Origin of the sequence: Dietzia sp. Die43 (assembly GCF_024519835.1) — a bacterium.
Taxonomy (GTDB): Bacteria; Actinomycetota; Actinomycetes; order Mycobacteriales; family Mycobacteriaceae; genus Dietzia; species Dietzia kunjamensis.
The window spans coordinates 172,565-286,427 of sequence record NZ_JALJRF010000001.1 but is presented as its reverse complement, the minus strand read 5'-3'; the positions used below and the strand labels follow the sequence as shown (position 1 = coordinate 286,427).

The following is a 113,863-nucleotide window of genomic DNA, read 5'->3' as shown; positions in this document are numbered from 1 at the left end:
ACGACCGTTCTCCCAGTCCGACGCGCACCGCTACGCCCGTCGACGCCACCTGCTGTTCGCGTGTGGTCGCTACGAGGGCATAGACCAGCGCGTCGTCGACGAGGCGTCCACGCGGATGGACGTCGAGGAGGTCAGCATCGGCGACTACGTCCTCATCGGGGGCGAGGTGGCGGTGCTCGTCATCGCGGAGGCCGTCATCCGCCTCCTACCCGGGGTGCTGGGGAACCGGCGCAGCCATGAGGAGGACTCCTTCTCCGACGGCCTGCTCGAGGGCCCCAGTTTCACCCGGCCCGAGGTGTGGCGCGACCGGCCGGTGCCCGAAGTCCTCAAGAGTGGCGATCACGCCAGGATCGCGCGGTGGCGCCGCGACGAGTCGCTGAGACGCACAGCCGAGCGGAGGCCCGACCTCCTCGGGTCGGCCGAGCTGGACAAGGCCGACCTGGCGACGCTCTCGGACTTCGGTTGGGTTCCTCCGGCCGGGTGATTTGGGTCCGCCGAGTAGCGGATGGCACACTAGCGAGGTTGACCTTCCGGGCACCACGTGTGTCCGCTGACGGTCGCGCTGATCCGGGGCACGAACCGGTCGTCCCGCCTGCGGGCGGGCGCCAGGGTCCTCTGTCCTCATTCCTGACATGCAAGGAACACAATGAACACTCTCGACTTCATCGACAACAAGTCGCTCCGCGACGACATCCCGGACTTCCGCCCCGGCGACACGCTCGACGTGCACGTCAAGGTCATCGAGGGCTCGAAGGAGCGCGTCCAGGTCTTCAAGGGCGTCGTGATCCGTCGCCAGGGCGGTGGCGTCCGCGAGACCTTCACCGTCCGCAAGGTCTCGTTCGGCGTCGGCGTCGAGCGCACGTTCCCCGTGCACTCGCCCACGATCGACCGCATCGACGTCCTGGTCCGCGGCGACGTGCGTCGCGCGAAGCTGTACTACCTGCGTGCACTCCGTGGCAAGGCCGCGAAGATCAAGGAGAAGCGCTGACCGGGTAGAGCCGGTCGGACTCGGCCGCCGTCGGCGGTGCGGGATCGACTACGCTCATCCGGGTGAGCAGCACCGATACGCCTGGACATGACGCCGCCGAGCCGGGGTCCCGTAACGACGGGGCCCCGGCTCGCCGCGTCGAGAAGAAGGGCCAGCCCTGGTACATCGAGATCCCGCTGCTGGTGGTGATCGCACTCGTCCTGGTGTTCGTCTTCCAGACCTTCGTCGGACGCGTCTACCAGATCCCGTCGGAGTCCATGGAACCCACCCTGCACGGCTGCGCGGGCTGCACGGGGGACCGCATCTTCGTCGACAAGATCACCTACCGGTTCGGAGACCCCGAACCCGGGGACGTGGTGGTCTTCGAGGGTCCCGATTCGTGGAACGAGGGCTACCAGTCCATCCGGTCGGACAATCAGGTCATCAGGACCCTGCAGAACATCGGCGGCGTGATCGGCATCGTCCCACCCGATCAGAACGACATGGTCAAGCGCGTCGTCGCGGTGGGGGGCCAGACCGTCGGGGGCTGCTCCCCGGATGGTGCACTGCTCGTCGACGGACAGCCGCTGGACGAGCCGTACCTCAACGAGGCCCCCTCGCCGGCCGGGAACCCGCTCAACTGTGCCTTCGGACCGGTCACGGTCCCCGAGGGCAACTACTGGGTGATGGGGGACAACCGCGGTAACTCCGCGGACTCCCGCTTCCACATGGGTGACGAGTTCCAGGGAACCGTGCCCGAGGAGAACATTATCGGCAAGGTCCGGGCGATCATCCTCCCGTTCAGCCGGATCGGGACGGTGTCCTCCCCGGATATCAACGCGGGGTGAGCCGGGCACGACCGCAGCGGCCCCGGGATGTCGCCCTTCCCGGCCGGGTCCGGGTGACCCGTCGCGACGGCCGCCTGGCGTTGGAGGCAGCCCTCGCCCGTCGAGGTCTCGGCCCGGTCGCCGGTGTCGACGAGGCCGGACGCGGTTCCTGTGCGGGCCCACTGGTGGTGGCGGCCTGCGTCTTGGGGAACCGGCTCCACCCCGACCTGGCCGACCTGGATGACTCGAAGAAGCTCACCGCCGCCACCCGTGAGCGACTGCACGACGTCATCCTGCGCAGGGCGTCGGCGGTGAGTGTGGTGGTGATCGAGCCGGATCGGATCGACATGCGCGGGATCCACCGGTGCAACCTGGAGGGGATGCGCCGGGCGGTCGCCGCCCTCGACCCGGCACCCGGTTTCGTGCTGACCGACGGCTTCGCGGTCGACGGGCTCGGATGTCAGTCCACGTCCGTGATCGGGGGTGATGCAGTGGTCGCATCCATCGCCGCCGCGAGTGTCCTCGCGAAGGTCACGCGGGATCGGATTATGGTGGACCTCGACTCGCGGTACCCGGGGTACGGTTTCGCCGCCCACAAGGGGTACAGCACCGTGAGTCACGCCAGGGCGATCGAGCAGCTCGGTCCCAGCGGCATCCATCGGATGTCGTACGCCAACGTCCGTCGCGCCGCGCAGGCGCATTCGAGGAGCAGCACGAGATGAGCGCCGAGGATCTGGAGAACTACGAGACCGAGATGGAGCTCTCGCTCTACCGCGAGTACCGCGACATCGTCGGCCAGTTCACCTACGTCGTCGAGACGGAGCGGCGCTTCTACCTCGCCAACGCCGTCGAGCTGATCCCCCGGTCGGCGGACGGCGAGGTCTACTTCGACGTGAGGATGTCCGACGCGTGGGTGTGGGACATGTACCGACCTGCACGTTTCGTCAAGTACGTTCGGGTGCTGACCTTCAAGGACGTCAACATCGAGGAACTCGACAAGCCTGAACTGCGGCTCCCGGAGTAGCACCCGGCCCCCGTTCTCCACAGCCCGCGCCGCTTCCACAGGGCGCCCCCGGCCCGATCCGCGACCAGCGGGTCGGGCCGTTTCCGTCCGGCAGGGTGAGCCCCGGCGGGCCCGGACGGACCGGGCGGCCGGGAGGGCTGGCGATGACGGGGGACGAGGCGGTGGGCGGCGAGGCGGCCGGGGGCGGTGTGGATCCCCGCCGACGGACGGGGCGACTCGGTGAGGACCACGCTGCGGGGTTGATGCAGGCCCGGGGTGGAGTGGTCATCAGCCGGAACTGGCGGTGCCGGGCCGGCGAGCTCGACCTGGTGGTGCTGGACGCCGCGGGGCGGCTGCGATTCGTCGAGGTCCGGGCGCGCACGGGTACGGGCTTCGGCACCCCCGCCGAGTCGGTGACCCCGGACAAGCAACGGCGATTGCGGCGACTGGCCGCCCACTGGCTCTCCGAGAACCCGGGCCGCTGGCGCCAGGTCTGCTTCGACGTGGTGGGCGTGGACCTGGCGGACCCGACTCGGCCCCGTCTCGAGCTGTTCGAGGACGTGCTGTAACCGTGGCGCTCGGTCGGACGTGGGCTGTCACACTGCAGGGAGTCGGTGGACAGCTGGTGGAGGTCGAGGCCGACGTGGGCCGCGGGTTGCCCGGGGTCAGCATCGTGGGGTTGCCGGACTCGGCGGTGTTGCAGGCGCGCGAGCGGATGCGGGCTGCGGTGGTCAACAGCGGACTGACCTGGCCTCCGGGCAAGGTCGTGCTGTCGCTGTCCCCGGCGGCGCTGCCGAAGAGGGGGTCGGGGTTCGACCTGTCGCTCGCGGTGGGGACGCTGACCGCGTCCGGAGAGCTGCCCGGGGCGGGATTCGACGGCACCCTGCTGGTGGGGGAGCTGGCGTTGGACGGTCGGGTCCGGTCGGTACGCGGGGTGCTTCCCGCCGTGCTCGCGGCGCGCGACGCCGGGTTGACCCGGGCGATCGTCCCCGCCGCGAACCTCGCGGAGGCCCGGCTGGTCAGTGGCATCGACACCGCAGGGGTGGACTCGCTCGCGATGCTCGCGGCGTGGTGCCGGGGTGCGGGCGTCCTGGTCACGGACGCCCCGGAGCCCCGCGCGGTGAACGGACGGTCCCACACCGATCTCGCCGAGGTGCACGGGCAGGACGACTGTCGGCGCGCAGTCGAGGTGGCCGCCGCCGGAGGGCACGCCGTGCTACTGCGCGGGGCCCCCGGGACCGGTAAGACCATGTTGGCTCGGCGGCTGCCGGGGTTGCTGCCGGACCTGGGGGAGCGGGACGCCCTCGAGGCGACTGCGATCCACTCGGTGATGGGGCGGCTCGCGGCGCGCGACCCGCTGCTACGCCGACCGCCGTTCGTGGCGCCCCACCATTCGGCCTCGGTGGCCGCCCTCGTCGGCGGGGGCAACAACGTCGCACGCCCGGGCGCGGTGACGCTCGCGCATCGTGGGGTGCTGTTCCTCGACGAATGCGCGGAGTTTCCCGGCCGGGTGCTGGACAGCCTTCGCACTCCACTCGAGGACGGCGAGGTGCGGATCGCCAGGCGCGACGGAATCTCCGTCTTCCCGGCCCGATTCCAGCTGGTGCTGGCGGCGAACGACTGCCCGTGTGGCAGTGCGCGGCCAGATGCCTGTAGCTGCACCCCCGACGCCCGGCGGCGCTACGGACGGTCGCTGACCGGGCCGTTGCGGGACCGGATCGACATCGCCGCACGGACGCTGCCGCTCGGGTCCGGGCTGTTCGCCGTAGAAGAGGGCGAGGACACCGCCGCGGTGCGGCAGAGGGTGTCGACGGCGAGGGAGGCCGCCGCCGAGAGATGGGCGGGTTGCCCGGAGGCCGCCGGGGCGCGGGCGAACGCCGAGGTTCCCGGCCGCGTCCTGCGATCGGTGTGGGGGCTCGATCGTCGGGCGCTGCACCCCCTCGACCGGGCCCTGGCGCACGGGGTGCTGTCACCGCGCGGGGTCGACCGGTGCCTGCGCCTCGCGTGGACGGTCGCCGACCTGGACGGGGCCACCGTGCCGGGGGAGCCGCACGTGGCGGAGGCGCTCGTGCTGAGAGGGGAGGAGTGATGCCGGTGGAACGGGAGCAGGGATCGGTGGTGTCGTCGGAGGTGCGCGCGGCCTACGCCTACCTTGGCGCGGTGACCGAGCGCCCGACTGCGCAGCTGTGGGACCTGGTGGACTCGGTGGGGCCGGTGCGGGCACGGGAATTGATCCGCGCCGGTCGGGCCGGTGACGCGGTGGGCGCCCAGACCGAGGCACGGCGGAACCTCGTCGACGGGAATCGATTGCTGGAGGCGGCCCACGAGGTGGACGCCCGGCTCATCGTGCCCGGTGACCCGGGCTGGCCGGGTTTCGCGCTCGAACCCCTGGACCGTCCGCGCGGCCGACGCCGCGCCGGGACGGGCGGGGTGCCCACCGCGTTGCGCCCGCTGGGGCTGTGGTGGCGTGGCCCCGCAGACCCGGGCCGGGTGCTGAGCAGGTCCGTCGCACTCGTCGGGACCAGGGCACCCACTCCGTACGGTCGGGCGGTGGCCTCCGACCTGAGCGCCGGGGTGTCCGCCGAGGGGTTCACTGTCGTCTCGGGTGGGGCTTTCGGGATCGATGCAGCAGCGCACCGCGCCGTCCTCGGGGTTCGTGGGACCACGATCGCGGTCCTCGCCGGTGGAGTGGATCGGCTCTACCCGCGTGGGAACGACGCGATGCTGCGCGAGGTCGCGGAGACCGGCGCGGTGATCTCCGCGCAGCCGCCCGGGACCGGGGTGACGCGGTATCGCTTCCTCGACAGGAACCGGATCATCGCGGCGCTGGCCGGCGCCTCCGTGGTGGTGGAGGCGGCTGCCCGGAGCGGTGCGCTGAGCACGGCGGCGTGGGCCACCGCGCTGGACCGCCCGGTCGGCGCGGTGCCGGGGCCGGTCACGTCGGTCGCGTCGGTCGGGTGTCACCTGCTGCTCCGGGAGCGGGGTGCCGTGCTGGTCTCTCGGACGTCGGACGTTGTCGAGCTCGCAGGTCGGATGGGGGAGACGGCGCCGCCCCCCAGGGGTGAGCCCGGCGCGTGGGACGGGTTGGACGACGCGACCAGGCGGATCCTCGAGGCGCTGCCCACCTCGGGTGGCGCCGAGCCGGCCGAGATCGCGGCCTCGGCGGGAATCGCACCCGTCACGGCTAGGGCCGTCCTCGGCCGGCTCCTGGCCTCCGGGGCGGCTGTACGGGGCCCGGAGGGGTGGCGCAGGTCTCCGGACGGCGGGGTGCAGATGAGTTTTCCCGTGTCGTGACCCCGCCGTGTGGCGGCGGCCGCACCGACTGGCCCGACACCACCGCCAGGCGGCCCGCCCGGTCGCCCGCCCGGTCGCCCGGCCCGGCGTGCTTGCGCCGCCTAGGCGCGGGGGAGACAATTGGTACCCATGGGACCGGTGAGCATGCCTGAGGGTGGTGGGGACACTCGGTCCGAGCCGTTCGGTGGCGTGGTCGACGACTTCGCGGACTACCTGCGCACAGGTCGCTCCCGGTCCGAGGCCACCGTCCGCTCCTACCGGTCGGACGTCCGCGGTCTGCTCGCCCACCTCGCCCACGAGATCGACGGACCCACCACCGCGGCGGACCTGCGCGGGGCGCTCACCCTCCCCGCGCTGCGCGGGTGGCTCGCCGCCCAGGTCGGTGCGGGGGCCGCCAGGTCGACCGTCGCCCGCCGTGTCGCGGCAGCCCGGTCCTTCAGCGGGTGGGCCGCACGGACCGGCCTCGTGACGGCGGATGTCGCGGCCCGGCTCGAGGCACCGCGCGCCCGTCGTCACCTGCCCGAGGTTCTCGACATCGACCAGGCGGCCGAGACCATCCGTACCACCGAGCTCGGCGCGGCCGAGGGGGACCCGATCGCCCTGCGAGACCGGGTGGTCGTGGAACTGCTCTACTCCTGCGGGATCCGGGTCGCCGAACTGTGCGGGCTCGACGTGGACGACGTCGACACCGAGCGCCGCCTGCTGCGCGTGGTGGGCAAGGGCGACCGGGAGCGCGCCGTCCCGTACGGCCCGCCCGCGGACCGGGCACTGCGTTCCTGGCTCGACGGCGGCCGCCCGACGTTGGCCACCGCCCGGTCCGGCCCGTCCCTGTTGCTCGGGGCGCGCGGTGGGCGACTCGACCCCAGGGCTGCGCGGCGGATCGTCAACGAGGTCACCGCCGCCACGCCGGGCGCCCCCCGGGTGTCGCCCCACGCGCTGAGGCACAGTTCGGCGACACATCTGCTGGAGGGCGGCGCGGATCTACGGCATGTACAGGAACTCCTCGGTCACTCCACCCCGGCGACCACCCAGATCTACACGCACGTCTCGGCCGACCGCCTCCGCGCCGCCTACCGCGGGGCCCACCCCCGCGCCTGAGCGGAGAACGGGGCCCTGACGTCAGCCGGCCCCGTCTCCGGGTCGCGTGGGCTTGAGCCGGATCGGCCGTTCGGCGTCCGCGAGCAGTGACAGCGGATCGACGTAGTCGTCGTCGTCACCGGACGGGTCACCGGAGGTCACACGGGCGCCCCAATGCAGGCACGCCGAGGCCGGACACCCGGGGTGGCCGGCGAGGAGCCGGCCCACCTCCCCGCCCGCGATGACGCGATCACCGGCCCGGACGGTGGCACGCACCGGCTCGTAGGTGGTGCGAAGGCCGCCACCGTGGTCGATCGACAAGACGGGTCGACCTCCCACGGCCCCGGCGAACAGGACCGTCCCGTCCGCGGGCGCCCGCACCGGGGCGAGCACCGTGCCGACCAGATCGACCCCACGGTGCCCCCGGAGCCATCGCTGGGCGGGCGGATCGAACGGGGTCGAGACCGAGACCGGACCCGGCAGGGGGCTGCCCATGCCCACCCGTGACCCGAACGGCGCGGCGTCGGCCACGGGGACGACGGCGAGGATCCCCGCTGCCAGGCCGGCACAGGCGCGGTGGCGGAGCCGTCGTCGATCGACCCGGTTTGACTGCATACCGTGAGTCCACCGCACGCACCCCGGAGCCGACCATGGGGGATCGGAACCTGTGGACAGGATGGACGACCATCCCCAGCGACCGCCGCACACGGGCATCCCCGGGAGCCGCCACGCACGGGACTCACCCGCGACCGCGGTTCGCGATGCCCGGATCACGCCCGGGTGGGCCGCCTTGGAGGGGCGCGCCCGAGGGGTTATGCTTCCGGTGCGGTCGACTCTGCGTCGATCGACTTCGCGTGTCCTGCGGCAGCCCGGTTCCCGGGAGCCGCATCCGGGCCCCGGGGCCATGAGCCCCGGCCCCCCGGACGCCGGACCAGCAGGTGCCCCCGCCCGACGGGGGTCCGGCCCGGCGCGGACACCAGGGCCCGCGGCCACCCGGCTCGAGGGCGAAACCCGATACACAGAAAGCGAGGACGAGGGCCTCGCGGTCCGGCTGCTTCCAAGCCGGACGAGCCCTCAACCCATCATGGCAGTCATCTCCATGAAGCAGCTGCTCGACGCAGGTGCCCACTTCGGCCACCAGACCCGCCGCTGGAACCCGAAGATGCGTCGGTTCATCTTCACCGACCGCAACGGCATCTACATCATCGACCTGCAGCAGACCCTGACGTACATCGACCAGGCGTACGAGTTCGTCAAGGAGTCCGTCGCCCACGGCGGCACCGTCCTGTTTGTCGGCACCAAGAAGCAGGCCCAGGAGGCCATCGCCGAGGAGGCCGCCAAGGTCGGTATGCCGTACGTCAACCAGCGTTGGCTGGGTGGCATGCTCACCAACTTCCAGACCGTGCACCAGCGGCTCGTCCGCCTCAAGGAGCTCGAGTCCATGGAGCAGTCGGGCGGATTCGAGGGTCGCACCAAGAAGGAAATCCTCATGCTCACGCGTGAGAAGAACAAGCTCGAGCGCACGCTCGGCGGTATGCGTGACATGAGCAAGGTCCCCTCCGTGGTGTGGGTCGTCGACACCAACAAGGAGCACATCGCCGTCGGCGAGGCCCGCAAGCTGAACATCCCGGTCGTCGCGCTGCTCGACACCAACTGTGATCCGGACGTCGTCGACTACCCGATCCCGGCGAACGACGACGCCATCCGCTCGGTCACCGTGTTGACCCGCGTCATCGCCTCCGCCGTCGCCGAGGGCCTCAAGACCCGCTCGCAGGCCGGCAAGGCCACCGGCGAAGAGGCCGAGCCGCTCGCAGAGTGGGAGACCGAGCAGCTGGACCAGGTCACCGGCGCCGCCACGGCAGAGGGTGCCGAGGCACCCGCCGAGGTCACCGGCACCGAGTCCCCCGTGGCCGAGGCCCCCGAGGCCGACGCCCAGGAGATCGCGGCCGCCACCTCCGAGGCGCCGGCCACCGAGGCCTGATCCTCACCACCAGCTCGAGCACCGTCGGGCCCGGCCGCCCACGATCCCCACGGGGATCATCCGGGGGCCGGGCCCGAGGTGTCGGAGGCGGTGGGCGGACGATCCACCGACGCCCCGGCGTCTAGGGTGGAGGCGATCGCCCGCCGACCGACTCAGAACACTTTTCCGACAGATCACGAACCCCTTTAAGGAGGGTCGCCCCACCATGGCGAACTACACCGCTGCCGACGTCAAGCGTCTGCGTGAGCTCACCGGCTCCGGGATGATGGACTGCAAGAAGGCTCTGGAGGAGACCGACGGCGACTTCGACAAGGCCGTCGAGGTGCTGCGCATCAAGGGCGCCAAGGACGTGGGCAAGCGCGCCGAGCGCACCACGGCCGAGGGCCTGGTCGCCATCAAGGACGGCGTCATGATCGAGCTCAACTCCGAGACCGACTTCGTCGCCAAGAGCGCCGAGTTCATCGCGCTGGCCGACAAGATCGTCGAGGTCGCCGCGACCCAGGGCATCTCCGACCTCGACGCGCTGAACGCCGCCGAGCTCGACGGCACCACCGTGGCCGACTCGGTCGTGTCCTTCTCCGCCAAGTCCGGTGAGAAGCTCGTCCTGCGCCGCGTGGGCAAGCTCGACGGTCCCGTGGCCGTCTACCTCCACAAGCGCTCCTCCGACCTGCCGCCCGCCGTCGGCGTCATGGTCGCCTACTCCGGTGAGGGCGAGGCCGCCGAGGCCGCCGCCCGTTCCGCCGCGATGCAGGTCGCCGCGCTGAAGGCCCAGTACGTCTCCCGCGAGGAGGTGCCCGCCGACATCGTCGCCAAGGAACGCGAGATCGCCGAGGCCACCGCCCGCGAGGAGGGCAAGCCCGAGCAGGCGCTGCAGAAGATCGTCGAGGGACGCCTCAACGGCTTCTACAAGGATGTCTGTCTGCTCGACCAGCCGTCGGTGACCGACAACAAGAAGACCGTCGGCGCCCTGCTGGACGAGGCTGGCGCCAAGGTCTCGGCGTTCCTGCGTTTCGAGGTCGGCCAGGCCTGACCACGGCCCGAACCCGCCGTAGCGGGTTCCCGAACGACGGCGGTACCCGGTTTCCCGGGTACCGCCGTCGCCGTCTGCACGGTCGGGTGTGCCCGTACCCGGCGGGCTGGAGTGTGGCGGTCGTGGCGATAGGGCAGAATGAACCCGGTCCCACCACGGACCACACGCCACTCCGGCCAATCAACGTCGGGGGTGTGAACGCGCGCGACACGGGCTGGATCCGCCCGGGACGAGGAGAGGGATGACCGACCCGCGGGACGGCTACAAACGTGTGATGCTCAAGCTCGGCGGCGAGATGTTCGGCGGCGGCGGCGTGGGGATCGACCCGGACGTGGTGCAGTCCGTCGCCCGGCAGATCGCCGATGTCTCCCGGACGGGGGCGCAGATCGCGATCGTGATCGGTGGAGGCAACTTCTTCCGGGGTGCCCAGTTGCAGCAGCGCGGGCTCGACCGGGCGCGCAGCGACTACATGGGGATGCTCGGCACCGTCATGAACTGTCTGGCCCTGCAGGACTTCCTCGAGCAGGAGGGGGTGTCGACGCGGGTCCAGACCGCCATCCACATGGGGCAGGTCGCGGAGCCGTACATCCCACTGCGCGCGGAACGGCACCTGGAGAAGGGCCGCGTCGTGATCTTCGGGGCCGGGATGGGCATGCCCTACTTCTCGACCGATACCACCGCAGCCCAGCGCGCACTGGAGATCAAGGCCGACGTGCTGCTCATGGCCAAGGCGGTGGACGGCGTCTACTCGGACGACCCCCGTACCAATCCCGACGCCGAGCTCTTCAGCCGGATCGAGCACCGCGAATGCCTCGAGCGGGGCCTGAAGGTAGCTGATGCCACGGCGTTCAGCCTCTGCATGGACAACGACATGCCCATCCTCGTGTTCAACCTCCTCACCGAGGGCAACATCGCGCGCGCCGTCGCCGGTGAGCAGATCGGGACGCTGGTGGCCAGCACGGCCTGACACGTCCTCGACCCGACCACCGACACCGACCCCAACGAAAAGGGACAGACATGATCGACGACACTCTGCTCGAGGCCGAGGACAAGATGGAGAAGGCGATCGAGCACGTTCGCGACGAGCTCTCCGCCATCCGCACCGGCCGCGCCAACCCGGGCATGTTCAACCGCGTGTTCTGTGAGTACTACGGGAGCATGACTCCCATCACCCAGATGGCGACCATCTCGGCACCCGAGCCGCGCATGCTCATCATCAAGCCGTACGAGATGTCGCAGATCGGTCCGATCGAGAACGCCATCCGCAACTCGGATCTGGGCGTCAACCCGACCAACGACGGCCAGGTCCTCCGCGTGACCGTGCCGCAGCTCACCGAGGAACGGCGTCGCGATCTGGTCAAGCAGGCCAAGGCCAAGGCCGAGGACGGACGCATCGCGGTCCGTGGCGTCCGGCGCAAGGCGATGGACGAGCTCAAGCGGATCGACAAGGACGGCGAGGCCGGCGAGGACGAGGTCAACGCCGCGGAGAAGGAGCTGGACAAGCTCACCCAGCGATTCGTCGGCGAGGTGGACGAACTCGTCAAGGCCAAGGAAGGCGACCTGATGGAGGTCTGACCTCCGCGACACCCATCACCCGAGAACCGAGGAGTATGCCGTGGACCCCGCACCCCAGGGCCCGCCCGGGCCCACCGCCGCGGCCGCCGCACCTCCGTCGCGCGCCGGCCGTGACCTGACCCGGGCGATCCCGGTCGGGGTCGGCCTGGGCGCGCTCGTTATCGCCAGCATCGCCTTCACCCCCCGCGCGTGGTATCTGGTCGCCGCTGGCGCCGTCGCCGTCGGCACCTGGGAGGTCTTCAAACGCCTACGGCAGGCCCGGTTCGCGCTTCCCCTGTTCCCGCTGCTCGCAGGCGGGCAGGCCATGGTCTGGGCGGGTTACCTCAACGGGGCGGAAGGCGCGTTCGCCGCGTTCGCCGTCACCGGCGTGGTCGTCCTGGTCTGGCGTCTGCTCATGGCCGGTCTGACCACCGCACCGAAGAACTACATGCGCGACGTGTCGGTCGCGGTGTTCGTGTTGGTGTGGATCGCGGTTCCGGGAGCCCTCGGCGCGATGCTGTCGGACGGTGACTACGGCGCGCAACGGGTCGTGGCCCTCATCCTGCTGGTCGTGTGCTCCGACGTCGGGGGGTACGTGGCGGGGGTGCTCTTCGGTAAGCACCCCATGGCCCCGGCGATCAGCCCCAAGAAGTCCTGGGAGGGATTCGCCGGGTCGATCCTGTTCGCCACGGTCGGTGGCGCACTCGTGGTCGCCCTGCTCTTCGACGACAGCATCTGGAAGGGCGTGTTGCTCGGCGTCCTGACGGTCTTCACCGCGACGCTGGGCGACCTGGTGGAATCCCAGGTGAAGCGGGACCTCGGAATCAAGGACATGGGCACGCTCCTGCCGGGGCACGGCGGATTCATGGACCGCCTCGACTCCGTGCTGCCCACCGCGGTGGTCGTCTGGGTCATCTTCACCTACGTCGTGCCGACCTGAGTCGTCGACCACCTCCGTTGGCACGGGTGACGTTGGCACGGGGCGAAGCCGCGGAGTGAGCGGACCCTCCGACCCGCGCCGGGGGTCGCGGGTCAGTGTCGGGCGGTCAGTTTGCGCGCCTTGCGTGCGCGCATCCGCAGCTGGAGGATCCGGAAGCCGGCGAACAGGGCCATGATCAACGCGCCGGCGATCGCGGCGAAGAGGATCAGCACCCCAAGCGGGAGGGTGAACTCCAACCCGAGAAAACGGACGTCGGTCGAGGTCGTGTTCTGCGCGATGAAGATCAACAGCAGGATGGTGACGAGCGCGCCCAGGACCAGACCCACCCACGCGGAGCCCAGAAGTCCCCCCGACGAATCGGGGACAGCATCCTGCTCGTGGGTGCGTGTCGCAGGGGTCGACTCGTCGGCGGGAACGAGGGTGGAGTCCGCGTGGGTGTCCTCGAGGGGGATCTCGTCGCGCCCCTCGACGGGGGCGGCGTGACGACGGTCTGTCGGGTCGTGTGATCGCTGTGCCATACCTGGACTGTATGCGCTGGCGGCGTCGGACGGCACCGCTCGCGATGTGTTGCGGTCGCCCGTTTCTGACACAATGGCCGCATCATGGCTGAACCTCTCCCGCTCGTTTTTGACGCCCCCCGCCGAGGGCTGCCCCCTCGTCACTTCGCCGACCTCGACGCCGACGGTCGCGAGGCGGCGATGGGTGAGCTCGGAGTTCCCGCATTCCGCGGCAAGCAGCTGGCCAACCAGTACTTCGGGCGCCTCGAGGCGGACACCCGCGAGATGACCGACCTGCCGGCCGGCCTGCGGGAGAAGGTCGGAGAAGAACTGTTCCCCTCGCTGACCTCGTCGCTACGACACGTCACCACCGACGAGGGCACCACGCGTAAGACCCTGTGGAAACTGCACGACGGTTCGTTGGTCGAGAGCGTTCTCATGCGTTACCCCGACCGGGCGACCGTGTGCATCTCGAGTCAGGCCGGCTGCGGGATGGCGTGCCCGTTCTGCGCGACGGGGCAGGGCGGTCTGCAACGCAACCTCTCGGCAGCCGAGATCCTGGAGCAGGTCAGGGTCGCCGCCCGCGCCATGCGCGACGGTGAGATCCCGGGCGGGCCGGGGCGACTGTCCAACGTCGTGTTCATGGGCATGGGGGAGCCGCTCGCCAACTACAAGCGCGTCATGACCGCCGTGCGAGGCATCATCGCCCCGCCGCCGTCGGGATTCGGTCTGTCGCAACGCGCGGTCACCGTGTCGACGGTGGGCCTGGTCCCCGCCATCCACAAGCTGGCAGAGGAGGGGCTCCAGGTCACCCTGGCGGTGTCCTTGCACACCCCGGACGACGAACTCCGGGACACCCTGGTGCCCGTCAACAACCGGTGGCCGGTCTCCGAGGTCATGGACGCGGCCCGTCACTACGCCGATGCCACGGGGCGGCGGGTGTCCATCGAGTACGCGTTGATCCGTGACGTCAATGATCAGACCTGGCGGGGCGAGATGCTCGGTCGACTGCTCGCCCAGCGTCTCGGGCCCATGGCGCACGTGAACCTCATCCCGCTCAACCCGACGCCGGGCAGCGAGTGGGACGCCAGCCCCCGCCATCAGCAGGACGCCTTCGTCGCCGCCGTGCGCGCGGCCGGGGTCTCGTGCACGGTGCGCGACACCCGCGGCCAGGAGATCGACGCGGCGTGTGGTCAGCTCGCGGCCGAGGGGTGAGCGCGGGGGAGTGAGCGTGGGGAGTGATCGCTGGGGAGTGACCACTGGGCCACCCACTGAGAGCTACGGACGACGAGAAGGGCCGCCACCACTCCGTCGAGTGGTGGCGGCCCTTCTCGGGTCGACCGGGGTCAGTGCCTGGCTGGCGCCCGGCCCTGCGGGTTCCGGGCGGCCTCGGCCCCTACGTGACCCGAGGCGGCGGCGCCGACCACCGCGTAATGGTCCGAGGAGACCTCGAAGACACGGTTCCGCTTGAGGGTGTCGTCCTTCTTGGGTCGCAGCGACAGGAACATCCAGATCGCGAGGAACACGGCGACCGCCACCAGCCAGATGTCCTCCACCCGTCCAATGTGGTTGCCGAACAGCATGGCCAACAGGAACAGGACGAAGAAGCCGCCCGTGACGAGGCCGACCTTCCTGCTGTGCTGGTGCCAGCCCCACTCGACCGAGGGCTCGTCGAGGGTGCTGATCCCGTCGACGACGATCTCCTTGCTGGTGTGGTGCCCGTCCGCGCTCATGCTCCCCGGTTCTCCTCACGGCTCGCTGGCAGCCCTGCGGGCCGCCGACATCGTGCCCAGTTTGTCACACGCCGTCCGGCGGTCGACGGGTAACCCGCCGGTCCCCGCCACACCTGGGGCCGCTGATGCGGCATCAGGTGGCTCCGGCGTGGACAATGGCGGGGTGACCACGCGCGTTCTCGTCCTCGGCAGTACCGGCTCGATCGGTACCCAGGCCCTCGAGGTGACCTCGGAGGCCGGACCCGGCCGTTTCGAGGTCGTCGGTCTGGCGGCCGCCGGTGGCCGGATCGATCTGCTGGCGGAGCAGATCCGCCGGACCGGCGTCCGGTTCGTCGCGGTGTCCGCCCCGGCCGCGGCCGAGCGGATCCGGTCGGCGTTCCCGGAGGCGACGGTTCTCGACGGTCCCGGGGCCGCCACCGAGCTCGTGGGGGCGGTGGAGGCCGACGTGGTGCTCAACGGAATCGACGGGTCCATCGGCCTCGGGCCGACCCTGGCCGCATTGCGTACGGGTGCGCGGCTGGCGCTGGCGAACAAGGAGTCACTCGTCGCCGGGGGCGCCCTCGTCACCGGCGCCGCGGCCCCGGGCCAGCTCATCCCCGTCGACTCCGAGCACTCAGCGATGGCGCAGTGTCTGCGGGCGGGGACGGCGGACGAGGTGGCGTCACTGGTGTTGACCGCCTCCGGCGGGCCCTTCCGGGGCCGTACCCGCGCCGAACTGGAAGGTGTCACCGCGGAGCAGGCGCTGCAGCACCCCACGTGGGCGATGGGCAGGATGATCACCCTGAACTCCGCGACCCTGGTGAACAAGTCCCTGGAGCTCATCGAGGCACACCTGCTGTTCGGGGTTCCCTACGATCGGATCGACGTGACCGTCCACCCCCAGTCGGTGGTGCACTCGGCGGTGACCTTCGTCGACGGCGCGACCGTGGCGAAGGCCTCCCCGCCGTCGATGAAGCTGCCGATCGCGTTGGCCCTGGGGTGGCCGTCACGGATTCCCGGGGCGTCGACCCCGTTGGACTTCTCGCAGTCACACACCTGGACCTTCGAGCCGGTGGACTCCGAGACGTTCCCGGCGATCTCGGTGGCCCGGGCGGCGGGCGAGGCGGGGGGTCTGCGGACCGCGGTGTTCAACGCGGCCAACGAGGAGGCCGCCCCGGCGTTCCTGGACGGCCGGATCGGGTTCACCGCCATCGTCGACGTCGTGGCGGAGACCGTGGGCGCAGCCGATCAGTGGTCGTCCGATCCCCGGGATCCGGATGACGTCGCGGCGGCGGAGTCCTGGGCGCGGCGGCACGCCGCAGCCCTCGTCACGAGCCTGGAGGGCTGAGCCGTGTTGGTGTTCGGGATCGTACTGTTCGCCCTGGGGATCATGGTGTCCATCGTGCTGCACGAGTACGGCCACATGCGGGTCGCGCTGTGGTCGGGGATGCGGGTTCGCAGGTTCTTCGTCGGGTTCGGCCCCACTCTGTGGTCCGTCCGGCGTGGTGGGATCGAGTACGGGCTCAAGGCGATCCCGCTCGGCGGGTTCTGTGACATCGCGGGGATGACCGCGTACGACCAGCTGTCCCCGGAGGACGAGCCGAGGGCGATGTGGCGCCAGGCGTGGTGGAAGCGCGTCGCGGTGTTGCTGGCCGGGCCCTTCATGAACGTCGTCCTGGCGATCGCGTTGTTCTACACGGTCGCCCTCGGCTGGGGCCTGGTGAACCGGGACGTCCAGCCGATCCCCACCGACCGCGTCGCGGCCGTCGTGGGGGACACCTGCGCGGGGGCGGACCGGTGCGGGGTCGGAGTGGGCCCGGCCGGCGAGGCGGGGATCCTGCCGGGCGACCGGATCACGTCGGTCGACGGGGTGCCGGTGGTCAGTTGGGACGACCTGTCCACCGTGGTCTCGGCGCGGCCCGGTGAGACCGTGCCGGTGGCGGTGGAACGCGGCGGGGAGACGATCACGACGACGACGACGTTGACCTCAACGGGCGGGAACGGCGAACAGCGGGGTGCGCTCGGGGTCCGACTCTCGGAGGACGGGATCCCCCGGGAGATCCTCGATGATCCGGCCTATCAGACCGTCAACACCTACGACGCCCTCAGCGCGGTGCCCGCGACCTTCGTCTTCACCGGGGAGATGGTCGAGGCGACCGTCGATGGGCTGGTCTCATTCCCGGCCAAGATCCCGGCGGTGGCCGCGTCGATCTTCGGGGGCGAGCGGGCGGACGACTCCCCGGTGTCCGTGGTGGGGGCCAGCTACATCGGCGGGCAGGCTGTCGAGCAGGGCCTGTGGAGCCTGTTCCTGCTGTTCCTGGCCGGCCTCAACCTGTTCCTGGGGGCGTTCAACCTCGTGCCCCTGACCCCGTTCGACGGCGGCCACATCGCGGTGGTGTTCTACGAGAAGATCCGGGACGCCGTCCGCCGGTTGCGCGGCCTCGCGCCGGGCGGCCCGGCGGACTACGAGAAGCTGGCGCCACTGACGATGGGGGTGTTCGTACTCCTCATCGGCGTCTCCGCGATCGTGATCACCGCCGACTTCGTCAACCCGATCCTGCTGCCCGGCTGAGCCGGGCGCACACCCACCTCGCATCCGCGCCCGGTTACCCGGATAATGGGACGCGGGACCTGCCCGCACCCGGCTGGCAGCCCCTACGGAAGGCCTGAAGTGAACGACTCCTCCTCGATCCCAGTGGGACTGGGCATGCCCGACGGCCCGCCGCCGGTCCTCGCGCCCCGGCGCACGACCCGGCAGCTGTTCGTGGGCCAGGTGGGCGTGGGCAGTGATCATCCGGTCTCGGTCCAGTCCATGACCACCACCAAGACCCACGACGTCAACTCCACCCTCCAGCAGATCGCCGAGCTCACGGCGTCCGGGTGTGACATCGTCCGCGTGGCGTGTCCCCGGCAGGAGGACGCCGACGCGCTGGAGACCATCGCACGCAAGTCCCCGATCCCCGTGATCGCGGACATTCACTTCCAACCCAAGTACATCTTCGCGGCGATCGATGCCGGGTGTGCCGCGGTGCGCGTCAACCCGGGCAACATCAAGGAGTTCGACGGACGCGTCAAGGAGGTCGCCAAGGCCGCCGGTGACGCGGGCATCCCCATCCGTATCGGTGTCAACGCCGGGTCGCTGGACCCGCGCCTCTTGGCCAAGTACGGCAAGGCGACCCCGGAGGCGCTCGTCGAGTCGGCGATGTGGGAGGCCTCGTTGTTCGAGGAGCACGGCTTCGGCGACATCAAGATCTCGGTCAAGCACAACGACCCGGTGATCATGGTCGAGGCCTACCGCCGGCTCGCCGCGCAGACCGATTACCCGTTGCACCTCGGCGTGACCGAGGCCGGGCCCGCGTTCCAGGGCACGATCAAGTCGGCCGTGGCGTTCGGTGCTCTGCTCTCCGAGGGGATCGGGGACACCATCCGGGTCTCCCTCTCCGCCCCGCCGGTGGAGGAGATCAAGGTCGGTACGCAGATCCTGCAGTCGCTGAACCTGCGTCCGCGCAAGCTCGAGATCGTCTCGTGCCCGTCGTGTGGCCGCGCCCAGGTGGACGTGTACAAGCTCGCCGACGAGGTCACGGCCGGACTCGAGGGGATGAGCGTCCCCTTGCGGGTGGCCGTCATGGGCTGCGTCGTCAACGGGCCCGGCGAGGCCCGTGAGGCCGATCTGGGTGTCGCGTCCGGAAACGGCAAGGGCCAGATCTTCGTCAAGGGCGAGGTCATCAAGACCGTGCCGGAGGCGATGATCGTGGAGACCCTCATCGAGGAGGCCATGCGGATCGCCGAGGAGATGGGCGAGCCCGTGGGAGACGCCGCCGAGGGCCAGGGGCCCCAGGTCAAGGTCACGCGATAGACCGTGACCGACACGGCTGCCCCGGAGGCCGGGCTCGGCGGGTGCCGGGCGGTCGGTCGGGGAGAGTCGCGGGCGCTTCTCGCCGTGCTCGCCGCCGACCCGTTGGTGTCCGCGCCGGCGGCGGAGAAGTTCGCCTCGTCGGGTGTGGCCGCCGGCGCGGACGGACGGTTCCTCACCCTGGGTGGGCCCGAGCGGTCGCTCGTGTTCGTCGGTAGTTCGGTGTTGCCGCTCCGGGGGGACGCCGCTGATCAGCGCGCTCTCGGTGACGCGGTGGCCCGACTGGGACTCGGGCCCATGTCGGTGCACGGTCGGCGCGACCTGGTCGCCGGCATGTGGCCGGCGCTGCGTGGACGTTGGGGCGAGGCCCGGGAGTACCGGGCGCACCAGTTCCTCATGGCGCTCGAGGGCCCGCTCGATCCGGCGCTCGTCCTGGACGGGATCCGGCCCGCGACCGTGGAGGAGTTCGAACCGGTGCTCGCCGCCGCCGCGGCGATGTACCGCGAGGAACTGCGCGCCGACCCGTTCGCCGTGGGCTCCGGGATACCGTTTCGTCGCCGCGTGGCGCGGTCCCTCGCGCGGGGGAGGACCTGGGTGGGGATCGACGACGGCGAGGTGGTCTTCAAGGCCGATGTCGCCGCGATCTCCCCGGAGGTCGCCCAGATCCAGGGCGTATGGGTACACCGAGATCGGCGGGACGCCGGGCTGGGGTCCGGCGGTACCGCCGCGGTGTGCGCCGCCCTTTGCTCACGGGGGCTCCGACCTTCCCTGGTGGTGAACGGGTCGAACGGCGCAGCCCGCGCCGCTTATCGGCGGGTGGGCATGGTCGACTCCGTCGAGTACGCGACGGTCCTGCTGTGAGTCATCTCGCCCGCACCGACCCAGAGCGGGGTACCCTCCGGCCGGCGGCTACGGGATCGGCCACGCCTGTGGGAAAGTGGAGCGTAGTCAGACCACGGACCCCGGAAGGTGTAATCCGATGACAGACAGTGCGGCAGTGCGCGCCGTGGGTGGCGCCCTCCGGGGGAGGGCCGTGTGAGTACCCCGATGACAGCACCGGTCACCCGGGCGCCCGCGGCCGCGACGGGGCCGACGGTGGTGGCGCCGGTGACCACGACGGGCCCGGTACGGGACGCGGCTGTCGACCCGGGCTTCCGTTCGCTGCGGCCGGCCGACCGGGCCATGCGGCGTCTGCTCGGCGTCCGGGCCGTCGACCGCAAGGCCGGCTCCGGCGCCCACCGGGCATTCCGGATCTCGGTGATGGTCTCGGCCGTGCGGTGCCTCATCACCTACCTCGCGATCCCGATTCTCGTGCCGCTGCTCAGCCTGTCCGGCTGGGTCGCGGCGCCCGTCGGTATCGCGTTGTGTGTGGTCGCCGTGGTGAACGGCGTGGTCAGCGTCCGCCGGTTCTGGGCGTCCGACCACGCCAAGCGCTGGATGTACACCGGCTTCATGGCGGTCGTGTTCGCGATCCTCGCCGTGGCGATGGTCTCCGAGTTCCACCGTCTGGGGGTGATCTGATGGATCCGCGCCAGGACTCCGACCCCGGTGTGGACACCGCGGCTGACGAGACGGCCCCGGTGACGCCCGACGATTCCGGCCCGCCCGAGAACCGCGAACCCGGCCAGTCGTCCGCGGACGTGATCACGATGTGCCTGTTCGGGGCGATGGTGCTCATCGCCTCCGTGTGCTTCGTCATCTGGTGACCGGACCGGGGCGACCGGTCGCCCCGGTCGGGCCTATCCTGGGGGCATGACCACCTCCACCCGTCAGCCTCTCGTCCCAGGCGAACCCACCCCGATCCGGACCGTTCCCGAGTCGATCCCCCGGCCGGAGTACGTCTGGCGCGACAGCGTCGACGAGGCCAACGGGGAGGCGTGGGTTCAGCCGGCTGAGGTCATCGACGTGATGCGCGTGGCCTCCAGGCTGGCCGCGGACGCTCTCGTGCTCGCCGGCGAGGCGGTCGCGCCCGGCGTGACGACCGACGAGATCGACCGGGTCGTACACGAGTTCCTGTGCGACAACGGGGCGTACCCGTCGACCCTGGGGTACAAGTCGTTCCCCAAGTCGAGCTGTGTCTCGCTCAACGAGGTGATCTGCCACGGTATCCCCGACACCACGGTGATCCGTGACGGGGACATCGTCAACGTCGACGTTACGGCGTTCATCCACGGCGTCCACGGTGACACCAACGCGACGTTCCTGGCAGGGGACGTCAGCGAGGAGGTCAGGCTCCTGGTCGAGCGCACGGAAGAGGCGATGAACCGGGGGATCAAGGCCATCCGACCCGGTCGCGAGGTCAACGTCATCGGGCGGGTCATCGAATCCTATGCCCGGCGTTTCGACTACACGGTCGTGCGGGAGTTCACCGGCCACGGTGTCGGCCCGACCTTCCACAACGGTCTGGTCGTGCTGCACTACGACGAGCCGTCCCGGACCGAGGTCCTCGAGCCGGGCATGACGTTGACAGTCGAACCGATGATCTCCCTCGGCGGGCCGGGCTTCGACGTCTGGGACGACGACTGGACCGTCACCACCGCGGACAAGGCGTGGACCGCCCAGTTCGAGCACACCGTCGTCGTCACCGAGGACGGATACGAGATCCTCACCCTGCCGTCCGGTTCCTGAGCGCGTCCGGTGTCCCGCGGGCGCACCCGGCCGGTCGGGAAGAGTTTGTGGACGATCGTCCTGATGTGCCCCTCGGTCGTGGACAATCCGGGGCATACTGTCCACCATGATCAATACCCCTCGTGGACCCGTGGAGCAGATCGACCTGGTGGTGGTGGGCGCCGGCTTCGGCGGCATCGCCATGGCCGATCGTCTGTTGGGGGAGGGGCGTGGCCGGGACTTCCTCGTCCTGGAGGCCGCGGACTCGGTGGGGGGGCACCTGGCGCGACAACACCTACCCGGGGTGCGCCTGCGACGTCCCCACCGCCCTGTACTCGCTGTCCCGACACGCCCACCCCGGGTGGTCCCACTCGTTCGGGAGGCAACCGGAGATCCGGGCCTATCTCGAGTCCGTGACGGACCGCATCGGTCTCCGTGACCGACTCGTCACCTCCTGCGAGGTGACCGCGGCGGTGTGGGACACCGAGTCGGCGCACTGGGTCGTCGACACGAGCCGCGGGCGGATCCGGGCGCGCGATCTCGTGGTGGCCTCGGGGGCGCTGTCCGCCCCCTCGATCCCCCGGCTACCCGGTCTGGAGTCGTTCGAGGGCCAGGTGTTCCACTCCGCGAGGTGGCGCCACGACATCGCGCTCGAGGGCCGGAGGGTCGCCGTCGTCGGGACGGGGGCCTCCGCGGTCCAGTTCGTCCCCGAGATCGCCGGGCCCGCCGAGCACGTCACGGTCTTCCAGCGGACCCCTGGCTGGATCCTGCCCAGGCTGGACCGATCGATCTCCGGACGCCGTCAGCGGCTCTACCGACGCTTCCCGTTGGTACAGCGGCTGGTCCGGGGGCGGATCTATCTGGGTCGTGAGCTCTACGTCGTGGTGTTCACGCGGGCGCAGTTCCTGCTGCGGTTCTTCGAATGGTTCGCACGGTTCTACCTCTTCCTCAAGGTGCGGGACCGCAGGATGCGCCGCGCGCTCACCCCCCATTTCTCGATCGGGTGCAAACGGGTGTTGCTCACCAGCAACTGGCTCCCCGCCCTCACCCGGTCCGACGTGACCCTGGTGTCCGGCGCGGCGTCGGCTGTCACCCCGCGCGGGCTCGTGGCCGACGACGGCACGGAGCATCCGGCGGACGTCATCATCTTCGGTACGGGCTTCCAGCCGACCGAGCCGCCCATCTCTCGCGTGATCACCGGCGCGGACGGGCGCACCCTCGCCGAGCACTGGGACGGCAGTCCGCGAGCGCACAACGGCATCACCGTTGCGGGGTTCCCCAACCTGTTCCTGCTGTACGGCCCCAACACCAACCTGGGGCACTCGTCGATCGTGTACATGCTCGAGTCCCAGGCGGATCACGTACTGCGGTTGCTCGACCTCGCCGGGCGGGAGGCCCGACGCACCATCGAGGTCCGTCCGGAGGTGGAGGAGTCCTACGCCGCCCGGATGGACCGCGAACTGGCGCACACGGTGTGGAACCAGGGCGGCTGCTCGAGCTGGTACATCGACTCGCGGGGACGCAACTCCCTGCAGTGGCCGACGTTCACCTTCCGGTATCGGGAGCAGGTCCGCACCGTCGATCCGGACGAGTTCGTCCTCGCCTGAGGCCGGCGGGGAGCGGGTGTCACGCGACTCGCGGCCCCGCCCCCGATCGTCGGCCCACCGACGTCGCCCCCGGTCGTCTGCCTTCCGGCATCGTCCGGTAGCTAGAAGCCGCGGTCCGGGAAGTCCAGACCCAGCAATGCGTTCTCGACGACCTCGGCCATCGCCGGGTGGATCCAGTACTGCTTGCGCGCGAGGTCCGGCACCGTGATCTCGAACTCCATGGCCTGGATGAGGATCTGCACGAGAGACGGGGCGTGGGCGCCCATGAGGTGGGCGCCCAGGAGCAACCCGGTGGCGCGGTCGGCGATGAGCTTGCAGCACCCGACCGAGTCCTCCATCGCCCATCCGTACGCCACGTCGCCGTAGTCCTGGGTCTTCACGGTCACGTCGTACCCGGCCGCGCGGGCCTCTGCTTCCGTCAGCCCGACCGACGCGATCTGTGGCCAGCTGAACACCGCGTACGGCACGTGACTGTGGTGGAACGGCTGCAGGTTCTCCGGGTGGTTGAGGTTGTGGCCCAACACCCGCTGCTCGTGGTTGGCCACGTGCTTGAGCTGGAACGGCGAGCTCACGTCGCCCAGCGCCCAGACGCCCTCCGCCGTGGTGCGGCCGAACTCGTCCACGCGGACCCGCTCGCCGTCCATCTCCACCCCGGCCGCGTCCAGACCGAGCAGGTCCCCGTTCGGGGTCCGACCCGTGGCGACCAGCAGCGCGTCGCCTGCACAGGTCGACCCGTCCTCGAAGGTGATCTCCACGCCCCGGCGGTCGTCACCGGTCGCGGTCATCGAGGTGACGTGCTGGCCGAGGCGGACGTCCCACCGTCCCCGGGCGGCGTCCGTGAACCGCTCGGCGAGTTCGCGGTCGAGGTGCTTGAGCAGTACGTCCGACCGGCCGATCACGGTGACCTCGACGCCCAGCGCGGAGAACACGTGGGCGAACTCGCAGGCGCTGAATCCTGAGCCCTGGATGACCATGGATTTCGGCAATTCGGGGATCCGCATGACGTCGTCGCTGGTGTGGTAGGCGACGCCGGCCCCGGTGACGATCTCGGGGATCGACGGCCGTGCCCCAGCGGCGATCACGACGGAGTCCGCGGTGATGATCTCGCCGGTCCCCGTGTCGATGGTGCGCGGGCCGACGAAGGTCGCGTGTCCGTCGAACACCGTGACGTTGTCGCAACGGTTGCGCCGGTAGTCCTCCCCGCTCGACGCGATCGGGTCGATCCGCCGGTCGAAGACCCGCGAGACGATGTCCGGCCACCGGACCCCGTCCAGCGTCGAATCGACACCGTAGGCGGACGAGTGCCGGATCGAGGTGGCCGTGTCGGCGGCGTAGACGAACATCTTGGTGGGGATGCAGCCGACGTTGAGGCAGGTGCCACCGAACGTCCCCTTCTCGCAGATCGCCACGGACTTGTCGGCGAATGATTCGTCGATCAGCGAGTTGCCGCTGCCCGTGCCGATGACGACCAGGTCGAAGTGGCGGGAGGGGGTCTGGGTCATGGGGTTCAGGACTCCTTGGTGTGTGAGGACAGGGTCTGGTCCAGCCAGCGCCCGAGATGGTCGAAGACCACCTCGAGGACGTCGGCGCGGGAGAGGAAGACGTCGTGCCGGGCACCCGGTACGGGGACGTCGGTGACGTCACGGGAGACACGGTCGGCGAAGCGCTCCATCGACCGGACGTCCAGGATCAGATCGGTGTCCACGTCGAGCACGGCGCCCCGTGGGCGGGCCCCGACAGACGACGCCGTCGAGCGGAGCAACAGAACCGGGAGCGGTAGGTCGACCCCGGACTGTAGCCGCTTCTGGGCGCGCCGGACCGCGGCCAGCCACCCCGCCCGGACACCCACCCCGCCGGGGGGCTTGAGCGTGGTGTCGAAGTGGTAGTCACCGTCGTGGTCGACGTGCGTGCTGATCACATACCGGTCCGAGGTGGGTAGCGGCAGTCGGTAGAAGGGCCGGAGGGATCCGAGCGTACGGATGACGGGGTCCAGCACGGGGCGGGCGCGCTCCGGGACGTCGAGCTGGAACCACGGGGAGTTCAGCACCACCCCCACGACGGGGGCGAGAGCGCCCCTGTCGCGACGCCTGCCCAGCCACAACGGCACCACCAGCCCCCCGGTCGAGTGGGCGGCCACGAGGACCGGCGTTCCCGGGTGCTCGGAGACGATCACGGCGAGAGCCTGATCCAGCTCGTCGTCGTACCTCTCCAGGTCGGTGGTGAAGTGCGGTGTCAGACCTTCCCTCCGGGACCGGCCACATTTGCGCAGGTCGATCCCGTAGGTCGCGAACCCGCTCGACGCGAGGAACTCGGCGAGATGGGTGTGGAAGAAGTAGTCCGACAGGCCGTGGACGACCAGGACGACGCCGGTGGGCTCGGCCGGTGCGTCCTCGTGGCGGACGAGGGTCGCGGAGATCTCACCCTCACCGTCGGGATCGGCACCGAGAGGCAGGTCGCGCCGTGTGTACGACGGCCCCAGCAGATCCGGGGTCCACTGCGGGTCGGATCCGTCGGGGGCGCCGGGATCTGGAGAGGGCGTCGACACGACGACCACCCTAGTCCGGTGTGTCCCACGCCCGGCGCGGTGAGTAGTCTGACAACCCTGTGGGCGCGGGCCTGTCGGGACGACCCGCGTCGACGAGAGATTCGGGTCCACGACCAATGAGCGAGGGTAGCCGGTGACTTCAGACCAGGTGGCAAAGCACGGAACGACGGATGTGGCGCTCATCGGCGCGGGCACCATGAGCGCGACTCTGGGTGCCCTGCTGCGGCGGCTCCAACCGGACTGGGACATCCAGGTGTTCGAACGGCTCGAGGGGCCCGCACTGGAATCCTCCGACGCCTGGAACAACGCCGGCACCGGGCACTCCGCCTTGTGCGAGCTCAACTACTCGCCCAAGACCGCCGACGGCGACGTCGACATCACCAAGGCCGTCAGCGTCAACGAGAAGTTCCAGGTCTCCCGGCAGTTCTGGTCGTACGCGGTCGAGAACACCATCCTCGGCGACCCCACCGAGTGGATCCGCCCCGTCCCGCACATGAGCTTCGTGGCGGGCAAGGACGGTCAGGACTACCTCCGGAAGCGTTACGACAAGCTCGCCGGGCACCCGCTCTTCCCGGGAATGGGTCACACCACCGACTTCTCCGAGCTGGAGCGGCTCGTTCCGCTCATGGCCCGCGGTCGCTCGCCCGAGCAGCCCTTCGCCCTGAGCCACTTCTCGAACGGCACCGACGTCAACTTCGGTGCGCTCACCCGGCAGCTCATCAAGTACCTCACCCGCACGGGCACCGAGGTGCACTACCAGAACCAGGTCAAGGACCTCGAGCGCAACAGTGACGGCAGCTGGCGGCTGACCGTGACCAACCGGCACACCGGTGACGAACGCACCGTCGACGCCAAGTTCGTGTTCGTCGGCGCGGGTGGCGGTGCCCTGCACCTGCTCCAGAAGTCCGGCATCCCCGAGATCAAGGGCATCGGCGGCTTCCCAGTGGGCGGCCAGTGGCTGCGCTGCACCAACCCCGAGCTCATCGAGCAGCACCAGGCGAAGGTCTACAGCCAGGCCTCCGTGGGCGCGCCGCCCATGTCGGTGCCGCACCTGGACACCCGCGTCATCGACGGCAAGAAGGGTCTGCTGTTCGGGCCGTTCGCCGGGTGGACCCCCAAGTTCCTCAAGATGGGCAGTTTCCTCGACCTGCCGTCGAGCATCCGGGCCGGGAACCTGCTGCCCATGGCCAATATCGGCCTCACCGAGATGAGCCTGGTCAAGTACCTCATCACCGAACTCGCGAAGAACCACGGTGCCCGGGTCGACGCACTGCGCGACTTCGTGCCCTCGGCGCAGGACGGGGAGTGGGAGAAGGTCATCGCCGGCCAGCGTGTCCAGGTGATCAAGCCCAGCGGCCGGGGCGGAACCCTCGAGTTCGGCACCGCCGTGGTCAACGCAGCGGACGGGTCCATCGCGGGTCTGCTCGGAGCCTCCCCGGGCGCCTCCACCGCGGTGGATGCCATGGTCGACGTGCTCAAGCGCTGCTTCCCGAGCCGGTTCGCGGACTGGACCCCGGCCCTCGCGGAGATGATCCCCTCGCTCGGCCGGGACCTCGCCGAGGAGCCGACCCTGTTCAGCGAGCAGTTCGAGCGCTCGACCCGCACCCTGAAGCTCGACCAGAAGGCCTGACGGAACGGCGCTGATCCGCCCCCACGCACCATTCCTCATCCCCCGGTCGCCCGACGTGGTGGCCGGGGGGTGAGTCGTGTCACGGGCCGCAGGCCGGGGCCTGGGGTGGAGCCGGGGGCGGATAGGATCAGCAGCATGATCCGGCCTGTGAACCCGTACCCCGTCGGTCTGGACCTCGAAGGCCGTCGTGTCGTGGTGATCGGCGGAGGGTCCGTGGCGCAACGACGCATCCCCGTGCTGCTCGAGGCGGGTGCGGTCGTGCACCTCGTGAGCCCCGACGTCACGCCCACGCTCCAGGGCCTCGTAGACGCCGGGCGCATCTGGTGGGAGCCACGAGAGTACGAATCAGGCGATCTCGAGGGTGCGTGGTACGTGGTCGCCGCGACGAGGAACTCTCTGGTCAACGCCCGGGTCGCGGCCGAGGCCGAGCAGAACCGCACCTTCTGCGTCCGGGCTGACGCCGTGACGTCGGGTTCCGCGGTGACCCCGGCGGTGGTCCGCAGGGGCGAGATGCTCGTCGCAGTTCTCACCGGCGACCGCGCGCGTACCGCCGGGGCCCGGGACGTGGTCGCGCGGGCCCTCAGCGACGCGGGGGCGGAGGCACCCGAGGTCGACGAGGCGCTCCGCGGCACGGTCGCGTTGGTCGGAGGCGGGCCGGGGGCCGACGACCTCATGACGGTGCGTGGACGTCGACTGCTCGCCCGCGCCGATGTGGTCGTGGCCGACCGTCTCGCCCCCCAGCGCCCACTGGCCGAGCTGCGGGCGGACGTCGAGATCGTCGATGCGGCCAAGATCCCCTACGGGCGGGCCATGGCGCAGGACGCGATCAACGAGGTGCTGGTGGACCGGGCACGAGCCGGCAAGTTCGTGGTCCGCCTCAAGGGCGGGGACCCGTTCCTCTACGGGCGTGGCTACGAGGAGGCGCAGGCGTGCGCGGAGGCGGGAGTGCCCTGCACGGTCGTGCCGGGCGTCTCCAGCGCCCTCGCGGTCCCGGCCCTCGCGGGGATTCCCGTGACCAACCGCGGGATGACACACGAACTGACGGTCGTGTCCGGGCACCTCCCGCCCGGACACCCGGGCTCCCTCATCGACTGGGACGCCCTCGCTCGTATGCGCGGGACGCTGGTGGTGCTGATGGGGGTCAAGAACTCCCCGGCGATCGCCGAGTCGCTCATGGCGGGGGGCCGCTCGTCGGACACCCCGGCCGCGGTGATCGTCGACGGCAGTCTCGACGGTCAGTCGACCCATCGCTGCACCCTCGGCACCCTCACCGACACCCTGGCGACCCACGAGGTCAGGCCCCCGGCCATCGTTGTGGTCGGAGACGTGGCCGGGCTTCCGCAGGCGCTGTCCACGGACCTGCGGCACCGCTGACGCATCCCGACGCCGGGCGTGGTGCGTGCCCGTCAGGAACCGACGCGGCGCCGCTCGGACAGGAAGACGTCCGAGTAGGTGGCCGGATCCTGACCGCGTAGGTGCGAGGTGTGGTCCTGCATGACCAGCCGCGCCGAACAGACGTTGCGGATCGCCACCAACTCGACTTCCACGCCTGGGAGTTCCTCCGCCAGGCGGCGCGCGAGCGCCAGTCCCTCGCGGTACCAGTCGACCGGATCGACGCCGTCGGTCCAGACGGGCACGCCGTAGCCGTAGCCGAGAAGGCCGAGGGCGGCGCCGCTGTCGTCGACGCTGCTCCCGTAGTCCGCGAATCCGCGCCGCCAGTCGTCATTCCATCGCAGGATCCGGCTCTCCAGATCAGAGGTCAGTCCAAGGCTGCGAGGCGTGGCGAAGTCCATGAACCCGTCCCGGAGGCGGGGAGGCTGGTAGTAGGGGAGCCGTCCCGCCCACAGTCCCCACGTCACGCCGTACTCGGGCATGAGCCGGATCGTCGGCGTGCGGTCGGGGTCGGGTCCGTTGCCCGGCGCCCGCCAGCCCTCGGTGCGCACGTAGTCGCCCCGCAGAGGGTGGACGTAGTCCAGTTGATCGGCGGCCAGCTCACACACGACATACCGCTCCGCGGTGCAGAACACCGCCGTTCCGGTCAGGCTCACCTCAAGCCGGTCGGCGAGCTCGTGGCCGCGGTCGAGCCAGGCCAACTCGTCGAAGCCCTCGCGCCACACTGGTTGGTCGACGGGGCGGTCGCCGAGATGGACGAAGTTCTCTTTCCATTCGTCGATCCACGCCTCGATGTCGTCCCGCAGGTCGCCGGGGAGGTCGAGGTCGGCGGCCACGCCCTGGTCGTGGCGCCGATGTCCGGGCGGGAAAGCGGAGGGCGATCCGAAGAGGTGCGCCTCGTAGTACTGGACCGGCGACAGGCACAGACGGGGCAACGAGGCGAGCCCAGGTTCCTCCTGCAGCCGCCACGCCGCGCGGGAACCGTGCGAGGGAAGGACCCGCGGCGTGGCGGGGACGGAGTCGGCGTCGGCGTCGGCGTCGGCGTCGGGATCGGGACTCGAACTCACGGCTCCGTGACCATGGTGAGAACGGTTTCCGAGGTGCGCTCGAGGGTGTGCCCGGCCCGACGGGCCACCCGGAGGAGGGAGGCGACGTCACCCATCTCGGCCCGGGACGTGGCGAGCGTACGGGCGAGGAGACCCTTGTGATGCTTGGAGAAGTGCGAGACCACCTTGCGCGTGCCGTCGGGGTAGTCGGTGACGACGTCGACGGTGATCGCCCCCGGGACCGGCCCCAGCTGGTGGTAGCCGCCGGAGCGCAGGTCCACCACGAGGTCGTCGCCCCACCCGGCGGTGGCGGCGGTGAGGGCCGGCTTCCAGGTCGAACGCAGGGTGCCCAGTCCGGGCAACTGCGTCCCGGCGGAGAGGCGGTAGTGCGGAATGGGGTCGGTAGCACCGAGCAGGCCGAACAGGGCCGAGCCGATCCACAGCCGCGACTCCGCTCGTGACCGGGTGGCCGCGGTGAACGAGGCGGGGTCCAGGGCGTCGAAGAGGACGCCGGTGTAGCGGCTCAGCGCCGACGCGGTGGGGGAGGTCCACAGGTCGGCGTTCAGTGTCACCTCGTCGCCGAGCTTCTCACTCAGCCCGAGCGCGTCGCGAGCTGCCGCCGCCTCCCCCGAGCACAGCGAGACGAGGGAGTCGGCGACGGCGCGGCGGGTTCCTTCGAGCTCGGGGAGCGAGAGCGCGGCCAGGTCGAGCGGCTCCCCGGACCCGCCGACGGATTTGGTCTCGGAAGGGGACAGGAGGATTCGCACCCGGCTCAGGGTACCGAGGCCACCGGCAGCCCCGACGGCGGGCGGCGGGTCCGCGAGCAGGGGCGGCTAGGCTGGTGCATCGTGATCACGCGTCTGTCCCACCTTTTCCTGCGCACGCTCCGCGATGACCCGGCCGATGCCGAGGTCCTCAGCCACAAATTGCTGGTCCGCGCCGGGTACGTCCGCCGCGTCGCTCCCGGCGTGTACTCCTGGCTGCCGCTGGGTCTGCGCACCCTCCGCAGGGTCGAGCAGGTGGTGCGCGAGGAGATGAACGCCTTCGGCGCGCAGGAGATCACCCTGCCCGCACTCCTCCCGCGGGAACCGTACGAGACCACCGGACGGTGGACCGAGTACGGCCCGGCGTTGTTCCGGCTGAAGGACCGCAAGGGCAACGACATGATGCTCGGCCCCACCCACGAGGAACTCTTCACGCTCACCGTGCAGGGCGAATACTCCTCGTACAAGGACCTGCCCGTCACGCTGTACCAGATCCAGACCAAGTACCGCGACGAGGAACGACCCCGTGCCGGGATCCTGCGCGGTCGCGAGTTCGTCATGAAGGACTCGTACTCGTTCGACGTCGACGACGCCGGACTCGAACGCTCCTACCAGGCGCACCGAGAGGCGTACCGACGCATCTTCGACCGTCTCGGGATCGAGTACGTCATCTGTGCCGCCACCTCCGGCGCGATGGGTGGTTCCGCCTCCGAGGAGTTCCTCGCCGTCTCCGCCGCCGGCGAGGACACGTTCGTCCGATCCACCGACGGGCAGTACGCGGCCAACGTCGAGGCCGTTGTCACCCCCGCGCCGCCCGCCCTCCCGATCGAGGGTTCGCCGCGGGCGGTCGTGCACGAGACCCCGGACGCGCCGACCATCGACACGCTCGTCGCCTGGGCGAACTCCGCAAACCTCGGCCGGGAGGTCACCGCCGCGGACACTCTCAAGAACGTCATGTTCAAGGTGCGTCGGCCCGGTCAGGACTGGGAGCTGTTGGCGGTGGGCCTACCGGGCGACCGCGAGGTCGACATGAAGCGGGTCGAGGCCGCGCTCGAGCCGGCGGAGGTCGAGATCCTCGACGAGGCGGATTTCAAGACCAACCCATTCCTCGTGAAGGGGTACATCGGCCCGCGCGCGCTGCAGGAGAACGAGGTCCGCTACCTCGTCGACCCCCGGGTCGTCGACGGCACGGCGTGGATCACCGGAGCCGACGAGCCCGGCAAGCACGTGGTGGACCTGGTGTGCGGCCGTGACTTCACCCCGGACGGCACCATCGAGGTCGCCGAGGTGAGGGAGGGCGACCCGGCACCGGACGGGCACGGCACCCTGACCCTGGCGCGCGGGATCGAGATCGGCCACATCTTCCAGCTGGGCCGGAAGTACACCGACGCCTTCGGGTTCGACGTCCTGGGCGAGAACGGCAAGCCCGCGAGGGTGACCATGGGGTCCTACGGCATCGGGGTCTCGCGTCTCGTGGCGGTACTCGCGGAGCAGTTCGCCGACGACAAGGGCCTGGTCTGGCCCGCTGAGGCCGCGCCCGCGGACGTCCACGTGGTGATCGCCAACAAGGACGATGCCGCGATCTCGGGAGCCGCGACGCTGGTGGAGGCGTTCGACCGCGCCCGACTCGAGGTCCTCTTCGACGACCGGAAGGCCTCGCCCGGAGTGAAGTTCAAGGACGCCGAGCTGATCGGTGTGCCGTGGGTGGTCGTGGTGGGTCGCGGCTGGTCCGAGGGCACCGTCGAGCTGCGCGAGCGCGCCACCGGCGAGGTCACCCAGGTCCCGGTGGACGGTGCCGCGGAGGAGATCGTCCGGTTGATCGGCGCCGGACGCCCCTGAGCCTCAGGCCGGCGGCGGGAACCCGGGTAGCGCCTCGAACGGCGCTCCCGGGACCAGGGTTCTCCAGCGTGCGAGTTGCACCGCCGCCGCGGTGAGGGCGTCGACGCAGAAACGGCGGGTCTCCGGCGTCCGGGCGAGGCCGAGTTCGACGCGCCAGGCCTCGCAACAGTCCGATTCGATCCGGATCGCCAGAAGGACGGGAGCGCCGGGGGCGTCCGGATCGGGGACGTATCCGACCGGCGCGGGGGGCGATGCCGGCCACAACACCTCAGCCGCGTCCCGACGGGCTCGATGAGCAGCGAGCTCACGCCTGACCGCGGCTCGGATGGAGCCGTCCGCCCGGGACAGGACGAGACCGTACCCGTAGACCGCCGCGTCCTCGGCGGCCAATCCGACCGGAGCGCTCACGCGAGTTCCACCTCGACCGCCGCCGTGCACGCCGCCGAGACCGCGCCGGCGATCTCCGCGCGGGCCCCCTCGGTCGCCGCGGCCGCACCGGCGGCGTCGGCCGCGTCGGCGCGGAGTCGCGAGCGCACCTCCTCGGCGGGCGGGCAGACCGGCGCCGGTGTCGGCACTGGGGTCGGCTGCTGCTCGTCGTCCTGCGGGCGGTCCACGAGCCCGGCGAGCCGTTCCGCGTGAACTCTCCGGGTGTCGGCGAGCCGACGCAGGGCACCCACCCGATCGCCGTGGGAGGCGTCCGCGGCCGCGAGTTCCCGTGCGTCGCGCTCGGCGGCCTCGAGCAGGCCGAGCAAGGGATCGGGGCGGTCGGTGACCGTGGGCAGGGCACAGCCGCCGGCGACTGCGAGCCCGGCGACTCCGGCGGCCGCGACGGCGAACTGACGGCGCGAGAGGGCGACGGGGGCGGAATGGGGCACTCCGACATCCTGCCAGGGGTCGGAGAAGGGGGCGGCGAGGCGGTACAGTGATGCGGCCCGTCCGCGTCCCGGAACGGAATCCGCCAGCCCGCACTCCAGGAGCACAGTGATCGTCCCCGAGCCCGACCGGGCCCATATACGCAAGGCGGTCTCGGACCGCAGCCTCGACCTCGAGGACCTCCGGGAGGACACCCGTTCGTCCACGTGGCACGTGACGGTCGTCGTGGACGGGGACTCCGGCGTCTCCCTCGACGATCTCGCCGAACTCTCCGTCGATCTCGACCCCCTCGCCGAGCAGTGGGGGGGATCGGGCCAGCCGGTCACGCTGGAGGTCACCAGCAGGGGCGTCGACGCGCCGCTGGAGCACCCCCGTCACTGGGCCCGTGCCCGCGGACGCCAGGTCGACCTGCTCTACGTCGACGGCGCCGACGGGCCGACCCGGGGGCGGGTCGGAGACCTCGACGAGGACTCGGGGACCGTCCGCATCGTGTCCAGGGCGGGCCGGGGGACCAGAGTGGACTCGGTAGCGTTGGATCGGGTGGCCCGCGCCGTGATCCGGGTCGAGTTCCGGCCAGCGCCACAGGAGGAGCTGGACCTGTTGTCCGAGCCGGAGAACCCCGGGCACGGCGTGCGAGAAGGAGAAAACAGTTGAACATCGACATGGCAGCGCTGAACATGCTGTCCCGAGAGCGCGAGATCCCGCTGGACGACCTCGTGCACACTCTCGAAAACGCGCTGCTCACCGCCTACAAGCGGACCGAGGGCTCGCATAGGGTGGCCCGGATCGCGCTGGACCGCAAGGCCGGCACGGTCGCCGTCATGGCCGCCGAGGTGGACGAGGACGGCAACCGCATCGGGGAGTTCGACGCCACCCCCTCCGACTTCGGGCGGGTGGCCGCGGCCACGGCACGGCAGATCATCCTGCAGCGTCTGCGCGAAGCCGAGACCGACCGCATCTACGGTGATCTCGTCGCGCGCGAGGGCGAGGTGGTCAGTGGGGTCATCCAGTCCGACTCCCGCGCCAACGCCCGTGGGATCGTGGTCGTCCACATCGGACCCGAGAACGGGGGCACCGAGGGGACCATCGCCCCGGCCGAGCAGGTACCGGGTGAGACCTACACGCACGGGGAGCGCATCAAGTGCCACGTCGTCGGGGTGCACAAGGGGCCCCACGGCGCCTCCGTCTCGCTCTCCCGCACCCACCCGGACCTGGTCCGGGGACTGTTCGCGCTCGAGGTCCCGGAGATCGACGACGGCTCGGTGCGGATCGCGGCGATCGCGCGTGAGGCGGGCCACCGGACGAAGATCGCGGTGGAATCCACCATCTCGGGACTCAACGCGAAGGGCGCCTGCATCGGACCGAACGGGGCCCGTGTGCGCGCGGTCATGGCGGAGCTCAACGACGAGAAGATCGACATCGTCGACTACGACGACGACCCGACGGTGTTCGTCGGCAACGCCCTGTCCCCGGCGAAGGTGATCTCCGTCACCGTCGCCGATGCCACCACCAGGGCGGCCCGCGTCGTCGTCCCCGACTACCAGCTGTCCCTGGCGATCGGCAAGGAAGGCCAGAACGCACGTCTGGCACACCGCCTGACCCAGTGGCGGATCGACATCCACAGCGACGCGGAGTGACGCGCTGCGCCGCCCGGCGCCACGCGGTCGGGCGCGCCGTTAGTGTCGACACGGCATTGTCTGTAGACTGATCAGTTGTCACAGTGACTTCACGTCCACCCGTCCACTCGGGCCGGGCGGCGAGAGACCGAGGTGGCCGGATGCAGGGACGCAAGGACCAGCGGTTCGGTACCGCCGAGGCCGCGGGTCCGGTCAGGACCTGCGTCGGTTGCCGGGGTCGGGACACCGATTCCCGACTCCTCCGGATCGTTCACGATCCGGAGACGGCCGCTCTCTCGCCCGATCCGCGCCGACGGGCGGTCGGACGAGGAGCCTGGGTGCATCGCGAACCGCAGTGCATCACGACAGCGCTCGACCGCAAGGCCTTCACCAGGGCCCTGCGGATCGCCGGGAACGTGTCCCAGGACGCGCTCACGGAGGTACTCGAGGCACTACGCCTCGGGCACGACATCACCCGCCGACCGCTCGGTTCGGCAGGGGGAGCACAAGAGAAGGAACGGACCAGACACGATGAGCACACCGTGAAGCTCCAGCGATGAACGTCCATCGAATGTAGACCGAGGTCGCGCGGCCAGCCCTGCCGTGGAGACCTCGCAGTGAGGAGAGCAGTGGCAGGCAAGCCCCGGGTACACGAGCTGGCAAAAGAGTTCGGTATCACCAGTAAAGAACTTCTGACGAAACTCCGCGATCAGGGAGAGTTCGTCAAGTCCGCGTCCTCGACGTTGGAGGCCCCGGTCGTCCGGCGCCTGCGTGAGGCACATGCACCGGCAGGCGGCGACTCCGCCCCCGCCCCGTCTAAATCCGCAGGAGGCGCTGCGCCCAAGCCGGGTGCACCCTCGAAGCCGGCACCGGGCCCCCGTCCGGGCGCGGATCCGCGCTCGGCGGCTCCCAAGCCCGCGGCCGGCCCCACCCCGGGCGCCAAGCCCGCGGCCCCCGCGCCGGCTCCCAAGCCGGAAGCCGGTCCGACTCCGGGCGCCAAGCCCGCGGCCCCCACGCCGGCTCCCAAGCCGGAAGCCGGTCCGACTCCGGGCGCCAAGCCCGGTTCCCAGCGTCCGACCCCGGGGGCGACCCCCGGCGCGGCCGCCGCAGCCTCCCGTCCGGCTCCCGGGCCGCGCGCGGCGGGGCCGAAGCCCGGTCCCAAGGCGCCTCGCGTCGGGAACAACCCGTACTCCAGCGGCACCACGCCCGCGCCGCGTCCGCAGGGCGGTCCCCGCCCGGCACCCGGCCAGGGTGGTCCCCGTCCCGGAGGCGCCCGTCCGGGCGCACCCGGTCAGGGTGGGCCCCGTCCCCCGCAGCGGTCGGGCGCACCGGGCCAGGGCGGTCCCCGTCCCAACCCCGGCAACATGCCGGCGCGTCCCAGCCCCGGTCAGATGCCGGGACAGGTCGCACGTCCCGCCGCGGGTCGCGGCCGGCCGGGTGGTCCCGGTGGCCGTCCGGGTGGCGGCGGTTTCCGTCCCGGTGGCGGCGGCGGTGCCCCCGCAGCCGGTGGCGGCGGTTTCCGGGGTCGTCCCGGTGGCGGCAACCGTGGCCGCGGTGGTGCCGCGGGTGCGTTCGGTCGTCCCGGTGGCGCCCCGCGTCGTGGTCGCAAGTCGAAGCGGCAGAAGCGTCAGGAATACGACTCGATGCGGGCCCCGGAGGTCGGCGGCGTCCGGCTTCCCGACGGTCGCGGGCAGGTCCTGCGACTGGCACAGGGTGCTTCGCTGAGCGATTTCGCGGACAAGATCGACGTCAACCCCGCGCAGCTGGTCCAGGCCCTGTTCAACCTGGGTGAGATGGTCACGGCCACGCAGTCGGTCACCCCGGAGACGCTGCAGTTGCTCGGTGAGGAGATGGGCTTCAAGGTCCAGATCGTCAGCCCCGAGGACGAGGATCGCGAGCTGCTCGATTCGTTCGACCTCTCCTTCGGTGAGGACGAGGGTGACGAGAGCGATCTCGAGATCCGTCCCGCGGTCGTCACGGTCATGGGTCACGTCGACCACGGCAAGACCCGACTGCTCGACAGCATCCGGTCGGCGAAGGTCGGCGAGGGTGAGGCCGGTGGCATCACCCAGCACATCGGCGCCTACCAGGTGACGGTGCCGGTCGACGACGTGGATCGCACGATCACCTTCATCGATACGCCGGGTCACGAGGCGTTCACCGCCATGCGTGCCCGCGGTGCGAAGTCGACGGACATCGCGATCATCGTGGTCGCGGCGGACGACGGCGTGATGCCGCAGACGGTCGAGGCGATCAACCACGCGCAGGCGGCAGAGGTGCCGGTCGTGGTCGCGGTCAACAAGATCGACAAGGAGGGCGCTCAGCCCGACAAGATCCGCGGCCAGATGACCGAGTACGGCCTGGTGCCGGAGGAGTACGGCGGCGACACGATGTTCGTCGACATCTCCGCCAAGCAGGGTCTCAACATCGAGTCGCTGCTCGAGGCGGTCGTCCTGACCGCCGACGCGTCTCTCGACCTGCGGGCGAACCCGGACATGGACGCGCAGGGTGTCGCCATCGAGGCGCACCTGGACCGCGGTCGCGGTCCCGTCGCCACGGTGCTCATCCAGCGCGGCACGCTGCGGGTCGGCGACTCGATCGTCGCCGGCGACGCCTACGGCCGCGTCCGGCGCATGGTCGACGAGCACGGCGAGGACGTCACCGAGGCGACCCCGTCGCGTCCGGTCCAGGTCATCGGCCTGACCAGCGTCTGTGGCGCCGGTGACACCCTGATGGTGGTCGAGGAGGATCGGACCGCACGGCAGATCGCCGACCGTCGTAACGCGCGCAAGCGCAACGCGATGGCCGCCCGTAGCCGTCGTCGGATCAGCCTCGAGGACCTGGATTCGCATCTCAAGGAGACGAGCCAGCTCAACCTCATCATCAAGGGCGACAACTCCGGTACGGTCGAGGCCCTCGAGGAGGCCCTCCTGGGGATCGAGATCGACGACGAGGTGCAGCTGCGCGTCATCGACCGCGGTGTCGGTGCCGTCACCGAGACCAACGTCAACCTGGCGGCCGCGTCCGACGCGGTGATCATCGGGTTCAACGTCCGGGCGGAGGGCAAGGCCACCGAGCTGGCCAACCGCGAGGGCGTGGACATCCGGTACTACTCGATCATCTACCAGGCGATCGACGAGATCGAGAGCGCGCTCAAGGGCATGCTCAAGCCGATCTACGAGGAGAAGAAGCTCGGCCAGGCGGAGATCCGCAACATGTTCCGCTCCTCCAAGGTGGGCAACATCGCGGGTTGCATGGTGCTCGACGGCATCATGCGTCGCAACGCTAAGGCCCGGCTCATCCGGGACGGCAAGGTCGTGGCGGAGGAGATGACCATCTCCTCGCTGCGTCGCGAGAAGGACGACGCGACCGAGGTCCGCGAGGGCTTCGAGTGTGGTCTGACGGTGACGTACTCCGACATCAAGATCGGTGACATCATCGAGACCTACGAGCTCGTCGAGAAGCCGCGCGACTGACGTCGCAGGGCACTGTCGTGGGGGCGGGATCCGTTGGAAACGGACCTGCCCCCGCGGCATGCTCGTCAACCCGTGGTCGCCGTGCGACCGCATCACGCCAAGGAGGATCCCCATGACCGGTAAGGGACGCGCGGGACGGCTCGGAAAGCGGATCGGCGAGATCGTCGCGACGGCCATCGAGCACGAGATCAAGGACCCCCGGCTGGAGTTCATCACGATCACCGATTCGCGGATCACCGCGGATCTGCGGGTGGCGACGCTGTACTACACGGTTCGTGGCGTGACCCTCGACGAGGAGCCGGACCACGAGGCCGCGGAGGCTGCGTTGACCGCCGCGCGGGGCCGCCTGCGCACGATGGTCGGCAAACAGACCGGGGTGAAGTTCACCCCGGAGTTGACCTTCGTGCTGGACTCCGTGCCGGACGCGGCGCGCCAGATGGAAGAACTGCTCGCCAAGGCCCGGGCGCAGGACGAACAGGTCCGGCGCGTGGCCGAGGGGGCCCGTCCGGCGGGCGACGAGGACCCGTACCGCAAGCCGGAGGAGGCGGACCGGCCGGAGGACGACGATCGGTGACCGAACCGGTGGACGCCGCCGGCGCGGCGGACGTGTTGGCCCGTCACCACGAGGTGACCGTGCTGTGCCACGTCCGCCCAGACGCGGATGCGCTCGGTAGCTCCTCCGGTCTCGCCCGGGCGTTGCGTGCGCGGGGCGTGACCGTCCACCACTCGTTCGATCCCGGCGTCGTCCCGGGGGCGATGGGGGCCATCCCGGGGACCGACCGGGTGGTGCCCCTCGCGCAGGTCCCCGCCCATCGGGGTCTCGTCGTGACGTTGGACTGTGCGAGCCCGGACCGGGTGGGCCGGTGGGGCCGGCTCGCCGACGCGGCAGCGGAGGTCCTCGTCGTCGACCATCACCGGTCCAATCCGGGCTTCGGTTCCCACATGCTGCTCGACCCGGACGCCGCGTCGACGGCGTCGCTCGTCCTGGACGTCCTCGACGCGGGCGGGTTCCCCGTGGACGCCGTGACGGCCACGAGCCTCTACGCCGGGCTCGTCACCGACACCGGGTCCTTCCGTTGGGGCGGCGCGGACTCGCACGAGACCGCCCGACGACTGCTGGCCGCGGGCGCGGAGACCACCGAACTCACCCACGCCCTGCTCGACGCGCACTCGTTCGCCTGGCTTCGGGTGCTGGGCGGGCTGTTGAGGACGGTGCGTCTGGAAGCCGACGCGGTGGGCGGGCGCGGATCGGTGTGGCTGGCCGTCCCGCACGAGGTGATCTCGGTAGCGGACGAGGACGACGTGGAATCCCTCGTCTCGCATCTCCGCGGCGTCCGGGAGGCCCGGGTGGCGGTGCTGTTGAAGGAGTATCTCCCCGGCGAGTGGGCCGTCTCCCTCCGCTCGCGATCCGGTGGCCCGGGCGCGGACGCCGCGGACGTCTCGGCCATCGCGGCCGCGCTCGGGGGCGGCGGCCATCCGTCGGCCGCCGGCTGCACGATGCGCGGTGATGTGGAGACCATCAGCACGAGGCTCCGTGAACTCCTCGGCTGACGTGACGCACACCGGGCCCGATCCGGCCGTCGGGTTGGGAGCGATCGGACGCCGACTCTGGTCGATCGCCTTGCCGGTCCTGCCCGTACTGTCCGCCGAGCCCGTCTATCTCCTGGTCGACGGGATCATCGTCGGTCGCCAGGGACCGGAGGACCTGGCCGCGCTCGGCGTGGGAGCCCTCGTCCTGCTGGTACTGGGCACCCAGATGAACTTCCTGTCCTACGGGACCACCGCCCGATCGGCCCGGTTGCACGGGGCGGGCCGCCGCGGCGACGCCGTGGCCGAGGGGGTGCAGGCGACGTGGATCGCCGTCGCCGTCGGCGCGCTGGTGGTGGCCGTCGTACTGGCGTTGCGGGGGCCGATCACCCGGGTACTCGCCGCGGACGCGGACGTGGCCGCCGGCGCGGCCGAATGGCTCGGGGTGGCCGTGTGGGGCATCCCGTGCATCCTCGTGGCGTCAGCCGGCCACGGGTGGATGAGGGGCGTCCAGCGCCTGCGCACCCCGCTCGTGCTCGTCGGCGTGGGCATCGGCGTGTCGACCGCCGGGTGCGTGGTGTTGGTCCCCGGTCTGGGGCCGGCCCCGGCGCTGGGGTTGGTCGGGAGTGCGTGGGCGAACCTCGCGGGTCAACTGCTCATGGCCGCCGGTTTCCTCGTGGCGCTCGTCCTCGAGCGTCCGGGGTCGCTGCGGCCCCGGCGCGCTGTGATCGTCAGCCAGCTCCGCATGGGCGTGGACCTGATCATCCGCACCGCGTCGTTCCAGATCACCTTCGCCGTCGCCACCACCGCGGCAGCCGCCGCCGGGGTCGACTCGCTCGCGGCGCACCACCTCGCACAGCAATTGTGGGCGCTGTACTCGCTCGTGTTGGACTCGGTCGCGATCGCGGCCCAGTCGCTCGTCGGCGCCGCGCTCGGCGCGGGACTCGCCGCCCACGGCAGGGCGCTGGCACGTGCCGTGGTGGTGTGGTCACTGGGTCTGGGTGCTGCCCTCGCCCTGCTGACGGCCGTGTTCAGAGCACCCCTGGCATCGCTGCTGTCCGGGGATCCCGGGGTGGCTGATCGCCTGGTCGTCGCCCTGATCGGGATGGCGGTGGTGGTGATCCCGGCCGCGGTGGTGTTCGGACTCGACGGCGTGCTGCTGGGCGCCGGTGACGCGGCGTACCTGCGCACCAGCACCGTGGTCGCGGCGCTGCTGGGCTTCCTGCCCGTGCTGCTCGTCACCCGCCACCTCGGGTGGGGGCTGCCGGGGATCTGGGTCGGGATGGGGGTGTTCGTCGGTCTCCGACTGATCGCCGTGGTGGCCCGGGTGCGCGGCGACCGGTGGATGGTGCTGGGAGCCCAGACGCCCGGCACACGGGCCCTGCAGGAGGTGGACGGATGACCGCCGGCGCGACGGGCGTGCAACCGACCCTGCGCGCGGTGTCCGACCTGCACGTGGGACACCGGGGCAACGCTGACGTCGTGGACGAGATCCACCCCGCGCACCCGGGGGACTGGCTCATCGTGGCCGGTGACGTGGCCGAGAAGGTCGACCACGTCGTGGACGCGCTCGAGCGACTGGCGGCGCGTTTCGAACGGGTGATCTGGGCGCCCGGCAACCACGAGTTGTGGATCGGCCGCGACGACGAGGGGATCACGTCCACCACCAAGTACGACCGGCTGGTGGAGGCGTGCCGGGCCATCGGGGTCGACACCCCGGAGGACGACTACCCCCTGTGGACCGGACCGGGCGGGCCCGCGTGGGTGGTGCCGATGTTCCTGTTCTACGACTACAGCTGGACGCGGGTGGCGGGGCAGCCGCGGGCGGACGCCCTGGCCGGTGCGCGGGAGCGTCGCGTCGTGGCCTCGGACGAGTTCCTCATCGACCCCGCCCCCTACGGTGACGCGGTCGCCTGGTGTCGGGAGCGTCTCGTGGGTACGACGACGCGGCTGGCTCGCCTCGATCCCGCGCACCCGACGGTGCTCGTCAACCACTGGCCGCTGCTCCGGGACCCCACCCGGGTCCTGCGGCACCCGGACTTCGCGCTGTGGTGCGGGACAGATCAGACAGCCGACTGGCACCGCCGGTACCGCGCCACCGCGTGCGTCTACGGTCACCTGCACATCCCGCGGACCACGGTCCACGACGGCGTGCGCTTCGAGGAGGTCTCCCTGGGATACCCGAGGGAGTGGAACGGGCGTGGGCGGCCCGACCCGCTCACCCGTCAGATCCTCCCGGCGCCGGACGGTCCTCAGGTGCGGTGGGTCCGCGGCGACGGTGGGATGCCGAGGATCGCCCGGCCCGCCGACACCGGTCCCTACCTGGAGGACGAGCGGTGATCGACGACCTGTTCCCGACCGACGTGGTGGGGGTGACCGACGCCGAGTTGGGCCTGGACGACGCGGCGCTGTTGGCGTCGCTGTACCCGGTGGAGGTCGAGCAGATCGGGGCCGCAGTCGAGCGGCGCCGGATCGACTTCGCGGGCGCGCGTGCGTGTGCCCGGGAGGCCATGTCGAGGCTCGGCGTCCCCGCCGGCCCCGTCCTGCGCGGGGGTCGGGGCATGCCGGTGTGGCCGCCGGGCCTGGTGGGCACGCTCACGCACACCGAGGGGCTGCGGGCCGCCGCGTTGGCGCCGACCGCCCGGGTCCGGTCGCTCGGGCTGGACGTGGAACGCCACGCACCGCTGACCGCGGGCGTGCTCGAGGCTGTCTCCCTGCCCGAGGAGGCGGCGTGGGTGCGTGCGGCACGCGCCGAGGTCGCGGACGTCGCCTGGGATGCGCTGCTGTTCACGGCGAAGGAGGCCACCTACAAGGCGTGGTTCCCGCTCACCCACCGGTGGTTGGGGTTCGGTGACGCACACATCACCCTGGTCCCGGACGGCGACGACGACGAGGTGGTCACCGGCACGCTGCGATCGCGGATCCTCATCGACGGCCATGCCGTGGACGGGGGGCCCGATCTGGTCGAGTTCCGGGGCCGCTGGGCCGTCCGGGACGGGTACGTGGCCTCGGCGATCGTGCTGCGACCCGCCGGGGTCGCTAGCGTGGGCCCGTGACGCCGCGCAGACCCGACCCCCGCCCCGCTCCCGACCCCGGCCTGGTGGTCGTCGACAAGCCGGGGGGAATGAGCAGCCACGACGTCGTCGGACGGCTCCGACGCTACTTCGGTACCCGCAAGGTCGGCCACGCCGGAACGCTCGACCCGATGGCCACCGGGGTGCTCGTGGTGGGCATCGAACGCGCCACCAAGATGCTCGGACTGTTGGCACTGGAGACCAAGTCCTACGAGGCCACCATCCGTCTCGGCCAGACCACGACCACCGACGACGCCGAGGGGGAGACCACCTCGACCACCGACGCCTCCGCCGTGACCGACGAGGCGATCGACGCGGCCGTCGCGGCGCTGACCGGGGAGATCGACCAGGTCCCGTCCGCGGTGAGCGCGATCAAGGTGGACGGGAGGCGGGCCTACGACCGGGTGCGGGCGGGGGAGGAGGTCGAGCTCCGGTCACGGCGGGTCACCGTCGCCCGGTTCGACGTGCTCGAGCGGGCCCGCTCCGGTGCGGTGATCAACCTCGTCGTCGTCGTCGACTGTTCCACCGGAACCTACATCCGCGCGCTCGCCCGGGACCTCGGCTCCGCCCTCGGGGTCGGCGGTCACCTCACGGCGCTGCGCCGCACCCACGTCGGGCCGTTCGGTCTCGACGTGGCACGGACCCTCGACCAGCTGGAGACCGATCCGACACTGTCGCTGGACCTCGACTCCGCCGCGCTGACCGCGTTCCCCCGACGCGACATCGACGCCGACGAGGCGGAGGGACTGCGCCACGGCCGATGGCTCGAGGCCCGCGGTGACGCCGGGGTCGTCGCCGCCGTCGGCCCGGACGGCCGGGTCGCGGCGCTGGTCTCGGAATCGGGGCGGCGTGCAGCTCCGGTCGTGGTCATGCGCCCGGCGGGCCTGTGAACGCCGCGCGTAAGGTGGTCGCCGTGCAATTGTGGCGGACGTTCGACGAGATCGTGATCCCCGACGGCGGGACCTCCGTCGCCCTCGGCGTGTTCGACGGGCTCCACCGGGGTCATCGGAGCCTGGTGGACCGCGCCGTCGGCCACGGCCGGGACCTGGGCGCGAGTCCCGTCCTCGTGACGTTCGACCCCCACCCCGTCGAGGTCGTCAGGCCGGGGACCCACCCGTCGGTCCTCACCCCCCTCGAGCGGCGTGCCGAGCTCGCGGGCGGGTTCGGGATCGACGCCGTGTTCGCGTTGCCGTTCGACCGCGAGATGGCGTCGTGGGAGCCCGACGAGTTCGTGGACCGTGTCCTCGTCCGCGGCCTGCGGGCCCGCGCGGTCACCGTGGGGCGGAACTTCACGTTCGGTCGACGCGCGGCCGGTACCCCGGAGACCCTGCGCGAGCTGTGCGCCGACCGCGGCATCGTCTGCGAGATCGTCGACCTGCTCGAGGCCGGGGGAGAGACCGTCTCCTCCAGCCGTGTCCGCCGGTTGCTGTCCGAGGCCGACGTGGCCGGCGCCGCCGAGGTCCTCGGCCGACCGCACCGGGTCTCGGGCGTCGTGGTCCACGGTGCCGGGCGCGGGGGGCGGGACCTGGGTTACCCGACCGCCAACCTCGACCTTCCCGAGTACACCGCCGTGCCCGTCGACGGCGTGTACGCCGGGTGGTTCACCGTGCTCGACGACGGCCCCGTCGACGGCACGATCGTCCCGGGACGGCGCTACCCGTCCGCGATCTCCGTCGGCACCAACCCGACGTTCGGGGACTCCGCCCGCAGCGTCGAGGCGTTCGTCCTGGACGAGTCGGCCGACCTGTACGGACGACTGGCGGCGGTCGACTTCGTCGACCACGTCCGCGACATGGTGAAGTTCGCCTCGGTCGACGAGCTGCTCGTGGCCATGGACCGCGACGTCACCACGACCCGGACCGTGCTCGGGGCGGACGCCGACCGGCCGTGACCTCGGATTGGGCCGACACGTCCCTGGACTGGTAACGTCTCCCGTCGGCCCTCCTGTGGTCCGCGGCGGCGGGGCCCAACATTCACGCGGACTGGAACAACCAGGAGTCACCATGGCGCTGAGCACCGAAGACAAGAAGGCCGTCCTGGCCGAGTACGGCCTCCACGAGACCGACACCGGCTCGCCCGAGGCCCAGATCGCCATGCTCACCAAGCGGATCTCCCAGCTCACCGAGCACCTCAAGACCCACCAGCACGACCACCACTCGCGGCGCGGCCTGCTCCTCATGGTCGGCCGTCGGCGTCGTCTGCTCAAGTACATCGCCAAGACCGACATCGCGCGCTACCGCTCGCTGATCGAGCGTCTGGGCCTGCGTCGCTGACGCACGACGACCACCGCGTCACCGACCCCGCCCGGTCCATCCGGGCGGGGTCGGTGCATTTCCGCGAACCGGGCCGCCGGGTGTCGGGGGCGTCACCCGCGCGCGCCCGGTGACCCGGACGGTTTTCCCTGATAGCCTCGGTGGAGCCGGTGCACACGTGCCGGGGTGGTCGACAGGTCCGATTGACGGTCCTCGGTAGTGGCCGCCGGAACCCGACGCCCGGGAGCATCAGCATCCGTGGCACGCGTTCCGGCCGCTTCGATCGAAGACCGAGGTCGAACCGGGACCCCCTGACGTGACGCCCGGTGGCCCCGGCGGGACGATTCCGCCGTGCGGCCCATGCACCCGACACGACAGGAAACACATGCCACAGATCACGGCCGTCGAGGTCGAAGACGGGGTCTTCGAGACCGTCGCGACCATCGACAACGGCGACTTCGGTCGCCGCGAGCTCCGCTTCGAGACCGGCCGGCTGGCCAAGCAGGCCGCCGGTGCGGTCGTCGCCTACCTCGACGACGACACCATGCTGCTGTCCGCCACCACGGCGGGCAAGCACCCCAAGGAGCACTTCGACTTCTTCCCCCTGACGGTGGACGTCGAGGAGCGGATGTACGCCGCGGGACGGATCCCCGGTTCGTTCTTCCGCCGCGAGGGGCGTCCCAGCACGGACGCCATCCTCACCTGCCGGCTCATCGACCGGCCGCTCCGCCCCACCTTCGCGGACGGGGTCCGCAACGAGGTCCAGGTCGTCGTGACCGTCATGAGCCTCGACCCCAAGGACCTGTACGACGTGGTGGCCATCAACGCCGCCTCCGCCTCCACCCAGCTGTCCGGCCTGCCCTTCTCGGGTCCGGTCGGCGGCGTGCGCGTCGCGCTCATCCCGACGTCGGCCGACCCGGCCGGCCAGTGGGTCGCCTTCCCGACCGTCGAGCAGCTCGACGACGCCGTGTTCGACATGGTCGTCGCCGGCCGTGTCGTCGGCTCCGGTGACACCGCCGATGTCGCGATCATGATGGTCGAGGCCGAGGCCACCGACGACGTGATCGAGAAGGTCGCCGGGGGCGCGCAGGCCCCCACCGAGGACGTCGTGGCCCGGGGGCTCGAAGCCGCCAAGCCGTTCATCGCCGAGCTGTGCGCCGCACAGCAGGCACTGGCCGACGCCGCGCCCGGCACGCCGCGGGAGTTCCCGCTGTTCCCGCCGTACGCCGACGACGTCTACGCCGCCGTCGCCGAGATCGCCGAGACCAAGCTCGGCGAGATCATGCAGATCGCCGACAAGCAGGATCGCGACGTCGCGACCGACGAGCTCAAGGCGACCGTCCTCGAGCAGCTCACCGAGCGGTTCTCCGACCGCCTCGGCCAGGTGGGGGCCGCGTTCAAGTCGCTGACCAAGAAGGTCGTGCGCCAGCGCATCCTCACCGACCACTTCCGGATCGACGGCCGCGGCACGCGGGACATCCGCGCGCTGTCCGCCGAGGTCGAGGTCATCCCGCGCGCCCACGGTTCGGCGCTGTTCGAGCGCGGCGAGACCCAGATCCTCGGCGTGACCACGCTCGACATGGTCAAGATGGCCCAGCAGATCGACTCGCTCGGGCCCGAGACCAGCAAGCGCTACATGCACCACTACAACTTCCCGCCGTACTCCACCGGTGAGACCGGTCGCGTGGGTTCGCCCAAGCGTCGCGAGATCGGCCACGGCGCGCTCGCCGAGCGCGCGCTCATGCCGGTCCTGCCGAGCGTCGAGGAGTTCCCCTACGCGATCCGCCAGGTCTCCGAGGCGCTCAGCTCCAACGGCTCCACCTCCATGGGCTCCGTCTGCGCCTCGACGCTGTCGCTGCTCAACGCGGGTGTGCCGCTCAAGGCCCCCGTCGCGGGTATCGCGATGGGCCTGGTCTCCGACGAGATCACGAACGAGGCCGGTGAGTCGGAACGACGTTTTGTCGCGCTGACCGACATCCTCGGGGCCGAGGACGCCTTCGGCGACATGGACTTCAAGGTCGCCGGCACGGGCATGTTCGTCACCGCGCTGCAGCTCGACACCAAGCTCGACGGCATCCCGTCCGAGGTGCTGGCCGGCGCGCTGACCCAGGCCCGCGAGGCCCGGCTCACCATCCTCGACGTGATGGCCGAGGCGATCGACGAGCCCGACGAGCTCAGCCCGTTCGCGCCCCGCATCATCGCGATCAAGGTCCCGGTCGACAAGATCGGCGAGGTCATCGGGCCCAAGGGCAAGATGATCAACTCGATCACCGAGGAGACCGGCGCGTCCGTCTCGATCGAGGACGACGGCACCGTGTACATCGGGGCCACGGACGGCGAGTCGGCCCAGGCCGCGATCGACAAGATCAACGCGATTGCCAACCCGCAGCTGCCCAAGGTCGGGGAGCGCTTCCTCGGTACGGTCGTGAAGACCGCCCCGTTCGGCGCCTTCCTCTCGCTGCTGCCGGGCCGCGACGGTCTGGTCCACATCTCCAAGCTGGGCCAGGGCAAGCGCGTCGGCAAGGTCGAGGACGTGGTCAACGTCGGCGACAAGATGCAGGTCGAGATCGCCGACATCGACAACCGCGGCAAGATCAGTCTCGTCCCGGTCGGTGACGACTCGGACGGCGGAGCCGACGCGGACTCCGGCACCGACGACTGAGACCCCGCCGGTCCGCCCCCCCACGGCGCCCGGCACCCCACGAGGCACGCACCCCGCGCGCGGGGTGCGTGCCTCGTTCGTCGACAGAAGGGAGGGACCGTGAACCCGACGATCCGCGTGGACCGGTCGATCCCGGGCGTGCGTGTGGTGACCGAGGACCTACCGTGGTGCCACACCGCGGCGGTCGGGGTCTGGATAGGGTCCGGTTCCGCGGACGAGGGCCCCGGGGAACACGGCGCCGCGCACTTCCTGGAGCACGTCCTGTTCAAGCGCACCAGCTCGGCGTCCGGTCTGGAGTTGTCCCAGCGTATCGACCTGCTGGGTGGTGACCTCAACGCCTTCACGGGACGCGAGCACACCTGCTATCACGTCCACGTCCCCGCCGAGGGGCTGGACACCGCGGTGGACGTCCTGGTGGACGTCGTCGCCAACGGGTCCTGTGACCCCGCCGACGTCGAGATCGAGCGTGACGTCGTGCTCGACGAGCTCGCCGGCCGTGCGGACGACCCGGAGGACCTCGCCTGCGAACTGGTCGCCACCGCGGCCCTCGGTAGCGACCCGCTCGCCCGCCCGATCATCGGGACCGAGGAGTCGGTGGAAGCACTGGACGCCGAGACCCTACGGGCATTCCACCGACGCATGCTCGGTGCCGGCGACGTCGTGGTCGCGGCGGCCGGGCGTCTCGATCACGACGCCCTCGTGCGCCGGATCGCCGCCGGGCCACTGGCGGCGGCGGTGTCCCGCAACGGGACGTCGCGGGACGGCGCCGATCTCGGCGCCGGGACCGGCGGTGGCGACACCGGGCCGGGCGCGGGGGCCCCCGGGTGGGCGGCGACATCCGTGCTCACCGGTGAGGACGACGACTCCGAACAGGCGTTGATCGCCCTCGCCCGCAGAACCCCGGCCCGGGATCACCGGGACCGGGCCGCGGCGCAGGTCGGCACCGCGGTTCTCGGCGGGGGACTGAGCTCCCGGTTGTTCCAACGGATCCGCGAGGAACTCGGTCTGGCGTACACGGTCTATGCGGGCATGGACCAGTTCCGGCCGACCGGTCTGCTCACGGTGGTGGCCGGCGCCCCGGTCGACCGGGTGGACGCACTGTGCGACGAGGTGGGCGAGGTCGTGTCCGGGATGCTGGCCGCGCCGCCCGCCGCCGACGAGGTGGGTCGGGCGATCGGCCACCTCACGGGGTCGATCAGGCTCGGGTTGGACGATCCGCTCTCCCGCATGACGCGGATCGGTCGACACCTCCTGGACCGCGACACGGTGGTCCCCGTCGAGGAATCGGTGGCCAGGCTCCGTCGGGTCACCCGCGACGAGGTCGCCGCCTACTGGACCGACGAGTCCGCCCCGTGGTGTCTGGCGGCGGTCGGCCCCGGGATGCCCGGCGACGGCGCGGCTGGACTGCTCGGGCGCGTCGGCGGATAGGCTGGATGGGCTCGACGAGGACCACGTGAGGAGACGATGACGGTGACGAAGGTCGGAGTGCTCGGCGCACGCGGCAAGGTGGGAACGGCGATCTGTGAGGCCGTCCGTGACGCGGAGGACCTCGAACTCGTCGCGGAGGTCGACCAGGGCGATCCGCTGGACGCGCTCGTCGACTCCGGTGCCGAGGTGGTGGTGGACTTCACCCACCCGGACGTGGTGATGGACAACCTCGAGTACTGCGTGGCCAACGGCATACACGCGGTGGTCGGCACCACCGGGTTCACCGAGGATCGTTTCGCCACCCTCAGGGGGTGGCTGGAGGACAGTCCCGGGACCGGTGTACTGGTCGCGCCCAATTTCGCCATCGGTGCCATCCTGATGATGCGGTTCGCGGTCCAGGCCGCGAAGTATTTCCCGTCCGCCGAGATCGTCGAGCTGCATCATCCCAACAAGGCCGACGCTCCGTCGGGGACGGCCCACCGCACCGCCGCCATGATGGCGGCGGCTCGCCGGGAGGCGGGGCTCGGGCCGTCGCCCGATGCCACGTCCACGGAACTCGACGGGGCCCGCGGCGCCGACGTCGACGGGATCCGCGTGCACTCGGTGCGACTGTCGGGCCTCGTCGCCCACCAGGAGGTGCTGCTCGGGACGCAGGGGGAGACCCTCACCCTCCGGCACGACTCGCTGGACCGCACCTCGTTCGCCCCCGGAGTGCTTCTGGGGGTCCGCTCGATCGCCGGGGCCCCGGGCCTGACCGTCGGGCTCGACTCCTTCATGGACCTCTAGGACCACCGCCGTGGAGCGCATCGTCAAGCCCCTGGTCATGGCCCTCACGGCGCTGGGCCTGGTCGTGGCCTTCGGGTACCTGCTGTACCTCGGCTGGTCGATGGTCAGCGCCTCCGACTATCTGGCCGTGCGCGGGCTCGGGGCGGGGATCATCCTGCTCACCGGCGTCGGCGCCTGGGCGACCTGGGCCATCGTCCGTAACGGTCTCGAACTCCAGAGGATCTCGGCCGCCGCCGCGGCGGAGGGGATCGAACTCGATCTCGCGGACATGGAGCGACGCCCCTCCGGCCGACTCGAGCATGACGCGGCGGACGCGCTGTTCGACCGGGTCAGCGCCGAGTACCAGGCCGCCCCCGACGACTGGCGGACGACCTACCGGCTGGCGCGGGCCTACGACCACGCCGGCGACCGCGTCCGCGCCCGGGAGGTCATGAAGGCCGCCATCGGGCTGCGCGAGACGGAACTCACCTCGGGGAAGGGTCTGGGATGAGCACGGTACTGGTCGTGCACCACGCCCCGTCACCACGCCTGCGCCGCATTCTCGAAGCACTCGTCACCGGTCTCGACCATCCCGAACTCGAAGGGATCGCGGTCGAGTCCGTCCCCGCGTTGGCCACCACCGACGACCACGTCCTGCGCGCCGACGGCTATGTCCTGCTCACCCCGGCCAATTTCGGGTACATGTCCGGCGCGCTCAAGCACTTCTTCGACCGCACCTACTACACCTGCGAGGGAGCGGTGGCAGGCCGGCCGTACGCCCTGTGCGTGCACGGGGACAACGACACCGCGGGAGCGGTCAACTCGGTCGAACGGATCGCCACCGGCTGGGGACTGCAGGCCGTCGCCCCCGCAGTCCAGTTGACCGGCGAACCCGGACGCCAGGATCTCGACACCGCCGCCGAGGTCGCGGCCACCGTCGCCGCACATCTGCTCGGCTGAACCGCCGGGCACATCACCGAAGGAGTCCCACGATGTCCGAGCTCGTCCGGCGGCAGGTCCGCCTGGTCGCGCACACCGAGTTCATCCCGCCCGACGAGGTCGAGTGGGAGACGGACGCCGAAGGCGGATCGGCGCTGGCCGAGTTCGCGGGGCGGGCCTGCTATCAGAGCTGGGAGAAACCGAATCCGCGCACCGCGACCAACGCCGGGTATCTGCGGCACATCCTCGAGGTCGGGCACCTGTCGGTGTTCGAGCACGCGAGTGTGTCGTTCTACATCACCGGGATCTCCCGCTCGTGCACCCACGAACTGATCCGGCACCGCCACTTCTCCTACAGCCAGTTGTCCCAGCGTTTCGTCCCCGAGCACGACTCGAAGGTGGTGCCCCCACCGGCGATAGCGGACGATCCCGAGCTCGTCGAGATCTTCCGGCGCGCGACCGACGCCTCCCGTGACGCCTACGCGGAGATGCTGGCGAAGCTCGAGGACAGGTTCGCGGACGTGCCCAACCCCATGCTGCGGCACAAGCAGGCCCGGCAGGCCGCCCGCTCCGTGCTACCGAACGCCACCGAGACCCGGATCGTCGTGACGGGGAACTACCGCTCGTGGCGCCACTTCATCGGCATGCGCGCCACCGAGCACGCCGACACCGAGATCCGGGGCCTGGCGATCGACGTACTCCGTCGTCTCCGCGAGGCGGCGCCGGCGGTGTTCTCGGACTTCGAGATCGCCACGCTGGAGGACGGCTCGGAGATCGCGGTCAGCCCCTACGTTCTCGAGGGATGACGACGCCCCCAGGGTGGGAATCGGGGTCTGCCGGGTACTGCGGGTAGTCTGGGAGACCATGACACACGTGACCACCGGGGGCCCTGTCGGCCGGCAAGCGCCGACCGACCGTGGCCGGGCCCCCGCCGATACAGGGCGCCCCGCGCCGTTCGGCACGGTCGTCACGGCGATGGTGACCCCGTTCGGGTCCGACGGTTACGTCGATCTGAAGGCCGTCGCACGTGTCGCGCGGCATCTCGTGGACTCGGGGTGCGACGGTCTCGTCGTCTCCGGCACCACGGGGGAATCGCCCACCACCACCGACGCGGAGAAGATCGCGGTCCTCGAGACCGTCCTCGCCGAGGTGGGGGACCGGGCGACGATCGTCGCGGGTGTCGGTACGTACGACACCGCGCACTCGGTGCACGCGGCCAAGCAGGCCGCTGCCTCCGGGGCGCACGGACTGCTCGTGGTGACGCCGTACTACTCGAAGCCCACCCAGGCAGGACTGGACGTCCACTTCCGGACGATCGCCGACGCGACCGACCGGCCCGTGATGCTCTACGACATCCCGCCGAGATCGGTGGTCCCCATCCAGGCGGACACCCTGATCGGTCTGTCCGACCACCCGAACATCGTGGCGGTCAAGGACGCGAAGGGCGACTTCCACGACGCCGTCACCGTCATGTCCCACTGCGACCTCGTCTACTACTCGGGGGACGACCAACTCAACCTCCCGTGGCTGGCCGTCGGAGCGACCGGGTTCGTCAGTGTGATCGGCCATGTGGCCGCATCACGGCTGGTCGACCTGCGCCGTGCGTACCTGAGTGGCGACATCGAGACGGCACGACGTATCAACCTCGGACTCCTCCCTCTCTTCGACGCCCAGCGGGCGCTCGGAGGTGTGTCGATGTCCAAAGCAGCACTAGAACTTCTCGGGGTCCCGGCCGGTGTGCCGCGACTCCCGCAGTTACCACCAACCGACGAGCAGCGAGACGCCCTCGCGGCGCTGCTGCACAGAGCAGGAGTCACCAGATGACGGAAAGTACCTCCACCGGCCGCGGACGCGGCCGCACCCGACGTGCCGCAGGACGGCCCTCGGGAGAGCCGGCGGCCACGGCCGCCGTGCAGTTCACCGAGCCCACCCCGGTAGCCGACGCCCCCGCCGCCGACGCGGGCCAGGGCCGCTCCGATCGGGCCAAGGGTAGGCAGGACCAGCCCCAGCAGGGTAGGAACCAGCAGGGCGACGGCCCGAAGGACGGCGGCCAGAAAGACAGCGGCCAGAAAGACAGCGGCCAGAAGGACTCGCCTAAGGGCGGATCGCGTGGCCGGGGCAGGGGTTCGTCCTCGGGAGCCAAGGGCGGATCGTCGGGCGGCGACCAGAACGGCGGCCAGAACTCAGGCGGCCAGGGCTCGGGGGGTCAGAAGGGCGGCCGTGGTCGCAGCGGACGCGGCCGCGGTCGCGGCGACACCTCCACCGCCGAGTTCGGTGGCGTGAAGACCATGCAGGGCGGCGACATGACCGTCCGCCTGCCCAGCCCGCCCAAGCCCCGCAAGGGTGCGCTGCGCATGGTGGCGCTCGGCGGCGTCACGGAGATCGGCCGCAACATGATGACCTTCGAGTACGACTCGAAGCTGCTCATCGTCGACTGCGGCGTCCTCTTCCCGAGCTCGACCGAGCCCGGCGTCGACCTCATCCTCCCGGACTTCGGCCACATCGAGGACCGTCTGGACCAGGTCGAGGCGCTCGTGCTGACCCACGCCCACGAGGACCACATCGGGGCGATCCCGTTCCTGCTCAAGCTGCGCCCGGACATCCCGGTCATCGGATCGCGGTTCACGCTCGCACTGGTCGCCGCGAAGTGCCGCGAGCATCGCATCAAGCCGGTCTTCCGCGAGGTCGACGAGTCCAGCGTGAGCACCCTGGGCAAGTTCGAGGTGCGCTACTTCGACGTCAACCACTCGATCCCCGAGTGCCTCGGCCTGGTCATCCGCGCCGGTGGCCAGTCGGTGATGATGACGGGTGACATCAAGCTCGACCAGCTGCCCACGGACAAGCGCCCCACCGACCTGCCCAAGATGGGGCGATTCGGTGACGAGGGCATCGACCTGCTGCTGATGGATTCGACCAACGCCACCACTCCGGGGGTCAGTCGTTCGGAGTCGGAGATCGGTCCCGCGCTCCAGCGGCTCATCTCCGACGCGCGTCAGCTCGTCGTGGTGGCCTGCTTCGCGTCCAACGTCTACCGCGTCCAGTCCGTCATCGCGGCCGCCGCCGCGAGCGGTCGCAAGGTCGCGCTCACCGGTCGGTCGATGATCCGGAACATGGAGATCGCCCTGGAGATGGGCCTGCTCACCGATCCGAACAAGGTGATCGTGGACATGGACACGGCCGCCAAGCTCCCGTCGGAGAAGGTCGTCGTCATGACGACCGGTACCCAGGGTGAGTCCATGGCGGGGCTCTCCCGGATGGCGCGTCGTGAGCACCGGCAGATCAACCTCTCCGAGGGCGACACCGTGCTGTTCTCCTCGTCGATCGTCCCGGGCAACGAGGAGCCCGTCTTCAGCGTGCAGAACAGCCTGTCCCAGATGGGTGTGAACGTGGTGACCAGCCGCGAGGCCAACATCCACGTCTCCGGCCACGGGGACGCGGGCGAGCTGCTCTTCGTCTACAACGCCGTACGGCCGAAGAACGCCATGCCGGTCCACGGTGAGTGGCGGCACCTGCGCGCCAACAAGGCGCTGGCGATCGCCACCGGGGTACCGGAGGAGAACGTCGTCCTGGCGCAGAACGGCGTCGTGGTCGACCTCGTGGACGGCAAGGCGTCCGTGGTCGGTCAGATCCCCGTCGGCAACCTGTACGTCGACGGCCTGTCCACCGGCGACGTCGGCGACACGGTCCTCGCGGACCGCACCGCGCTCGGCGAGGACGGCTTCATCGTCGCGACCGTCGTGGTGGACCCGCGTACCGGCCGGCCGGTGAGCAAGCCCCAGATCATCGGTAAGGGCTTCACCGACGAGCCGGGCGCACTCGACCCGGTCGTCGAACTCGTGGAGAACGCGCTGTGGGACCTGGCCGGCGAGGGTGAGACCGATCCGTACCGTCTCGCCCAGGCCGTGCGGCGCGTGGTCGGCCGGTGGGTGTCGGACAAGTGGCGCCGCAAGCCCATGATCGTGCCCACCGTCATCACCTCCGCCGTCGCGCAGGGCTGAGTCCGGTGAGTCCCAGCCGTCCGACCCTCGCACAGCGGGAGCGCAGCGCTCTCGTGGAGAGCATGCGTGCCACCGGGCCCGACGCCCCGACGCTGTGCGAGGGCTGGACGACCAGGGACCTGGCCGCCCACCTCGTCGTGCGGGAGTACCGCCCGGACGCCGCGGCGGGAATCGTCGTCCCCGCCCTCGCGGACCGCATGGAGCACCTGCGCCTGCGGGAGGCCGAACGCCCGTGGGAGGACCTGCTCGACACGATCGCCGGAGGAGCTCCCTGGTACTCACCGCTGCGCTACGCGGACCGGGTCGCGAACCTGGCCGAGTACCTCGTCCACCACGAGGACGTGCGCAGGGGGCGCCCCGGGTGGGCGCCCCGCGAGTTCGAGGTGGACGACCTCGAACGGGTCTGGTCCCTCGCCACGACCGTGGCGAAGACTTTCCTGCGCAAGGTCGGTGCCCGCGTCGACCTGCGCACCCCGGCCCACGTGGGATCAGCCAAGATCGCCTCGGTCTCGACGGGTGCGGCCCTCGCCCCGCTGGTGAGCATCACGGCGGATCCCGTCGAGTTCCTCCTGTGGACGTTCGGTCGCGACGAGGTCGAGATCGACATCTCCGGTGCCCAGCGGGGGATCGACGCGCTCGAAGCCGTCCCACGCGGCATCTGAACCACCCCACCCCCGTGTGGCTGCTGTTACCAGTGGTGCTCCAGACGATAGAGTGACGGCCATGGCATCCAGCTCGAGCACGCGCTCCACCCGTGCCCCCGGCGGCCGACGTCCGGCTTCGACCTCGGGAGCACAGCGATCGACCAAGTCCACCCCGTCGTCGTCGCGGGGTGGCGGTTCCCGTCGCGGTGCGGTCGTCTCGACCCCCAAGAAGGGGACCCGCAGCGGTCCTCGGACCGCCGCCCCGGCGCCGGAACGCACCTCGGGTGCGTTCGGTGCCGTGGGGCGTGGGCTGCGCGGAGGGTGGTCCGCGATGGCGAAGGGTGTCGGCCACGGGGTCCGTGGCCTCGGGGGTGGGGACGACGACGACAAGGTGGTCCCGCCGCACCGCCGTGACGGTCTCGGCCTGATCCTCATCGGCGTGGCGATCGTGTTCGTCGGCGCCGTGTGGTTCGGCGCAGCCGGCCCGATCGGCCACTGGATCGACACCGGGATCCGGACGGTGGTCGGTACCCCCGGTGCCCTCCTGCCGCTCCTGCTTGGCGGATGGGGCGTGCTCGTCATGGCCCGCGAACCCCGTCCCGACGTGCACTCGCGCTGGCTGGTCGGGACGACCGTCGCCGCCCTCGGTGTGCTCGGACTGTGGCACCTGGGGTCCGGCTCGCCGACCGATCCCGACGGGGTGCGGTCCGGCGCCGGGGTGCTCGGCCGGATCGTCGGTGGAACGCTCGAGGCCGGCCTGTCCGTCTTCGTCGCGGTACCGCTCCTCGTGCTGCTCGTCGCGTTCGGGATCCTGGTGATGGTGGGGCGGCCCGCGCGCGAGATCCCCGGCATCGTCCGTGGGTTCTTCGGCTGGGACGGCAGCGGCGACATCGTCGACCACGACTACGTCGATTCCGACGAGGACTGGGACGACGAGATGACCACTGCGTACCCGATCGCGGAGACGACGCGGGCGTCCGAGACCGAGCGCTCCGCGACGCGGCGCAGCTCCCGCCGCCGGATCGCCGCGTGGTCCGATACCCCCACGGCGGGCGAGACGGTCGAGATGCCCCGCGCCTCGCGGCCATCCGCCGAGCCCGAGGCGGCACCGGAGGTCGCCGACGTCCCCCCGGAGGAACCGGCCCGGGCCCCGGCACGCCCGAAGCGCACCCCCCGCAGGACCGAGGTCCTGCCCGCGGGCGGCGACGTCGACGAGGCCCCGGCCCGCCCGCCGGCCTCGGCCACCCCGTCCTCGCCGGCCACCGCGCCCGGACGTGCCGCCTCGACACCGTCGGTGGACACCTCCGCGGTCCCGCAGACCAACGTCCCGTCCACCCACACCGCCGCCGAGAGCGACGCGGAGCGGCTCGACTCCCAGACCCAGCTGCTGAACGGCGTGGACTACGCACTGCCGCCCGTCAGCCTGCTCACGGCCGGCGACCCGCCCAAGGCGCGCAGCGAGTCCAACGACCAGATGATCGAGGCCATCCAGGGCGTCCTGGAGCAGTTCAAGATCGACGCGGCCGTCACCGGCTTCACCCGCGGCCCGACGGTCACCCGGTACGAGGTCGAACTGGGTCCCGGCGTGAAGGTCGAGAAGATCACCGCCCTGCACCGCAACATCGCCTACGCGGTCGCCACGGACAACGTGCGGCTGCTGGCGCCGATCCCCGGCAAGTCCGCGGTCGGCATCGAGGTGCCCAACCTCGACCGCGAACTGGTGCGGCTGGCGGACGTGCTGACCGACCCCAAGACCGCCAGCAAGCACAATCCGATGCTCATCGGACTGGGCAAGGACATCGAGGGCGACTTCGTCACCGCCGACCTGGCCAAGATGCCGCACCTCCTGGTGGCGGGCTCCACCGGCTCGGGTAAGTCGAGCTTCGTCAACTCGATGCTCGTGTCCCTGCTCACGCGGGCCACCCCGGACGAGGTCCGCCTCATCCTCGTCGACCCCAAGATGGTGGAGCTCACGCCGTACGAGGGCATCCCGCACCTCATCACGCCGATCATCACGCAGCCCAAGAAGGCGGCCGCGGCGCTCGCGTGGCTCGTCGAGGAGATGGAGCAGCGCTACCAGGACATGAAGTCCACCCGCGTGCGCCACATCACCGACTTCAACGAGCGCGTGAAGTCGGGAGCCATCACGACGCCGCCCGGCAGCGAGCGCGTCTACCGGCCCTACCCGTACATCGTCGCGGTGGTCGACGAGCTGGCCGACCTCATGATGACCGCGCCCCGCGACATCGAGGACGCGATCGTCCGCATCACCCAGAAGGCCCGCGCGGCCGGCATCCACCTGGTCCTGGCCACGCAGCGGCCGTCCGTCGACGTGGTCACCGGCCTCATCAAGACCAACGTCCCGTCCCGCCTGGCGTTCGCCACGTCCTCGCTCACCGACTCCCGGGTCATCCTCGACCAGGCCGGGGCGGAGAAGCTCATCGGTATGGGCGACGGCCTCTTCATCCCGATGGGTGCCTCGCGCCCCATCCGTATGCAGGGTGCGTTCATCACCGACGAGGAGATCCACGAGGTCGTCGACTACGCCAAGAACCAGGCCGAGCCCGAGTACGACGAGTCCATCACCGCCGCCAAGGAGGACGGCAAGAAGGACATCGACGCCGACATCGGCGACGACCTCGACGACCTGCTCGCCGCCGTGGAGCTCGTGGTGTCCAGCCAGTTCGGCTCCACCTCGATGCTGCAGCGCAAGCTCCGGGTCGGCTTCGCCAAGGCCGGCCGCCTCATGGACCTGATGGAGTCGCGCGACATCGTCGGACCCTCCGAGGGGTCCAAGGCACGCGACGTGCTGGTCAAGCCCGAGGAACTCGCCTCGGTGCTCTGGATGATCAAGGGCGGGGCCCCGCCGGAGGAGGACCCGGACGACGAGCCGGCCGAGCTCCGCGACCCGGCCGAGACCCCGGTGGGGTAGCGGCCGGGCGGGGTATGCGTCAGGCGAGGGCGCCGAAAACCGGCGTCCACTCCCGGACCGAGATCTCCGAGACCATTCCGCGCAGGCAGTGGGGGTCATCGTCGACGAGCGATCGTGCGGCCTCGTCGTCGTCGGCCTCCACCACCAGCAACGCCCCGGATCCGTCGACGAACGGTCCCACGGACCGGACGGACCCGTCGTCGACGCGGGCGGACAGCCACTCGCGGTGGGCGGGCTTGTTGGATTCCCGCTCCTCGGTCTGGGCGTCGGAGTAGCGGTAGGTGACGGCGAAGAGCGGCATCGTGGATCTCCTGGGATCGGGGTCGGGGGTGCGTCGCGACCAAGGGTATTCCCGCCGTCCTCGCTAAGGTGAGGGGGTGACTGCTTCCACGCGCGAGAACGGACGCCGGACCGACGAGGTCCCCGTCCTCAACATCGCGAACGTCCTCACGGTGGTGAGGATCCTCCTGGTCCCCGTCTTCGTGGTCCTGTTCTTCGTCGCCGACGCCCAGGATCCCTGGTGGCGGGTGGGGGCGTTCGTCGTCTTCGCCGTGGCGATGTTCACCGACTACGTCGACGGTCACCTGGCCCGCAAGCTCGGGTTGGTCACCGACTTCGGCAAGATCGCCGACCCGATCGCCGACAAGGCGCTCATCGCCGCCGCGCTGATCTCGCTCTCACTGGTGGACGAGCTGTTCTGGTGGGTGACCGTGGTGATCCTGGTCCGCGAGGTCGGCATCACGCTGTGGCGCCTGTTCGGGGTGGACTATGTCGTGGCCGCGAGCAGGGGAGGCAAGCTCAAGACCGTCACACAGACGGTGGGCATGGGGATGCTCATCCTGCCGCTGCCGCACTGGGTGTGGCCGGTCGAGTGGATCGTGGTCGGTGCGGCCGTGGTGCTGACCGTGTATACCGGCGTCGACTACCTGGTCAAGGCCCGGCGGGCCGCACGCACCGCGGACTGACCCCCGTGGATCCCTCCGTCGCCGTGTCCCCGCCGGCGGCCGCCGCTGTCACCGCCCTGCGGGACCGCGGATGGACCCTGGCCACGGCCGAGTCCCTCACGGCCGGGCTGCTCGCGGCCACCGTCGCCGAGGTGCCGGGGGCCAGCATGGTGCTCCGCGGCGGGGTGATCGTCTACGCGACGGAACTCAAGCACGAGCTCGCCGGGGTGCCGACCGAGGTCCTGGAGCGGCACGGGGCCGTGTCCGCGGAGACCGCCCGCGCACTCGCGCGCGGGGCTGCGCGGCGCTGTGGTGCCGATGTCGGCGTGGGCCTGACGGGAGTGGCGGGGCCCGAGCCCCAGGAGGGCAGGCCGGTGGGGACCGTCCACGTCGGCCTGACGGTTCCCGGGAGGGAGCCCTGGTCCGTGACGCTGGCGTTGAGCGGCGACCGGAGCCGTATCCGTACGGCGGCGTGCACGGCGGCGTTGGAGCTGGTCATCGCGGCGGCGACGGGGGAGGGGAACGGTGACGACGACGACGGGAACGAATCCGGGATGTGATGCGTTGTACCCCGTGATGCCGAACATCCAGATGACCACCCTGCCCAGACCGGACCAGCCCGGCGGTGCCCCTCTGCTACGCGAGACGCTCGGGACGGTCCTGCGCGGCCTGCGCGGGGAATCCGGTCGGACCCTGCGGGACGTGGCCGACGCCGCCCGTGTGAGCCCCGGGTACCTCTCGGAGATCGAGCGCGGCCGCAAGGAGGCCTCCAGCGAACTGCTGGCCTCCATCTCCGGGGCGCTCGACGTCTCCCTGGGCGAGATCCTCATCCGCGCCGCCCTCGAGGTCTCCCCTCCGGGCACGTTCACCGAGCCGGTGCTCGCGGCCTGACCGCGCGCCCGTCACGCCCGGTGGTCGCAACCGTGCGTTGTTCGGTACCGTTGAACAGACCCGTCGTCCGAATCGGCAGAAGGACACTACGCAGCGATGGCCAATCCGTTTACCAAGGCATGGCGCTACCTCATGGCGTTGTTCGATTCGAAGATCGACGAGAAGGCCGACCCCAAGGTCCAGATCCAGCAGGCGATCGCTGACGCGCAGCGTCAGCACCAGCAGCTCTCGCAGCAGGCTGCGGCGGTCATCGGCAACCAGCGCCAGCTGGAGATGAAGCTCAACCGGCAGCTCGCGGAGATCGAGAAGCTCCAGGGCTCCACCCGGCAGGCATTGCAGATGTCGGAGCAGGCGCGCCAGAAAGGTGACGCGGCCAAGGCCACCGAATACGAGAACGCCGCGGAGGCGTTCGCGGCCCAACTGGTCACGGCCGAGCAGAGTGTGGAAGACCTCAAGGGCCTGCACGACCAGTCGCTCCAGGCCGCCGCCCAGGCCAAGAAGGCCGTCGAGCAGAACGCGATGGTCCTCCAGCAGCGCGTGGCCGAGCGCACCAAGCTGCTCAGTCAGCTGGAGCAGGCCAAGATGCAGGAGCAGGTCAGCGCCTCCCTGCAGTCGATGTCGGAGCTGTCCTCGGGCGGCAACACCCCGAACCTCGACCAGGTCCGCGACAAGATCGAGCGTCGGTACGCCAACGCCCTGGGCTCGGCCGAACTCGCACAGAACTCGGTGCAGGGTCGCATGCTCGAGGTCGAGCAGGCCTCGACCCAGATGGCCGGCCACAGCCGCCTCGAGCAGATCCGCGCGTCGATGGCGGAGGGCGGCCAACTCGGGTCCGGTACCGGTGCCACCGGCCAGCTCGGCCAGGGCCAGTCCGAGCCGGCGCCGCAGCAGCAGCAGCAGGCGCAGACCGAACAGCAGTGATCTCGCGGCAACGGGCCGTCGGCGACCACGCCGGCGGCCCGTCGTCGTCCGTAGGGGAGGGCGAGACGTGACCCTGACCGAGTTCCGCGCACGCACCGTGGAGGCCTTCGGTGAACTCCGCGCCGACAGTCTGACCAGATCGCACCATCTGGCGGAGTGTGGCGGGAGGACCGCCCTCGAGGCGATCGACGCCGGCCTCCCCGTCAAGCGAGTGTGGTTGGCGTTGTGCGCCGAGTTCGAGGTACCCGAACAGCTGCACTAGCGCTCCGTCCGCGGCGTGTCGGTCGACCTCGAACACCCGTTCGCCTACACTGGGTGCCACGTGATGACGGTTCGCCCCGTCCACAGGGCGCCCTTCCTCCACAGGAAAGCGGTCGCCGGGTTCGCGCGAGACGTTCGTGTCGTACCCGGCCCGTAACGTCCGCAACTGAATCACCACCCAGACCGATCGGCCGGACGCCGGGGGTCGCGCAGGAACGGAGAGCACCATGGCACCCAAGACCACCGCGAAGTCGGGGACCAAGACGGGCGTGGCCCAGAATCGCGAACAGGCGCTGGAACTGGCCCTCGCGCAGATCGACAAGGCCTACGGCAAGGGCTCGGTCATGCGGTTGGGTGACGACAACCGGCCGCCGGTCCAGGTCATCCCGACCGGGGCACTGTCCCTCGACGTGGCACTGGGCGTGGGCGGCTTCCCCCGGGGACGCGTCGTGGAGATCTACGGGCCGGAGTCCTCGGGTAAGACCACGGTCGCGTTGCACGCCGTGGCCAACGCGCAGGCGGCTGGCGGGATCGCGGCGTTCATCGACGCGGAGCACGCCCTGGATCCGGAGTACGCCCGCAAGCTCGGCGTGGACACGGACAACCTCATCGTCTCCCAGCCGGACACGGGTGAGCAGGCCCTGGAGATCGCGGACATGCTCGTCCGGTCGGGGTCGATCGACATTCTGGTCATCGACTCCGTGGCGGCGCTCGTGCCGCGTGCCGAGATCGAGGGGGAGATGGGCGACAGCCACGTCGGCCTGCAGGCGCGACTCATGAGCCAGGCCCTGCGGAAGATGACGGGCGCGCTGCACAACACCGGCACCACCGCCATCTTCATCAACCAGCTGCGCGAGAAGATCGGCGTCATGTTCGGCTCGCCGGAGACCACCACCGGTGGTAAGGCGCTGAAGTTCTACGCGTCGGTGCGGTTGGACGTGCGCCGTATCGAGACGCTCAAGGACGGTGCCGACGCGGTCGGTAACCGCACCAAGTGCAAGGTCGTCAAGAACAAGGTCGCGCCGCCGTTCAAGATCGCGGAGTTCGACATCCTCTACGGCGAGGGGATCAGTCGCGAGGGCTCGCTCATCGACATGGGCGTGGACAACGGCTTCATCAAGAAGTCGGGGTCCTGGTTCACCTACGGACCGGACCAGTTGGGCCAGGGCAAGGAGAACGCCCGTCGGTACCTCAAGGAGAACCCGTCGGTGCGGGACGAGATCGAGCGGAAGATCCTCGACAAGCTCAATATCGGCGCGGGGGCGGAGATCGCCGAGATCGAGGCGGAGTCCGACGAGGACGCGCCGATCGACGTGGTGCCCGTCGAGTTCTGATGTCGGGCAGGGACACCCGCGGGCCCCGCGGCGCCGGGGCGCCCGGGGCGGAGGAACTCCGTACGGCGATCGCCGCAGTGGAGGCCAGGCCCTCCGGGTCCTCGGACCTGCCGCCCCTGGCCCCCGAAGCGCACGAGGCCGCGAACGCCGCGCTCCGACTACTGCGCTACCGGCCGCGCAGCGAGCACGAGTTGCGCGAGCGGCTGCTCGACAAGGAGTACGCCGCGGAGGCCGTCGACGAAGCGCTTGGCAGGGTCAGGGCGTGGGGCCTGGTCGACGATGCCGACTTCGCCGAGGAGTGGGTACGTGGCCGCAGGAGACGCCGTGGCCGTTCGCGCGGCGCCCTCGAGCGCGAGCTGCGGGACAAGGGCGTGGCCGAGGCGCACATCGCCCGGGCGGTCGGCGAGATCGACGAGTCGGATGATCGCCGGGAGGCCGCCGAACTGGTACGCGGTCGGCTGGATCGCCGGCCGCGCGCCGCATTCTCCGGGCCGGACGTGCAGGGCGAGCGGCGCAGGCTCATCGCGTTCCTGGCCCGGCGGGGTTATCCGACGGGGTTGGCGGTGAAAGTCGTGGACGCCGAATTGGCGGCCCACGCATCGCCCTGAGTACCCTGGCCTGCGTGGATACTCTCGTGACCGACCTGCAGGCGGCGGCGCAGGACGCGCATGCCGAGGGCGACGCCCGCCGGACCTACCAGGTTCGCACCTTCGGATGTCAGATGAACGTCCATGACTCCGAGCGTCTGTCCGGGGTCCTCGACGCCGCGGGGTACGTCCCCTTCGAGGGCGACGCCGATCCGGCCGGAGGTCACCTTCCCGATCTGGTCGTGTTCAACACCTGCGCGGTCCGGGAGAACGCCGACAACCGGCTCTACGGCACCCTCGGTCATCTGCGGCCGTGGAAGGACACGAACCCCCGCCTGCAGATCGCCGTCGGGGGGTGCCTCGCGCAGAAGGACAAGGACGTCGTCGTCTCCCGCGCACCGTGGGTCGACGTCGTGTTCGGCACCCACAACCTCGGACACCTGCCGACGCTCCTCGACCGCTCCCGCCACAACGAGCGGGCCGAGGTGGAGATCGCCGACTCCCTGCAGCACTTCCCCTCGACCCTGCCCGCCACCCGCGAGTCCTCGTACGCCGGGTGGGTCTCGGTGTCCGTGGGATGCAACAACACCTGCACGTTCTGCATCGTTCCGTCCCTGCGCGGCAAGGAGGTCGATCGTCGGCCCGGCGAGGTACTGGCCGAGGTGCAGGCGCTCGCCGACGAGGGCGTACTCGAGGTCACGCTGCTCGGCCAGAACGTCAACGCGTACGGGCGGTCCTTCCACGACCCCGACGAGCCCTCCGACAAGGGAGCCTTCGCCTCACTATTGCGGGCGGCCGGCCGGGTCGAGGGGATCGAACGGATCCGCTTCACCTCGCCGCACCCGGCGGAGTTCACCGACGACGTGATCGAGGCCATGGCCTCCACACCCACCGTCTGCCCGCAACTGCACATGCCGCTGCAGTCCGGGTCCGACCGCGTCCTGCGCGCCATGCGACGCTCCTACCGGTCCGAGCGCTTCCTCGGGATCATCGAGCGCGTCCGCGCGGCCATGCCGCACGCGGCCATCACCACCGACATCATCGTCGGGTTCCCCGGGGAGACCGAGGAGGACTTCCAGGCCACCCTCGACGTGGTCGAGAAGGCGCGGTTCTCCAGCGCGTTCACCTTCCAGTACTCGCCCCGCCCGGGGACCCCCGCGGCCACCATGGAGGACCAGATCCCCAAGGCCGTGGTCCAGGAACGCTACGAGCGGCTGATCGAGCTCCAGGAGCGCATCACGCTCGAGGAGAACCAGAAGCAGGTCGGGCGCGTCGTCGAGCTCCTCGTGACCGCCGACGAGGGCCGCAAGGACGCGGCCACCGCCCGGATGACGGGCCGGGCCCGCGACGGTCGGCTCGTACACTTCGCCCCCATCGGCGACCACGCCGACCGGGTGCGTCCGGGAGATGTGGTGACCACCCGGGTCACCGCCGCGGCCCCGCACCACCTGCTCGCCGATGACGGGGTGCTCAGCCACCGAGCAACCCGGGCCGGCGATCGTCACGAGGCGGGCCACAAGCCCGAGACCCCGCCCATCGGGGTCGGGCTCGGGCTTCCCACGCTCCGGCGCGACACCGTCAGCGCCCCAGTCACCACCGAGAAGGGATGCCCCACGTGAGCACCGACAAGCGCCCCGATCCGATCGCGGGGATCATGGAAGTCACCCGGAACGCGGAATCGGAGATGCGGGACCGTGACCGCGTCCTCGGGCGCACCCTCGTGATCGGGCGGGCCTACCTGGCGTCCGCCGTCCTCATCGTGCTGTTGGCCGTGGCCCTGGCCCTGCCGCACAGCGAGGGGGTGCGGGGCCTCGACGTCCTGTTCTTCACCGACGTGGCGCGTGAGCAGTACACGACCCTGCCGTCCCATCTGTTCGTCCTGCTGTACTCCGTGGGCACCATCGCGTTCGGGGCAGCGATGATCATGACCCAGAAGTGGTGGGCCGCCGGGATCGCCTGGAGCGCGACGTGCGTGTCCGCCGTCTACGGCGTGTTGGCGATCTGGCTCCGCCAGTCCGGTCGCGGCCCCAACCCTGATGTGCAGGACTTCGGCGGGCCCAGCATCGGCCTCTACGTCAGTGAGATCATCGTGTTCGCTCTGGTCATCACGCTGGCGAGCGTGCTGTGGGCGCGGACCCCGGAGCAGATCACGCTCGAGGAGAACGCCCGTCACGGAGACGGGCGCTGAACCGACCTCCCGGACGTCGCGCCGTCTGATGACCGGCGCGAGAAGAGCCCGGCCCCGTCGTGACGGGCCGGGCTCTTCTCGTCTGCGGGTTCTCGTCGCCCGTCGGCGGGTGGCCGCAGGTGGGGCGCGTCGGCGGGTGTCCGCCGGTGGGGCGCGTCAGCGGGTGTCGACCGCCTTCTCGGCTGCCTCCGCCCACTCCTTCCACTGGGCGGCCTGGGCCCGTGCGCTCTCGGCGTCCTTGTTCTTGCCCGCAGCGTCCGCCTTCGCGGCCTGCTCCTCGAAGTCATGGACCCGGTCCCAGAACTGGCCGGCGCGGGCCTTGGCCTCCGGGTCGGTACGACGCCATTCCGTGTCCGCCGCATCGGCGACACGCTTCTCCAGGGCCCGGATACGCCCCTCCAGCTGACCCATCCGCTCGCGCGGGACCTTGCCGATCTCCTCCCACCGCGACTGCAGCTGCCGAAGAGCGGACCGGGCGGCACCCAGGTCGGCCGTAGGATCGATCCGGCCCTCGTACTCGGAGAGCAGGGCCTCCTTGGCCTGGGCGTTGGTCTCGAACTCGGCGTCCCGTTCCGCAGCGGCGGCATGGCGGGCGTCGAAGAACGTGTCCTGGGCGGCCTTGAACCGCTTCCACAGGGCCTCATCGGCCTCCCGCGGGGCCCGGCCGGCGGCCTTCCACTCGTCCATGAGACGACGGAACGCCGTGGCCGTGTCGTTCCAGTCGGTGGACCCGGACAGGGCCTCCGCCCTCTCCACCAGGTCCTCCTTGACCTTCTTGACCGAGGCGCGGTTGCGGTCAAGTTCGGCGAAGTGCGAGCCCCGGCGACGGTTGAACGCCTCCCGGGCCTTGGAGAACCTCTTCCACAGGGCGTCGTCCGTCTTGCGGTCGATACCCCGGATCGTCTTCCACTCCTCGAGGATCTCGCGCAGACGGTCCCCGGCGGACTTCCACTGAGTCGACGACGCCCCGATCTCCTCGGCCTCGTCCGCCAACGCCTCCTTCCGCGCGATCGCGGCCGCCCGCTGCTCGTCCTTGCGCTGCTTCGACACGGCCTCGACCTCGCCGGAACGCTCGATCACCGCAGCCACACGCGCGGCGAGAGTATCGAGATCGCCCACGGCGGCGGCGGTGGGGATCTGTTCCGCCAGGGTCTCCGCCGAGGCGCGGGTCTTCCTGGCGTCCTGCGGATGGGACTCGAGACGGGTCTCGAGCAGAGCGACCTCGGCGGCGAGGTCATCGAAGCGCAGACCGAAGTGCGCGAGGCCCTCCTCGGGAGCACCGGCCTGCCACGACCCGACCTGACGCTCACCGTCGGAGGTCCGGACGAACACCGCGCCCGACTCGTCGACGCGACCCCACTGCGACGCGTCCGAGGCGCGCGTGAACCCTGGGGTGCCCGCGGGGGTCGGCCGCGGTGCCACCTTGCGTGCCAGCGCGGCGGGGGATGGCGCACCCGGCCTCGGACCGGGGATCGGGGTCGCTCCGCCCGAACTCGCTCCGCCCGAACTCGATCCGCCCTGGGCGGTGGGTGACTGCTCGGTCATGTCGTCCTCGTTTCCTTCTGCCGCGTGTCACGGCACCATCACCGGGATCGCACCGGTCATCGCCTCGCCGCCCCGTTTCGAGGAGACGGCATCCTCCTAGTGTGTACCAACCTCCGCCCGGGTGTCCGGCGTATCCCCGCGGTATCCCCGGACGGGTCCGTTCCGCGGTGTCGGGGGCGGTCAGTAGGGTTTCCGGGTGTGAGCCCCTCTGTCGTCCTGGTCCCCGGAGCGCCGGTCCTCGTGCCGGAGCTGTCCGGCTCTGCGGTCGCCGAGACCGAGAGCGGGGTGGCCGCGATATGCGAGATGCTCCGCCGGGCCGGGCGCGGCGCGGCACGGGTCGTCGTCCTGGGGACCGACCGCGCGGGCAGAGGTCTCGGGGACATGCGCTCCTCGCTCTCCAGGTGGGGGGTCGACGTGCCCGTGGGTCCGCCCGGTGCCCCGCCGGCGCCGCACGGGACTGTTCCCGACCCGGCGTTGATCGCCTGGTGGCTGCTCGACCTGGCGGGTATCGACCTCCCGAGGAGGTTCATCGGCGTGACCGGGGGAGCGCAGCCCACCCCCACGCCGGTGTCGGACGACCTCGTCGTCGTCGTCGCCGACGGCCCCGCCTCCCTCACTCCGCGAGCTCCCGTCCCCGAGGATCCCCGCGGTATCGCCCTCGACGAGGAGCTCACCCGATGGCTGCGCAGCTCCGGCGAGCTCCCGGACCCCGGCGAGCCGGTGGCCGACGAGATCGGCTGGTGGAGCCGGCCCGCGTGGCGCGTCCTGGCGGACCTCGTCGCGGACCGCACGGCTGTCGAGGCCCTGTCCTGGGCGCCATTCGGGGTGGGGTATCACAGCGCGTGGTGGCCACCGGAGGCCGCCGCGAATGCCACGGTGGTCGTCGACGCGCCGGCCGCCACTCCCGGCGAACCCGGGGCACCGTCATGACCGGGCGTGTTCCCGTCGCCGTGATGGGGCCGACCGGGACGGGGAAGTCCGAGCTGGCGCTCGGCCTCGCCGAGCGACTCGGCGGGGAGATCGTCAACTGCGACGCCATGCAGCAGTACCGCGGGATGGACATCGGGACCGCCAAGCTCGCGCCGGCTCAGCGGCGCGGGATCCCGCACCACCGGCTCGACGTGCTGGACGTCACCGAGACCGCCAGTGTCGCGGACTTCCGTACCGAAGCGGAACGTGAGATCTCCGAGATCCGCGATCGCGGCCACGTGCCGATCCTGTGCGGGGGGTCGATGATGTACATCCAGGCGCTCGTGGACGGGTGGTCGATACCGGACACGGACCCGGAGGTCCGGGCCCATTACGAACGTCGCCTCGAACAGATCGGGGTGCAGGCCCTGCACGCCGAACTCGCCGAGGTGGACCCCGAGGCCGCGCAGACCATCCTCCCCAGCGACCCCAGGCGCACCGTGCGCGCGTTGGAGGTCGTGGAACTCACCGGGAAGCCGTTCTCCGCCTCCCGACCGACGATCGGGGAGCCGCGCTGGGGCACGCGCATGCTGGGCCTGCGCTGCGGTCTGCCCGAATTGGACGAGAGGCTGACGACGCGTACGGCCGCGATGTTCGCCGACGGGCTCGTCCCGGAGGTCCGCCGGCTCGTGGGAGTCGGACTGCTCCGGGGCGTCACCGCACGACGCGCGATCGGTTACGCCCAGGTGCTCGACGAGATGGACGCACAGCAGCGGATCGACGACGCCGGGGCGGCCCGCGCCGAGGAACGGACGGTGATCGGGACCCGCCGCTACGTCCGTCGCCAGCGGTCGTGGTTCGGCCGGGATCACCGGATCCGGTGGATCGACACCGACACCCACGGACGCGACGCCGACGCACCCCGGCCGCTCGAGACCGCGCTGGGGATCCTCGGGGAGGGCCGGCGGTGAGCAGCCCCGGATCCGGGCGCTCGCGGGTCCAGTCCGTCGACCGCGCCTTCGACCTACTCGACGCGCTGAGCATCCGCGGGGGCCGGGCGAGCCTCGGGGACCTGGTCTCCGACACGGGCCTGGCGGCCGCCACCGTCCACAGGCTGTGCGGCACGCTCGCGGAGAGCGGTCACCTCCGGCGCGACGCGGGCCGCGACTATCTGCTGGGACCGCGTCTCCAGCGGATCGGCGACGTCGCCGGACGCGCCACCGCGTCCTGGGCCGTGCCGGTGCTCACCGCCGTGGTCGAGGGCACCGGGGAGACCGCCAACCTCGCCGTCCGGGAGGGCGACGGGGTCGTCTACCTCGCCCAGGTGCCGTCCCCACACTCGATGCGGATGTTCACCGAGGTGGGCCGACGGGTGGACGTGCACTGCACGGCGGTGGGCAAGGCCCTGGTCGCGGGCGACGACGACGACGAGGTCCGCAGCATGCTCGACAGGGCGGGCATGCGCCGCTTCACCGACTCGACCATCGTCGACCCCGACAGATTGATCGAGGAGCTGCGGGTGGTGCGACAGGCGGGGTTCGCCACCGATGAGTCCGAGCAGGAGGAGGGCGTCCGCTGCGTCGCCATCGCGGTGGGTACCGGGGACGCCGCCTTCGCGGTGTCGGCATCCGGGCCCGAGGCCAGGTTCACGCGCGATCGCCGCGACGCCGCCGTCGCGATCCTTCGTGCGGCCGTGGCCGGGCTCGTCCCCTGACCTCCCGCCCTCGAGCGTGCCCACCCGCCGGAGCCCACGGGACCCTGGGCCGGACGCCATCGGGCCCGGAGCCGGACGCTTCTGGCCGTGACAGCGGCGAATCCGCCACCCACCGCCCGGATCCGGCCCCACTGGCGCGGGATCGGAGGTCGGGCGGAGGTGGCGGATTCCGCGGCGGGTCGGCGGGTCGGCCGGCGCCGGTCTAGCCCGCGTTGGCGGCCTTGAATTCGCGACGACGGCGATGCAGGATCGGCTCGGTGTAACCCGACGGCTGCCTGGTGCCCTCGAGGATCAGTTCCCGGGCCGCCTGCCAGGCGATGGACTTCTCGAAGTCCGGTGCCATGTTCCGGTAGGCGTCGTCGCCGGCGTTCTGCTTGTCGACGATCTCGGCCATCCGGCGCAGCGAATCCTCGACGTCGTCGGCGGTGATGATGTCGTGGCGGATCCAGTTGGCCAGCATCTGCGAGGAGATCCGCAGGGTGGCGCGGTCCTCCATGAGGTTGACGTCGTGGATGTCCGGCACCTTCGAGACACCGATTCCCTGCTCGACCCACCGCACGACGTAACCGAGGATGGTCTGGCAGGAGTTGTCGACCTCCTCCTTCTTCTCCTCGTCCGTCCAGTCCGTGGAGGGGGCCAGGGGGACGGTGAGGATGTCGTCGACACTCGCGCGGGCACCCCCGGCGAGGAGTTCCTCCTGACGCGTCATGACGTTGACCCGGTGGTAGTGGGTGGCGTGCAGCGTGGCGCCGGTCGGGGAGGGCACCCACGCGGTGTTGGCGCCGGCCCGGGGCTGGCCGATCTTCTCGGCGAGCATCTCGGCCATGAGGTCGGTCTTGGCCCACATGCCCTTGCCGATCTGGGCGCGGCCACGCAGGCCACACGCCAGACCCGTGTCGACGTTGAAGTCCTCGTAGGCGTTCATCCACCGGGCGCCCTTCATCTCGCCCTTGCGGATCATCGGCCCGGCCTCCATGGAGGTGTGGATCTCGTCGCCGGTCCGGTCGAGGAAGCCGGTGTTGATGAACACGACTCGTTCGGTGGCCTCGGCGATGCAGGCGGCGAGGTTGACCGAGGTGCGACGCTCCTCGTCCATGATGCCCACCTTGAGGGTGTTCTCGGACAGCCCGAGGAGCTTCTCGACACGACCGAACAGCTCGGTGGTGAACGCGACCTCCTCCGGCCCGTGCTGCTTGGGCTTCACGATGTAGATCGACCCGTGTCGGCTGTTCCGGCGCTCGTTGCCCTCGGCGATCCCGTGCATGCCGGCGAGCGAGGTGACCAGTGCGTCGAGGATGCCCTCGGGCATCTCGTTGCCGTCCGCGTCGAGCACGGCCGGGTTGGTCATCAGGTGGCCGACGTTACGCACGAACAGCATCGAGCGGCCGTGGAGACGGACCTCACCCGAACCGTCGGGCGCGGTGAAGACCCGGTCGTCGTTGAGGACACGGGTGAAGGTCTTGTCGCCCTTGGTGATCTCCTCGGACAGGTCTCCCTTCATGAGCCCCAGCCAGTTGCTGTAGCCCTGGGTCTTGTCCTCGGCGTCGACGGCGGCGACCGAGTCCTCGAAATCCATGATGGTGGAGACGGCGGACTCCAGGACGACGTCCTTGACGCCGGCGCCGTCGGTCGAGCCGATGGGGGAGTCCGGGTCGATCTGGATCTCGATGTGCAGACCGTTGTTGCACAGCAGGACCGAGGACGGGCTCGAGGGCTCGCCGAGGTAGCCCACGAACTTCTCCGGGGCCGCCAACCGGGTGCTCGACCCGTCGGACACGGTCACCTGCAGGCCTCCGTCGACCACGGCGTAGGCCGTGGATCCCACGTGGCTGCCCGACGCCAGCGGTGCGGCGTCGTCGAGGAATTCACGGGCCCAGTCGATGACCTTGTCGCCGCGGACCTTGTTGTACCCCGAGCCCTGCTCGGCGCCGTCGGACTCCGGGATCGCGTCGGTGCCGTAGAGGGCATCGTAGAGCGAACCCCAGCGGGCGTTACCCGCGTTGATCGCGAACCGGGCGTTCATGACCGGCACGACGAGCTGCGGGCCGGCGACCGTGGCGATCTCCGCGTCGACGTTCTCGGTCGTGACGGAGACGGACTCGGGCTCGGGCACCAGGTACCCGATCTCCTGCAGGAACGCCTTGTAGGCGCCCGGGTCGATCGGCGCCGGGTTCTCGTGGTGCCAGGCGTCGATCCGGGACTGCAACCGGTCGCGGGTGTCGAGCAGTTCGCGATTGCGGGGGGCCAGCTCGGTGAAGATCTCGGAGGCGCCCGCCCAGAACGCGTCGGGATCGACCCCGGTGCCCGGGATCGCCTGGGAGTTGACGAAGTCGTACAGGACCTCGTCGACCTGGATTCCGCCGACAGTGATGCGTTCGGACATCGATGCTCTCCTGGAGGTAGGGGACCGTTCTCCAGGCCGACTCTAGTGGGCGTACCGTCCGGCATCATCCGACATTTCCACGGTGCGGAACGGTCCCCGCCGGCGAGTACGATTTCGCCATGACTTCGACGCGCCAGGCCTCGCAGCCCGACGGTATCGCCTTCCTCAAGGGCCACGGCACCCTCAACGACTTCGTGATCCTCCCGGACGATCAGGCCGACCTGGACCTCGACGTGGACCTCGTACGAGCACTGTGCGATCGGCGTGGCGGAATCGGCGCCGACGGAGTCCTGCGGATCGCGACCGCCGGAGCCCTCGTCGGCCGCGGCGTGCTCGCGACCCTGCCGCCCGGCGTGGACGGTGCGGACTGGTTCATGGACTACCGCAACGCCGATGGTTCCATCGCGGAGATGTGCGGCAACGGGGTCCGGGTCTTCGCCCACGCCCTCGTCGCGACCGGGAGAGCGGAGGCCGGCTCGATCCCGGTGGGCACGCGGTCAGGGGCCCGCCCCGCCGAGGTCCTCTCACACTCGGGTGTTGACGCGGTGGTGCGGGTGGACATGGGGGAGCCGCGTCTGCTGGGCCTGTCCTCGGCGGAGGTCGGTGGCCGGACCTTCGCGGGACTCGCCGTCGACATGGGCAATCCGCACCTCGCCTGTGTGGTCCCCGATCTGGACGCCGCGGGCCTCGCCGGGCTGCCGGTGCAGGAGGCCCCGGTGTATGACCGAGACTTCTTCCCCGACGGCGTCAACGTCGAGATCGCCACCCCGATGGTTGACGGTCGGGTCTCCATGCGGGTCCACGAGCGGGGATCAGGGGAGACCATGTCCTGCGGAACCGGAATCGTCGCGACCGCGGTCGCCGCGCTGGCAGACTCGGGGGAGGCGACGGGCGACGTCGTCGTGGTGGTCCCCGGCGGCGAGGTGGAGGTCTCACTCACCGAGGCCGGGTCCTCGCTCACCGGGCCGTCCACACTCGTCGCCCGCGGTCATTACCACCGTGGTCGGTAGCACACCGTCTCGCACGGGACACCGGGGGGCCCGGTGTGAGAAGATGAACCCGAATGACTACTGATCACACGGCCGCTGACCGGCCGACACGCGACCTCGATCCGTCCATCGGTGATTTCCAGCTCGAGGAGAGATCCTCGATGCGCCGGGTGGCGGGGCTCTCCACCGAACTCCAGGACGTCAACGACGCCGAGTACCGCCAGCTCCGACTCGAACGGGTCGTGCTCGTCGGTGTCTGGACCGAAGGGTCCGCCGCGCAGGCGGACGCCGCGATGGACGAGCTCGCCCAGCTCGCCGAGACCGCGGGATCGGAGGTCTGCGATGCGCTCATCCAGCGCCGCGACAAGCCCGATGCCGCCACATACATCGGGTCGGGCAAGGTCAGCGTCCTCAAGGACGTGATCGCCGCGACCGGCGCGGACACCGTCATCTGCGACGGCGAACTCACCCCTGGACAGTTGCTCGCGCTGGAGAAGGCGGTCAACGTGAAGGTCATCGACCGTACCGCGCTGATCCTCGACATCTTCGCGCAGCACGCCACCAGCCGTGAGGGCAAGGCCCAGGTGACCCTCGCCCAGATGGAGTACATGCTCCCCCGTCTGCGTGGGTGGGGCGAGTCGCTGTCCCGCCAGGCGGGCGGTCGTGCCGGGAGCAACGGCGGCGTCGGCCTCCGTGGCCCGGGTGAGACCAAGATCGAGACCGATCGGCGTCGGATCCGCGAGCGGATGGCCCGTCTGCGCCGGGACATCAAGGGTATGAAGCAGGCCCGGGACACCAAACGGCACCGACGGCGTTCCACTCCGGTGCCATCCATCGCCATCGCCGGATACACGAACGCCGGGAAGTCGAGCCTGCTCAACAGGATCACCGGAGCCGGCGTCCTGGTTCAGAACGCCCTGTTCGCCACACTCGACCCGACCACGCGCAAGGCCGAGTTGCCTGACGGCAGAGCAGTCGTCTTCACGGACACCGTGGGATTCGTCCGACACCTGCCGACCCAGTTGGTCGAGGCGTTCAGGTCCACACTGGAAGAGGTCGTCGACTCCGAGTTGCTCCTCCACGTCGTGGATGGTTCGGATGCCTTCCCGCTCCGCCAGATCGAGGCGGTGCGCAAGGTGATCAACGAGGTGGTCGAGGAGCAGAACGCGGAGCGGCCTCGGGAACTCCTGGTGATCAACAAGATCGACGCCGCGGATCCCGTGGTCCTCACCGAGTTGCACCACGCGCTGCCCGACGCCGTGTTCGTCTCGGCGGTCACCGGGCAGGGTGTCGACGAACTCCTCGAGCGAATCACGCAGATCGTCGCCTCCGGGGACACCGAGGTGACCCTGTCCGTCCCGTACTCCCGCGGGGACGTGGTGTCGCGGGTCCACGCCGAGGGCGCGGTGGTCGAGGAGGAACACACCCAGGACGGAACCCGGCTGGTGGTCCGACTGCCCGCGTCCGTGGCCGGCGAACTGGACGAGTTCGCCGCCCGCGGTCCACATGACGGCGCCGCCTGACCCCTGCGGGGACGGGCGGCGCGTCGTTCGAACCGGGACTCAGAGTTTCCGGAACACTGTCACGACCTTGCCCAGGATCGTCGCGTGCTCGCCCGGAATCGGGCTGAACGACGGATTGTGGGGCAGCAACCAGACTCCGCTCGAGTCGTTCCGGAAAGTCTTGACCGTCGCCTCCCCGTCGATCATGGCGGCGACGATCTCCCCGTTGTCCGCGACGTTCTGCCGCCTGACCACCACGTAGTCGCCATCGCAGATGGCGGCGTCGATCATCGACTCGCCCACGACCTTGAGCATGAACAGATCACCTGAGCCGACGAGGTCCGACGGCAGGGGGAAGATCTCCTCGACGGCTTGCTCCGCGAGGATGGGCCCGCCCGCCGCGATCCGGCCGAGCACGGGGACGTAAACGGGCTCGACCGCTCCGCCCGGACGCTGGGGCTCCGGAGCAGGTGAGCGACGGCCCCGTGACTTCTGCCCCGGGACACCGTGGACGTCGACCGCCCGCGGCTTGTGCGGATCCCGCGTCAGGAAGCCCTTCTTCTCCAGCGTGCGGAGTTGATGCGCCACCGACGACGTGGACTGCAAGCCGACCGCGTCCCCGATCTCCCGGATGCTCGGCGGATAACCACGCTCCTTGACGGTGTCGTGGATGTGGAGCAGAACGCTCTTCTGTCGGTCCGTCAGTGACTCGAAATCGGGCTTCGGCATCTCGTGTGGTCCCTTCGGCGAATGGATGTTCGACGTTGTGATCTGTCTACACCCTAGTGCCAAGGACTGCGGCGCGCCACACAGGTGTTCGAAGAAATTCCTCTGTGAATCGTGACCATGTCGGAGTCGCGTGATACAACTCTAGGGGAGTTCGGATTCGAACAGATGTACTGAGGAACACATACAGGTGTGCGAAGCACCATCGCACACCGTATCGAGTAGGGAGCCACCATGACCGTTGTCGAGCTTCAGTCCCACACACGTCCGGCCGCGCGGTGGACCGAGGTCTGCCCCGACGACCATCGTGGACGGGTCGCGCACCTCGACCGGCCCGGTGACGTGTCGGTGCGGTCCACCCGTGCGCCGCGACGCACCCTGGCCCGACCGGAGGGCAGTCGGCCCGCCGTCACGTCCTCGCGCGCGGAGTATCTCGATCGGCCGCGGATAGCCGCCCGTCCGGCCGCCGTCACGTCGGTCGCCCCGGGTCGCCGTGTGCTCGTGCGCCCGGTCTCCACGGACCGCGTGCGGGCGTGCCACGTCGAGGCACCGGTGTCCACCGGGGTCGTCGACGACGTGCCGGCCTGGGCGCTACTGGCGTGCGGGATCGCATTCGGCGTGATCATGCTTCTCGCAGTGGCCTTCCTCGGTGGACCCGCCTACGCGTGACCGGGCAGCGGGCCTCCTAGAATGGACCGTGGGCGGTGGTCTACCGCCCCCGCGTTTCGTCAGGCACGATCCGGGACGCGTGAACTCCGGTCGACGAAGGGCCCCACGGGAATGTACTGCCCGACATGCCACCACGAGGACTCCCGGGTAATCGACTCACGATCCGTCGACGAGGGTCAGGCGATCCGGCGTCGCCGGGAGTGCCCCCGGTGTGGACACCGGTTCACGACGCTGGAGACGCCTCTGCTGACGGTTCTCAAACGTAACGGGGTGACCGAGGCGTTCAGTCGGGACAAGGTCGTCCGCGGTGTCCGCCGCGCGTGCCAGGGACGATCGGTTGACGAGGACGCTCTGCGTCGCCTCGCCCAACAGGTCGAGGACGCTGTGAGATCCGGCGGTGCGTCCGAGGTTCCCGCCCACGAGATCGGGCTCGCCATCCTGGGCCCTCTGCAGGATCTGGACGAAGTCGCCTACCTGCGGTTCGCGTCCGTGTACAAGCAGTTCAGCTCGGCCGACGACTTCGAACGCGAGATCATCGCCCTCCGGGAGCGCCGCGCGAGCCGCTGACCACGCGGCATCATCGGGACGACCGCGGGGCGAGCGCAGCCGCCACCGCCTTGTCGATCCGCTCTGCCGATACCGGCCGGGCGGTACCAAGCGACTGCGCGAACAGTCCCACCCGGTACTCGGCGAGCATCCACCGCAGGTCCCGGCACGCCCGTGCGCCACCCGGCCGCTGTCGCAGCGCGGCGCACGCCTCCTCGACGATCGACTCGGAGCGGTTCAGCTTCGCCGTGAGTTCGCCGTGCCGGGCGGGTGACTTCTCGGCGAGGTCCAACCGGAGGCCGATTGCCCGTACATGTCGCTCCAGATGTGGAAGCACATCCGAGGGATGGCGCGCGAGGAATCCGCGCCCGACGAGGAAGTCCAGTGAAGGACGGACCTCGTCGGCGACGTCTGCCGGCGCCTCCGCCAGACGGCCCGACACGGACTGGGCGGACATCAGCGCGGGAACCGCCGACGAGATCGCGGACGCCACCGCACCGGGGACCTCCGCCCGCGCAGTGACCTGGAGTTCGTGGAACTCCGCGACCGTGAGAACCGGTGCGCCCTTTCGCCGGGCGATGATCCGCCCACTCGCGGCGAGCGAGGCATCCGACACCAGGGATTCCATCCCGCCGTGCGGGTACTGGGTGAGCGCGAGTCGCTGCTGGACCGGACGGCCGCGCAGAATCGACGCCGCGGAGACCAGGCCTGCCGAGACCAGCGTGAGCACCGCCGACGCCTGAGTGGATCGACGCTCGTCCTCCGTGGCGCACGCCACGAGGTGGATTCCGTCCCCACCGACACGCAGGGCGGGGTAGACGGTCACCTCGACCCCGTCCACCGAGCCGGTGACCGACTGCGGGAGGTCGCCGATGGTATCGGATGTCCACTCCCGGTAGGGCCCCTTGCCGGGTACCAGACGGGCGTTGAGGGTCGCCCGTACCCTGTCCACCAACCGGGTCCTCAACTGCGCGAGATCTGTTCCGGAGGCCACGACCTCGTCCCCGTCGACCACCTCGAAACGCATCCGGAGATGGCCCGGTAGCTGGTTCTGATCGAAGTCACGCGGGTCGACCGTGGTACCGATCCGAGCAGACAGCGCCCGCGCGAGCGCGACGGACAACGGGGCGGACCGGGGCGAGACGTCTCCCGCCAACAGCGACGCGAACTCGGCGGGCGGAGAACACAGTCGACGCAGATACTTGGGCAGCGTGCGGAGCATTTCCGTATAGAGTTCCTCCCGCAGCCCCGGCACCAGCCATTCGAACCCGGCGGTGGTGACCGAGGACAGCTGCGGCAGCGGGATGCGCACCGTGATCCCGTCGGTGGTGACGCCCGGATCGAACGCGTACCGCAGTTCGAAACTCCGCTCTCCCTGACGCCAGAGGGGCGGGAAATCGGCGGCATCGGGCACCGCCTCGGAGGTGCGTATGTCCTCGGGGGTGAGACGGAGGGCCTCCTGGTCGCGATGACCACGCTTCTTCCACCAGGACTCCAGATGCCGGCCGGAGGTGATGTCCTCGGGCAGGCGATCGAGATAGAAGGCCACCAATGCCTCGTCGTCGATCACCAGATCCCGACGGCGGCTCCGCGTCTCCAGTTCACGGGCCTGCTCCACGGCCTCGGCGTTCTCGCGGATGACCGGGACCCGGGTATCCAGGCGTCCTTCCACGATCCCGTGGCGGACGAGCATCTCGCGGGCGAGCGGGGCGTCGACCCTGGAGAGCAGGATCCGCCGCGCCTCCACCACGGTCAATCCCAGCAGCAGCACCTTCTCATACGCCATCGCCGCACCCTGGGCGTCCGACCAGTGCGGTTCGGAGTACTGGGTGCGGGTGAGGTGACCCCCGAGTTGTTCGATCCACCCCGGATCGATCCGGGCGACGTCACGCGCCCACAACCGGGACGTCTCGACGAGTTCGGATGCCATCACCCAGCGGGGAGGCTTCCTGGACAGGTCCGACCCGGGGAACACCTGGAACCGGATGCCCCGGGTGCCCCGGAACTCGCGGGTCTCCTCGTCTCGCATACCGACATTGGTGAGCAGACCGGTCAGGACCGCCTTGTGGAGGTCGTCCTCCGCGGCGTGTCCGGACGCGGGATGCCACCCTCGTTCACGGCACATGCTCCGCAGCTGGGAGTTGAGGTCCTGCCACTCTCGGATGCGTAGCCAGTGCAGATACTCGGCCTTGCACATCTTGCGGAAGGCGCTGCCGGACAGCTCACGGCGCTGCTCGGTGATGTACCTCCACAGATTGAGATATCCGAGGAAGTCGGAGGTCTTGTCCGCGAAGCGGCGGTGCAGCAGGTCTGCCTTGTCCCGCTCCTCCGCGGGACGCTCGCGGACGTCCTGCACCGTCAGGGCCGCGACCACCACCAGCACGTCCGACAGCGAACCGTTGCGATGGCCCTCGACCACCATCCGGGCGAGTCGGGGATCGAGGGGGAGTGCCGCCATGTCACGGCCCACCTCGGTCAGGTGAGGGCGCTCGTCGTCGTCGACCCTCACCGCCCCGAGTTCGGAGAGCAGGGTGAGCCCGTCCCGGACGGCCTTGCGGTCCGGGGGTTCCACGAACGGGAAGTCGTCGACGGGGCCCAGGTCCAGATCCGCCATCGACAGAATCACCGAGGCGAGGTTCGTGCGCAGGATCTCCGGGTCGGTGAACTCCGGGCGCGAGTCGAAGTCCTCCTCGGAGTAGAGGCGGATACATATCCCGTCGGCGACGCGGCCGCAGCGTCCCGCGCGCTGCGCGGCGGAGGCCTGGGACACCGGCTCGATGGGCAGTCGCTGCACCTTGGTCCGGGTGGAGTAGCGGGAGATCCTCGCCAGGCCGGTGTCCACGACGTAGCGGATGCCGGGCACGGTCACCGAGGTCTCGGCGATATTGGTCGACAGGACCACCCGCCGGGTGGAATGGGCCCGGAACGCGCGCTGCTGCTCGGCTGCCGTGAGGCGGGCGAACAGCGGGAAGATCTCGGTGCCCGGGAACTTCCGGCCCCGCAGCACCTCCTCGGCGTCGCGGATCTCACGCTCACCGGAGAGGAACACGAGTACGTCACCGTCGTCCTCGCGTAAGAGTTCCGCCACGGCGTCGGCGAGCGCGTCGAGGGGATCAAGGTCGACCACGCGATCGGCGTGTACGACCTGTAGGGGCCGGTACCGGACCTCCACGGGATAAGTGCGCCCCGAGACCTCGATGACCGGGGCCGGGCGCCCCTCCGGGCCGGCGAAGTGACGGGCGAAACGGTCCGGGTCGATCGTGGCGGAGGTGATGACGAGTTTGAGGTCCGGGCGACGGGGCAGGATCTGCTTGAGATAACCCAGCAGGAAGTCGATGTTGAGACTGCGTTCGTGGGCCTCGTCGATGATGATCGTGTCGTAGGCCCGCAGCAGCCGGTCACGCCGGATCTCGGCGAGCAGCACACCGTCGGTCATGAGCTTGACCGCGGTCTCGGGGCTGGTGCGGTCGTCGAAGCGGACGGCGGAACCGACCGGGCCACCGATCTCCACCCCGAGCTCGTCCGCGATCCGCTCGGCGACGGAGCGGGCGGCCAACCTCCTCGGCTGGGTGTGGCCGATCATGCCCTTGACCCCGCGCCCCAGTTCCAGGCAGATCTTGGGGATCTGGGTGGTCTTGCCCGACCCCGTCTCGCCGGCGATCACCACCACCTGGTTCTCCCGGATCGCCTCGGCGATCTCGTCCTTGCGTGCGCTGACCGGGAGCTGTTCCGGGTAGCGGGGGGTGGGGATCGACTCTGATCGGCGCCGCACACGCTCGGCGGCCTCGTCGATCCTCCGTCCGAGGTCATCCAGTTGGTCGACCCGGGCACGCCGGACCCGGGACCGGAGACGATGGGCGTCGAGGGTGCCGACATCGTCGAGACGGGCGAAGAGTTCGTTTCGGGCTCGGCGGAGATCGGGGGTGGGTGAGGAGGACGACGGCATGGTTCCGCAAGGATATCGACTCGCGTCCCCGGGCTCCGACCGGCGCGGTCCCTAGTCGACGACGCCGTCCCGCCGACTCTGGATCCTCGCGTAGCGCTCGTGCAGCCGCTCCCGCACCTCATCGGGCTCGTAGGACCGCCGACGCCGCTCGGAACGGGCCGCCAGGATCCCCGTGGCGGCCACCCCCGCCGCACCCGCCGCGCCGATCACCTTGAGCCACTGTCGTCCTCTGGGAGCCATACGGCCGAGACTAGGCGGGTACGCACGGGCGGCCTGGCAGGATCGCGGTATGAGCGTCGACACCGTCCCCCTGGCCGCCGCGGCGCACCGCACCCGCACCGGGGACCTCTGGCTCTTCCGTGGCCGGAGCACGGCGGACCGGTTGATCCAGACCCTCACGAACGCGCCCGTCAACCACGTGGGCGTCGCGGTGGTCCTGGACGACATGCCGCCGCTGCTGTGGCACGCCGAGATGGGACGGGCGCTGCCGGACGTGTGGACGGGTCGCCACCAGCGCGGGGTGCAGCTGCATGACCTCGAGTCGGCTGTGCGGCAGTGGGCCGGACCGTACGGCCAACGAGCGTGGTTCCGCCAGATCTCCCCGGAGGTGGGTGGGGAACACGAGGACGCGCTACTGGAGTCGATCGCCCGGTTGAACGGGGTGTCCTTCCCCTCCGCGGGACGTCTCACTGCGAGGTGGGCACGAGGACGGTGGGCGGCACGCGGGAAGCGGCCGGGCGTCACGGGTCGCAGTGACCGACCGGGGTCCGATGCCGGTGCGGCGATGCGTATGGAGGCGGCGTACTGCGCGGAGGTCGTGGGGGTCACCCTGGAGGCGATGGGTATACTCCTGCCCGCGGGTGAGGCGAGTTGGTACGACCCCGGCCGTTTCTGGAGCGGCGACGACCTGCCCCTGGCACCGGGATGGGACTACGGACGGGAGATCGCCGTGACGGTCACCCGCCCAGCACGACCTCACTGATACCGGCCTCGACCTCCTCCGGGGCCACCACGAGCAGTTCGTCGCCGGGCTCGAACGGAACGTCGGGTTCGGGGACGATCACCCGCCCGCCGCGCAGGATCGCGACGAGGGCGGCGTCCCGGGGAAACCGCACGCGCGACACCGACCGCCCCGCCAGCGGGGTCTGGTCCGGCAACGTCACGCTCACCAGGTTCGCGCCTCCACGGCGCAGGGTCATCAGACGGACCACGTCGCCGACGGAGACCGCCTCCTCGACGACCGAGACGATCAGCCGGGGCGTCGACACCGCCACGTCGACGCCCCAGCGCTCGTCGTAGAGCCACTCGTTGCGGGGATCGTTGACGCGGGCGACGACCCGGGACACGGCGAATTCGGTCTTGGCCAACAGGCTCACCACCAGGTTGGCCTTGTCATCACCAGTGGCGGCCACCACCACGTCCGCCGCCTGCACGTCCAACCGTTCGAGGACGCTGAGCTCGCAGGCGTCGCCGACCTGTTGATCCGCCCCGTCGACAGGGTCGGCCGAGAACACGGAGGAGCGCTTGTCTATCAGCGTGACGTGGTGGCCGCCGGCCACGAGTTCGCGTGCGATCGACCGTCCGACGACGCCGGCTCCGGCCACCACCACCCTCATGGTCGCGGAGTACACGGTCCTGGCCGGGGCGCCGGCGAGCAATCCCGACCCGTCGGCGTAGTCGGGGACGGAATCCTCAGACATCGGAGGGTCCTTCCTGCACCAGGTCGTCCAGTTCCGACACCGTCTGCGAGGGCACGACGATATGGAGGACATCGTCAGCCTGGACGAGCGTGTGAGCGTCCGGGAGGCGGCTCTCGCCGAAGCGGGTGACGGCCGCAGCACGTCCTCCGACCGCGGCCGCGAGCCGGTCGACCGGGACCCCGACCCACGCCGCCGGTGCGTCGAGGGCGACGAGGGACACGGAGTCCGTCTGGTCCCGCCACTCGACGGGACTCGACCCGGCGGTGATGTAACGGACCAGACGACCGGTGGCCCACGGAACCGTGGCGATGGTCGAGATCCCCAGTCGTTCGTAGACCTCTGCGCGCCCCGCGTCGTAGATGCGCGCTATCACCCGGTCGACGCCGAAGGTCTCCCGGGCGACACGCGCGGCGATGATGTTCGAGTTGTCCCCGGAGGACACTGCGGCGAATGCGTCGGCCCCCTCGAGCCCGGCCTCGGTGAGCACCGTCTTGTCGAAGCCCTGGCCGGTCACCGTGCGTCCCGAGAACTCGGCCGACAATCTGGCGAACGCAGCCGAGTCGCGGTCGATCACCACAACCTGGTGGCCGGCTGCGTCGAGTTCGACGGACAGCGCGGCCCCGACACGACCACAGCCCATGACGACGACCCTCATGACGAGTCCACTCCTCACGGCCCACGCACGTGAGCCAGTGACGGACACGCTACTCACACCCACGGATGCTGCCCGGCGGGGCTCGCGGGCCCTACGATATGTCGGTGTCCAGGATCTCGAAGGTCTCCGTGGGAACCAAGCGTCTCCTCGTGGGGCGTCCCTCGCGCAGCGACACCATCGGTGCCACCAGCCTCCGCAAACGGATCGCGTTGCCGGTGTTCGCGTCCGACGCGCTGTCCTCGGTGGCCTACGCCCCGCAGGAGATCTTCCTCGTGCTCTCCATCGCCGGGGTCTCAGCACTCACGTTCACCCCGTGGGTGGGATTGGCGGTGGCGGCGGTCCTGGTGGTCGTCATCGCCTGTTACCGGCAGAACGTCCGTGCCTACCCGTCGGGAGGAGGCGACTACGAGGTCACCACAGTCAATCTGGGCCCCGGTGCGGGCCTGGCGGTCGGCGCGGCCCTGCTGTTCGACTACGTCCTCACGGTGGCCGTCTCGATTTCGGCCGCCGCCGCGACCATCGGATCGGCGATCCCGTTCGTCCAGTCCCGGGAGGTCCCGTTCGCCGTCCTGGCGATCATCCTCCTGGCGGCACTGAACCTGCGTGGACTCCGTGAGACCGGCGCGATGTTCGCCGTCCCCGTCTACGCGTTCCTCGCGTCCATGACGGCACTCATCGCCTGGGGGTTGTTCCAGGTCGAGATCCTGGGTCGCGACCTCCGAGCCGAGTCCGCGGGGTTCGAGCTGGTCCCCGTGGACGGGGCGGAAATGGCCGGACTCGCACTCGCGTTCGTCGTCGCCAAGTCGTTCGCGTCCGGGTGTGCCGCCCTGACCGGTATCGAAGCCATCCACAACGGTGTCCCGGCCTTCCGGAAGCCGCGGGCCCGCAACGCCGCCGTGACGCTGGCCGTCCTCGGGGTCCTCGCGGTCTCGTTCCTACTCGGGCTCATCGCCCTGGCCGGCCGACTCGGGGTCCGTATCGCCGAGCAGCCCGCAGCACAGTTGATCGGGGCTCCGGAGGGATACCGGCAGAAGACGATGATCGCCCAGTTGGCTCGGCCGGTCTTCGCGGGGTTGCCGATCGCGTTCTACGCCGTCATCATCATCACCGCGCTGATCCTGGCGCTCGCCGCCAACACCGCGTTCAACGGGTTCCCGGTACTGGCCTCGGTCCTCGCGCGCGACAAGTACCTGCCCCGTCAGCTCGCCACCCGCGGGGACAGGCTGGCGTTCTCCAACGGGATCGTCCTCCTCGCGATCGCGGCGGTCGTGTTGGTCGTGGCGTTCGACGCCCAGGTGTCGCTCCTCATCCAGCTCTACATCGTGGGCGTGTTCGTCGCCTTCACGCTCGGCCAGCTCGGCATGGTCCGACACTGGACCCGGCGCCTGGGCCACGAGCGGGTCCCCGCCGTGCGTCGGCGGATCCACAGGTCCCGATCGATCAACGCCGTCGGGTTCCTCCTCACGGCCGGAGTCCTGGTGATCGTGATGGCGACCAAATTCCTCTCCGGGGCCTACATCGCGGTCCTGGCGATGCTCGGTGCCTTCGGGATCATGCGGCTCATCCACCGGCACTACGTCTCGGTCGCCCGCGAGCTCGACGACTCCTCGTGGGAGGTCGTCCTCCCCAGCCGGACACACTGCGTGGTGTTGGTGTCCAAGCTGCATCTGCCCACCCTGCGGGCACTGGCCTACGCGCGGGCTGCCCGGCCGGACTCCATCGAGGCGTTGACGGTGAACATCGACACCGCCGAGACCCGGGCCCTCGTGAGGGAATGGGATCGCCGAGGGATCTCGGTTCCGCTCAAGGTGGTCGAGTCCCCGTACCGTGAGATCAACCGTCCCGTGGTGGACTACGTGAAGCGCCTGCGCGATCAGGCACCACGGGACGTGGTGACCGTGTACATCCCCGAGTACGTGGTGGGCCACTGGTGGGAGCAGATACTGCACAACCAGAGCGCGCTGCGGCTCAAGACCCGCCTGCTCTACGAGAGAGGTGTCATGGTGACCAGCGTCCCGTGGCAGTTGTCGTCCTCGGACGGCCGCGCTGAGCAGGCCCGCGACGAACCCATCGTCGGACGTTGGGGTGGACCGGAGGAAAGATGACCCAGGACCGAGCGACCGACTGGACGGGCCGTGTGGTGCGCCTGCGCATGGAGGGACCGGCGCACGGCGGCGAGTTCGTGGCGCGCCACGAGGGCCGGGTGGTGTTCTGCCGCGGCGGGATCACCGGCGAACTGGTCGACGTCCTCATCGACGACGATCCCGGCCGCGCGTTCTGTCGAGGGACGGTGCAGGCGGTGGTCGAGTCATCCCCGGACCGGGTGGTCCCGACGTGTCCGGCGGCCGCCGCCGGTGCCGGCTGTTGCGACTGGACCCACATCGCGTCCGATGCCGCCCGCGGCTTCGCCGGCAGGATCCTGGCCGAGCAGGTGTCCCGGATCGGCCGGGTCGAACTCCGTGAGGGTCCGGTCCGGGTCGAGATCCCCGGCGCGGATCCCGCGACGTCCGGCTGGCGTACCGCCGCCCGTTGGGTCACCGGCCCGGACGGTGTGCCGGGGGTGCGGAGGGCGCGCTCCCGCGAACTGGTGACCGAGCCCTGCATCCAGCCCGATCCGCGTCTCCGTGATGCGGTCGCCGCCGCCACGTTCGCCCCGGGCCGCGAGGTACTCGGGGTGCTCGGTGACGACGGGACGGTGCACATCGCACACCGCCCGGCCGTCGGCGACGCCCCGCGCGGCCGGGGCGGCCGGTCCCGCCGGTCCTCGGCGACCCGCGCCCGGGCGCGTCATTCGCGGGCGGTCGGCTGGGAGATCGTCGCCGGGGGACCGACGGTCGTGAGACGGGTGGGCGGCCACGAGTGGCGGTTGCCTCCCGACGCGTTCTGGCAGGCGCACCGCTCCGCCGCGAGCCACTACAGCCACGAGGTGCGCACCGCGGTGACGGGCACCCCCGACCTGACCGACATCCCCGAGATCTGGGACCTGTACGGAGGCGCCGGGTTGTTCGCCGCCGGGGTTCGGGACGCGATCCCGGGCGCCCGCGTGACAGTCGTAGAGGCCGCCACGGCGTCGCTGCACGCGGCCACGGACACCCTCGGCGGCGCGCCCGGAGACGGCTCCGGTGGGGGAGTGAGGACCGTGCGCTCCCGGGTCGAGACGTTCCTCGAGGACCGCGACGACCGGCCGGGGGACCACCCCGATCCGGAGGTCATCATCCTCGATCCCCCGCGCGGCGGAGCGGGGATCCCGGTCATGCGGCGGCTCGCGACGACAGGTGCGTCCCGGATCGTGCACGTGGGCTGCGATCCGGCGAGTCTGGCGCGGGACATCGGCGTCCTCGTGGCCGCCGGGTGGACGCTCACGGACCTCCACGGGGTGGCGGCCTTCCCGGGCACCCATCACGTCGAGGGGATCGCCGTACTGGACTCGCCGGGACGCTCCTGATCCGGCACCGCAGGTAGGGGCCCACACGTCCGCCCGTGGGCGAGGTCGCGCGGCGCCAGCCCGTAGACTGACCATTCGACCCAGCAGGGTGTCGGTCACGGAAGGGGCAGTCGACAGCAATGAGCGTGCTCGAACAGGTTGACGGCCCCTCCGATCTGCGGCGGCTCGGCCCCGGGGAGTTGGCCGCGCTCTGCGGGGAGATCCGTGAATTCCTCATCCGTAAGGTCGCCGCGACTGGCGGGCACCTCGGCCCGAATCTGGGCGTCGTCGAACTGACCGTGGCGTTGCACCGTGTCTTCGACTCACCCCGCGACCCCGTCATCTTCGACACCGGACACCAGTCCTACGTCCACAAGATCCTCACCGGTCGTCGCGACCAGTTCGACGGGCTCCGCACCCGCGGGGGGTTGTCCGGTTACCCGTGTCGCGCGGAGAGCGAGCACGACGTGGTCGAGTCCTCGCACGCCACGGCCTCCCTGTCGTACGCGGACGGGTTGGCCAAGGCGTTCTCGTTGCGCGGGGAGTCCGATCGGACCGTCGTCACCGTGATCGGCGACGGTGCGATGACCGGTGGCATGGCATGGGAGGCGCTCAACAACATCGCCGCCGCCAAGGACCGCCCCATGGTCATCGTCGTCAACGACAACGGCCGCTCCTACTCGCCGACCATCGGAGGGCTCGCCGACCGCCTCGGCGCGCTGCGGCTCCAGCCGGCGTACGAGAAGGCGATGGACCGCACGAAGAACGCGCTCACGGGCCGCAAGGACGTCGTGGGGAAGGCCGTCTACTCGGTGCTCCACGGCATCAAGACGGGAGTCAAGGACGTCGTGTCGCCGCAGGAGTTGTTCGCGGACCTCGGGCTCAAGTACATGGGGCCGGTCGACGGGCACAATCTCGCCGCCACGGAGGCGGCCCTGCGCCTCGCGAAGGACTTCGGCGGCCCGGTGGTGGTCCACGTCGTCACCCGTAAGGGGATGGGCTACGTCCACGCCGAGAACAACGAGGCGGACCAGATGCACGCCACCGGGGTCATCGATCCCGAGACCGGAAAACCTCTGGCGACCTCTTCCGCCGTGGACTGGACGTCGGTCTTCTCCGAGGAACTGTGTGCGATCGGTGCCGAACGCGATGACGTCGTGGCCATCACGGCCGCGATGGCCGGGCCGACCGGTCTGGCCGCGTTCGGGGAGCGGTTCCCGGAACGGATGTACGACGTGGGGATCGCCGAGCAGCACGCCGTAGCCTCGGCGGCAGGGCTCGCGCTCGGTGGGCTGCACCCCGTCGTCGCGGTCTATTCGACCTTCCTCAACCGGGCGTTCGACCAGCTGCTTATGGACGTCGCGCTACTCCGACAACCGGTCACCATGGTCCTGGACCGGTCCGGCGTCACCGGCCCGGACGGTGCGAGCCACAACGGGATGTGGGACCTGTCGCTCACCGGCATCATCCCCGGGGTACGCGTGGCCGCGCCCCGGGACGCGACCACCCTCCGGCAGGAACTGCGCGAGGCGGTGGCCTTCGACGACGGTCCGACCGTCGTCCGGTTCCCGAAGGGGTCGGTCGGTGATGCCCTGCCCGCCCTCGCCACGTCCGAGGACGGGGTCGACCGCGTGCACGGATCCGGTGACGCCGAGGTCCTCATCGTCGCGGTGGGGTCGATGGTCGCGCCCGCCATCGCCGCCGCCCGTGCCCTCGGGACCGAGGGCATCTCCGTCGACGTCGTGGACCCCCGATGGGTCTACCCGGTGCCCGCGTCGATCGTGGACGCCGCCCGTGGACGCCGTCTCGTGGTCACGGTCGAGGACAACGGTCTGCACGGTGGCGTCGGGTCGGCGGTGTCGGCATGCCTGGACAACGCTGCGGTGCGGGTCGATCGGATCGCGCTGGGCATCCCGCAGGAGTTCCTCGACCACGGCTCCCGGGGGGAGATCCTGGCCGACGCAGGACTGACCCCCGAGGGGATCTCGGACAGCATCCGGACCCGACTGGGCTGACCCGGGCCGGATCGCCGGACGCGTGCACACGCGGGCCCGTACCCACGCGGGCTCGTACCCACGCATGACAGGGGCCGCGGCGGTCGGTCCCGGTGGCCGGACTCAGGAATCCGCGCGGAAGCTCCGCACCGCCTCGAGCAGGGGGTCGGTGGCCAGTGCGATCTGCCAGGCACGGGCGCTCTCGGTGAGCAGGACGTCGTGGAGCAGTTCCGCGTCGTCCCCGGACCGGGTCGTGGCCGCGCGCCACACCCACAGTCTCAGCGTCGAGGGTTTGAGCAGGAGCCCGGGCTCCAGACCCAGGTCGTCGGCCAGTGCGCCGATCCGTTCGCGGGCGATCTCGAGCAACTCCGCGGCCTCGGGCTCGTTGCGCTTCCACGACGCGTGCGGCGGGTGCTCGGCGGGCTGCCCCTGCCGGGAGGGCAGGTCGGCCCGCCCCAGCCCGTCGGCCCACTCGAGGGCGGCGAGCCATTCCCCGACGAGCCGTCGGCGGTGAGGTCCGTCGAACCCCTCGATCGCCAGCAGCGCGGTTCTGTTCGTCGGCCCCACCCTGGCGGCCTCCACGATCGCCGCGTCACCGAGCAGCCGCTTGGGTGCGATGTCCCGCTCGGCCGCGACCCGGTCGCGGGCCATCCACAACTCCCTGGCACGCGCCAGTTGCCGGCCCTCGCGCAGGCTCGACAGGCGGGACAGTCGACGCCAGGGGTCCGGCGCGGCAGGTGCCGGGCCGGACTCCACCAGGTACCGACACTCCGCCTCGAACCATTCGCGACGGCCGAGCTCGTCGAGCCGCGGGAGGACCTCGTCCGCGAGTTCGTGGAGGAACAGTACGTCATAGGCGGCGTAGTCCAACCACGCCGGGGGCAACGGGCGACGGGACCAGTCGGCGGCGGAGTGCGCCTTGGCCAGGCCGATCCCGAGGTGCTCGGAGATCATCGCCCCGAGGTTGACCCGCTCGGTGCCGAGGAAGCGTCCGGCCAGTTCGGTGTCGACGAGCGAGGTCGGCGAGACCCCCAGCTCACGCAGCGACGGGAGGTCCTGACTCGCGGCGTGGAGCAGCAGGGGCCGGGTCGACAGGACGTCGGCGAGGGAGCCGACGGTCCGACCCGGGGTCTCCGGGTCCACGAGCAGGGCGGGGCCGGTGGGGGCGCGGAGCTGCAGGAGGAAGGCCCGGTCCGCGTACCGGATCCCCGAGGCGCGTTCGACGTCGACCGCGACGGGGCCGGGCGAGGACCGCAGGGCGTCGGCGACCGCCCCGATGGCGGGGAGGTCGTCGACGAACTCGTACTCGGCCGGGGGTGGCTGCGCCCCGGGCGGGGTCTCGCCGCGGCGGCGCCCGCTCACGACCGCCGGTGCAGGGAGGTCACGCCGACGGGGGGGAGGCCGGCGGCCAGGGCGAGCGTCGTGCAGAAGGCGGACGCGTGGCCGGTCAGGTCGGGCTCGAGGGCGGTCCAGGACGCGCGCAGTTCGAGCTGGTGGGACTGGGGAGGGCCGGCGATGTCGCCGTAGCGGACGGAGGCGGTGCTGGTCACGGTGCCACCGAGCGAGGTGTACGGCCCCGCCTGCTCGCCGAGGGCCTCGGTGAGCCAGCTCCACGCCACCTGGGGCAGGAGCGGGTCACCTGCCAGGGAGGCCTCCATGTCGGCCTGGATGTAGGCCACGAGTCGGAGGGTGCCGTTCCACGCGTCGTCCCCGGAGGGGTCGTGCAGGAGGATGAGACGGCCGAAGGCGTCGCCGTCGGAGAATTCCGGCACGTCGTCGCCCGAGGGCGGGATGATCTCGACACCGAGGGCGTGACTGTAGGGCGCCAGTCGCTGCGGCGGGCGGATCGGGCCGACCGAGATCTCGGGGCGGACCTCGAGCCGCGACAGCGACTCGACCGCCTCCCGGAAGACCTCGGGCTCGCCGTCATTGACCGATGTACTCACGGGTCGCCACGCTAGCTACCGCCCCGGCGTGCCCCGAGGAGGCGCGCCGTCGCCCGCCCGGGTGGGCTGACCGTCCGCGGCGGCGGCGTCATGGGACGATGGGGGCGTGTTGAACTCTGATGCGTCCTCGACCTCCCGTCCCGCCGACCCCGCCACGGATGCCGCCGCCGGCCCCCGCGCCGGGACCGGCCCGTACCTCGACGAGGTGACCGGAGTCGGTGGCGCCCACACGCCGGTGTGGTTCATGCGCCAGGCGGGCCGCTCGCTCCCGGAGTACAAGGAGGTCCGCGCCGGGTCCACCATGCTGGAGGCCTGTTTCGACCCGGCGATGACGTGTGAGATCACCCTGCAGCCGGTCCGTCGCCACGGGGTGGACGCCGCGATCTTCTTCTCCGACATCGTCATCCCTTTGGCCGCGGCCGGGGTGGACATCGACATCGTGCCCGGAACCGGGCCCGTGGTGGCGGAGCCGATCCGGAACGAGGCCGGTGTCGCCGCCCTGCCCGAGCTCACCCCGGACCGCCTCGAGAAGATCGAGGAGGCCGTGCGGCTGGTCGTGGCCGAACTCGACCCGCAGGTGGCGCTCATCGGCTTCGCCGGGGCCCCCTTCACCCTGGCGTCCTACCTCATCGAGGGCGGACCCAGCCGCAACCACGAGCACACCAAGTCACTGATGTACTCGCGGCCCGACGTGTGGAACGCGCTCATGGCCAAGCTGGCGGACCTGACCACGGTGTTCCTGCGCGCGCAGATCGATGCCGGAGTGGACGCCGTCCAGCTCTTCGATTCGTGGGCGGGAGCGCTCAGCCTGCGGGACTACCGGTCGCTGGTGCTCCCACACTCGACCCGCATCTTCGCCGACGAGATCATCTCGACGGTTCCCCGCACGCACTTCGGCGTGGGCACCGGCGAGCTGCTCGGGGCGATGGGCGAGGCCGGCCCGGAGGTCGTCGGCGTGGACTGGCGCATCCCCCTGGACGACGCCGCCGGGCGGGTGCCGGGCAAGGTCCTGCAGGGCAATCTCGACCCCGCGATGCTCTTCGCGGACCGGTCGGCGCTGGACGGCGAGGTCCGCCGCATCCTCGACGAGGGCCGGCGGGCCCGCGACCTCGGCGCACGCGGCCACGTGTTCAACCTCGGCCACGGTGTCCTGCCCAGCACCGACCCGGGTGCGGTGACCCACGTGGTGGAGCTCGTCCACGAGCTGACCGGGAAGTAACGGTGGGCCCTCGCGTCGCCGTGGTGGGCGGCGGGCTCAGCGGGCTGACGGCCGCCTATCAGCTCTCACGCGAGTTGCCGGACGCCCACGTCACGGTCCTCGAGGCCTCGGACCGGCCGGGCGGGGCCCTCCACACCGTCGACTTCCCGTCCGGTCCGATGGAACTCGGCGCGGAGGCCTTCATCGGCCGCCGCCCCGAGGCGAGCGACCTCGTCGCCGAACTCGGCCTGACCGGGTCGCTGCGTCATCCCGGGCCGCTCGGGCCGGCGATCCTCACCGGGGGTCGGATGGCCCCCATGCCCGTCGGCACGCTGATGGGTCTGCCGTCCGACGTCGGGGCGTTGGCGGACGTGCTGAGCCCGCGGGAGCGCGCCGCGGCCGCGCGCGAGGCCGACCTGCCGCTGGACTGGGAGCCGGGCGGTGACGTCTCGCTCGGCTCGTTGGTCTCCGAGCGGTTCGGGCACGCGGTCGTCGCCCGGCTCGTCGACCCCATGCTCGGGGGCGTGTACGCCGCCCCCAGTACCGGGCTCGGGCTGCGACAGGTGATCCCGGGGCTGGCGCAGGCGTTGGACCGCGGCGCTCCCAGCCTCACGGCCGCCGCGCGGGAGCTCGTCGCGCACCGCGTGCCGGGCCCGGTGTTCGCCACCCTCGACGGGGGTTACCGGCTCCTCGTGGACGCCCTCGTCCGGGCCTCCGGTGCCGTGATCCGTACACACGCCACCTGCACCGCTCTCCACCGGGACGGTTCGGGCTACTCGTTGTCGGTCGCCGGCGACCGCGGGTCGTGGTCCGAGGAGGCGGACCTCGTCGTCGTCGCCGTCCCCGTTCCCCACGCCGCCCCGCTCCTCGAGGGTGCCGGGGGTCTCGACGCCGCGACCCGGGGCCTGTCCGGGATCCGGACGGCGTCCTCGGCCGTCGTCGCGTTGGAGGTCGACCGGTCCCTGGACCTCCCGGAGCGTTCGGGTGTCCTGGTGGCGACCGACGAACCGGTGCCGTTCAAGGCGATGACCTTCACCAGCCGCAAGTGGCCGCACCTCGACACCCGGCCCGGGCACCTGGTCCGGGTGTCGTTCGGGAGGCTCGACGACGACGAGGTGCTCGCCGCCGACGACGCCACCCTCACCCGCATGGCCGAATCCGCGCTGGGGGGACTGTGCGGCTCCGCGCCGACGGTCCTGCACTCGCGGGTGCGCCGCTGGTCCGACGCCCTCGCCGAGATCGGTCCCGGACACGACGCGCGGATCTCGGGCGTGCGCGCCGAACTGGCCGAGCGGCTGCCCGGGGTGGAGGTCGTCGGTGGCGCGACCGAGGGCGTGGGGGTACCCGCCTGTATCGGCTCGGCGCGGGCCGCGGCCCGGCGACTCGCCTCGGGGTGGCAGGATTGAGCCATGGCACGCCTTGACTACAAGAAACTCAACTCGACCCTGCGCTACCTGATGTTCTCCGTCTTCACGGTGACGCCGGGGCAGCTCGGGGAGGACCGGGACGCGGTCGCCGCGGACCTGGAGGAGTTCCTCGCCCGCTACGACGGCACCGACGTGGTGGTCCGGGGTCTCTACGACATCTCGGGCCTGCGCGCCGAGGCCGACTTCATGATCTGGACCCACTCCGAGCACATCGAGGACCTACAGCGGTTCTACAACGAGTTCCGGCGCACCACCCTGCTGGGCCGGGCCAGCACCGCCTACTGGTCCAACACAGCGCTGCACCGCCCCGCGGAGTTCAACAAGAGCCACATTCCGGCGTTCCTCGCCGAGGAGGAGCCGGGGGCGTACGTCTCGGTGTACCCGTTCGTGCGCTCCTACGAGTGGTACCTGCTCCCCGACGAGGAGCGGCGCCAGATCCTCGCCCAACACGGCCGCGCCGCCCGCGAGTACCCGGACGTCCGCGCCAACACCGTGCCGTCCTTCACGCTGGGGGACTACGAGTGGATCCTCGCCTTCGAGGCCCCGCAGCTCGACCGGATCGTCGACCTGATGCGCGAGATGCGGGCGACCGAGGCCCGCCGCCACGTGCGCGAGGAGATCCCGTTCTTCACCGGGCCGCGCGTCACCGCCGGGCAGCTGGCGGCATCGATGCCCTGAGGTCCACCGCGCGCCGACAGCTCGACTTGACGCGAGAGAGGGCCGACCGGGAGCAGTCCCGGTCGGCCCTCTCGTCTCCGTGGGCCGGATGCGGCCGGTCGAGTTCAGCTCTCGGCCGGCTCCAGCGTCATGCTCAGGGAGTTGATGCAGTACCGCAGGTCGGTGGGGGTGCCGTAGCCCTCCCCGGCGAACACGTGCCCCAGGTGACCGTGGCAGTTCGCGCAGATCACCTCGGTGCGCGTCATGCCGAGCGAGGAATCCGTGCGCTCGATGACGGCGCCGCCGGCCAGCGGCGTGAAGAACGAGGGCCACCCGCAGTTGGACTCGAACTTGGCGTCGCTGCGGAACAGTTCGGCGCCGCATCCGCGGCAGCGGTACACGCCCTCGGTCTTGGTGTCGTTGTACTCACCGGTGAAGGGACGTTCGGTGCCGGCCTGCCGCAGGACCTGGTACTCCTCGGGGCTGAGTCGACGACGCCACTCGGTGTCGTCCAGCGTGAAGTCCGGCTGGGGGGCGTGGGTATCGGTGGGCTCGCTCATGCCCGCAGGCTACGCCGACGCGGCGGCCGGTGCGATCCGCTCGTGCCGGCGGGGGTCGCTGCGGCGCCACAGCAGCACCACGAGCACGGTGGCCAGCAGCAGCAACCATCCCAGGGTCGGGTGCGCGAACTCGAGTAGCCGCCCGTAGTAGGGCCAGCGCGCCGACTCCCAGAAGTCGAGGGTGAAGAACCCGTACGCGGCGAGCCACGCCGGCCAGTTGCGGACCAACGACTTGTCCAGCACCACCGTCAGCATGATCGGGATGAGCATCATCGAGTAGTACATCTGGCCGAGGGTGGAGACCAGGAACACACCGGCGAGCACGACCCCGGAGGTGGTGGCCAACCACAGCACCTCGTGGTTGTGGCGGTAGTCCATCAGCAGCCACACGGCGACGAGGGTGGCCACCACGACCAGGATGCGGGCCACCAGGATGACCGGCTCGGGTACGCCGTAGTACAGGCCCATCCCGGCGATCGAGCTGTTGTAGTAGTCGCGGACCTCGCCCATGTAGGCGAGCGTGGTGTCGAGGTAACTGCGGGCGTCGACGGTGAGGGCCCACCCCGCGGCCATGGTGACGGCGGGGATCGCGGCCGCGGTGACGAACGGCTGCCACTGCTTGCGGATGAGAGGCAGCACGAGCAGCGGAGCGAGCATCGGTTTGACGGCCAGGGACAGGCCGATGGCCACGCCGGCCCACCAGAGGCGCCGTCGGTGCAGCAGGTAGAGGAACGCCACCTGGCACAGGAAGATCACGCCGTTGACGTTGGTGAAGACCAGCGTGTTGGTGACCGCCTCGGTGCAGAACGCCGCCAGCAGGATGGCGGGGGCGGCGAACGAGCGGACGTCGAGGTCGAACAGCCGCATGAGCAGCCACAGCGCCGCGATGATCGCGGCGGTGTTGATTCCGATGAACAGCCAGCGCGCCAGCGTGTAGTTGTCGATCAGGCCGACCGGGGCGAGGACGAACGTCCCGCTGGGGGCGTAGAGATAGTGCGGTTGCACCGTCAGCAGGTTCTCGACGTACACCGGCTCACCTGCCAGGAAACGCCTGGTGGCGGCGTAGACGGTGCCGAAGTCGTTCGTGATGGATCCGTTGACGGCCTTGATCAGGACGCGGTGGATGACGGTCATGATCGCCAGCGGCCACAAGACGTGGGTGAGGACGCGGGGCACGGTCGACGTGCTTCGGGTGGGCAGCGGCACGACTCGCAGGGTACCGCCTGGCCTCCCGCGTCCCGGTGAGGCACCCCGGCCGGTCAGGACGGGCAGGCCGTGGACTGCTCAGCGGCATCCGGGTCGTCGAGGAAATCGACGACCGCGCCCCGGGCGCATCCGGAGTGCAGGACCACCTGTGCGCCCGGGGCACCCCAGGTGACGATCCGCACGTCGGTGGCCCCGGCGGCGCTGAGGGCCCCGGCGGTGGGTTCGAGTGCGGCGGCACCGGCCCGGGGGTCGGCGATCCCTCCGACCAGGAGTACCGGCGTCTCGGCGGGAACGGAGACCGGCGACCGACCGGGCACGGGCCAGGTGGAGCAGGCGGAGAGCTGCGCGGCGATGATCTCCCCGAACGGCGGGGTCTGCTCCCATTCGGCCCGCAGTTCCTCGACACGGTTGACCGGGACGCGGCGCGACAGGTCGGAGCATCCGGCGACGTACGGCAGCGACGTCCCGGCCAGTTCGGCGGCGCGGTCACGGACGCTGCCCGGGGTGTCCTCGGGGGCGGCGGCCGCGAGGTCACCCAGGATGACGTCGCCTGGGGAGGCGTCGGCGGCGGAGGCGCCGGACAGGTCCGCCAACGCCGACCGGACCACGTCGGACAGCAACGCCGCCGGGACCGCCACGCCGGGTTCGCGCGCGCGGTCGAGCGCGCGGGTCACGGCCTCGACCTTCTCGTCGGCGTCGCCGGGTCCGCACTCGGTCCGGGTGCACGAGGCGGCCCACAGGCGCAGCGCCGCGTCGGAGCCGTCGAGGGCGGCGCGGGCCGCGGCCTCCTGGTCCCCGTCGGCGGGGGCGGGGGAGTCGAGCACGAGCAGGGAGAGGCGACCCGGGTGTGCGCCGGCGTAGGCGAGGGCGGTGCGGGCCCCGGTTCCGATCCCCATCACGGCGAGCCCGGGCACGTCCCACTGCTGGCGTAGACGTTCGAGGTCCTCGGCGGCGCCGGCGGAGCCGAAGTCCAGTTCGCGGCCCTGGAGCTGGTCCGTGCAGGACTGTGAGGTGTCGGCGAGGTCGCCGCGCAGCGCGGGCGAATCGGGGTCGGTGCCCCGATCCGCGAGCCCGTCGAGGGTGCGGCGGGCCGGGAAGGTCAGGCACGTACCGGCCGGGCCGGTCCGTCCGCGGTGGTCCACGACGACCAGCGGTCGGGTGTCAATGAGTTCGGGGCCGGACGAGGCGAGTCGGGAGGCGAGGGTGTCGGCCGGTGTCTCGGGACCGGCGACGACGACGAGGGGCGCCGCGTCGTCGGGTGTCCCCGTCGCGGTGAGCCGCAGGACGGGGGTCTCCCCGAGGAGGGAACACTCCACGGCGGCGCCCTCCGGTATCCCGCCGGTCCGGCCGTCGGGACACGGGACCCAGGTGAGGTCGCTGCGCGGCGCGAGCCAGTCGGGTCGGTCGGCGGTCTCCGCCGCCTCGCCACCGCCGGAGGATCCCCCGGGGCCGTCGCCGGTCGCCAGGCGCGGCCCCGTCGCGGGCAGGGGCGCACACCCGGCGATCGTCACCGCCAGGGCCGCCAGCCCCACGCCGAGTGCCCGTACGTGCCGGTGCCGCGCGACCGCGCGTATGCCCGCTCGACGGTTCCTCACCCGTCGGCCCCGGTGACGACCCAGCGGGTGTAGAGCCCGCCGCGGGGGCACGTGAAGGCCGCGGCGACGCGCAGCGGAACCCGGGTGGCGTCGGTCCCGACGGCCAGTCGCGAGTCGTCGCCGCTGACGATGATCTCGGGGGCGACCGACAGGACGAGTTCGTCGATCGCGCCCTCGCGCAACAACGTCCCGAGCAGCTGCGGACCGCCCTCGAACGTCACCTCGGAGGCCCCGAAGTGTGTGGCGAGGGAACGGACGGAGGTGCGCAGTGGACCCGGATCGAGCACGTGCACCGTGACACCCCGCTTCCGGGCGGCCTCGAGTCGGTCGCCGGGCACTCCGTGGGAGGCGACCACCTGCAGTCCGTCGCCGGCGTCGGCGCAGTGCTCGATGAGCGCGTCGCCCAGCGCGCGGGTGAACACCAGGACGACGGGCGGGGGACCGGGTCGTCTGTCCGCCCACACGGCGGCGGTCCGGGCGGGGCCGTACCCCTCGGCCAGAACGGTGCCCGAGCCCACCAGGATCAGGTCGGACCGGGCCCGCATGGCGTCGTAGACCAGCCGGTCCGTCGGGGTCCCCAGCCCGCCGCTGCGGCCGTCCACGGTGGTCGTGCCGTCGACGGAGGAGATCATCACCGCGCGGATGCACGGCACGGGCAGACCCGGTTCGGGGTCCAGCGCCGCCCACAAGGCCTCGAGTGCGGCGGGGTCGTCGTCGATCACGGTGGGCCGTGTCATGTGCACCGGGGACTCCTTCCGTTCTGACGCCGGGTGTCCCCACGATAGGCTCTGCCCATGGTCTCTCGCCTCGTTGACGTCACCCCGGTGGTCCCTGCCGATCAGCTCGTGGCACAGATGGTTCCCCCGTCGATGTTCGACGATGTCAGTTTCGACTCCTACATCCCGGACCCGGCCGAGCCCTCGCAGGCCGCCGCGGTCAAGGCGTGTCGCGAGTTCGCCGAGTCCGTGGTGGCCCGTCGCACTCCCAAGAAGGGGCTGTTCGGCCGGCGACCGAAGGCGGTGCAGGGGACCGGTATCTATCTCGACGGCGGCTTCGGGGTGGGCAAGACCCACCTGCTGACGTCGATTTACCACAATTGCCCCGAGCCCAAGGCGTTCGGGACGTTCGTCGAGCTGACCCACGTCGTGGGTGCTCTCGGCTTCAACCGGGCCGTCGAGGAGCTCTCCGGGCACTCCGTCCTGTGCATCGACGAGTTCGAGCTCGACGATCCGGGCGACACCATGCTGGTGTCCCGCCTGCTCGCGGAGCTCACCACCGCCGGTGTCAGCGTCGCGGCCACCTCCAACACGCTGCCGGAGCAGCTGGGGGAGGGACGGTTCGCGGCCAAGGACTTCATGCGGGAGATTCGCAAGATGTCGGGGATCTTCGAGTCGATCCGGGTCGACGGCCCGGACTACCGGCACCGTAACCTGCCCCCCGCCCCGGACCCGATGGACGACACCGGACTCGAGGCCGAGGCCGAGGCGGTGGAGGGTGCCACGCTCGACGACTTCGACGCCCTGTGCGAGCACCTGTCGACCCTTCACCCGTCCAAGTACAACCGCCTCGTCGACGGCGTCACGCGGGTCTGCCTCAGCGGGGTCAAGCCGCTGCCGGATCAGTCGATCGCCCTTCGTCTCGTCGTCCTCGCCGACCGGCTCTATGACGCGGGGATTCCCGTGCGCAACTCCGGCGACAAACTGGACGCGATCTTCACCGACGAGATGATCGCCGGCGGCTACCGCAAGAAGTACCTTCGTGCCACTTCCCGACTCCTGGCGCTGTCCCGGTTCGAGACCGTCGGCGGCTGACCGGCAGGCCCCTCTCAGAGCCCCAGTTCGTACACGACGTCGGTGTTGGCGACCCCTCCGACGTCGAAGGTCCGATTCCCGCGTGGTTCGAAACCACGCTTGACGTAGAACCTGCGGGCTCGGGCGTTGGCGACGTTGGTGGCCAGCCAGATGCTCCGCGTGCCCGCCGCTCTGCACCGTCGGCACACCTCGTCGAGCATGTCCGATGCGATCCCTCCGCCGTGGTGGTCGGGATCCACATAGAACTTGCTGACCCCGGTCGTGGGTCGATGAATCACCTGTCCAGCGCAGCCCGGGTCCATCTCGGTCCCGGCGATCAGCAGGATGTACCCGACCATCTCACCGTCGTCGCCCCGGGCCACCAGAACCTCGTGGCCCGGCGTGACGAGGTGAGCTCTGAACGCCTCCGGGCCGAGGTGCTCGGCGATGAAGGCCCTGATCGCGACCGGCCCCAGTTCGGGAGGGCACGCCAGCGGGAACGTCCGGGCCGCCAAGGCCGAGACGGCGTCGATATCGGCCACCGAGGCGTCACTGAGTCGGGCGGTCACCCCACGAGCCTATAAGGCGCCGTTCAGGCGTGCAGGTGCAGGCTCTCGCCCGTCCGTGCCCCTCTGATGACGAGTTTCTCCGCGTCGTCGCCGCCACCGAGGATGAGCGTGACCTCGAATTCATCGGTTCCCGTGCGCTGCAGATCAGCGAGGACACCGGTGGTGTGCCGGAAGTCGACGACGCGCCCGCGCATGGTCGCGATGTCGGCTTGGTCGATCGTCGTCGAATGGTGGAGGTGGGGCATCGCGGACATACCATCATGATCAGTGACCGAAGTCACGTCGGGAGTGCGTTCCGGTACCGAACGAGCGACAGTCCGCGAAACGACGAACGCCCCGGCCGGAGCCGGGGCGTTGTGTCGTGCGCGATACTGGGATTGAACCAGTGACCTCTTCCGTGTCAGGGAAGCGCTCTCCCGCTGAGCTAATCGCGCGGGCTTCCCGTCCGGACGTATCCGGACGTGGAGGTGGAGACGGGAATCGAACCCGTGTTGACGGCTTTGCAGGCCGCTGCCTCACCACTCGGCCACTCCACCGCAAAGGTATCGAGCCTGGTGAGGACGTCCTGGCTCCTCGATCCCTCCGAGCGGATGACGGGATTCGAACCCGCGACCCTCACCTTGGCAAGGTGATGCGCTACCAGCTGCGCCACATCCGCATCGCTCCCCGGCTCGCTGTTGCTCACCGCGTTGCGAGAATGAACATTAGCCGACGGTCTTCGGGGAACACAAATCGGGGGGCGGAAACAAGTCCTGAGCTGTGCGGACCCGGCCACGGCACGGCGCTCGACCGGGCGGCCCCGCCGAGCCACGCTCGACCCCGGGTGCCCCGTACGCCCCACGGGCCGCCGCAGCCGGTGCGGATGGTGGAGGCGCGGATGGTCGAGGCGGATGGTCGAGGGCCCACGGCACAGCTCGCGACCCGGGCGCGGGCCATCACGCATCGAGACCCTCACGGCCCGCGGCGCGCCCGCCCCCTCAGGGCCCGCCCTCCGGCACCCACACCGCCCGCCGGACCGCGTCCCGGATACCCCGTCAGCGATCCGCCCACCCCTCGGGGGGCCGAATTGGGGCACGGCCCGGGTCTTGATACAGTGTTCCGGTGCCGAGGCGAGACCGCCCGGAACGCGAGGTCCTATAGCTCAGCGGAAGAGCGCTCCGTTCACACCGGAGAGGTCACTGGTTCGAACCCAGTTAGGACCACCCTTGAAGCGGGCGAGAGCCCACGACGACCCCCGGACTCCATCACGGAGACCGGGGGTCGTCCGCATTTCAGCCGTTCGGGACCGTGCTGGCAGCGCCACGACGCGGCGGCGCATTCACCGCGCCTGCCTCTACATGTGTCAAACGATGGTGCGCCTGAATTGATCGAGTGATCGAGATCTCAACGTTTGTCAAGGGTATGAAACAACTGAGGACCTCTGCCGTCACGCATCTGCAACACAACCTCTGGCTCGGGCCTCGTGGCCCTCGCCGGTTTCGGCGCGGCGGCGCTGGCGATGTGACATGACATAGCGGCGTACAGCGCGACCGGGCGCCCGATCCGCGGACAGCGGGTCGGGCGCCCGATCCGCGGACAGCGGGTCGGGCGCCCGGTGGTGTGTACGGGCTCGGTGGTGTGTACGGGCTCGGTGGTGTGTACGGGCTCGGTGGTGTGTACGGGCTCGGTGGTGTGTACGGGCTCGGTGGTGTGTACGGGCTCGGTGGTGTGTACGGGCTCGGTGGTGTGTACGGGCTCGGTGGCGTGTACGGACTCGGCGGGGACTCAGACCTCCGCAGCCACCGCCTGCTCCAGTGCGTCATCGAACACCTCGACCGGCTGGGCCCCGCTGACGGCGAGTCGGTCGTCGAACACGAAGAACGGCACCCCGCGGACCCCGAGACCGCGGGCCGTCTCGACGTCGCGGTGCACCCGGTCGGCGTACGCGTCCCCCCGGACCACCCGGTCGACCTCCTCTGCGGGTAACCCGGCCCCGACCCCGATCTCATGCAGCACCGCCGGGTCCGAGATCGCCCGTCCCTCGGTGAAGTGGGCGCGTCGCAGGGCCTCGTCCACCGCGTCCGCCCGTCCGTGCTCGGCGGCCAGGGCGGCCAGGCGGTGGGCGTCGAAGGTCGAACAGATGCGCGCGGACCGCCAGTCGAAGTCCAGACCGAGTTCGGTGAACCGGGCGGCCATCTGCTCCTGCCCGGCCTCCGCGTCGGTGAGCGACATCCCGTACTTGCGCGAGAGCATCTGTGCACTCGTCTCGGTCGGCTCGTCGCCGACGACGCGGGGAGCGGAGGGGTCGAGTTCGTAGGCCCGCCACACCACCTCGACCGTGGTCTCGGGGTGTCGTTCACGGAACGTCTCCAGTGCCGCCTCGAGGTGCCGCTTGCCGATCCAGCAGAACGGACAGACGACGTCGGACCAGATGTCGATGCGCATGCCGGGTGCAACGTCGCGCCGCGGTCCGGGATTCCGTCAGGGCCCCGGGTAGCATGGACCGGCCCGGTCCCTGTCGTGGACCGGTGTCAGCCCGGGTGGCCCACCGGCACCCGACGTCCACTGCCCGAGGAGATCTCCCCCCGTGTCCGAGAACCGCATTCCGGAAACCGATGTCGACGCGACGGGTGCGGCCCCTGTGACGACCGTCGTCCCGGCCGGTGAGCCCGCGGGCAAGATCCTCGCCGAGCGGGAGCTGCAGTCGCGCAGCGGCCCGGAGACGATCGTCGTGGTGCGGGATCCGGAGGGGGCCCTCCGGGACCTGTCCTGGGCGCCCGCCGAGGACACCGAGGTCGAGCTGGTCCGCGCCGATTCGGAGGACGGGCGGTCGGTGATCCGGCATTCGTGCGCACACGTGCTCGCCCAGGCGGTGCAGGACAAGTTCCCCGAGGCCAAGCTGGGGATCGGTCCGCCGATCGAGAACGGCTTCTACTACGACTTCGACGTGGCCGAGCCCTTCACGCCCGAGGACCTCAAGGACCTCGAGAAGCGGATGAAGAAGATCATCAAGGCCGGCCAGCGCTTCTCGCGGCGGGAGTACGCCTCGCTCGACGAGGCGCGCACCGAGCTGGCGGGCGAGCCGTACAAGCTCGAGCTGGTCGAGGACAAGGGCCGGGCGGACGCCGGTGACGCCGACGGCGCGGTGGCGCTCGAGGACTCCGAGATCATGGAGGTCGGCGCGGGTGCGCTGACCGCCTACGACAACCTCAACCCCCGCACGGGCGAGGTCATCTGGTCGGATCTGTGCCGCGGCCCGCACACGCCCACCACCAAGTTCATCCCCGCGTTCACACTCACGCGCTCGTCCGCCGCCTACTGGCGGGGCGATCAGAACAACGCCGGTCTCCAGCGGATCTACGGCACGGCCTGGGAGAGCACCGAGGCCATGGACGCCTACCTCGACCGTCTGGCCGAGGCGGAGAAGCGGGATCACCGTCGGCTCGGGACCGAGCTGGACCTGTTCAGCTTCCCCGACGAGATCGGGTCCGGGTTCCCGGTGTTCCATCCCCGCGGCGGGATCATCCGCAACGAGATGGAGCAGCACTCCCTCAGGCGCCACCTGTCCGCCGGGTACTCACTCGTCAACACCCCGCACGTGACCAAGGGCGACCTGTTCCGCAAGTCCCAGCACTTGAGCTGGTACTCGGAGGGGATGTTCCCCCCCATGGTCCTGGACGCGGAGTACGACGCGGACGGCAAGGAGACCAAGCCGGGGCAGGACTACTACGTCAAGCCGATGAACTGCCCCATGCACAACCTCGTCTTCGACTCCCGCGGCCGCTCGTACCGCGAGCTCCCGCTGCGGATGTTCGAGTTCGGCACCGTGTACCGGTACGAGAAGTCCGGGGTGATCCACGGCCTCACCCGCGCCCGCGGCTTCACCCAGGACGACGCGCACATCTACTGCACCGAGGAGCAGATGGAGGGCGAGATCGCCTCCGTGCTCTCCTTCATCATCTCGCTCCTGCGCGACTACGGCCTCGAGGACTTCTACCTCGAGCTGTCGACCAAGGATCCGGAGAAGTACGTCGGCGGCGACGAGATCTGGGAGCGCGCGACCGACACGCTGCGTCGGGTGGCCACGAACTCCGGCCTCGAGCTGGTCCCGGACCCGGGCGGGGCCGCCTTCTACGGCCCCAAGATCTCGGTCCAGGCACGCGACGCCATCGGGCGGACGTGGCAGATGTCGACGGTCCAGCTGGACTTCAACCTGCCCGAGCTGTTCGACCTGACCTACAACGCCGCGGACGGCACCAAGAAGAGGCCGGTGATGATCCACCGCGCGCTCTTCGGCTCGATCGAGCGGTTCTTCGCCGTGCTGCTCGAGCACTACGCCGGGTTGTTCCCGGCGTGGCTGGCGCCCGTGCAGGTGGTGGGCATCCCCGTGGCGGAGGCGCACGAGAAGCATCTCGAGGACGTGATCGACGAGCTCCGGGGGCGCGGTATCCGCGCCGAGCTCGACGTCTCCGACGAGCGGATGCAGAAGAAGATCCGCAACCACACCACCGGCAAGGTCCCGTTCATGCTCCTGGCCGGTGACCGCGACGTCGAGGCGGGTGCGGTGAGCTTCCGGTTCCCGGACGGGACGCAGCTCAACGGGGTCTCGCGGAACGCCGCGATGGACAAGATCTCGTACTGGATCAACTCCCGACGCAACGACGTGCCGACCGCGGAGCGCGTGTGACGCCCGGAGATCCGTCCTCCACGGGCGCCTACCGCCAGTTCGGGGTGGGGGAGGACCACCTGCAGTTGCTGTGGGCGCCCTACCGGATGTCGTACATCGCCGAGACGCGTCCCGAACCCGCGGAGGGGATGACGGGGGAGCCGTTCCTCGACATCCCGAGGATGAGCGACGAGGACGGGCTGGTGGTCGCCCGGGGCGAGCACGTCTACGTCGTGCTCAACCTGTTCCCCTACAACCCGGGTCACTCGATGGTGGTTCCGTACCGCAAGGTGGCGGACCTGGAGGACCTCGACGACGACGAGTCCCGCGAACTCATGTCGTACACGCAGCACCTGATCCGGGTCATCAAGGCGGTCTCGAACCCGGACTCGTTCAACGTGGGACTCAATCTGGGTGGCGCGGCCGGCGGGTCCCTGTCCGAGCATCTGCACCAACACGTCGTGCCACGCTGGATCGGTGACGCGAACTTCATTACCGTGACCGGCGGAACCAAGGTGCTCCCGCAGCTCCTCCGTCAGACGCGGCAGCTGCTCTCGGAGGCGTGGTCCACCACGATGTCACCAGGCGATGTGTCCGGACCAGACCGCACCTCGAAGTAGGCAGGGAGTCGAATGCTCAGCGAGTACGGAAGGTCGGGGGTCGCCAGGGTGGCCCACCCCCTGGCGGCGTTCCTCGTCCGCAGCGGCGTCACCGCCAACGGGATCACCCTCGCCGGCCTCCTGCTGACCTGCGCCGCGGCGATCACCCTGTTCGGACCCGGTCACCTGGTGGCCGGCGCGATCGTCATCGCACTGTGCACCCTGTTCGATCTGGTGGACGGGGCGGTCGCCCGCGCGAGCGGGGGCGGGTCACCGTACGGAGCCCTGGTCGACGCGGTCTCCGACCGGGTCGCGGACGGCGTGATCCTGGCGTCGCTGTTGTGGTGGCTGGTCTACACCGAGCCCGACAACCGGTACGCGCTGGTCATGCTCCTGTCCTGCCTGATCCTGTCCCAGGTGGTGTCCTACTCCAAGGCCCGCGCCGACGCGGGCGGACTCCGCACACCGGGCGGGCTCATGGAGCGCGCCGATCGCCTGGTCCTCATCCTGCTCGGCGCCGGCCTCGAGGGGCTGGGGGTGCCGTGGGCACTCGAGGTCGGGCTGACCGCCGTCGCGGCGGGCAGTTTCGTCACGGTGATCCAACGGGTGTGGGGCGGACGCACCGACTACCTCGAACGCGTGGCGCGTAGCGACGCCCCCGCGGTGGGAGACCGATGAGCGCCCTCGGCGATCGCCTTTCCGATCTCGGGTACGCCGCCGGATGGGCCGTGGTGCGCGCCCTTCCAGAGCCGACCGCGCGCGCCCTCTTCCGTGCGGGCGCCGATCTCGCGGCCCGCCGACAGGGTCCGGACTCGCAGCTGCGCAGGAACCTGGCCCGCGTCCTCGGGGTCACCCCGGCCGAGGTCCCCGACGACCTGATCAGGGAGTCCTTCCGCTCCTATGCCCGCTACTGGCGCGAGGCCTTCCGTCTCCCCTCGATGGACCGCGAGGCCGTGGCCCGCGAGATGGACCGGACGATCGCCGGGGTCGAGAACCTCGACGCGGCGCTCGAGCAGGGGCGCGGGGTGGTCGTCGCGCTGCCGCACTCGGCCAACTGGGATCTGGGCGGCACCTGGCTGGCGCGACGCTACGGCGGGTTCGCCACCGTCGCGGAGAGGCTCGAGCCGGAATCGCTGTACCAGCGCTTCCTGGACTTCCGCGAGGGCCTGGGCTTCACCATCTACCCGCACACGGGCGGACCCACCCCGCCGCTGGACGCGCTGCGCGAGTACCTCGCAGGGGGCGGGATCGTCTGTCTGCCGGGGGAGCGGGACCTCCGCCGGACCGGGGTGCCCGTGACGTTCTTCGGCGAACAGACGCGCATGCCCGCGGGGGCGGCCCGCCTCGCCGTGGAGACCGGCGCGCCGCTGCTGGTCGCCCAGTTCTGGTACGCCGACGAGGAGACGATGCGGGTCCGCATCACCCCGCCCATCGATGTCTCAGGTGGTATCGAACCGGCGGTCCAGGCGATGGCCGACCTCTTCGCCGAGGGGATCGCCCGGCACCCCGCGGACTGGCACATGCTCCAGCCACTCTGGCTGGACGACCTGCCGGCCGAGCGGCGTGCGCGGATCGAGCGCTGACCCCGCCGTGCGCATCGGCATGATCTGTCCGTACTCCTTCGACGCCCCGGGCGGGGTGCAGGCCCACGTCGTGGACCTGACCGAGGAACTGCGGCGCCGCGGACACACGGTCCGGGTACTGGCACCGGGCAGTCCCGGCAGTGCGCCGGTCTCCGGGATGACCCTGACCGGGCCGGGCGTCCCGATCCCCTACAACGGGTCCGTGGCCCGGCTCAGCTTCGGCCCCGCCACCTGGCGGGCCACCCGCCACTGGCTCCGCGAGCAACCGCTGGACGTCCTGCACATCCACGAGCCCAACGCCCCGGGCGTCGGCATGTTCGCCCTGGCGATGTCCTCCGGGCCCATCACGGCCACGTTCCACACCTCCACCACGGGGTCGATGATCCTCGGCGCCGCCGACGGGGTCCTGGCCCCGCTGCTCGAGAAGATCCGCGGTCGGATCGCGGTGTCGACCCTGGCGCGCCGCTGGCAGATGGAGGCCCTGGGCTCCGACGCCGTCGAGATCCCCAACGGGGTCGACGTGTCCTCGTTCACCGACGTCGACACCTCCGCCGAGCCGACCGACGCACCGACCGTGGCGTTCCTCGGCCGCTACGACGAACCCCGCAAGGGGATGGGGGTACTCGCCGCGGCGCTCCCCGCCGTCCTGCGGGACGTGCCGGACCTGCGGCTCAGGGTCATGGGCGACGGCGACGAGCGGGCACTGCGCGCCACCCTCCCGGCCGGGTTGGACGTGGAGTTCCTCGGCCGGGTCGACGACACCCGCAAGGCCGCGGTGCTGGCCGCCGCGGACGTCTACTGCGCACCCAACACCGGAGGGGAGAGCTTCGGCATCGTCCTCGTGGAGGCCATGGCCGCCGGGACCGCCGTGGTGGCCGCCGACCTCGACGCGTTCCGCCGGGTCCTCCGGGACGGCGAGTGCGGGGAACTCGCCACGGTCGGCGACGCCGACGCCCTCGCCGCCGCACTCACGAGGGTCCTCACCGACCCCGGGCTCCGCGCCGACCTCCGCACCCGCGGTCTCCAGGCGGTCCGGGAGTACGACTGGCCCGTCGTCGCCGACCGGGTCGTGCGTGTGTACGAGACCATCCGCGGCCCGGGGGAGACGCTCCGTGTCCGTTGAACTGATCGTCCTCGTCGTCGTCGTCCTCGTCGCCGCGCTCGCGGCGTTGTTCACCGCGTACCTCACCGCTCACCGCCTGGACCGGCTCCACATCCGCACCGACCTGGCCCGCGCCGCCCTGACCGGGGCCCTGGAGCGACGCCACACGGTCGCCGCCGCCGTCGCCAGCGACCTCTCGGCGCGGGACCCGGCGGGCGCGGACCGCCTGGTGCGGGCGCTCGCGCACGCCCGCGCCCACCCCCCGGGGGCGATCGCCGGGCCGGACCCCGCGCCGCACCCCGACCACCGACGCCGTCGCGACGACGGCAGCGCGCCTGACGACGCCCCCGAGCCCGACGCCGAGGTCGCGGAGAACACCCTCGGCGTGGTCCTGTCCGGGGTCGACACGGACGCCCTGCCCGTCGATCTCGCCGCCGAACTGGAGGACGCCTCGGATCGCGTGTCCATGGCCCGGCGCTTCTACAACGACGCCGTCCGCGACACCCGCAGTCTGCGGGAACAGGCCCCGGTCCGCCTCCTGCGACTGGCCGGCCGGGCCCCGATGCCCGGGTACGTCGAACTCGTCGACGCACCGCCACCGCAGGCCTGACCAACCCCGGTGGGGCGGCGGTTGGGGCGCCGGGGTGAGGGAGACCTACACTGGACCCCTGTCACACGTCGTCTGAGCCAGGAAAGGCCTATTTCGTGAGCGACCCGCAGTCCAGCGAGAACACCACCGGAACCGCACGCGTCAAGCGAGGTATGGCCGAGATGCTCAAGGGCGGCGTCATCATGGACGTCGTCACCGCCGAGCAGGCGAAGATCGCCGAGGACGCCGGCGCCGTGGCCGTGATGGCCCTCGAGCGCGTCCCCGCCGACATCCGAGCGCAGGGCGGCGTCGCCCGCATGAGCGACCCCGACCTCATCGACGGCATCATCGAGGCCGTCTCCATCCCCGTGATGGCCAAGGCCCGCATCGGGCACTTCGTCGAGGCGCAGATCCTCCAGGCCCTCGGCGTGGACTACGTCGACGAGTCCGAGGTCCTCACCCCGGCCGACTACGCCAACCACATCGACAAGTTCGGCTTCACCGTGCCGTTCGTCTGTGGCGCCACCAACCTCGGCGAGGCCCTGCGCCGGATCACCGAGGGCGCGGCCATGATCCGTTCCAAGGGTGAGGCCGGCACCGGCGACGTCTCCAACGCCACCACCCACATGCGCCAGATCCGCCAGCAGATCCGCAAGCTCCAGAGCCTGCCGTCCGACGAGCTGTACGTGGCCGCCAAGGAGCTGCAGGCGCCGTACGAGCTGGTCAAGGAGGTCGCCGAGACCGGCAAGCTCCCCGTGGTGCTGTTCACCGCGGGCGGCATCGCCACCCCGGCCGACGCCGCGATGATGATGCAGCTCGGTGCCGAGGGCGTGTTCGTCGGTTCCGGCATCTTCAAGTCCGGCAACCCCTCCGAGCGGGCCAAGGCGATCGTCAAGGCGACGACCTTCCACGACGATCCGGAGATGCTCGCGACCATCTCCCGCGGCCTCGGCGAGGCCATGGTCGGCATCAACGTCGACGACATCCCCGAGCCCCACCGGCTCGCCGAGCGGGGCTGGTGACCCGCCGGTGGCGAAGATCGAGGACATCCTCGAGATCGAGCGGATAGACCGCGACCTCTACCGGGGACCGGCCATCCGCACGCACCTGCAGCGGACCTTCGGCGGCCAGGTCGCCGGTCAGACCCTCGTCGCCGCGGTCCGGACCGTGGACTCCGACAAGCACGTCCACTCCCTGCACGGGTACTTCATCCGGCCGGGCATCCCCGACGTGCCGACCGTCTTCCAGGTCGACCGCCTCCGGGACGGTCGCAGCTTCGCCACCCGCCGTGTCACCGCCATCCAGGAGGGGGAGCCGATCTTCTCCATGTCGGCCTCCTTCCACCTGGTCGACCAGGAGGGCATCGAGCACCAGGACTCGATGCCCCGGGTCGTGGGGCCCGAGGAGATCGACGTCCCGAGAATCGAGGACCTCGACGAGGCCCACCGCGTCTTCGTGGAGGAATGGGCCCAGTGGGACATCCGGATCGTCCCCCGGGACCGCCTGGAGACGAGTTCGGTGCTGGCCTCGCAGCAGCGGGTGTGGTTCCGCAGCGTCGACACGCTGCCGGACGACCCCAATTTCCACGTGTGCACACTCGCGTACATGTCGGACATGACGTTGTTGGGCTCGGCCAAGGTCCCGCACCCCGACGAGCCCACCCAGGACGCCTCGCTCGACCACGCCATGTGGTTCATGCGCCCCTTCCGGGCCGATGACTGGTTGCTGTACGACCAGACCTCGCCGTCGGCGTTCGGGGGGCGCGCCCTCACCCAGGGGCGGATCTTCGACCGCTCCGGCAGGCTCGTCGCCGCCGTCACCCAGGAGGGACTGTCCCGGCGCCTGCGACCGGGAGCCCAGTCGTTCCCGGTGAGCACCACCGACGACCCGTCCAAGAAGTGAGCACGGACGCCCCGACCGTCGGTGTCCTCGCCCTCCAGGGCGATGTCGCCGAACACGTCCGCCACCTCGAGTCCGTCGGCGCGCGGGCCGTGGCCGTCCGCCGGCGCTCCGAGCTCGACGGCGTGGACGGACTCATCCTGCCCGGCGGGGAGTCCACCGCGATGAGTCGGCTTCTGGACGTCTACGACATGTACGAACCGGTGGCCGAGAGGATCTCCGGCGGCATGCCGGTCTACGGCTCCTGCGCGGGCATGATCCTGCTGGCGTCGGTCGTCCTTGACACCCGGGCCGACGCCACCTGGTTCTCCGCGATCGACATGACCGTCCGACGGAACGCCTTCGGACGGCAGGTCGACTCGTTCGAGGCCGACCTCGTCGTCGACGCCCTCGGCGCCGACCCGGTCCGGACCGTGTTCATCCGCGCACCCTGGGTCGAGACGGTGGGCCCCGACGTGGAGGTACTCGCCCGCGTCCGCGCCTCCGACGGCCACGATCACGTGGTCGCGGTGCGGCAGGGCAACGCCCTGGCGACCTCGTTCCACCCCGAGGTGACCGACGATGTGCGCGTTCACCGGTACTTCGTCGACATGGTGCGGCAGTCGACCTCGTAGACTGGCCAGTCAGCGACACATCGCACCGGGCCACCAACCGACGTCGGCCCGGACTTCACACCCCCGGAGGGCGGAACATCCCATGTCAGGCCATTCCAAGTGGGCCACCACCAAGCACAAGAAGGCCGCGATCGACGCCAAGCGCGGCAAACTCTTCGCCAAGCTCGTCAAGAACATCGAGGTGGCGGCCCGTACGGGCGGCGGTGACCCAGCCGGCAACCCCACGCTCTACGACGCCATCCAGAAGGCCAAGAAAAACTCTGTCCCGGGCGACAACGTCGAGCGCGCGCGCAGACGTGGCGCCGGTGAGGAGGCGGGCGGCGCCGAGTGGGAGACCATCATGTACGAGGGGTACGGCCCGAACGGCGTGGCCCTGCTCATCGAGTGTCTGACCGACAACCGCAACCGCGCCGCGGGCGAGGTGCGCACGGCGATGACCCGCAACGGCGGCAACCTCGCCGACCCCGGTTCGGTGGCTTACCTGTTCACCCGCAAGGGCGAGATCGTGCTGGACAAGGGTGAGCTCGAGGAGGACGACGTCCTCATGGCCGTACTCGAGGCCGGGGCCGAGGAGGTCAACGACCTGGGCGAGCAGTTCGAGGTGGTCTGCGAACCCACCGACCTCGTCCGGGTGCGCACCGCGCTCCAGGAGGCCGGCATCGACTACGACTCGGCCGAGTCCGGGTTCCGCGCCTCGGTCGAGGTGACGGTCGACGCCGACGGTGCCACCAAGGTCTTCAAGCTCATCGACGCGCTCGAGGACTCCGACGACGTCCAGAACGTCTACTCGAACCTCGACGTGCCGGACGACGTGCTGGCGGCGCTCAACGCCTGACGGGCGGCCCACTGGTAGGGTCTCGAACGTAGGTTCTACCACTGGTCGGCGAAAGGTCGCTATGCGCGTGATGGGTGTGGACCCGGGACTGACCCGGTGCGGGCTCGCGCTGATCGAGACCGAGCCGGGTCGGGCCGTCACGGCGTTGGACGTGGACGTGGTGCGGACGACCGCCCAGGAACCACTCGAGAGGCGCCTGCAGGCGGTCCACGCCGTGGCGGACGAGTGGATGGAGATCCACCGCCCGGACGTGGTCGCCATCGAGCGGGTCTTCGCCCAGAACCAGGTCTCCACCGCCATGGGCACGGCCCAGGCCGCAGGCGTCGTGGCACTGGCCGCCGCCTACCGCGACATCCCGGTGGCCTTCCACACGCCTTCCGAGGTCAAGGCCGCCATCACCGGCAGCGGGCGCGCGGACAAGAAGCAGATGACCCTGATGATCACCCGGATCCTCGGCCTGCAGAAGCCCCCCAGCCCGGCGGACGCGGCCGACGCCCTCGCCCTGGCCGTGTGCCACAGCTGGCGGGCCCCCATGCAGGGGCGGGTCGCCGCGCTCGACGGCCACGTCGCGCGGTCCCGCGCCGGGTTCGAGTCGAAGGTGGCGGCCGCGCGGGACGCAGCCACGTCGAACGCACACGGTGGTCGCGGCGCGGCCGCCGATCAGGAGCGCGCCCGGGCCGCGGCCCGGGGCATGGCGCGGACGAAGGGAGTGCGCTGGTGATCGCCTCGATCCGGGGAACCGTGGCCGAGATCGGCCTGGACCGCTGCGTGGTGGAGACCGGGGGAGTCGGGGTGCTCGTGCACGCGACCCCCGCGGCGCTCGCCGGCCTCCGCCGCGGCGCGGAAGGAATGCTCCACACCGAGCTGGTCGTCCGCGAGGACTCATTGACCCTGTACGGATTCGACTCGGTGGACGCGCGTCAGTTGTTCCTCACCGTCCAGACCGTATCCGGCGTCGGACCACGACTGGCGCTGGCGATCGTCGCGACCCTCGAGCCGGAGGCCCTCGTCCGGGCTCTCGGAACCGCGGACGTCAAGGCGTTGACCCGGGTCCCGGGCGTCGGTAAGCGAACCGCCGAACGCATGGTGCTGGAACTCAAGGACAAGGTCGGGCCCGTGGCGGACGGTGGTTCCGTGGGGGTCCCGGGCGGCGCGACCGTCGGGTCGGCTGCGACCGAGGTCGCAGAGGCACTCGAGGGCCTGGGTTTCTCCTCCGCGGAGGCCGAGAAGACCGCCACCGCGGTGCTCGCCGCCGAACCGGACCTCGACCCGGCGCAGGCCCTGCGGCTGGCCCTCAAATCACTCGGTAAGCGCTGATGGCGGGACAGTTCGACGCGCCCGGTGACGGGTATTCCCCCGACGTCGACGACGGGGCGGACCGGGAGGGCGAGCTGTCCGCGTCCGCGACCCCGTTCGACACCGACGTCGAGGGTGCCCTCCGACCCCGCAGCCTGGGCGAGTTCATCGGCCAGGAGACGGTCCGGGAGCAACTGGACCTCGTGCTCACCGCGGCCACCCGCCGCGGGGTCGTGCCCGACCACCTGCTCTTCTCCGGGCCGCCCGGACTGGGTAAGACCAGTCTCGCGATGATCGTCGCGGCCGAACTCGGTGGATCGCTGCGGATCACCTCCGGTCCCGCCCTCGAACGACCCGGCGACCTGGCCGCGATGCTGTCGAACCTCATCGAGGGCGACGTGCTGTTCATCGACGAGATCCACCGCATCGCGCGCCCGGCCGAGGAGATGCTCTATCTCGCGATGGAGGACTTCCGGATCGACATCATGGTGGGCAAGGGGCCCGGTGCCACCTCGATCCCGCTGGAGATCGCCCCGTTCACCCTGGTCGGTGCCACCACGCGATCCGGTGCGCTGACCGGTCCGCTGCGCGACAGGTTCGGGTTCACCGCGCACATGGACTTCTACACGGACACCGACCTCGCCAGGATCGTCACCCGCGCGGCGGACATCCTCACCATCCCCGTGGAGCCCGATGCCGCGCTGGAGATCGCCGGCCGGTCGCGGGGCACACCCCGGATCGCCAACCGGCTCCTGCGACGGGTCCGCGACTTCGCCGAGGTCCGGGCCGACGGTCGCATCACCGTGCCCGTCGCCAGGGCCGCCCTCGAGGTGTACGAGGTGGACGAGCTGGGTCTCGACCGTCTCGACCGCGCGGTCCTGAGGGCGCTCCTCGTCCAACACGAGGGCGGGCCCGTCGGACTGAGCACCCTGGCGGTGGCCGTGGGGGAGGAGTCCACCACCCTCGAGGAGGTCTGCGAGCCCTTCCTCGTCCGCGCCGGTCTGCTCGCACGCACCCCGCGCGGGCGGATCGCCACCGCCGCGGCGTGGGATCACCTGGGGCTCACCCGCTCCGACAACGCGGCCGGCCAGCCGATGCTGCCGGTCGAGGTCGACCGGGGCCCCGGCGCGCGCGGCTGAGCCCCGGGCTGGCATCCTCGGACGAGACCGTCCGTAGCCCGGACCCGCCAGCGACCCGGAACCGGCGGGTCCATGTCAGGAGGACCCGAATGGGACTGGAACTGCTGCTGCCGTTGATGATCGTCGTGCTGATCGTGCTGATGGTCCTGCAGAGCACGAAACAACGCAGGGCGATGAAGGACATGCGGGAGATGCAGGCCTCACTGACGGCGGGTGATCGCGTGCTCACCACCTCGGGCCTCCGCGCGACCATCGTCTCAGTGGGCGACGAGACCGTGGAACTGGAGATCGCGGAGGGTGTCCACACCCAGTGGGACCGACGGGTGATCCGCGAGAAGATCGACGCCGGTACGACCCCCGGGGCCGACACCGGGACGGGTGCCACGGATTCCCGGTAGGCCACGACCGGCGAGTAGTGTAATGGGGCCGTCCAGC

The 113,863-nt window shown here is 70.7% G+C and carries 111 protein-coding genes, 4 tRNA genes and 1 pseudogene (1 of these 116 only partly in view); 87 read left to right on the top strand and 29 right to left on the bottom strand.

What is annotated here, in order from left to right; genetic code table 11:
- The 9 genes from trmD to NR111_RS01330 form a co-directional block, all read left to right on the top strand.
- Positions 1-484: the 3' portion of a tRNA (guanosine(37)-N1)-methyltransferase TrmD gene (gene trmD / locus NR111_RS01370; RefSeq protein ID WP_256819600.1), read on the top strand. The gene continues 299 nt to the left of window position 1, outside the view; the window shows 484 of its 783 coding nt (coding positions 300-783); its start codon lies beyond the left edge, outside the window; the stop codon is at positions 482-484.
- Between the two features lie 162 nt (positions 485-646).
- Positions 647-988, top strand: coding sequence for a 50S ribosomal protein L19 (gene rplS, locus NR111_RS01365; RefSeq protein ID WP_067717600.1), 342 nt, complete (start codon positions 647-649; stop codon positions 986-988).
- A 62-nt stretch (positions 989-1,050) separates the two neighbouring features.
- Positions 1,051-1,815 carry a signal peptidase I gene (gene lepB / locus NR111_RS01360; protein ID WP_154827696.1) on the top strand — a complete coding sequence of 255 codons (765 nt, stop codon included), beginning with the start codon at positions 1,051-1,053 and terminating at the stop codon, positions 1,813-1,815.
- Entirely contained in the window at positions 1,812-2,516 is a 705-nt protein-coding gene (locus tag NR111_RS01355; protein WP_154827694.1) for a ribonuclease HII, read from the top strand. Before lepB ends, NR111_RS01355 begins: the two co-directional genes overlap by 4 nt.
- Positions 2,513-2,818, top strand: coding sequence for a DUF2469 domain-containing protein (locus NR111_RS01350; protein WP_007632861.1), 306 nt, complete (start codon positions 2,513-2,515; stop codon positions 2,816-2,818). Before NR111_RS01355 ends, NR111_RS01350 begins: the two co-directional genes overlap by 4 nt.
- 143 nt (positions 2,819-2,961) lie before the next feature.
- Positions 2,962-3,366 (top strand): YraN family protein, encoded by a 405-nt coding sequence (locus tag NR111_RS01345; RefSeq protein ID WP_154827692.1) that lies wholly within the window; start codon positions 2,962-2,964, stop codon positions 3,364-3,366.
- A 2-nt stretch (positions 3,367-3,368) separates the two neighbouring features.
- Positions 3,369-4,886, top strand: coding sequence for a YifB family Mg chelatase-like AAA ATPase (locus tag NR111_RS01340; protein ID WP_154827690.1), 1,518 nt, complete (start codon positions 3,369-3,371; stop codon positions 4,884-4,886).
- A gap of 5 nt (positions 4,887-4,891) precedes the next feature.
- On the top strand, positions 4,892-6,091 hold the full coding sequence (gene dprA, locus NR111_RS01335; protein WP_244294098.1) for a DNA-processing protein DprA: 1,200 nt from the start codon (positions 4,892-4,894) through the stop codon (positions 6,089-6,091).
- A gap of 144 nt (positions 6,092-6,235) precedes the next feature.
- Entirely contained in the window at positions 6,236-7,189 is a 954-nt protein-coding gene (locus tag NR111_RS01330; RefSeq protein WP_256819599.1) for a tyrosine recombinase XerC, read from the top strand.
- Positions 7,190-7,210: 21 nt separating this feature from the next.
- Here the strand turns inward: NR111_RS01330 and NR111_RS01325 are convergent, their stop codons facing one another.
- On the bottom strand, positions 7,211-7,783 hold the full coding sequence (locus NR111_RS01325; RefSeq protein ID WP_256819534.1) for a M23 family metallopeptidase: 573 nt from the start codon (positions 7,781-7,783) through the stop codon (positions 7,211-7,213).
- Between the two features lie 469 nt (positions 7,784-8,252).
- On the opposite strand from NR111_RS01325, the gene rpsB reads away from it, so the two are divergent.
- From rpsB to NR111_RS01300, 5 genes are all read left to right on the top strand, one after another.
- A complete protein-coding gene (rpsB, locus tag NR111_RS01320) occupies positions 8,253-9,149 on the top strand; it encodes a 30S ribosomal protein S2 (RefSeq protein WP_256819532.1) in 897 nt (298 codons plus the stop codon).
- Positions 9,150-9,354: 205 nt separating this feature from the next.
- The gene (gene tsf / locus NR111_RS01315; RefSeq protein ID WP_154827686.1) at positions 9,355-10,179 is read left to right on the top strand and encodes a translation elongation factor Ts; all 825 of its coding nucleotides are present in this window, start codon (positions 9,355-9,357) and stop codon (positions 10,177-10,179) included.
- A gap of 241 nt (positions 10,180-10,420) precedes the next feature.
- Positions 10,421-11,146, top strand: a complete 726-nt coding sequence (gene pyrH / locus NR111_RS01310; RefSeq protein WP_119192741.1) for a UMP kinase — start codon at positions 10,421-10,423, stop codon at positions 11,144-11,146.
- A 50-nt stretch (positions 11,147-11,196) separates the two neighbouring features.
- The gene (frr, locus tag NR111_RS01305; RefSeq protein ID WP_067717618.1) at positions 11,197-11,754 is read left to right on the top strand and encodes a ribosome recycling factor; all 558 of its coding nucleotides are present in this window, start codon (positions 11,197-11,199) and stop codon (positions 11,752-11,754) included.
- A 40-nt stretch (positions 11,755-11,794) separates the two neighbouring features.
- A complete protein-coding gene (locus tag NR111_RS01300; protein ID WP_256819526.1) occupies positions 11,795-12,673 on the top strand; it encodes a phosphatidate cytidylyltransferase in 879 nt (292 codons plus the stop codon).
- Positions 12,674-12,765: 92 nt separating this feature from the next.
- Here the strand turns inward: NR111_RS01300 and NR111_RS01295 are convergent, their stop codons facing one another.
- Positions 12,766-13,191 carry a lipopolysaccharide assembly LapA domain-containing protein gene (locus tag NR111_RS01295; protein ID WP_132061113.1) on the bottom strand — a complete coding sequence of 142 codons (426 nt, stop codon included), beginning with the start codon at positions 13,189-13,191 and terminating at the stop codon, positions 12,766-12,768.
- 84 nt (positions 13,192-13,275) lie between these two features.
- Between NR111_RS01295 and rlmN the strand changes: the two genes are divergently transcribed.
- Positions 13,276-14,385, top strand: coding sequence for a 23S rRNA (adenine(2503)-C(2))-methyltransferase RlmN (gene rlmN, locus NR111_RS01290; protein ID WP_067717626.1), 1,110 nt, complete (start codon positions 13,276-13,278; stop codon positions 14,383-14,385).
- Positions 14,386-14,516: 131 nt separating this feature from the next.
- Here rlmN and NR111_RS01285 read toward each other — a convergent pair whose 3' ends face one another.
- On the bottom strand, positions 14,517-14,903 hold the full coding sequence (locus NR111_RS01285) for a DUF2631 domain-containing protein (protein ID WP_096905327.1): 387 nt from the start codon (positions 14,901-14,903) through the stop codon (positions 14,517-14,519).
- 163 nt (positions 14,904-15,066) lie between these two features.
- Between NR111_RS01285 and dxr the strand changes: the two genes are divergently transcribed.
- From dxr to NR111_RS01240, 8 genes and pseudogenes are all read left to right on the top strand, one after another.
- On the top strand, positions 15,067-16,230 hold the full coding sequence (gene dxr / locus NR111_RS01280) for a 1-deoxy-D-xylulose-5-phosphate reductoisomerase (protein WP_256819520.1): 1,164 nt from the start codon (positions 15,067-15,069) through the stop codon (positions 16,228-16,230).
- 3 nt (positions 16,231-16,233) lie between these two features.
- On the top strand, positions 16,234-17,454 hold the full coding sequence (locus tag NR111_RS01275; protein ID WP_256819519.1) for a M50 family metallopeptidase: 1,221 nt from the start codon (positions 16,234-16,236) through the stop codon (positions 17,452-17,454).
- 135 nt (positions 17,455-17,589) lie between these two features.
- Positions 17,590-18,738: a flavodoxin-dependent (E)-4-hydroxy-3-methylbut-2-enyl-diphosphate synthase gene (gene ispG, locus NR111_RS01270; protein ID WP_082923994.1), complete on the top strand. Its 1,149-nt coding sequence runs from the start codon at positions 17,590-17,592 to the stop codon at positions 18,736-18,738.
- A gap of 3 nt (positions 18,739-18,741) precedes the next feature.
- The gene (locus NR111_RS01265) at positions 18,742-19,596 is read left to right on the top strand and encodes a GNAT family N-acetyltransferase (RefSeq protein ID WP_256819518.1); all 855 of its coding nucleotides are present in this window, start codon (positions 18,742-18,744) and stop codon (positions 19,594-19,596) included.
- A 186-nt stretch (positions 19,597-19,782) separates the two neighbouring features.
- Positions 19,783-20,256, top strand: coding sequence for a hypothetical protein (locus NR111_RS01260; protein WP_254050447.1), 474 nt, complete (start codon positions 19,783-19,785; stop codon positions 20,254-20,256).
- Entirely contained in the window at positions 20,256-20,441 is a 186-nt protein-coding gene (locus NR111_RS01255) for a hypothetical protein (RefSeq protein WP_256819516.1), read from the top strand. The genes NR111_RS01260 and NR111_RS01255 overlap by 1 nt, the downstream gene beginning before the upstream one ends.
- Before the next feature lie 46 nt (positions 20,442-20,487).
- On the top strand, positions 20,488-21,363 hold the full coding sequence (map, locus tag NR111_RS01250) for a type I methionyl aminopeptidase (RefSeq protein WP_132061124.1): 876 nt from the start codon (positions 20,488-20,490) through the stop codon (positions 21,361-21,363).
- A gap of 106 nt (positions 21,364-21,469) precedes the next feature.
- Positions 21,470-22,949, top strand: a pseudogene (locus tag NR111_RS01240) (flavin-containing monooxygenase).
- A gap of 101 nt (positions 22,950-23,050) precedes the next feature.
- On the opposite strand, the gene mtr reads toward NR111_RS01240, so the two are convergent.
- Positions 23,051-24,451, bottom strand: a complete 1,401-nt coding sequence (mtr, locus tag NR111_RS01235; protein WP_256819510.1) for a mycothione reductase — start codon at positions 24,449-24,451, stop codon at positions 23,051-23,053.
- A gap of 5 nt (positions 24,452-24,456) precedes the next feature.
- Complete coding sequence (locus NR111_RS01230) at positions 24,457-25,494, bottom strand: alpha/beta hydrolase (RefSeq protein WP_256819507.1); 1,038 nt, start codon at positions 25,492-25,494, stop codon at positions 24,457-24,459.
- 133 nt (positions 25,495-25,627) lie between these two features.
- On the opposite strand from NR111_RS01230, the gene mqo reads away from it, so the two are divergent.
- Together mqo and cobA are read left to right on the top strand one after the other, a co-directional pair.
- Positions 25,628-27,124 (top strand): malate dehydrogenase (quinone), encoded by a 1,497-nt coding sequence (mqo, locus tag NR111_RS01225; protein WP_256819506.1) that lies wholly within the window; start codon positions 25,628-25,630, stop codon positions 27,122-27,124.
- Between the two features lie 135 nt (positions 27,125-27,259).
- A complete protein-coding gene (cobA, locus tag NR111_RS01220) occupies positions 27,260-28,498 on the top strand; it encodes a uroporphyrinogen-III C-methyltransferase (protein ID WP_256819504.1) in 1,239 nt (412 codons plus the stop codon).
- Between the two features lie 32 nt (positions 28,499-28,530).
- Here the strand turns inward: cobA and NR111_RS01215 are convergent, their stop codons facing one another.
- Positions 28,531-29,583 carry a hypothetical protein gene (locus NR111_RS01215; protein ID WP_256819502.1) on the bottom strand — a complete coding sequence of 351 codons (1,053 nt, stop codon included), beginning with the start codon at positions 29,581-29,583 and terminating at the stop codon, positions 28,531-28,533.
- Positions 29,580-30,329 carry a YaaA family protein gene (locus NR111_RS01210; protein ID WP_120283463.1) on the bottom strand — a complete coding sequence of 250 codons (750 nt, stop codon included), beginning with the start codon at positions 30,327-30,329 and terminating at the stop codon, positions 29,580-29,582. The genes NR111_RS01215 and NR111_RS01210 overlap by 4 nt, the downstream gene beginning before the upstream one ends.
- Positions 30,330-30,410: 81 nt before the next feature.
- On the opposite strand from NR111_RS01210, the gene NR111_RS01205 reads away from it, so the two are divergent.
- Entirely contained in the window at positions 30,411-32,165 is a 1,755-nt protein-coding gene (locus tag NR111_RS01205; RefSeq protein WP_067717670.1) for a proline--tRNA ligase, read from the top strand.
- A 3-nt stretch (positions 32,166-32,168) separates the two neighbouring features.
- Here the strand turns inward: NR111_RS01205 and NR111_RS01200 are convergent, their stop codons facing one another.
- Together NR111_RS01200 and NR111_RS01195 are read right to left on the bottom strand one after the other, a co-directional pair.
- Positions 32,169-32,573, bottom strand: coding sequence for a DUF4439 domain-containing protein (locus NR111_RS01200; RefSeq protein WP_082923979.1), 405 nt, complete (start codon positions 32,571-32,573; stop codon positions 32,169-32,171).
- The gene (locus NR111_RS01195) at positions 32,570-33,040 is read right to left on the bottom strand and encodes a hypothetical protein (protein WP_143337679.1); all 471 of its coding nucleotides are present in this window, start codon (positions 33,038-33,040) and stop codon (positions 32,570-32,572) included. The genes NR111_RS01200 and NR111_RS01195 overlap by 4 nt, the downstream gene beginning before the upstream one ends.
- A 106-nt stretch (positions 33,041-33,146) precedes the next feature.
- Between NR111_RS01195 and rimP the strand changes: the two genes are divergently transcribed.
- The 22 genes from rimP (at position 33,147) to NR111_RS01085 (ending at position 58,351) form a co-directional block, all read left to right on the top strand.
- Complete coding sequence (gene rimP, locus NR111_RS01190; protein ID WP_067717678.1) at positions 33,147-33,692, top strand: ribosome maturation factor RimP; 546 nt, start codon at positions 33,147-33,149, stop codon at positions 33,690-33,692.
- A complete protein-coding gene (nusA, locus tag NR111_RS01185; RefSeq protein WP_069389518.1) occupies positions 33,689-34,675 on the top strand; it encodes a transcription termination factor NusA in 987 nt (328 codons plus the stop codon). The genes rimP and nusA overlap by 4 nt, the downstream gene beginning before the upstream one ends.
- 140 nt (positions 34,676-34,815) lie before the next feature.
- Positions 34,816-35,214 (top strand): YlxR family protein, encoded by a 399-nt coding sequence (locus NR111_RS01180; RefSeq protein WP_082923981.1) that lies wholly within the window; start codon positions 34,816-34,818, stop codon positions 35,212-35,214.
- Positions 35,215-35,283: 69 nt separating this feature from the next.
- The gene (gene infB / locus NR111_RS01175) at positions 35,284-38,130 is read left to right on the top strand and encodes a translation initiation factor IF-2 (RefSeq protein ID WP_096905340.1); all 2,847 of its coding nucleotides are present in this window, start codon (positions 35,284-35,286) and stop codon (positions 38,128-38,130) included.
- A gap of 112 nt (positions 38,131-38,242) precedes the next feature.
- Entirely contained in the window at positions 38,243-38,704 is a 462-nt protein-coding gene (gene rbfA / locus NR111_RS01170) for a 30S ribosome-binding factor RbfA (RefSeq protein ID WP_067717687.1), read from the top strand.
- Positions 38,701-39,681: a bifunctional oligoribonuclease/PAP phosphatase NrnA gene (locus tag NR111_RS01165; protein ID WP_256819488.1), complete on the top strand. Its 981-nt coding sequence runs from the start codon at positions 38,701-38,703 to the stop codon at positions 39,679-39,681. Before rbfA ends, NR111_RS01165 begins: the two co-directional genes overlap by 4 nt.
- Positions 39,638-41,059: an MATE family efflux transporter gene (locus NR111_RS01160; protein ID WP_374210671.1), complete on the top strand. Its 1,422-nt coding sequence runs from the start codon at positions 39,638-39,640 to the stop codon at positions 41,057-41,059. Before NR111_RS01165 ends, NR111_RS01160 begins: the two co-directional genes overlap by 44 nt.
- Positions 41,056-41,997 (top strand): metallophosphoesterase, encoded by a 942-nt coding sequence (locus tag NR111_RS01155; protein ID WP_256819486.1) that lies wholly within the window; start codon positions 41,056-41,058, stop codon positions 41,995-41,997. Before NR111_RS01160 ends, NR111_RS01155 begins: the two co-directional genes overlap by 4 nt.
- Positions 41,994-42,713, top strand: coding sequence for a 4'-phosphopantetheinyl transferase (locus NR111_RS01150; protein ID WP_256819485.1), 720 nt, complete (start codon positions 41,994-41,996; stop codon positions 42,711-42,713). The genes NR111_RS01155 and NR111_RS01150 overlap by 4 nt, the downstream gene beginning before the upstream one ends.
- The gene (gene truB, locus NR111_RS01145; protein WP_256819483.1) at positions 42,710-43,621 is read left to right on the top strand and encodes a tRNA pseudouridine(55) synthase TruB; all 912 of its coding nucleotides are present in this window, start codon (positions 42,710-42,712) and stop codon (positions 43,619-43,621) included. Before NR111_RS01150 ends, truB begins: the two co-directional genes overlap by 4 nt.
- Positions 43,618-44,622, top strand: coding sequence for a bifunctional riboflavin kinase/FAD synthetase (locus NR111_RS01140; RefSeq protein WP_256819482.1), 1,005 nt, complete (start codon positions 43,618-43,620; stop codon positions 44,620-44,622). Before truB ends, NR111_RS01140 begins: the two co-directional genes overlap by 4 nt.
- A 112-nt stretch (positions 44,623-44,734) precedes the next feature.
- A complete protein-coding gene (gene rpsO, locus NR111_RS01135; RefSeq protein ID WP_067717704.1) occupies positions 44,735-45,004 on the top strand; it encodes a 30S ribosomal protein S15 in 270 nt (89 codons plus the stop codon).
- Positions 45,005-45,377: 373 nt separating this feature from the next.
- A complete protein-coding gene (locus NR111_RS01130) occupies positions 45,378-47,645 on the top strand; it encodes a polyribonucleotide nucleotidyltransferase (RefSeq protein WP_256819590.1) in 2,268 nt (755 codons plus the stop codon).
- A gap of 99 nt (positions 47,646-47,744) precedes the next feature.
- Positions 47,745-49,073, top strand: coding sequence for a pitrilysin family protein (locus NR111_RS18655; protein ID WP_067717709.1), 1,329 nt, complete (start codon positions 47,745-47,747; stop codon positions 49,071-49,073).
- Positions 49,074-49,109: 36 nt separating this feature from the next.
- Positions 49,110-49,859: a 4-hydroxy-tetrahydrodipicolinate reductase gene (gene dapB, locus NR111_RS01120; RefSeq protein WP_206472269.1), complete on the top strand. Its 750-nt coding sequence runs from the start codon at positions 49,110-49,112 to the stop codon at positions 49,857-49,859.
- A gap of 10 nt (positions 49,860-49,869) precedes the next feature.
- On the top strand, positions 49,870-50,349 hold the full coding sequence (locus tag NR111_RS01115; RefSeq protein ID WP_181694294.1) for a hypothetical protein: 480 nt from the start codon (positions 49,870-49,872) through the stop codon (positions 50,347-50,349).
- Positions 50,346-50,798: a flavodoxin family protein gene (locus NR111_RS01110; protein ID WP_119192157.1), complete on the top strand. Its 453-nt coding sequence runs from the start codon at positions 50,346-50,348 to the stop codon at positions 50,796-50,798. Before NR111_RS01115 ends, NR111_RS01110 begins: the two co-directional genes overlap by 4 nt.
- Before the next feature lie 32 nt (positions 50,799-50,830).
- Positions 50,831-51,583 carry an FAD-dependent thymidylate synthase gene (gene thyX, locus NR111_RS01105; protein ID WP_067717719.1) on the top strand — a complete coding sequence of 251 codons (753 nt, stop codon included), beginning with the start codon at positions 50,831-50,833 and terminating at the stop codon, positions 51,581-51,583.
- A 58-nt stretch (positions 51,584-51,641) separates the two neighbouring features.
- A complete protein-coding gene (gene dapA / locus NR111_RS01100) occupies positions 51,642-52,601 on the top strand; it encodes a 4-hydroxy-tetrahydrodipicolinate synthase (RefSeq protein ID WP_096907226.1) in 960 nt (319 codons plus the stop codon).
- A complete protein-coding gene (locus NR111_RS01095) occupies positions 52,598-54,775 on the top strand; it encodes a ribonuclease J (protein WP_241260932.1) in 2,178 nt (725 codons plus the stop codon). The genes dapA and NR111_RS01095 overlap by 4 nt, the downstream gene beginning before the upstream one ends.
- 5 nt (positions 54,776-54,780) lie before the next feature.
- Complete coding sequence (locus NR111_RS01090) at positions 54,781-55,437, top strand: TIGR03085 family metal-binding protein (protein ID WP_132061185.1); 657 nt, start codon at positions 54,781-54,783, stop codon at positions 55,435-55,437.
- A 61-nt stretch (positions 55,438-55,498) separates the two neighbouring features.
- On the top strand, positions 55,499-58,351 hold the full coding sequence (locus tag NR111_RS01085; protein WP_241260931.1) for a DNA translocase FtsK: 2,853 nt from the start codon (positions 55,499-55,501) through the stop codon (positions 58,349-58,351).
- Between the two features lie 19 nt (positions 58,352-58,370).
- On the opposite strand, the gene NR111_RS01080 is transcribed toward NR111_RS01085, so the two are convergent.
- Positions 58,371-58,652: a YciI family protein gene (locus NR111_RS01080; RefSeq protein ID WP_119192152.1), complete on the bottom strand. Its 282-nt coding sequence runs from the start codon at positions 58,650-58,652 to the stop codon at positions 58,371-58,373.
- Between the two features lie 76 nt (positions 58,653-58,728).
- Here NR111_RS01080 and pgsA (NR111_RS01075) point away from each other — a divergent pair, with 76 nt between their 5' ends.
- The 9 genes from pgsA (NR111_RS01075) (at position 58,729) to NR111_RS01035 (ending at position 65,477) form a co-directional block, all read left to right on the top strand.
- A complete protein-coding gene (gene pgsA / locus NR111_RS01075) occupies positions 58,729-59,316 on the top strand; it encodes a CDP-diacylglycerol--glycerol-3-phosphate 3-phosphatidyltransferase (protein ID WP_132061191.1) in 588 nt (195 codons plus the stop codon).
- A gap of 5 nt (positions 59,317-59,321) precedes the next feature.
- Positions 59,322-59,855 carry a nicotinamide-nucleotide amidohydrolase family protein gene (locus NR111_RS01070; RefSeq protein WP_256819465.1) on the top strand — a complete coding sequence of 178 codons (534 nt, stop codon included), beginning with the start codon at positions 59,322-59,324 and terminating at the stop codon, positions 59,853-59,855.
- 16 nt (positions 59,856-59,871) lie between these two features.
- Positions 59,872-60,186: a helix-turn-helix domain-containing protein gene (locus tag NR111_RS01065; RefSeq protein ID WP_067717740.1), complete on the top strand. Its 315-nt coding sequence runs from the start codon at positions 59,872-59,874 to the stop codon at positions 60,184-60,186.
- A gap of 96 nt (positions 60,187-60,282) precedes the next feature.
- On the top strand, positions 60,283-61,107 hold the full coding sequence (locus NR111_RS01060) for a PspA/IM30 family protein (protein ID WP_120283435.1): 825 nt from the start codon (positions 60,283-60,285) through the stop codon (positions 61,105-61,107).
- Positions 61,108-61,174: 67 nt separating this feature from the next.
- Entirely contained in the window at positions 61,175-61,369 is a 195-nt protein-coding gene (locus NR111_RS01055) for a DUF3046 domain-containing protein (RefSeq protein ID WP_067717747.1), read from the top strand.
- 226 nt (positions 61,370-61,595) lie between these two features.
- A complete protein-coding gene (gene recA, locus NR111_RS01050; RefSeq protein WP_067717750.1) occupies positions 61,596-62,702 on the top strand; it encodes a recombinase RecA in 1,107 nt (368 codons plus the stop codon).
- Positions 62,702-63,310 carry a regulatory protein RecX gene (locus NR111_RS01045; RefSeq protein ID WP_206472267.1) on the top strand — a complete coding sequence of 203 codons (609 nt, stop codon included), beginning with the start codon at positions 62,702-62,704 and terminating at the stop codon, positions 63,308-63,310. The genes recA and NR111_RS01045 overlap by 1 nt, the downstream gene beginning before the upstream one ends.
- Before the next feature lie 26 nt (positions 63,311-63,336).
- Positions 63,337-64,908, top strand: a complete 1,572-nt coding sequence (gene miaB / locus NR111_RS01040; protein ID WP_256819587.1) for a tRNA (N6-isopentenyl adenosine(37)-C2)-methylthiotransferase MiaB — start codon at positions 63,337-63,339, stop codon at positions 64,906-64,908.
- Positions 64,896-65,477, top strand: coding sequence for a hypothetical protein (locus NR111_RS01035; RefSeq protein WP_206472265.1), 582 nt, complete (start codon positions 64,896-64,898; stop codon positions 65,475-65,477). The genes miaB and NR111_RS01035 overlap by 13 nt, the downstream gene beginning before the upstream one ends.
- 156 nt (positions 65,478-65,633) lie before the next feature.
- Here NR111_RS01035 and NR111_RS01030 read toward each other — a convergent pair whose 3' ends face one another.
- Positions 65,634-67,022: a DUF349 domain-containing protein gene (locus NR111_RS01030; protein WP_206472263.1), complete on the bottom strand. Its 1,389-nt coding sequence runs from the start codon at positions 67,020-67,022 to the stop codon at positions 65,634-65,636.
- Between the two features lie 198 nt (positions 67,023-67,220).
- Between NR111_RS01030 and NR111_RS01025 the strand changes: the two genes are divergently transcribed.
- Genes NR111_RS01025 through NR111_RS18650 form a run of 3 tightly spaced genes read left to right on the top strand, consistent with a single transcriptional unit; the run spans position 67,221 to position 69,645 of the window.
- A complete protein-coding gene (locus tag NR111_RS01025) occupies positions 67,221-67,952 on the top strand; it encodes a hypothetical protein (RefSeq protein ID WP_256819459.1) in 732 nt (243 codons plus the stop codon).
- On the top strand, positions 67,949-68,902 hold the full coding sequence (miaA, locus tag NR111_RS01020; RefSeq protein WP_206472261.1) for a tRNA (adenosine(37)-N6)-dimethylallyltransferase MiaA: 954 nt from the start codon (positions 67,949-67,951) through the stop codon (positions 68,900-68,902). Before NR111_RS01025 ends, miaA begins: the two co-directional genes overlap by 4 nt.
- Entirely contained in the window at positions 68,899-69,645 is a 747-nt protein-coding gene (locus NR111_RS18650) for an IclR family transcriptional regulator (RefSeq protein ID WP_154827615.1), read from the top strand. The genes miaA and NR111_RS18650 overlap by 4 nt, the downstream gene beginning before the upstream one ends.
- Positions 69,646-69,847: 202 nt before the next feature.
- On the opposite strand, the gene NR111_RS01010 is transcribed toward NR111_RS18650, so the two are convergent.
- Positions 69,848-72,028, bottom strand: a complete 2,181-nt coding sequence (locus NR111_RS01010; RefSeq protein ID WP_256819456.1) for a malate synthase G — start codon at positions 72,026-72,028, stop codon at positions 69,848-69,850.
- A 119-nt stretch (positions 72,029-72,147) separates the two neighbouring features.
- On the opposite strand from NR111_RS01010, the gene dapF reads away from it, so the two are divergent.
- Positions 72,148-73,038, top strand: a complete 891-nt coding sequence (gene dapF, locus NR111_RS01005) for a diaminopimelate epimerase (protein ID WP_206472257.1) — start codon at positions 72,148-72,150, stop codon at positions 73,036-73,038.
- A 53-nt stretch (positions 73,039-73,091) separates the two neighbouring features.
- On the top strand, positions 73,092-74,540 hold the full coding sequence (gene hflX, locus NR111_RS01000) for a GTPase HflX (RefSeq protein ID WP_067717780.1): 1,449 nt from the start codon (positions 73,092-73,094) through the stop codon (positions 74,538-74,540).
- Positions 74,541-74,579: 39 nt separating this feature from the next.
- Here hflX and lexA read toward each other — a convergent pair whose 3' ends face one another.
- Entirely contained in the window at positions 74,580-75,290 is a 711-nt protein-coding gene (gene lexA, locus NR111_RS00995) for a transcriptional repressor LexA (RefSeq protein ID WP_372509910.1), read from the bottom strand.
- A gap of 189 nt (positions 75,291-75,479) precedes the next feature.
- On the opposite strand from lexA, the gene NR111_RS00990 reads away from it, so the two are divergent.
- Both NR111_RS00990 and nrdR read left to right on the top strand, forming a co-directional pair.
- Positions 75,480-75,914, top strand: coding sequence for a hypothetical protein (locus NR111_RS00990; protein WP_206472255.1), 435 nt, complete (start codon positions 75,480-75,482; stop codon positions 75,912-75,914).
- A 111-nt stretch (positions 75,915-76,025) separates the two neighbouring features.
- Entirely contained in the window at positions 76,026-76,481 is a 456-nt protein-coding gene (gene nrdR, locus NR111_RS00985) for a transcriptional regulator NrdR (RefSeq protein ID WP_069389083.1), read from the top strand.
- Between the two features lie 10 nt (positions 76,482-76,491).
- Here nrdR and hrpA read toward each other — a convergent pair whose 3' ends face one another.
- Positions 76,492-80,406, bottom strand: coding sequence for an ATP-dependent RNA helicase HrpA (hrpA, locus tag NR111_RS00980; RefSeq protein WP_256819452.1), 3,915 nt, complete (start codon positions 80,404-80,406; stop codon positions 76,492-76,494).
- Between the two features lie 51 nt (positions 80,407-80,457).
- Positions 80,458-80,646, bottom strand: a complete 189-nt coding sequence (locus tag NR111_RS00975) for a hypothetical protein (RefSeq protein WP_067717794.1) — start codon at positions 80,644-80,646, stop codon at positions 80,458-80,460.
- Between the two features lie 49 nt (positions 80,647-80,695).
- Between NR111_RS00975 and NR111_RS00970 the strand changes: the two genes are divergently transcribed.
- Positions 80,696-81,388 carry a hypothetical protein gene (locus tag NR111_RS00970; RefSeq protein ID WP_256819451.1) on the top strand — a complete coding sequence of 231 codons (693 nt, stop codon included), beginning with the start codon at positions 80,696-80,698 and terminating at the stop codon, positions 81,386-81,388.
- Here the strand turns inward: NR111_RS00970 and NR111_RS00965 are convergent.
- Together NR111_RS00965 and NR111_RS00960 are read right to left on the bottom strand one after the other, a co-directional pair.
- A complete protein-coding gene (locus NR111_RS00965) occupies positions 81,363-82,022 on the bottom strand; it encodes a TrkA family potassium uptake protein (RefSeq protein WP_154828631.1) in 660 nt (219 codons plus the stop codon). The genes NR111_RS00970 and NR111_RS00965 overlap by 26 nt on opposite strands.
- 76 nt (positions 82,023-82,098) lie before the next feature.
- The gene (locus NR111_RS00960) at positions 82,099-82,761 is read right to left on the bottom strand and encodes a TrkA family potassium uptake protein (RefSeq protein WP_069389080.1); all 663 of its coding nucleotides are present in this window, start codon (positions 82,759-82,761) and stop codon (positions 82,099-82,101) included.
- A gap of 98 nt (positions 82,762-82,859) precedes the next feature.
- Between NR111_RS00960 and NR111_RS00955 the strand changes: the two genes are divergently transcribed.
- From NR111_RS00955 to dxs, 3 genes are all read left to right on the top strand, one after another.
- Complete coding sequence (locus tag NR111_RS00955) at positions 82,860-84,866, top strand: APC family permease (RefSeq protein WP_306226664.1); 2,007 nt, start codon at positions 82,860-82,862, stop codon at positions 84,864-84,866.
- Positions 84,863-86,206 carry a class I SAM-dependent RNA methyltransferase gene (locus tag NR111_RS00950; RefSeq protein ID WP_256819449.1) on the top strand — a complete coding sequence of 448 codons (1,344 nt, stop codon included), beginning with the start codon at positions 84,863-84,865 and terminating at the stop codon, positions 86,204-86,206. The genes NR111_RS00955 and NR111_RS00950 overlap by 4 nt, the downstream gene beginning before the upstream one ends.
- A gap of 119 nt (positions 86,207-86,325) precedes the next feature.
- On the top strand, positions 86,326-88,200 hold the full coding sequence (gene dxs, locus NR111_RS00945; protein ID WP_154827601.1) for a 1-deoxy-D-xylulose-5-phosphate synthase: 1,875 nt from the start codon (positions 86,326-86,328) through the stop codon (positions 88,198-88,200).
- 102 nt (positions 88,201-88,302) lie between these two features.
- Here dxs and NR111_RS00940 read toward each other — a convergent pair whose 3' ends face one another.
- A complete protein-coding gene (locus tag NR111_RS00940) occupies positions 88,303-89,541 on the bottom strand; it encodes an HRDC domain-containing protein (RefSeq protein ID WP_256819448.1) in 1,239 nt (412 codons plus the stop codon).
- Positions 89,538-90,125, bottom strand: coding sequence for a DUF3000 domain-containing protein (locus NR111_RS00935; RefSeq protein ID WP_067717809.1), 588 nt, complete (start codon positions 90,123-90,125; stop codon positions 89,538-89,540). Before NR111_RS00935 ends, NR111_RS00940 begins: the two co-directional genes overlap by 4 nt.
- Positions 90,126-90,330: 205 nt before the next feature.
- Here NR111_RS00935 and hemE point away from each other — a divergent pair, with 205 nt between their 5' ends.
- The 3 genes from hemE to hemQ are packed head-to-tail and all read left to right on the top strand — an operon-like array spanning position 90,331 to position 93,428.
- Positions 90,331-91,344: a uroporphyrinogen decarboxylase gene (gene hemE / locus NR111_RS00930; protein WP_256819582.1), complete on the top strand. Its 1,014-nt coding sequence runs from the start codon at positions 90,331-90,333 to the stop codon at positions 91,342-91,344.
- Between the two features lie 2 nt (positions 91,345-91,346).
- Positions 91,347-92,729 (top strand): protoporphyrinogen oxidase, encoded by a 1,383-nt coding sequence (gene hemG, locus NR111_RS00925; RefSeq protein WP_206472236.1) that lies wholly within the window; start codon positions 91,347-91,349, stop codon positions 92,727-92,729.
- A 3-nt stretch (positions 92,730-92,732) separates the two neighbouring features.
- Positions 92,733-93,428 (top strand): hydrogen peroxide-dependent heme synthase, encoded by a 696-nt coding sequence (gene hemQ, locus NR111_RS00920; protein ID WP_069389059.1) that lies wholly within the window; start codon positions 92,733-92,735, stop codon positions 93,426-93,428.
- A gap of 104 nt (positions 93,429-93,532) precedes the next feature.
- Here the strand turns inward: hemQ and msrB are convergent, their stop codons facing one another.
- Genes msrB through NR111_RS00900 form a run of 4 tightly spaced genes read right to left on the bottom strand, consistent with a single transcriptional unit; the run spans position 93,533 to position 97,505 of the window.
- Positions 93,533-93,967: a peptide-methionine (R)-S-oxide reductase MsrB gene (gene msrB / locus NR111_RS00915; protein WP_154827592.1), complete on the bottom strand. Its 435-nt coding sequence runs from the start codon at positions 93,965-93,967 to the stop codon at positions 93,533-93,535.
- Between the two features lie 9 nt (positions 93,968-93,976).
- Entirely contained in the window at positions 93,977-95,173 is a 1,197-nt protein-coding gene (locus NR111_RS00910) for a glycosyltransferase family 87 protein (protein WP_256819441.1), read from the bottom strand.
- A 53-nt stretch (positions 95,174-95,226) separates the two neighbouring features.
- Positions 95,227-96,768: an alpha/beta fold hydrolase gene (locus NR111_RS00905; protein WP_256819440.1), complete on the bottom strand. Its 1,542-nt coding sequence runs from the start codon at positions 96,766-96,768 to the stop codon at positions 95,227-95,229.
- Complete coding sequence (locus NR111_RS00900; RefSeq protein WP_256819439.1) at positions 96,765-97,505, bottom strand: dihydrofolate reductase family protein; 741 nt, start codon at positions 97,503-97,505, stop codon at positions 96,765-96,767. Before NR111_RS00900 ends, NR111_RS00905 begins: the two co-directional genes overlap by 4 nt.
- Positions 97,506-97,562: 57 nt before the next feature.
- Here NR111_RS00900 and zapE point away from each other — a divergent pair, with 57 nt between their 5' ends.
- Entirely contained in the window at positions 97,563-98,579 is a 1,017-nt protein-coding gene (gene zapE, locus NR111_RS00895; RefSeq protein WP_154827587.1) for a cell division protein ZapE, read from the top strand.
- Positions 98,580-98,593: 14 nt separating this feature from the next.
- Here the strand turns inward: zapE and NR111_RS00890 are convergent, their stop codons facing one another.
- From NR111_RS00890 to NR111_RS00870, 5 genes are all read right to left on the bottom strand, one after another.
- Complete coding sequence (locus NR111_RS00890; RefSeq protein ID WP_256819435.1) at positions 98,594-99,127, bottom strand: GNAT family N-acetyltransferase; 534 nt, start codon at positions 99,125-99,127, stop codon at positions 98,594-98,596.
- Positions 99,128-99,150: 23 nt separating this feature from the next.
- Positions 99,151-99,381 carry a hypothetical protein gene (locus tag NR111_RS00885; protein WP_206472213.1) on the bottom strand — a complete coding sequence of 77 codons (231 nt, stop codon included), beginning with the start codon at positions 99,379-99,381 and terminating at the stop codon, positions 99,151-99,153.
- Positions 99,382-99,489: 108 nt separating this feature from the next.
- Positions 99,490-99,561, bottom strand: a tRNA-Val gene (locus NR111_RS00880).
- A 28-nt stretch (positions 99,562-99,589) separates the two neighbouring features.
- Positions 99,590-99,663 (bottom strand) — tRNA-Cys (locus NR111_RS00875).
- A 49-nt stretch (positions 99,664-99,712) separates the two neighbouring features.
- Positions 99,713-99,785: transfer RNA gene (locus tag NR111_RS00870), tRNA-Gly, on the bottom strand.
- A gap of 472 nt (positions 99,786-100,257) precedes the next feature.
- On the opposite strand from NR111_RS00870, the gene NR111_RS00865 reads away from it, so the two are divergent.
- Positions 100,258-100,329: transfer RNA gene (locus NR111_RS00865), tRNA-Val, on the top strand.
- 562 nt (positions 100,330-100,891) lie between these two features.
- On the opposite strand, the gene NR111_RS00860 is transcribed toward NR111_RS00865, so the two are convergent.
- Positions 100,892-101,551, bottom strand: a complete 660-nt coding sequence (locus NR111_RS00860; protein ID WP_256819433.1) for a DsbA family protein — start codon at positions 101,549-101,551, stop codon at positions 100,892-100,894.
- A 142-nt stretch (positions 101,552-101,693) separates the two neighbouring features.
- On the opposite strand from NR111_RS00860, the gene thrS reads away from it, so the two are divergent.
- The 14 genes from thrS to yajC all read left to right on the top strand — a co-directional run bounded on the left by thrS (position 101,694) and on the right by yajC (position 113,826).
- The gene (thrS, locus tag NR111_RS00855) at positions 101,694-103,793 is read left to right on the top strand and encodes a threonine--tRNA ligase (RefSeq protein WP_374210670.1); all 2,100 of its coding nucleotides are present in this window, start codon (positions 101,694-101,696) and stop codon (positions 103,791-103,793) included.
- Entirely contained in the window at positions 103,790-104,392 is a 603-nt protein-coding gene (locus NR111_RS00850) for an HIT domain-containing protein (RefSeq protein WP_206472211.1), read from the top strand. The genes thrS and NR111_RS00850 overlap by 4 nt, the downstream gene beginning before the upstream one ends.
- Before the next feature lie 12 nt (positions 104,393-104,404).
- Complete coding sequence (gene pgsA, locus NR111_RS00845; RefSeq protein ID WP_154827577.1) at positions 104,405-105,049, top strand: phosphatidylinositol phosphate synthase; 645 nt, start codon at positions 104,405-104,407, stop codon at positions 105,047-105,049.
- A complete protein-coding gene (locus NR111_RS00840; RefSeq protein WP_154827575.1) occupies positions 105,046-105,954 on the top strand; it encodes a phosphatidylinositol mannoside acyltransferase in 909 nt (302 codons plus the stop codon). Before pgsA (NR111_RS00845) ends, NR111_RS00840 begins: the two co-directional genes overlap by 4 nt.
- Before the next feature lie 7 nt (positions 105,955-105,961).
- Positions 105,962-107,077, top strand: coding sequence for a glycosyltransferase family 4 protein (locus NR111_RS00835; protein ID WP_206472619.1), 1,116 nt, complete (start codon positions 105,962-105,964; stop codon positions 107,075-107,077).
- Positions 107,067-107,666 (top strand): NUDIX hydrolase, encoded by a 600-nt coding sequence (locus NR111_RS00830; RefSeq protein ID WP_206472210.1) that lies wholly within the window; start codon positions 107,067-107,069, stop codon positions 107,664-107,666. The genes NR111_RS00835 and NR111_RS00830 overlap by 11 nt, the downstream gene beginning before the upstream one ends.
- A gap of 95 nt (positions 107,667-107,761) precedes the next feature.
- Positions 107,762-108,667, top strand: a complete 906-nt coding sequence (gene pdxS / locus NR111_RS00825; protein WP_120283374.1) for a pyridoxal 5'-phosphate synthase lyase subunit PdxS — start codon at positions 107,762-107,764, stop codon at positions 108,665-108,667.
- 7 nt (positions 108,668-108,674) lie between these two features.
- Positions 108,675-109,547 (top strand): acyl-CoA thioesterase II, encoded by an 873-nt coding sequence (locus NR111_RS00820; RefSeq protein WP_163375821.1) that lies wholly within the window; start codon positions 108,675-108,677, stop codon positions 109,545-109,547.
- Positions 109,544-110,158 (top strand): pyridoxal 5'-phosphate synthase glutaminase subunit PdxT, encoded by a 615-nt coding sequence (gene pdxT / locus NR111_RS00815; RefSeq protein ID WP_096905399.1) that lies wholly within the window; start codon positions 109,544-109,546, stop codon positions 110,156-110,158. The genes NR111_RS00820 and pdxT overlap by 4 nt, the downstream gene beginning before the upstream one ends.
- Before the next feature lie 82 nt (positions 110,159-110,240).
- Positions 110,241-110,993, top strand: coding sequence for a YebC/PmpR family DNA-binding transcriptional regulator (locus tag NR111_RS00810; RefSeq protein WP_067717865.1), 753 nt, complete (start codon positions 110,241-110,243; stop codon positions 110,991-110,993).
- Between the two features lie 61 nt (positions 110,994-111,054).
- A complete protein-coding gene (locus NR111_RS00805; RefSeq protein ID WP_206472208.1) occupies positions 111,055-111,714 on the top strand; it encodes a crossover junction endodeoxyribonuclease RuvC in 660 nt (219 codons plus the stop codon).
- The gene (gene ruvA, locus NR111_RS00800; protein ID WP_206472207.1) at positions 111,711-112,310 is read left to right on the top strand and encodes a Holliday junction branch migration protein RuvA; all 600 of its coding nucleotides are present in this window, start codon (positions 111,711-111,713) and stop codon (positions 112,308-112,310) included. Before NR111_RS00805 ends, ruvA begins: the two co-directional genes overlap by 4 nt.
- Positions 112,310-113,428: a Holliday junction branch migration DNA helicase RuvB gene (gene ruvB / locus NR111_RS00795; protein WP_256819426.1), complete on the top strand. Its 1,119-nt coding sequence runs from the start codon at positions 112,310-112,312 to the stop codon at positions 113,426-113,428. The genes ruvA and ruvB overlap by 1 nt, the downstream gene beginning before the upstream one ends.
- A gap of 89 nt (positions 113,429-113,517) precedes the next feature.
- Complete coding sequence (gene yajC / locus NR111_RS00790) at positions 113,518-113,826, top strand: preprotein translocase subunit YajC (RefSeq protein WP_256819424.1); 309 nt, start codon at positions 113,518-113,520, stop codon at positions 113,824-113,826.
- Positions 113,827-113,863 lie beyond the last annotated feature (37 nt).

Excerpts from the sequence above, each read along its gene's own strand:
- rplS (WP_067717600.1), top strand. The coding sequence starts at position 647 with ATGAACACTCTCGACTTCATCGACAACAAGTCGCTCCGCGACGACATC.
- NR111_RS01350 (WP_007632861.1), top strand. The coding sequence starts at position 2,513 with ATGAGCGCCGAGGATCTGGAGAACTACGAGACCGAGATGGAGCTCTCG.
- NR111_RS01345 (WP_154827692.1), top strand. The coding sequence starts at position 2,962 with ATGACGGGGGACGAGGCGGTGGGCGGCGAGGCGGCCGGGGGCGGTGTG.
- NR111_RS01330 (WP_256819599.1), top strand. The coding sequence starts at position 6,236 with ATGCCTGAGGGTGGTGGGGACACTCGGTCCGAGCCGTTCGGTGGCGTG.
- NR111_RS01325 (WP_256819534.1), bottom strand. The coding sequence starts at position 7,783 with ATGCAGTCAAACCGGGTCGATCGACGACGGCTCCGCCACCGCGCCTGT.
- rpsB (WP_256819532.1), top strand. The coding sequence starts at position 8,253 with ATGGCAGTCATCTCCATGAAGCAGCTGCTCGACGCAGGTGCCCACTTC.
- tsf (WP_154827686.1), top strand. The coding sequence starts at position 9,355 with ATGGCGAACTACACCGCTGCCGACGTCAAGCGTCTGCGTGAGCTCACC.
- pyrH (WP_119192741.1), top strand. The coding sequence starts at position 10,421 with ATGACCGACCCGCGGGACGGCTACAAACGTGTGATGCTCAAGCTCGGC.
- frr (WP_067717618.1), top strand. The coding sequence starts at position 11,197 with ATGATCGACGACACTCTGCTCGAGGCCGAGGACAAGATGGAGAAGGCG.
- NR111_RS01295 (WP_132061113.1), bottom strand. The coding sequence starts at position 13,191 with ATGGCACAGCGATCACACGACCCGACAGACCGTCGTCACGCCGCCCCC.
- rlmN (WP_067717626.1), top strand. The coding sequence starts at position 13,276 with ATGGCTGAACCTCTCCCGCTCGTTTTTGACGCCCCCCGCCGAGGGCTG.
- NR111_RS01285 (WP_096905327.1), bottom strand. The coding sequence starts at position 14,903 with ATGAGCGCGGACGGGCACCACACCAGCAAGGAGATCGTCGTCGACGGG.
- ispG (WP_082923994.1), top strand. The coding sequence starts at position 17,590 with ATGCCCGACGGCCCGCCGCCGGTCCTCGCGCCCCGGCGCACGACCCGG.
- NR111_RS01260 (WP_254050447.1), top strand. The coding sequence starts at position 19,783 with ATGACAGCACCGGTCACCCGGGCGCCCGCGGCCGCGACGGGGCCGACG.
- NR111_RS01255 (WP_256819516.1), top strand. The coding sequence starts at position 20,256 with ATGGATCCGCGCCAGGACTCCGACCCCGGTGTGGACACCGCGGCTGAC.
- map (WP_132061124.1), top strand. The coding sequence starts at position 20,488 with ATGACCACCTCCACCCGTCAGCCTCTCGTCCCAGGCGAACCCACCCCG.
- mtr (WP_256819510.1), bottom strand. The coding sequence starts at position 24,451 with ATGACCCAGACCCCCTCCCGCCACTTCGACCTGGTCGTCATCGGCACG.
- cobA (WP_256819504.1), top strand. The coding sequence starts at position 27,260 with ATGATCCGGCCTGTGAACCCGTACCCCGTCGGTCTGGACCTCGAAGGC.
- NR111_RS01180 (WP_082923981.1), top strand. The coding sequence starts at position 34,816 with ATGCAGGGACGCAAGGACCAGCGGTTCGGTACCGCCGAGGCCGCGGGT.
- rbfA (WP_067717687.1), top strand. The coding sequence starts at position 38,243 with ATGACCGGTAAGGGACGCGCGGGACGGCTCGGAAAGCGGATCGGCGAG.
- NR111_RS01160 (WP_374210671.1), top strand. The coding sequence starts at position 39,638 with ATGTGGAGACCATCAGCACGAGGCTCCGTGAACTCCTCGGCTGACGTG.
- NR111_RS01155 (WP_256819486.1), top strand. The coding sequence starts at position 41,056 with ATGACCGCCGGCGCGACGGGCGTGCAACCGACCCTGCGCGCGGTGTCC.
- rpsO (WP_067717704.1), top strand. The coding sequence starts at position 44,735 with ATGGCGCTGAGCACCGAAGACAAGAAGGCCGTCCTGGCCGAGTACGGC.
- dapB (WP_206472269.1), top strand. The coding sequence starts at position 49,110 with ATGACGGTGACGAAGGTCGGAGTGCTCGGCGCACGCGGCAAGGTGGGA.
- NR111_RS01110 (WP_119192157.1), top strand. The coding sequence starts at position 50,346 with ATGAGCACGGTACTGGTCGTGCACCACGCCCCGTCACCACGCCTGCGC.
- thyX (WP_067717719.1), top strand. The coding sequence starts at position 50,831 with ATGTCCGAGCTCGTCCGGCGGCAGGTCCGCCTGGTCGCGCACACCGAG.
- dapA (WP_096907226.1), top strand. The coding sequence starts at position 51,642 with ATGACACACGTGACCACCGGGGGCCCTGTCGGCCGGCAAGCGCCGACC.
- NR111_RS01095 (WP_241260932.1), top strand. The coding sequence starts at position 52,598 with ATGACGGAAAGTACCTCCACCGGCCGCGGACGCGGCCGCACCCGACGT.
- NR111_RS01085 (WP_241260931.1), top strand. The coding sequence starts at position 55,499 with ATGGCATCCAGCTCGAGCACGCGCTCCACCCGTGCCCCCGGCGGCCGA.
- NR111_RS01080 (WP_119192152.1), bottom strand. The coding sequence starts at position 58,652 with ATGCCGCTCTTCGCCGTCACCTACCGCTACTCCGACGCCCAGACCGAG.
- NR111_RS01065 (WP_067717740.1), top strand. The coding sequence starts at position 59,872 with ATGCCGAACATCCAGATGACCACCCTGCCCAGACCGGACCAGCCCGGC.
- NR111_RS01060 (WP_120283435.1), top strand. The coding sequence starts at position 60,283 with ATGGCCAATCCGTTTACCAAGGCATGGCGCTACCTCATGGCGTTGTTC.
- recA (WP_067717750.1), top strand. The coding sequence starts at position 61,596 with ATGGCACCCAAGACCACCGCGAAGTCGGGGACCAAGACGGGCGTGGCC.
- NR111_RS01045 (WP_206472267.1), top strand. The coding sequence starts at position 62,702 with ATGTCGGGCAGGGACACCCGCGGGCCCCGCGGCGCCGGGGCGCCCGGG.
- NR111_RS01035 (WP_206472265.1), top strand. The coding sequence starts at position 64,896 with ATGCCCCACGTGAGCACCGACAAGCGCCCCGATCCGATCGCGGGGATC.
- NR111_RS01030 (WP_206472263.1), bottom strand. The coding sequence starts at position 67,022 with ATGACCGAGCAGTCACCCACCGCCCAGGGCGGATCGAGTTCGGGCGGA.
- miaA (WP_206472261.1), top strand. The coding sequence starts at position 67,949 with ATGACCGGGCGTGTTCCCGTCGCCGTGATGGGGCCGACCGGGACGGGG.
- NR111_RS01010 (WP_256819456.1), bottom strand. The coding sequence starts at position 72,028 with ATGTCCGAACGCATCACTGTCGGCGGAATCCAGGTCGACGAGGTCCTG.
- dapF (WP_206472257.1), top strand. The coding sequence starts at position 72,148 with ATGACTTCGACGCGCCAGGCCTCGCAGCCCGACGGTATCGCCTTCCTC.
- hflX (WP_067717780.1), top strand. The coding sequence starts at position 73,092 with ATGACTACTGATCACACGGCCGCTGACCGGCCGACACGCGACCTCGAT.
- NR111_RS00990 (WP_206472255.1), top strand. The coding sequence starts at position 75,480 with ATGACCGTTGTCGAGCTTCAGTCCCACACACGTCCGGCCGCGCGGTGG.
- nrdR (WP_069389083.1), top strand. The coding sequence starts at position 76,026 with ATGTACTGCCCGACATGCCACCACGAGGACTCCCGGGTAATCGACTCA.
- hrpA (WP_256819452.1), bottom strand. The coding sequence starts at position 80,406 with ATGCCGTCGTCCTCCTCACCCACCCCCGATCTCCGCCGAGCCCGAAAC.
- NR111_RS00975 (WP_067717794.1), bottom strand. The coding sequence starts at position 80,646 with ATGGCTCCCAGAGGACGACAGTGGCTCAAGGTGATCGGCGCGGCGGGT.
- NR111_RS00970 (WP_256819451.1), top strand. The coding sequence starts at position 80,696 with ATGAGCGTCGACACCGTCCCCCTGGCCGCCGCGGCGCACCGCACCCGC.
- NR111_RS00965 (WP_154828631.1), bottom strand. The coding sequence starts at position 82,022 with ATGAGGGTGGTGGTGGCCGGAGCCGGCGTCGTCGGACGGTCGATCGCA.
- NR111_RS00960 (WP_069389080.1), bottom strand. The coding sequence starts at position 82,761 with ATGAGGGTCGTCGTCATGGGCTGTGGTCGTGTCGGGGCCGCGCTGTCC.
- NR111_RS00955 (WP_306226664.1), top strand. The coding sequence starts at position 82,860 with ATGTCGGTGTCCAGGATCTCGAAGGTCTCCGTGGGAACCAAGCGTCTC.
- NR111_RS00950 (WP_256819449.1), top strand. The coding sequence starts at position 84,863 with ATGACCCAGGACCGAGCGACCGACTGGACGGGCCGTGTGGTGCGCCTG.
- dxs (WP_154827601.1), top strand. The coding sequence starts at position 86,326 with ATGAGCGTGCTCGAACAGGTTGACGGCCCCTCCGATCTGCGGCGGCTC.
- hemQ (WP_069389059.1), top strand. The coding sequence starts at position 92,733 with ATGGCACGCCTTGACTACAAGAAACTCAACTCGACCCTGCGCTACCTG.
- msrB (WP_154827592.1), bottom strand. The coding sequence starts at position 93,967 with ATGAGCGAGCCCACCGATACCCACGCCCCCCAGCCGGACTTCACGCTG.
- NR111_RS00900 (WP_256819439.1), bottom strand. The coding sequence starts at position 97,505 with ATGACACGGCCCACCGTGATCGACGACGACCCCGCCGCACTCGAGGCC.
- zapE (WP_154827587.1), top strand. The coding sequence starts at position 97,563 with ATGGTCTCTCGCCTCGTTGACGTCACCCCGGTGGTCCCTGCCGATCAG.
- NR111_RS00885 (WP_206472213.1), bottom strand. The coding sequence starts at position 99,381 with ATGTCCGCGATGCCCCACCTCCACCATTCGACGACGATCGACCAAGCC.
- NR111_RS00860 (WP_256819433.1), bottom strand. The coding sequence starts at position 101,551 with ATGCGCATCGACATCTGGTCCGACGTCGTCTGTCCGTTCTGCTGGATC.
- pgsA (WP_154827577.1), top strand. The coding sequence starts at position 104,405 with ATGCTCAGCGAGTACGGAAGGTCGGGGGTCGCCAGGGTGGCCCACCCC.
- NR111_RS00840 (WP_154827575.1), top strand. The coding sequence starts at position 105,046 with ATGAGCGCCCTCGGCGATCGCCTTTCCGATCTCGGGTACGCCGCCGGA.
- NR111_RS00810 (WP_067717865.1), top strand. The coding sequence starts at position 110,241 with ATGTCAGGCCATTCCAAGTGGGCCACCACCAAGCACAAGAAGGCCGCG.
- NR111_RS00805 (WP_206472208.1), top strand. The coding sequence starts at position 111,055 with ATGCGCGTGATGGGTGTGGACCCGGGACTGACCCGGTGCGGGCTCGCG.
- ruvB (WP_256819426.1), top strand. The coding sequence starts at position 112,310 with ATGGCGGGACAGTTCGACGCGCCCGGTGACGGGTATTCCCCCGACGTC.
- yajC (WP_256819424.1), top strand. The coding sequence starts at position 113,518 with ATGGGACTGGAACTGCTGCTGCCGTTGATGATCGTCGTGCTGATCGTG.